At 30.9% G+C, this 115,343-nt stretch carries 82 protein-coding genes and 1 tRNA gene (2 of these 83 cut by a window edge); 64 read left to right on the top strand and 19 right to left on the bottom strand.

Features of this window, described 5'->3' with window-relative positions; genetic code table 11:
* The 3 genes from JEY78_RS05535 to JEY78_RS05525 all read left to right on the top strand — a co-directional run.
* Positions 1-1,140 carry the 3' portion of a choice-of-anchor D domain-containing protein gene (locus JEY78_RS05535; RefSeq protein ID WP_291847758.1) on the top strand. 7,476 nt of this gene lie to the left of the window's left edge, so 1,140 of the gene's 8,616 nt are visible here — the last part of the coding sequence; the start codon falls outside the window, past its left edge; its stop codon occupies positions 1,138-1,140.
* Between the two features lie 4 nt (positions 1,141-1,144).
* A complete protein-coding gene (locus JEY78_RS05530) occupies positions 1,145-4,618 on the top strand; it encodes a M14 family zinc carboxypeptidase (protein ID WP_291847755.1) in 3,474 nt (1,157 codons plus the stop codon).
* 551 nt (positions 4,619-5,169) lie between these two features.
* Positions 5,170-8,973, top strand: a complete 3,804-nt coding sequence (locus JEY78_RS05525) for a PA14 domain-containing protein (protein WP_291847752.1) — start codon at positions 5,170-5,172, stop codon at positions 8,971-8,973.
* Between the two features lie 158 nt (positions 8,974-9,131).
* Here JEY78_RS05525 and JEY78_RS05520 read toward each other — a convergent pair whose 3' ends face one another.
* Positions 9,132-10,310, bottom strand: a complete 1,179-nt coding sequence (locus JEY78_RS05520; RefSeq protein ID WP_291847748.1) for an acyl-CoA dehydrogenase family protein — start codon at positions 10,308-10,310, stop codon at positions 9,132-9,134.
* Positions 10,311-10,403: 93 nt separating this feature from the next.
* On the opposite strand from JEY78_RS05520, the gene rnpA reads away from it, so the two are divergent.
* From rnpA to JEY78_RS05490, 6 genes are all read left to right on the top strand, one after another.
* Positions 10,404-10,790, top strand: coding sequence for a ribonuclease P protein component (gene rnpA, locus JEY78_RS05515; RefSeq protein WP_291847745.1), 387 nt, complete (start codon positions 10,404-10,406; stop codon positions 10,788-10,790).
* Positions 10,777-12,411, top strand: a complete 1,635-nt coding sequence (locus tag JEY78_RS05510; RefSeq protein ID WP_291847742.1) for a S41 family peptidase — start codon at positions 10,777-10,779, stop codon at positions 12,409-12,411. Before rnpA ends, JEY78_RS05510 begins: the two co-directional genes overlap by 14 nt.
* 72 nt (positions 12,412-12,483) lie before the next feature.
* Positions 12,484-14,172: a hypothetical protein gene (locus tag JEY78_RS05505; RefSeq protein ID WP_291847737.1), complete on the top strand. Its 1,689-nt coding sequence runs from the start codon at positions 12,484-12,486 to the stop codon at positions 14,170-14,172.
* 8 nt (positions 14,173-14,180) lie between these two features.
* Positions 14,181-14,777: a sugar transferase gene (locus JEY78_RS05500; RefSeq protein ID WP_291847734.1), complete on the top strand. Its 597-nt coding sequence runs from the start codon at positions 14,181-14,183 to the stop codon at positions 14,775-14,777.
* 14 nt (positions 14,778-14,791) lie between these two features.
* Complete coding sequence (gene purD, locus JEY78_RS05495; RefSeq protein ID WP_291847731.1) at positions 14,792-16,063, top strand: phosphoribosylamine--glycine ligase; 1,272 nt, start codon at positions 14,792-14,794, stop codon at positions 16,061-16,063.
* Between the two features lie 213 nt (positions 16,064-16,276).
* The gene (locus JEY78_RS05490; protein WP_291847728.1) at positions 16,277-17,110 is read left to right on the top strand and encodes a glycosyltransferase; all 834 of its coding nucleotides are present in this window, start codon (positions 16,277-16,279) and stop codon (positions 17,108-17,110) included.
* Here JEY78_RS05490 and JEY78_RS05485 read toward each other — a convergent pair.
* Both JEY78_RS05485 and JEY78_RS05480 read right to left on the bottom strand, forming a co-directional pair.
* Entirely contained in the window at positions 17,072-18,127 is a 1,056-nt protein-coding gene (locus JEY78_RS05485; protein WP_291847725.1) for an ATP-binding protein, read from the bottom strand. The genes JEY78_RS05490 and JEY78_RS05485 overlap by 39 nt on opposite strands.
* Entirely contained in the window at positions 18,117-18,815 is a 699-nt protein-coding gene (locus tag JEY78_RS05480; RefSeq protein WP_291847722.1) for a response regulator transcription factor, read from the bottom strand. Before JEY78_RS05480 ends, JEY78_RS05485 begins: the two co-directional genes overlap by 11 nt.
* Positions 18,816-19,032: 217 nt before the next feature.
* Between JEY78_RS05480 and JEY78_RS05475 the strand changes: the two genes are divergently transcribed.
* The gene (locus JEY78_RS05475) at positions 19,033-19,824 is read left to right on the top strand and encodes a T9SS type A sorting domain-containing protein (RefSeq protein WP_291847718.1); all 792 of its coding nucleotides are present in this window, start codon (positions 19,033-19,035) and stop codon (positions 19,822-19,824) included.
* Positions 19,825-19,846: 22 nt separating this feature from the next.
* Positions 19,847-20,563, top strand: coding sequence for a 3'-5' exonuclease (locus JEY78_RS05470; protein ID WP_291847715.1), 717 nt, complete (start codon positions 19,847-19,849; stop codon positions 20,561-20,563).
* 19 nt (positions 20,564-20,582) lie between these two features.
* Here the strand turns inward: JEY78_RS05470 and JEY78_RS05465 are convergent, their stop codons facing one another.
* On the bottom strand, positions 20,583-22,448 hold the full coding sequence (locus JEY78_RS05465) for an ABC-F family ATP-binding cassette domain-containing protein (RefSeq protein WP_291847712.1): 1,866 nt from the start codon (positions 22,446-22,448) through the stop codon (positions 20,583-20,585).
* A gap of 214 nt (positions 22,449-22,662) precedes the next feature.
* Between JEY78_RS05465 and JEY78_RS05460 the strand changes: the two genes are divergently transcribed.
* Genes JEY78_RS05460 through JEY78_RS05445 form a run of 4 tightly spaced genes read left to right on the top strand, consistent with a single transcriptional unit; the run spans position 22,663 to position 27,345 of the window.
* The gene (locus JEY78_RS05460; RefSeq protein WP_291847710.1) at positions 22,663-24,336 is read left to right on the top strand and encodes an ABC transporter ATP-binding protein; all 1,674 of its coding nucleotides are present in this window, start codon (positions 22,663-22,665) and stop codon (positions 24,334-24,336) included.
* Positions 24,337-24,363: 27 nt separating this feature from the next.
* Positions 24,364-25,317 carry a hypothetical protein gene (locus JEY78_RS05455; protein WP_291847707.1) on the top strand — a complete coding sequence of 318 codons (954 nt, stop codon included), beginning with the start codon at positions 24,364-24,366 and terminating at the stop codon, positions 25,315-25,317.
* Between the two features lie 4 nt (positions 25,318-25,321).
* Positions 25,322-26,095: a DUF4292 domain-containing protein gene (locus JEY78_RS05450; RefSeq protein WP_291847705.1), complete on the top strand. Its 774-nt coding sequence runs from the start codon at positions 25,322-25,324 to the stop codon at positions 26,093-26,095.
* Positions 26,095-27,345, top strand: a complete 1,251-nt coding sequence (locus JEY78_RS05445; RefSeq protein WP_291847701.1) for a peptidoglycan DD-metalloendopeptidase family protein — start codon at positions 26,095-26,097, stop codon at positions 27,343-27,345. Before JEY78_RS05450 ends, JEY78_RS05445 begins: the two co-directional genes overlap by 1 nt.
* Position 27,346: 1 nt before the next feature.
* On the opposite strand, the gene JEY78_RS05440 is transcribed toward JEY78_RS05445, so the two are convergent.
* Positions 27,347-27,856, bottom strand: coding sequence for an acyl-CoA thioesterase (locus tag JEY78_RS05440; RefSeq protein WP_291847698.1), 510 nt, complete (start codon positions 27,854-27,856; stop codon positions 27,347-27,349).
* A 66-nt stretch (positions 27,857-27,922) separates the two neighbouring features.
* Positions 27,923-28,855, bottom strand: coding sequence for an SPOR domain-containing protein (locus JEY78_RS05435; RefSeq protein WP_291847695.1), 933 nt, complete (start codon positions 28,853-28,855; stop codon positions 27,923-27,925).
* Positions 28,856-28,950: 95 nt separating this feature from the next.
* On the opposite strand from JEY78_RS05435, the gene dprA reads away from it, so the two are divergent.
* Positions 28,951-30,054, top strand: coding sequence for a DNA-processing protein DprA (dprA, locus tag JEY78_RS05430; protein WP_291847692.1), 1,104 nt, complete (start codon positions 28,951-28,953; stop codon positions 30,052-30,054).
* 111 nt (positions 30,055-30,165) lie between these two features.
* Positions 30,166-30,762, top strand: coding sequence for an HAD-IA family hydrolase (locus JEY78_RS05425; protein ID WP_291847691.1), 597 nt, complete (start codon positions 30,166-30,168; stop codon positions 30,760-30,762).
* Here JEY78_RS05425 and JEY78_RS05420 read toward each other — a convergent pair.
* The 3 genes from JEY78_RS05420 to mfd are packed head-to-tail and all read right to left on the bottom strand — an operon-like array spanning position 30,752 to position 35,367.
* Complete coding sequence (locus JEY78_RS05420; RefSeq protein ID WP_291847689.1) at positions 30,752-31,120, bottom strand: hypothetical protein; 369 nt, start codon at positions 31,118-31,120, stop codon at positions 30,752-30,754. The genes JEY78_RS05425 and JEY78_RS05420 overlap by 11 nt on opposite strands.
* Positions 31,121-31,122: 2 nt before the next feature.
* Positions 31,123-31,989, bottom strand: a complete 867-nt coding sequence (locus JEY78_RS05415; protein WP_291847687.1) for a DMT family transporter — start codon at positions 31,987-31,989, stop codon at positions 31,123-31,125.
* 3 nt (positions 31,990-31,992) lie between these two features.
* The gene (gene mfd / locus JEY78_RS05410) at positions 31,993-35,367 is read right to left on the bottom strand and encodes a transcription-repair coupling factor (RefSeq protein WP_291847685.1); all 3,375 of its coding nucleotides are present in this window, start codon (positions 35,365-35,367) and stop codon (positions 31,993-31,995) included.
* Positions 35,368-35,465: 98 nt separating this feature from the next.
* On the opposite strand from mfd, the gene JEY78_RS05405 reads away from it, so the two are divergent.
* The 14 genes from JEY78_RS05405 (at position 35,466) to JEY78_RS05340 (ending at position 51,479) form a co-directional block, all read left to right on the top strand.
* Positions 35,466-35,906, top strand: coding sequence for a TerB family tellurite resistance protein (locus tag JEY78_RS05405; protein ID WP_291847683.1), 441 nt, complete (start codon positions 35,466-35,468; stop codon positions 35,904-35,906).
* 75 nt (positions 35,907-35,981) lie between these two features.
* Complete coding sequence (locus tag JEY78_RS05400) at positions 35,982-36,416, top strand: TerB family tellurite resistance protein (protein WP_291847681.1); 435 nt, start codon at positions 35,982-35,984, stop codon at positions 36,414-36,416.
* Positions 36,417-36,510: 94 nt separating this feature from the next.
* Positions 36,511-37,158, top strand: a complete 648-nt coding sequence (locus JEY78_RS05395; RefSeq protein ID WP_291847678.1) for a hypothetical protein — start codon at positions 36,511-36,513, stop codon at positions 37,156-37,158.
* Between the two features lie 38 nt (positions 37,159-37,196).
* Positions 37,197-40,349: an exodeoxyribonuclease V subunit beta gene (locus tag JEY78_RS05390; protein ID WP_291847675.1), complete on the top strand. Its 3,153-nt coding sequence runs from the start codon at positions 37,197-37,199 to the stop codon at positions 40,347-40,349.
* A 32-nt stretch (positions 40,350-40,381) separates the two neighbouring features.
* The gene (kbl, locus tag JEY78_RS05385; protein WP_291847672.1) at positions 40,382-41,575 is read left to right on the top strand and encodes a glycine C-acetyltransferase; all 1,194 of its coding nucleotides are present in this window, start codon (positions 40,382-40,384) and stop codon (positions 41,573-41,575) included.
* A 119-nt stretch (positions 41,576-41,694) separates the two neighbouring features.
* Entirely contained in the window at positions 41,695-43,056 is a 1,362-nt protein-coding gene (locus JEY78_RS05380; protein WP_291847669.1) for an OmpA family protein, read from the top strand.
* Positions 43,057-43,176: 120 nt separating this feature from the next.
* Positions 43,177-44,541, top strand: coding sequence for an OmpA family protein (locus tag JEY78_RS05375; protein ID WP_291847666.1), 1,365 nt, complete (start codon positions 43,177-43,179; stop codon positions 44,539-44,541).
* Positions 44,542-44,620: 79 nt separating this feature from the next.
* A complete protein-coding gene (locus JEY78_RS05370) occupies positions 44,621-47,365 on the top strand; it encodes a PD-(D/E)XK nuclease family protein (protein ID WP_291847663.1) in 2,745 nt (914 codons plus the stop codon).
* A 9-nt stretch (positions 47,366-47,374) separates the two neighbouring features.
* Positions 47,375-48,223 carry an alpha/beta hydrolase fold domain-containing protein gene (locus JEY78_RS05365; protein WP_291847660.1) on the top strand — a complete coding sequence of 283 codons (849 nt, stop codon included), beginning with the start codon at positions 47,375-47,377 and terminating at the stop codon, positions 48,221-48,223.
* Complete coding sequence (locus tag JEY78_RS05360; RefSeq protein WP_291847657.1) at positions 48,220-48,726, top strand: GNAT family N-acetyltransferase; 507 nt, start codon at positions 48,220-48,222, stop codon at positions 48,724-48,726. Before JEY78_RS05365 ends, JEY78_RS05360 begins: the two co-directional genes overlap by 4 nt.
* Positions 48,719-50,053: an MATE family efflux transporter gene (locus JEY78_RS05355; protein WP_291847654.1), complete on the top strand. Its 1,335-nt coding sequence runs from the start codon at positions 48,719-48,721 to the stop codon at positions 50,051-50,053. Before JEY78_RS05360 ends, JEY78_RS05355 begins: the two co-directional genes overlap by 8 nt.
* Before the next feature lie 11 nt (positions 50,054-50,064).
* The gene (locus tag JEY78_RS05350) at positions 50,065-50,820 is read left to right on the top strand and encodes an enoyl-CoA hydratase/isomerase family protein (protein ID WP_291847651.1); all 756 of its coding nucleotides are present in this window, start codon (positions 50,065-50,067) and stop codon (positions 50,818-50,820) included.
* Between the two features lie 3 nt (positions 50,821-50,823).
* Positions 50,824-51,006, top strand: coding sequence for a hypothetical protein (locus JEY78_RS05345; RefSeq protein ID WP_291847648.1), 183 nt, complete (start codon positions 50,824-50,826; stop codon positions 51,004-51,006).
* A gap of 20 nt (positions 51,007-51,026) precedes the next feature.
* Complete coding sequence (locus JEY78_RS05340) at positions 51,027-51,479, top strand: 6-carboxytetrahydropterin synthase (protein WP_291847644.1); 453 nt, start codon at positions 51,027-51,029, stop codon at positions 51,477-51,479.
* Positions 51,480-51,589: 110 nt separating this feature from the next.
* On the opposite strand, the gene pth is transcribed toward JEY78_RS05340, so the two are convergent.
* The 3 genes from pth to JEY78_RS05325 all read right to left on the bottom strand — a co-directional run bounded on the left by pth (position 51,590) and on the right by JEY78_RS05325 (position 53,900).
* On the bottom strand, positions 51,590-52,156 hold the full coding sequence (gene pth, locus JEY78_RS05335) for an aminoacyl-tRNA hydrolase (RefSeq protein ID WP_291847959.1): 567 nt from the start codon (positions 52,154-52,156) through the stop codon (positions 51,590-51,592).
* Between the two features lie 154 nt (positions 52,157-52,310).
* On the bottom strand, positions 52,311-52,937 hold the full coding sequence (locus JEY78_RS05330; protein WP_291847641.1) for a 50S ribosomal protein L25/general stress protein Ctc: 627 nt from the start codon (positions 52,935-52,937) through the stop codon (positions 52,311-52,313).
* Between the two features lie 21 nt (positions 52,938-52,958).
* Entirely contained in the window at positions 52,959-53,900 is a 942-nt protein-coding gene (locus JEY78_RS05325) for a ribose-phosphate pyrophosphokinase (RefSeq protein ID WP_291847637.1), read from the bottom strand.
* A gap of 123 nt (positions 53,901-54,023) precedes the next feature.
* Here JEY78_RS05325 and JEY78_RS05320 point away from each other — a divergent pair.
* Positions 54,024-54,105 (top strand) — tRNA-Leu (locus JEY78_RS05320).
* A gap of 93 nt (positions 54,106-54,198) precedes the next feature.
* Here the strand turns inward: JEY78_RS05320 and JEY78_RS05315 are convergent.
* Positions 54,199-55,797, bottom strand: a complete 1,599-nt coding sequence (locus JEY78_RS05315) for a DUF6377 domain-containing protein (RefSeq protein ID WP_291847635.1) — start codon at positions 55,795-55,797, stop codon at positions 54,199-54,201.
* A gap of 530 nt (positions 55,798-56,327) precedes the next feature.
* On the opposite strand from JEY78_RS05315, the gene JEY78_RS05310 reads away from it, so the two are divergent.
* The 5 genes from JEY78_RS05310 to JEY78_RS05290 all read left to right on the top strand — a co-directional run bounded on the left by JEY78_RS05310 (position 56,328) and on the right by JEY78_RS05290 (position 65,799).
* Positions 56,328-59,312 (top strand): SusC/RagA family TonB-linked outer membrane protein, encoded by a 2,985-nt coding sequence (locus JEY78_RS05310; protein WP_291847631.1) that lies wholly within the window; start codon positions 56,328-56,330, stop codon positions 59,310-59,312.
* Between the two features lie 9 nt (positions 59,313-59,321).
* Entirely contained in the window at positions 59,322-60,815 is a 1,494-nt protein-coding gene (locus JEY78_RS05305; RefSeq protein ID WP_291847628.1) for a RagB/SusD family nutrient uptake outer membrane protein, read from the top strand.
* Positions 60,816-60,826: 11 nt separating this feature from the next.
* Entirely contained in the window at positions 60,827-62,176 is a 1,350-nt protein-coding gene (locus tag JEY78_RS05300; RefSeq protein WP_291847624.1) for a SusF/SusE family outer membrane protein, read from the top strand.
* Positions 62,177-62,243: 67 nt separating this feature from the next.
* Positions 62,244-63,644 (top strand): alpha-amylase family glycosyl hydrolase, encoded by a 1,401-nt coding sequence (locus tag JEY78_RS05295; protein ID WP_291847620.1) that lies wholly within the window; start codon positions 62,244-62,246, stop codon positions 63,642-63,644.
* A 79-nt stretch (positions 63,645-63,723) separates the two neighbouring features.
* Positions 63,724-65,799: a glycoside hydrolase family 97 protein gene (locus JEY78_RS05290; protein WP_291847617.1), complete on the top strand. Its 2,076-nt coding sequence runs from the start codon at positions 63,724-63,726 to the stop codon at positions 65,797-65,799.
* Between the two features lie 360 nt (positions 65,800-66,159).
* On the opposite strand, the gene JEY78_RS05285 is transcribed toward JEY78_RS05290, so the two are convergent.
* Complete coding sequence (locus JEY78_RS05285) at positions 66,160-69,051, bottom strand: triple tyrosine motif-containing protein (RefSeq protein WP_291847614.1); 2,892 nt, start codon at positions 69,049-69,051, stop codon at positions 66,160-66,162.
* Between the two features lie 219 nt (positions 69,052-69,270).
* Here JEY78_RS05285 and JEY78_RS05280 point away from each other — a divergent pair, with 219 nt between their 5' ends.
* The 5 genes from JEY78_RS05280 (at position 69,271) to JEY78_RS05260 (ending at position 77,718) form a co-directional block, all read left to right on the top strand.
* A complete protein-coding gene (locus JEY78_RS05280) occupies positions 69,271-72,405 on the top strand; it encodes a TonB-dependent receptor (RefSeq protein WP_291847611.1) in 3,135 nt (1,044 codons plus the stop codon).
* An 11-nt stretch (positions 72,406-72,416) separates the two neighbouring features.
* Complete coding sequence (locus tag JEY78_RS05275; protein ID WP_291847609.1) at positions 72,417-73,928, top strand: RagB/SusD family nutrient uptake outer membrane protein; 1,512 nt, start codon at positions 72,417-72,419, stop codon at positions 73,926-73,928.
* Positions 73,929-73,946: 18 nt separating this feature from the next.
* A complete protein-coding gene (locus JEY78_RS05270; RefSeq protein WP_291847606.1) occupies positions 73,947-74,801 on the top strand; it encodes a hypothetical protein in 855 nt (284 codons plus the stop codon).
* A 250-nt stretch (positions 74,802-75,051) separates the two neighbouring features.
* Entirely contained in the window at positions 75,052-75,486 is a 435-nt protein-coding gene (locus JEY78_RS05265; RefSeq protein ID WP_291847603.1) for a hypothetical protein, read from the top strand.
* A gap of 288 nt (positions 75,487-75,774) precedes the next feature.
* On the top strand, positions 75,775-77,718 hold the full coding sequence (locus JEY78_RS05260; RefSeq protein WP_291847600.1) for a sialate O-acetylesterase: 1,944 nt from the start codon (positions 75,775-75,777) through the stop codon (positions 77,716-77,718).
* A gap of 83 nt (positions 77,719-77,801) precedes the next feature.
* Here the strand turns inward: JEY78_RS05260 and JEY78_RS05255 are convergent, their stop codons facing one another.
* Complete coding sequence (locus JEY78_RS05255) at positions 77,802-80,222, bottom strand: chondroitinase-B domain-containing protein (RefSeq protein ID WP_291847596.1); 2,421 nt, start codon at positions 80,220-80,222, stop codon at positions 77,802-77,804.
* 376 nt (positions 80,223-80,598) lie between these two features.
* Here JEY78_RS05255 and JEY78_RS05250 point away from each other — a divergent pair, with 376 nt between their 5' ends.
* Together JEY78_RS05250 and JEY78_RS05245 are read left to right on the top strand one after the other, a co-directional pair.
* Positions 80,599-83,733 (top strand): TonB-dependent receptor, encoded by a 3,135-nt coding sequence (locus JEY78_RS05250; protein WP_291847593.1) that lies wholly within the window; start codon positions 80,599-80,601, stop codon positions 83,731-83,733.
* Between the two features lie 10 nt (positions 83,734-83,743).
* Positions 83,744-85,231 (top strand): RagB/SusD family nutrient uptake outer membrane protein, encoded by a 1,488-nt coding sequence (locus JEY78_RS05245; RefSeq protein WP_291847591.1) that lies wholly within the window; start codon positions 83,744-83,746, stop codon positions 85,229-85,231.
* Between the two features lie 98 nt (positions 85,232-85,329).
* Here the strand turns inward: JEY78_RS05245 and JEY78_RS05240 are convergent, their stop codons facing one another.
* The 4 genes from JEY78_RS05240 to JEY78_RS05225 all read right to left on the bottom strand — a co-directional run bounded on the left by JEY78_RS05240 (position 85,330) and on the right by JEY78_RS05225 (position 89,687).
* Positions 85,330-86,433 (bottom strand): DUF5009 domain-containing protein, encoded by a 1,104-nt coding sequence (locus tag JEY78_RS05240; protein ID WP_291847589.1) that lies wholly within the window; start codon positions 86,431-86,433, stop codon positions 85,330-85,332.
* A 15-nt stretch (positions 86,434-86,448) separates the two neighbouring features.
* Positions 86,449-87,771: a sugar MFS transporter gene (locus JEY78_RS05235; protein WP_291847587.1), complete on the bottom strand. Its 1,323-nt coding sequence runs from the start codon at positions 87,769-87,771 to the stop codon at positions 86,449-86,451.
* A 138-nt stretch (positions 87,772-87,909) separates the two neighbouring features.
* The gene (locus JEY78_RS05230) at positions 87,910-88,632 is read right to left on the bottom strand and encodes a LytTR family DNA-binding domain-containing protein (protein ID WP_291847584.1); all 723 of its coding nucleotides are present in this window, start codon (positions 88,630-88,632) and stop codon (positions 87,910-87,912) included.
* Positions 88,629-89,687: a sensor histidine kinase gene (locus JEY78_RS05225; protein ID WP_291847581.1), complete on the bottom strand. Its 1,059-nt coding sequence runs from the start codon at positions 89,685-89,687 to the stop codon at positions 88,629-88,631. The genes JEY78_RS05230 and JEY78_RS05225 overlap by 4 nt, the downstream gene beginning before the upstream one ends.
* A gap of 223 nt (positions 89,688-89,910) precedes the next feature.
* Here JEY78_RS05225 and JEY78_RS05220 point away from each other — a divergent pair, with 223 nt between their 5' ends.
* From JEY78_RS05220 to JEY78_RS05125, 20 genes are all read left to right on the top strand, one after another.
* Complete coding sequence (locus tag JEY78_RS05220; RefSeq protein WP_291847578.1) at positions 89,911-93,003, top strand: SusC/RagA family TonB-linked outer membrane protein; 3,093 nt, start codon at positions 89,911-89,913, stop codon at positions 93,001-93,003.
* Between the two features lie 4 nt (positions 93,004-93,007).
* Positions 93,008-94,585, top strand: coding sequence for a RagB/SusD family nutrient uptake outer membrane protein (locus JEY78_RS05215; protein ID WP_291847575.1), 1,578 nt, complete (start codon positions 93,008-93,010; stop codon positions 94,583-94,585).
* 172 nt (positions 94,586-94,757) lie between these two features.
* Positions 94,758-96,671, top strand: coding sequence for a glucosamine-6-phosphate deaminase (gene nagB / locus JEY78_RS05210; protein ID WP_291847572.1), 1,914 nt, complete (start codon positions 94,758-94,760; stop codon positions 96,669-96,671).
* 9 nt (positions 96,672-96,680) lie between these two features.
* A complete protein-coding gene (locus JEY78_RS05205; RefSeq protein ID WP_291847569.1) occupies positions 96,681-98,744 on the top strand; it encodes a family 20 glycosylhydrolase in 2,064 nt (687 codons plus the stop codon).
* Between the two features lie 27 nt (positions 98,745-98,771).
* A complete protein-coding gene (locus JEY78_RS05200; protein WP_291847566.1) occupies positions 98,772-99,623 on the top strand; it encodes an N-acetylglucosamine kinase in 852 nt (283 codons plus the stop codon).
* 113 nt (positions 99,624-99,736) lie between these two features.
* A complete protein-coding gene (locus JEY78_RS05195) occupies positions 99,737-101,734 on the top strand; it encodes a thioredoxin family protein (protein ID WP_291847563.1) in 1,998 nt (665 codons plus the stop codon).
* 9 nt (positions 101,735-101,743) lie between these two features.
* Complete coding sequence (locus JEY78_RS05190) at positions 101,744-102,757, top strand: TlpA disulfide reductase family protein (RefSeq protein WP_291847560.1); 1,014 nt, start codon at positions 101,744-101,746, stop codon at positions 102,755-102,757.
* 82 nt (positions 102,758-102,839) lie between these two features.
* Complete coding sequence (locus JEY78_RS05185; RefSeq protein ID WP_291847557.1) at positions 102,840-104,366, top strand: aminotransferase class V-fold PLP-dependent enzyme; 1,527 nt, start codon at positions 102,840-102,842, stop codon at positions 104,364-104,366.
* Between the two features lie 50 nt (positions 104,367-104,416).
* Complete coding sequence (locus tag JEY78_RS05180) at positions 104,417-105,001, top strand: HupE/UreJ family protein (RefSeq protein ID WP_291847554.1); 585 nt, start codon at positions 104,417-104,419, stop codon at positions 104,999-105,001.
* Between the two features lie 56 nt (positions 105,002-105,057).
* On the top strand, positions 105,058-105,483 hold the full coding sequence (locus tag JEY78_RS05175; protein ID WP_291847551.1) for a dCMP deaminase family protein: 426 nt from the start codon (positions 105,058-105,060) through the stop codon (positions 105,481-105,483).
* A complete protein-coding gene (locus tag JEY78_RS05170) occupies positions 105,480-107,105 on the top strand; it encodes a S41 family peptidase (protein ID WP_291847548.1) in 1,626 nt (541 codons plus the stop codon). Before JEY78_RS05175 ends, JEY78_RS05170 begins: the two co-directional genes overlap by 4 nt.
* On the top strand, positions 107,102-107,854 hold the full coding sequence (locus tag JEY78_RS05165) for a UDP-2,3-diacylglucosamine diphosphatase (protein WP_291847956.1): 753 nt from the start codon (positions 107,102-107,104) through the stop codon (positions 107,852-107,854). The genes JEY78_RS05170 and JEY78_RS05165 overlap by 4 nt, the downstream gene beginning before the upstream one ends.
* 115 nt (positions 107,855-107,969) lie before the next feature.
* Positions 107,970-108,977, top strand: a complete 1,008-nt coding sequence (locus JEY78_RS05160; protein WP_291847546.1) for a MoxR family ATPase — start codon at positions 107,970-107,972, stop codon at positions 108,975-108,977.
* Positions 108,978-109,055: 78 nt separating this feature from the next.
* Positions 109,056-109,928, top strand: coding sequence for a DUF58 domain-containing protein (locus tag JEY78_RS05155; RefSeq protein ID WP_291847543.1), 873 nt, complete (start codon positions 109,056-109,058; stop codon positions 109,926-109,928).
* 33 nt (positions 109,929-109,961) lie between these two features.
* Complete coding sequence (locus JEY78_RS05150; RefSeq protein ID WP_291847540.1) at positions 109,962-111,554, top strand: hypothetical protein; 1,593 nt, start codon at positions 109,962-109,964, stop codon at positions 111,552-111,554.
* A gap of 3 nt (positions 111,555-111,557) precedes the next feature.
* Complete coding sequence (locus JEY78_RS05145; RefSeq protein WP_291847537.1) at positions 111,558-112,562, top strand: VWA domain-containing protein; 1,005 nt, start codon at positions 111,558-111,560, stop codon at positions 112,560-112,562.
* A gap of 40 nt (positions 112,563-112,602) precedes the next feature.
* Entirely contained in the window at positions 112,603-112,989 is a 387-nt protein-coding gene (locus JEY78_RS05140) for a four helix bundle protein (protein ID WP_291847534.1), read from the top strand.
* A 6-nt stretch (positions 112,990-112,995) separates the two neighbouring features.
* The gene (locus JEY78_RS05135) at positions 112,996-114,033 is read left to right on the top strand and encodes a VWA domain-containing protein (RefSeq protein ID WP_291847531.1); all 1,038 of its coding nucleotides are present in this window, start codon (positions 112,996-112,998) and stop codon (positions 114,031-114,033) included.
* Complete coding sequence (locus tag JEY78_RS05130) at positions 114,020-114,799, top strand: tetratricopeptide repeat protein (RefSeq protein WP_291847528.1); 780 nt, start codon at positions 114,020-114,022, stop codon at positions 114,797-114,799. Before JEY78_RS05135 ends, JEY78_RS05130 begins: the two co-directional genes overlap by 14 nt.
* 37 nt (positions 114,800-114,836) lie before the next feature.
* A protein-coding gene (locus JEY78_RS05125; RefSeq protein WP_367158767.1) for a BatD family protein crosses the window boundary here: on the top strand, positions 114,837-115,343 show its 5' portion. The gene runs 1,248 nt beyond the window's last position; only the first 507 of its 1,755 coding nucleotides appear in the window; it begins with the start codon at positions 114,837-114,839; its stop codon lies off the right edge, out of view.

Below are 115,343 nucleotides of genomic sequence, written 5' to 3'. Positions count from 1 at the left end.
ACAGTGAATGATAATAATGATTATTTAATAGGGAATCCTTATCCATCAGCAATTGATGCAGAGGCATTTATTTTAGATAATCCTAATATAGAAGGAGGGACTATTTATTTTTGGGAACATTATGGTGGAAATGATCATATATTAAAAAATTATCAAGCAGGGTATGCAACTTTTAACTTATCTGGAGGTACAAAAGCAACCAGTTATTTTGTAGGGAATGGTGGCAACTCTTCAAAAAAACCAGGGCGATATATTGCTGTGGGTCAAGGATTTTTTGTTCAAGGAAATGCTATTGTTGGCGCAAAAACAATCAATTTTAAAAATAAACAACGAATTTTTGTTAAAGAAAATATTGTTGATGCAGACACCATTTCTGTTTTTATGAAATCCTCGAATCTAATAGCAAAAAAGACAACAAATGCTGTAAAAGTTGCAAGTGCATTAAAGGATAAACGATTAAAAATTTGGTTAGACTTTGAAACGCCAAAAATTGATTCAAGGCAATTGTTATTGACATTTGATGAAAGAGCTACGGAACAGGTAGATTGGGGATTTGACGGGCCAATTTATGGTGAGCAGCAAGATGATTTATTTTGGATGATAGCTAATAAAAAATTCACAATTCAAGGGATGAACCCACAAACCAATTTAAAAGATATTCCACTGGGTTTAAAATTGAGTACTACAGGAACCGTAAAAATAAAAATTGATAAAATTGATAATGATATAGCTGATATGCAACTATTTTTAAAAGATAGTTTGTTGCAAAAAACATATAATTTAAAAGAGAGTCCGTTTGAGCAAGAATTAGAAGCAGGTGAATATAATGATAGATTTTACTTAGTGTTTAAACCTATACCTCAAGTAATTGAAGAAGATCCAGATGAGATTATTGAAGTTGTTTTGGGTGGTCATATATTTATGAATAATGAAATTTCTGAATTGCAAATTAAAAGTGATGCTGAAACCAAAATTTCTGAAATTAAACTAGTTAATTATATTGGTCAAACTATTAAAACTTGGAATCAAAAGTTTGAAGATGATAACATTTCCTTACCGGTGAAATTGGTTACAGGTGTGTATATTGTGCAAATTAAAACTCAGAAAGGAACGATTAATAAAAAGATAATTATAAATTAAATTCATGAATTTCAATAAATTAAAATCAAAAATAGTATTCATTGTTATTTTTTTAAATTCTTTTGTTCTTTTTTCTCAAAATGAAAATCTAGATCATACGCATAGTAAAAAAATAAGAATCAATAACCCTACATCGGCTGTTTTGTTAAAAGTACAAGAGGCAGGTATAGATTTAAGATGTGGTGCTTTTTTTGAAGATAATACCTTGTTTATGGAGCTTAATTCATCTGAAATTGAAAGTTTAAACAAAGCAAAAGTCCAGTATATAATAGAAATTGAAGATCTCGCAAAATTTACTTCTGAAAGAGTTGCGATTGATTTACCTATTGCCAAAGCACAATTAGAAGTTGAAAAGAATAAAAAAAAATTAGGTATAAAATCAACAAATAATGAGAAAAGCTCGGCATCAATAACAAGTGTTATAGTGGATAACTATCTACAATATGCGGGGCTTAATGAAGTTGATTGGATGACACCTACTAATTTTAATTTAGGAAGTATGGGTGGCTGTTTAACGTTTAGTGAAATGAAGGCTGAGTTAGATCAAATGTATACTTATTCTCAAACCAATGGACTTAACATAGTATCTCAAAAAGCAAATGCATCCTCATCTGGGCAGAAAACTTGGGGAAATCCATCTGGAACTATCACCAATCCACAGAATAATGGACCCGCAACTTATACAGGTCAAGGTAATACTCGATGGGATCCAGAAACCATATGGTATGTAAGGATAACTGGAAATCAAAGTGGTACTCCAGAAAATACAAAACCGCAAATGTTATTTACATCTATGATCCATTCTAGAGAAGTAAGTGCTTTAATGAATAACATTTACTTTATGTGGTATCTTATTGAAAACTACAATACCAATCCAGCCATAAAAGAGTTAGTGGATAACAATGAATTATATTTTGTTCCTGTTGTAAATCCTGATGGTTTAAGATGGAATGAACATATAGATTCAGTGGCAGATGGATTAGTTGATGATGGTGGTGGGATGCAACGCAAAAACTTAAGACCTCTTACAGGTGGAACCGGAAACACTTCTGTTGATAGAGGGGTTGATTTAAATAGAAATTTTGATTACTTCTGGGGCTATAACAATATTGGTTCTTCAGGAACTCAAACCGCATCAAATTATAGAGGTCCAAGTAGAGCCTCTGAACCAGAGACGCAAATAATGGTTAATTTTATTTTAAATCGAAATTTTAAAACTTCAGTTTGGAATCACTCATACGCCAATTCAGTTCCACATCCTTATGGTGGTATTCCTACCAAAAAATCAGGACGAGAAGACGAATTTTATAGATGGCATGAAGAAATGACAAGGTATAACAGGTATTTGTACGGAGCTACTATATTTTATGAATCTAATGGATTACCAGATGATTGGATGGCAGGTAGTTATGATAATGGTATTGATCCTCCTGTTGCTGACCTTAATGGTTCTTTTGGCTCTGGACAAGGAATATTAGGAACTACACCAGAACATGGGAGTTCAGGTTTTTGGCCTGCTCCATCATTAATTGTTCCTATAGCTAAACAGTCTATGAGAATTTCTTTCGGAACTGCTTATTATGGTGGAAAATATGCAAAACTACATGACTTAACGCAAAGTAATATTACAAGCATAACATCTGGCTTAAATTTTGGAATTGAACGTATTGGCCAAACAGGGAGTGACTTTACAGTAACTGTAACACCAATATCTTCTAATATCAATAGCATTTCATCACCAGCTACTGAAATAGGAATGAATGTTTTAGAACAGAGAACAGTTACAGCTACTTTAGAGTTAAACCCTGCCATTACTGCGAATGAAAAAATAGAATATAATGTGAAGTTATCAAATGATAATGGTATTATTTATGAAGCTAATTTTGAAAAATATTACCAACCTACTGTATTATTTAACCATATTCCAGACACCAATGGTTTAACTGGCTGGACTCAATCTGGTGGTTGGATAAATAGTACTGCTGATGCATATTCTAATACGAATTCCTTAAGTACTGGAACATATTCTAATAATGCAACTAAGACACTAACAACAACAAATAGTTATGATTTTTCTAATTCAACTGAAGTTTTGGTTCAGTTTTATTCAAAATGGGATATTGAAAGAAATTATGATTTTGTTGAGGTCTTAGGTTCTCCTGACGGTGGTACTAATTGGATATCTCTAAAAGGAAAATATACCAAACCAGAAGCAACAAGCGCTACTACAAGTCATGATAATAAAAGCGCTACATATGCAAATTTTCAAGCTAATAGTAAAGGTCAAATATATGATGGTGATAGAATGGATAATTGGGTGATGGAAGAAATAGTTATTGATGATACATATTCTACACTACTTAATTCGAGCACTGCGAAAATTAGGTTTAATTTTAGAACAGACGCTTTAAATGTATCTGAAAATTACTCAACAACATCTGATGGTTTCTTTATTGATGATTTTAAAATTATAAAAGTCGTAGAGCCTTGTGTTTTAAGTGTTCCTACTAATGTTTCAGTGATTGCTATAACTGCAGATTCTGCAACAGCCAGTTGGGATAATATTCCATCAGCTACTTATGATTTAAGATATAGAGTTTTTGGCGCATCAAGCTGGATAGATGTAAATAGTTTAGTTAGTGCTAATTATAATTTTAATAGTTTAAGTGTATCTACACAATATGAAGTTCAAGTGAGAGCTAAATGTGCAACTAATAGTTCTAGTTATAGTTCTTCTTTAACATTTACAACTTTAGCAGCGAATTATTGTCCTTCGCAAGGAAACTCAATTGCTTTTGAATATATAAGTAACGTGCAATTAAATAGTGTAAATAATAATTCTCAATCAACAACAAGTTTAGGGTATTCTGATTACACCAGTTCTGTTATTTTTCCTAATTTAGATTTGAATTCTATAAATAATACAATATCAGTAACTAAATATTGGCCAAATGGTATATATAGCGAAGCGGTTGTTGTATGGATTGATTATAATAAAAACGGAACTTTCGAATCTTCAGAAATCGTTTTAAATACAGCATCAAATACGAATACACCTGTTTCAAATACTTTTACAGTTCCTGGGACAGCAACGTTAGGGAATACAAGAATGAGAGTTAGTATGAAATATAATGCAGCTCCATCTTCTTGTGAAATTTTTGCAGAAGGCGAAGTAGAAGATTATACGGTAAATATTATAGATTCTACCCTAGGCATTGAAGATGAAATCTTAAGTACGTTTTCTATCTACCCAAATCCAGTTTCAACAGGTGAGATTACTATTAAAATGCCAAATGAGATACATGATTTTGATATTACAGTTTCCAATGTATTAGGGCAAAAAGTATATGCTAAAAAGGTGCAAAATAACTTTGATAATACGGAATTGGTAAACACTACTAATTTTATGTCGGGGATTTACTTTATAACAGTGAGCACGCAGCTAGGGAAGGCAACAAAAAAGTTAATAATTAATTAAAATTTAACAACACCATAAAAACAAAACGCCCCTATTCATCTTTTGATGAATAGGGGCGTTTTATAAAATCAATTTTCAATTTATTGTCACTTCGAGCGCAGTCGAGAAGTCGTCACACACAATAGGCTAAAGATAAGCATCATCATTTCCTCCTTCATAATCATGATAATTATAGAAGTAGTTTGTATTGTAACTCAGTAGTTGCGCAACTAATTTCAAAAGGTGCACAACTAATTTAAAAAGTTGCACAACTAATTTAAAAAGGTGTACAACTAATTTTAAAAGTTGCGCAACTATTGCATATTTGATTAGTAAGTTTAAAATGAGGCTTTTAGAATTTCAACTATAAATTCCATTTTTTTCGTTGATAATTTAACGTAATTTAAGATGAAACTTGATTGTTTGATGATTAACTTTTCTATAATTAGCTTTTTTAATTTAAACTGCTTATTTTTGCCCGGTCCCAATAAATTGATTATATGTGTAGTAGGTTTACCATATTGAATAGAGTGCTGCTGTTAATTTTTAGTAAAATAATAGAACTTAACACTATGATTTTATTTAAAAAATACATCGGTTTCTTTATTTTATGTTTAGTTACCTCAACTATATTTTCTCAACAATATAGATATATACGCGTACAAAAATCAGGGACTAATACTACAAACTATATAAATTTAGCTGAAATACAAGTAATTGATATTGATGGTGTTACCAATAGGTCTTTAGCTGGTACAGCTACGTTAAGTACAACCTATCCAGGAGGTGATGCAAGTAAAGGAAATGATAATAACACAAATGGAAATTGGAGTGCTGGTTCTATACTTCATTCTAATGGAACAAACACGAATGATTGGTGGGAAATAGATTTAGGAGCTTTGTATACATTAAGTCATATAAATATATATAACAGAACAGATTGCTGCTCGGATCGTTTAAGTAATATGTATGTAATGGCTTCAGATACACCTTTTAATACTTCTGGGAATAATACAGCAAACCTTACAGCTGCATTGGCAAATTCCGATTTTACATATCAATTTGGTGCAATTACAAATAGCACAATGCAAGTTGTAACTTTCCCTACTTATTGCACTTCTTATGGAAATACAACATATGATACAGGTATAACATTAGTTTCTTTTAATTCAATAAATAATGCTACTGGGCCTTCAAAGTTGAATGGGTATGAAGATTTTACAGGCTTATCTACCAATGTAATACTGGGGTCATCACATAATTTAACAGTTAATGTTAATACTGATGGAAATTATTGGGTTAGGGTTTATGCTTGGATAGATTGGAATCAAGATGGTATTTTTACAAATTCAGAGCGTTATGACCTTGGAAGAGTTAGAAACGTTACAAATGGAGCAACAAATAATTCACCTTTGTCAATAACTATTCCTAACACGGCTATGTTAGGTGTTACAAGAATGCGTGTATCAGCTAAATATGATAGTTATGCTGGAAGTTGTGAAACTAATTTTGACGGAGAAGTTGAAGATTATTCTATAAATGTGACTCCAGTGACACCAACAATCACTACTGGCTCCATTTCCACAACTACTTATTGCTCTGGGTCATCAGTAAATGTTCCATTTACCATATCAGGAACATATAATTCTGGTAATGTTTTTACTGCGCAACTATCAAATGCATCGGGTAGTTTTACTTCGCCTGTAAATATTGGGACACTAACTTCAATTGCTGCAGGAACTATTTCAGGAACTATTACTATTGGTACTTTAACAGGAACAGGCTATAGAGTACGAGTAATAAGCAATAATCCATCAATTATTGGAACTAATAATGGTGTAAACATAACTATAAATTCTACACCAACAGCGCCGGTAATTGGCACAATTACACAACCTACTTGTACGGTTGCAACTGGGAGCGTAGTTTTAAATAGTCTTCCTTCAGGTAATTGGTTGTTAACAAGAACCCCAGGTAATATTATAACCCCAGGTAATGGAGCTAGCACAACTATTTCAGGTCTTGTTCCTAATACCTATAATTATACTGTTAACAATTTGGTGGCAGGTTTAACCGGACAGTATTTTAATAATATGACGTTTACTGGTTCTCCTGCTTTAGTTAGAACTGATGCAACAGTTAATTTTAACTGGGGTACCGGAAATCCAGGTAGTCCAATAAATAATAATAATTTTTCTGTAAGGTGGTCAGGATTTATTCAACCATTATATACTGAAACATATACCTTTAGAACAAATAGTGATGATGGCATTAGACTTTGGGTTAATGGAGTACAAATTATTAATAACTGGACAGATCACGGACCAACAATAAATACAGGCACAATAAATCTAACTGCTGATGTAAAGTACACTATTGTTTTAGAATTTTATGAAAATGGAGGAGGAGCAGTTGCTGAACTTTCATGGAGTAGTCCAAGTCAGGCACAACAAATAATTCCATCATCACAATTATTTTCAAGTGGTTCATGCACCTCACCTATTTCTGCCAATGTTGTTATTAATGGTGCACCAACTTCAACCACTTGGACAGGATCAACCAATAATAACTGGAACACAGCAACAAACTGGAGTTGTGGAACTGTTCCAACAATGAGTACCGATGTTATTATACCATCTTCGCTCGCTTCAGGAAATTATCCAATTATTTATAGTGGAGATCCTTATGGAAAAGCCAATAATATTGAAATTCAAAATAATAGTGCGACTACGCTAGAAATTAGAGATAATTATATACAAATTGCAGGAACTTTACTATTAAATGGTGTCATGGATTTAGTTGGAGAAGGGCAATTATTGCAAACAGCAACTAGCACAGTAGATGATGCAAGTACTGGATATATAGAAAGAGATCAACAAGGACAAGGAAATAAATATCGTTATAACGATTGGTCTTCCCCAGTAATTAAAACTGGAACTACAAACGGCACAGCATTTAAAGTACCTGATGTTTTAAGAGATGGAACAGACCCAAGTAATCCTATAACAATTGACTTTGTTGGAGGGTATGATGGTGCTTTAGGAACACCAATAAAAATTGCACATTACTGGATGTATAAATATGCAAATTCAACGAGTGGTGATTATAATGCTTGGCAGCAAATCAGAAATACGGGAACCTTAAAACCTGGTGAAGGGTTTTTAATGAAAGGAACAGGTGCGCCAGGTTCACCGGATCAAAATTATGTGTTTGTTGGGAAACCAAATAATGGGATAATTGGTTTAACAGTAGCTGGAAATTATGATTATTTAGTTGGAAATCCATATCCTTCAGCAATAGATGGTTTTCAATTTTTATTAGATAACAGTCCTTCAGGAACTGGAGCTATTGGTGGTGGCGGTGCAATTTATTTCTGGGAGCATTATGGAGGTAATTCTCACAATTTAAGAGATTATCAAGCAGGGTATGCCACATTAACACTCAGTGGTGGAGTACCTGCAACAGCAGGAGCGCTTGCAGGAGTTAGTTCAAGTGGTACGCCAGTAAAAACACCAGGAAGGTATATTCCTATTGGACAAAGCTTTTTTGTTGTTGGAGATGCTGATGGAGGAACTATTGAATTTAACAACGGGCAAAGAGTATTTGTAACGGAAACAAATGCTACTTATTCCATTTTTATGAAAGGTGTGGCGCAAAAGACTACGAAAGAAAGTAATGTGCTTGTTAGTGATACGAGACCAAAGTTTAGATTAGGTTTTAGTGGCGCTAAAATTGATCATCGTCAAATTTTATTTACTGTTGATGAGCATACAACCGATGGAGTTGATTGGGGGTACGAAGCTGAAATTTATGAACTATTTGAAGATGATATGTTCTGGACAATTGATGATAAAAAATATGTAATACAAGCCTCCAATAGCGTTGATATCAATAAAGAAATTCCATTAGGAATTACTTCAAGTGGAGGTTCAATTGCCATTAATATGGATGCGTTGGAAAATGTAGATGATAGCACAGATCTTTTTATAAAAGATAGCCTTACGGGTGTTTTACATCCTATAAAAAGTCAATCATTTGAAATTGATTTACCAAAAGGCACGTATTTAAATAGATTTTCATTTGTGTTTAAAACGCCAATAGCCCTAGAGCCTGAAGAACCTGCAGAAGAAATTTTAAGTGATGGAATTCAGGTATTTATGGATAATTCCATAAAGGAGTTACAAATTAGAAAATCTACAGCTGAAGAAATTGAAACCGTTATTTTATACAATAGTTTGGGACAAATGTCTGGTTACTGGAAAAAGGATTTTTCCGGAGATTCATTTTCTTTACCAGTAAAAGCCGCATCGGGAATTTATTTTGTTCAGATAGATACAAAGAGTGGTAAAATAAGCAAAAAAGTACTTGTAGAATAATACGAGAAGTGGCTGTTTAAAAAGAATCATTTTCGTCAACCTGAACTTGTTTCAGGTTCTCATAATTATTGATGATAATATGGTGAGATTCTGAAACAAGTTCAAAATGACGGTCTTCAACTCTTTTTAAACAGCCGCTTTTTTATTTTAAACAATCCCTATTTAAAAGCTGGAATTCCTGTAATATCAAACCCAGTGATTAATAAATGAATATCGTGCGTACCTTCATAAGTCACCACACTTTCTAAATTCATCATATGACGCATTATGGAGTATTCTCCAGTAATTCCCATAGCACCTAATACCTGACGTGCTTCTCTCGCTATTTTTAAAGCCATATCCACATTATTTCTTTTCGCCATAGATATTTGAGCAGTGGTGGCTCTTCCTTCATTTTTAAGGACGCCTAATCGCCACGTTAATAATTGCGCTTTGGTAATTTCAGTAATCATTTCAGCCAATTTTTTTTGCTGCAATTGTGTTCCTGCAATAGGTTTATCAAATTGTATTCTTTCTTTTGAATAACGTAAAGCGGTATCATAACAATCCATAGCAGCACCAATTGCCCCCCAAGCAATGCCATAACGTGCAGAATCTAAACAACCAAGTGGCGCTCCTAAACCATCTTTGTTAGGTAAAATATTTTCTTTTGGAATTTTAACGTTATCAAAAATTAATTCGCCAGTAGCAGAAGCTCTTAAGCTCCATTTGTTATGCGTTTCAGGCGTTGTAAATCCTTCCATTCCGCGTTCCACAATCAACCCTTTTATTCTTCCTGCTTCATTTTTTGCCCAAACAACAGCAATATCTGCAAACGGTGCATTTGAAATCCACATTTTAGCGCCATTTAATACATAATGATCGCCCATATCTTTAATCTTTGTTTCCATGCCACCTGGATTAGATCCGTGGTTTGGTTCTGTTAAACCAAAGCAACCCAATAATTCACCGCTGGCTAATTTTGGTAAATATTTTTGTTTTTGAGCTTCATCACCATATTTCCAAATAGGATACATCACTAATGAAGATTGGACAGAAGCTGTGGAACGAACGCCAGAATCTCCACGTTCAATTTCTTGCATAATGAGTCCATAAGAAATTTGATCTAATCCTGCACCACCATATTCTTCAGGAATATAGGGCCCGAAGGCACCAATTTCTGCCAATCCAGAAATAATGGATGTTGGAAATTTTGCGTGTTGTGCGGCTTCTTCAATAATTGGAGAAACGGCTCTTTTTACCCATTCGCGTGCTGCATCGCGCACTAAAAGATGTTCTTCAGATAATAAATCATCTAAATGATAATAGTCTGGTGCTTGAAATAAATCTTGTGACATTACTATTTTAATTTTGGTTTCACACAAATTTACTAATTTAAAGTCTTTAAGAATTTGATTTTTTAAAATCTTTTATTCCTTACATTTGTGATAATGAGATATACCTTAGGAAAAGATGAAAAACTGAAAGGCAGAAAACTAATTGAGCTATTGTTTTCTGAAGGAAAACGTGTAAAATCGTTTCCTATTCAATTGATTTATATTAAAAATAATAGAGAAACAGCGGCGGCCATAAAAGCCGGGTTTTCAGTTCCAAAAAGAAATATTAAGCTAGCCGTAAATAGAAATAGAATTAAAAGAATGTTGCGGGAAGTGTATAGATTAAACAAATATAAATTTTTAGATAATTTAAAAGAACCGTACGTTTTTATGTTTATTTATATGGCAAAAGAAGAGCTTAATTATACCGAATTAGAACAAACGTTTCATAAAGTGTGCGATAAGTTTTTAACTAAAATTAAGGAAGATGAGCAGGCTTAAAAAATGGATAATAGGTGTTTTTGTAGTGGTTTCAATTTCAATTTCCGTGGGTTTTCAGTCAGGATTTTTTGAAATTGCCAAGCAAATTGATATTTATACCACAGTATTTAAAGAGTTAAATATGCTGTATATAGATGAGGTGAATCCGGCAGAATTAACCCACAAGTCTATCAATCATATGCTGCAAAGTTTAGATCCGTATACCGTTTATTTTGACGAACAAGGAATTGAAGATGCACGAATAGCCGCCACAGGAGAATATGGAGGTATTGGTACATTGGTAGATTTTAAAGAGCATACATTGTTGGTGAAAGAACTGTTAAAAGATTCTCCAGCGGAAAGCGCTGGGATAAAACCAGGTGATAAAATTTTAAAAATTGATGCTATTTTAGTGAAGGATTTTGATGAAAAAGGTGCATCAACCTTATTAAATGGCTTGCCAAACACAAAGGTTACCTTGTTGTTAGAACGTCAAAACAAAACTTTTGAAGTAACCGTTACCAGAAAAAAAGTGGATGTAAGTCCGGTTCCATATTATACCATGTTAAATGATGAAGTGGGGTATATTTCTTTTATTCAATTTACAGAAAGTGCTGCTGCAGAAGTTAAAAAAGCATTTCTTGATTTAAAAGATCAAGGAATGAAAAAATTAATAATAGATGTGCGAAGCAATCCGGGAGGCTTGTTGAATGAAGCCGTTAAAATTACGAATTTCTTTATTCCAAAAGATAAAGTGGTAGTCACTACCAAAGGTAAAATTGAAAAATTCAGCGAAACGTTTAAAACAAAAGAAGAACCGCTAGATTTAGAAATGCCAATTTCAATTTTAATTGATGGTAAATCTGCATCGGCTTCAGAAATTTTAGCAGGTTCTTTACAAGATTACGATAGAGCAATAATTGTTGGAGAGCGTTCTTTTGGTAAAGGCTTGGTGCAACAGTACAGAGAACTTTCGTATGGTACACAAATGAAATTAACCATTTCTAAATATTACACCCCAAGCGGAAGATGTATTCAAGAGTTGGATTATACAAACAGAGACGACCAAGGGAATGTTCCAAAATTTTCAGATAAAGGAAGAGAACAGTATAAAACATCCATAGGTAGAATTGTATATGGTGGTGGTGGTATTTTACCCGATGTTAATTTTAAAAAACCAGCAACCACAAAAACTACGGAAACACTGTTAAAATCCGATGCGCTGTTTAATTATGTAACTACTTATTTTTATGCGCATAAAACTATTGAGGAGCCTTCAAAATTTAATGTGTCAGCCAATGAATATGCTAATTTAAGAGTTTATTTAGCTACAAATCAACAGTTTTTTGAAACTGAAACCGAGGCGGAATTTAAAAAGGCCAATAAGAAAGCATTGTCAGAAAATTTACAAGGAAGTTTGTCTAAATCATATGCAGAAGTTTTAGCAACTATTCAGGCTGAAAAATTAAAAGAGTTAGATAAAAACAAAGAAGAAATTATTGAAAAATTAACGGAGGAAATAGTAAAACGCTATTATTTTGTTGAAGGAGTGTATCAGCAAAAAGCACAATTTGATCCCGTAATTTCTAAAGCGGTAGGATTATTAAATAGTTCAGAATATCAAAAAATATTAAAAAAATAACAGGTTTCTAAAAATTAGTAAATAAGCAATTCAACAGATAAATTGTATCTTTACATCCCAAAAAATAAATTTATGCAACAATCAAAAATAAAAGGCAGAACCCGAGCACAGGAATCCTCAAGCGCTATTGAACGTTTATATATTTCAATGCGTCATTTATTTAGCAGAGGTTTTTACAAACCAATGGGTATTTCAGGTGATGCGCTGCGACAAGCATTGTTATTATTGCGTCCTGAAATTTATGGATCTATTGCAGAAGAAAAATTAGAATTAAACGGGTTAATATATGTGCTAGAAAGGTTGCCAATTGGTATTGAAGAATGCCGTTTTATTAACCTAACAGCAGATGAAGGCTATTCAAATTCACATTTTAAACCAATTATTCCGCCAAAAAGAAGAAGAAATTGCTATAGAATAGATAAAGATCAAATGAATATTGAAGTTACCAGAGGAAGATCTGAAATTTATGATATTTTAACGCATCTTACTTTTTTGTTTATTGAATCTCATAAAATTGCTGAAAAAGTACTTATTGAAGAAGAAGCGGACACTGTTAGAGAATGGAAAAAGTTAGAAGAAGTAGTGCTTCATAATAAAAAACTATCTAGAAACGAGTGTGACATTTTAGTAGCGCACGTTGCGGGTATTATTGGTAGAACATTTGAAGAAACTCAGAAAGTCCATAATATTTTAGGTGAAAAAAATAATCCAGATCGTTTTTTCCAAATTATTTATTGGTTAGGCTCTTTAGCTATTAGTGAAATTGTTGACAATTCTAAAAGAGCTATTTCATTTAGTCCAATTTTACGTGAGCGAATTGGACACCATATTTATGGAGAAATTTGGGCAAACAATATTAAGGAAGTTTTAATTGAAAAAAAATTAGAAGAACGTCCAATTCATATAATTAGTGCAAATATGCACAGCGTTATGAACTCTATTTATGCACCTGTTGTGCTTCCAAAACAAATTACCGATAACAATCCTATTTCTTTATATGTACTATTAAGCAAAGAAGAAAATGAAGATTTACGAAAACAGGTGACTGAATATGCGTTAAAAAACGGAATGACATTTATTCCAGATACTTCAGGAACTAACATTGATGTTCAAATTATTGATACTGAAAAAATAGATATTTCAAAAACGCAATACGTTATTGAAAATAGCTTAGAACATAAAGAAAAGCCTGTAATTATTGTGATGGATTACGCCTTTGGTGAGCAAGCTTATGAAACTATGGACGAATTGTTAAAGCCTTTTAAATGTAAAGGAGGTAAAAAGTACCATTTAAATGTTGATTCTATTTCTATCATGGGAAAAGCAGGAATTTTAGAAGGAGGAAAAGGTGATATTATGATTCCAACATCGCATATTTTTGAAGGAACAGCAGATAATTATCCATTTAAAAATCAGTTAAAGAAAAAAATGTTTGAAGGTTGTGGTGTTGATGTGTATGCAGGTTCTATGGTGACTGTTTTAGGAACATCGCTTCAAAATAAGGATATTTTAAAGTTCTTTTATGATTCTACCTGGAGTGTAACAGGTTTAGAAATGGAAGGTGCGCATTACCAAAAAGCCATTCAGGCAGCTTCAAAAATTAGAGGAAATATTTCAAGCAAAGTGAAAGTGAGGTATGCATATTACGCATCGGATAATCCATTAGAAACCGGAAGCACATTAGCCTCAGGAGGTTTAGGCACAACAGGAGTATTGCCAACATATGTGATTACTCAAAAAATATTGGAACAAATATTTTAATTGATAGATTGAACAAAAAAAGGTACATAATTCCCAAAAGAGTTTTTGATAGTATTTTTTCTAGCATCATTATAATCACAGTTTTAAGTTGGTTAACACCGCTTGTAGCTATCATTATTTTTTTTGAAACGGGCGAAAGAGCTTTTTTTACACAACAGAGAGTAGGTAAAAATGGGAGCGCTTTTAACATTTTTAAGTTTAAAAGTATGCGTGGTAAATCACCCGTAAATGATCCTCTTTTATCAAAAGATGAAGCAGCTAGAATAACTAAATTTGGGTATTTTCTAAGAAAATATAGAATAGATGAATTCCCACAGTTTTTTAATGTTTTAAGAGGTGATATGAGCGTTGTTGGCCCAAGACCGGAACGGCAATTATTTTTAGATGAAATTATAGCACATGTACCAAAATATAAAGAAATTCAAAAATTAAAACCGGGAATTACATCCATAGGTCAAGTAAAATATGGATATGCAGATAATTTAGATCAAATGTTAAAACGTGCTCGATACGATTTAATTTATTTAGACAATTTATCTTTATTCACCGATTTTAAAGTAATTTTAAGCACTATAAAAGTAGTCCTTGAAGGAAAAGGACGATAAATTAAAGAAACAACATGAACGTATTAATTATTGGATCAGGAGGAAGAGAGCATGCATTTGCTTGGAAAATTGCACAAAGTAATTTATTAACCAAATTATTTATTGCCCCTGGAAATGCAGGAACTAAAGATGTTGGAACAAACTTAGATATAGATCCAACAAATTTTGAAGTAGTAAAAAAGCACGTTTTAGAAAATAACATTAAACTAGTAGTAGTGGGGCCGGAAGATCCATTAGTGAAAGGGATTCACGATTTCTTTTTAAATGACCCTGAATTAAAAAGCATTGCCGTAATTGGACCTCAAAAATACGCTGCACAATTAGAAGGAAGTAAAGAGTTTGCCAAAGAATTTATGGTACGTCATAACATTCCAACGGCAGCTTATGAAAGTTTTACTGCTGAAAATTTAGAAGCGGGTTATTCATTTTTAGAAACCTTAAAACCACCATATGTTTTAAAAGCCGATGGTTTGGCGGCAGGAAAAGGTGTTTTAATTTTACACGATTTACAAGAAGCTAAAGATGAATTGAAAGAAATGTTAGCCAATAAAAAGTTTGGTGCAGCAAGTTCTAAAGTAGTTATTGAAGAATTTTTAGATGGAATTGAGTTAAGCTGTTTTATTTTAACCGATGGAAAAAGCTATGTAAACTTACCAAATGCCAAAGATTACAAACGTATTGGAGAAGGAGATAAAGGGTTAAATACAGGAGGAATGGGAGCAGTATCTCCAGTACCTTTTGCAAATGATGCGTTCATGAAAAAAATTGAAGACCGCGTTATAAAACCAACAGTTGATGGTTTGATGAAAGATAATATTCCATACAAAGGTTTTATTTTCTTTGGAATTATAAAAGTGGATAACGAACCAAAAGTGATTGAATACAATTGCAGAATGGGCGATCCAGAAACTGAAGTAGTAATTCCAAGAGTTAAAAGTGATTTTTTGGAATTGTTAATTGCAGCCGGAAACAATGAATTGCACACAAAAACTATTGAATTAAAAGAAGAAAGTGCTTGTACCGTTGTGTTAGTTTCTGGTGGATATCCTGAGGCTTATGAAAAAGGAAAAGAAATTCACGGGATGAATGATATTGAAAATTCTATTGTTTTTCACGCAGGAACAACTACAAATAATGAAGCTGTTGTTTCAAATGGCGGAAGAGTTTTAGCCGTAACGTCTTATGGTGAAGACTTTAAAAAAGCTTTAAATCAATCGTACGAAAGCATTGATAAAATTTGCTTTGAAAAAATGAATTTTAGAAAAGATATTGGTTTTGACCTTTAAAAAAAAATTCTTGTTGCTCCGTTAAATTGGGGTTTAGGACACGCAACTCGTTGTATTCCTATTATAAAAGCCTTAATTGAAGCTAATTTTGAACCAATTTTAGCAAGTGATGGCAATGCATTGTTATTGCTTCAAAAAGAATTTCCATTATTAAAAAGTTACACACTTCCAAGTTATCATATTAAGTACACAAAAAGCAGTAAATATTTAAAATTGAAGCTGCTTTTAAGTGTGCCTGCTATTTTAAATGCCTTTAAAAAGGAACAAAAAGTAGTTGCTGAAATTATGAAGGAAGAACAAATTTCTGGCATCATTTCCGATAACAGATTTGGGGTGTATCATTCTAATATTCCAACTGTTTATATTTCGCATCAGTTAACTGTGCTTTCTGGAACAACCACTTTTATCACCTCAAAAATTCATCAAAAATTCATCAAAAAATTTACGGAATGTTGGGTGCCTGATAGTGAAAGTGAACAAAACCTTTCCGGTAAATTAGGACATTTAAGTAGAAGCTCTCTAAACATTAAATACATTGGAGCGCTCAGCCGATTTAAAAAGCAGGAAACAGCTTTAAAATACCATTTAATGGTGTTGCTTTCGGGTCCCGAACCGCAAAGAACGTTGTTGGAAAATAAATTATTGTTTGAATTAAAACAATTTAAAGGAACCGTTTTATTTGTTCGGGGTGTTATTTCCGAAGAACAATTAATAAATGCTCCTCAAAATTTTAAAATAGTGAATTATTTTTTATCAAATGACTTAGAAATTGCTTTAAACCAAAGCAAAGTTATTATTTCAAGATCGGGCTATTCAACAATGATGGATTTATCGGCAGTAGGGAAAAAAGCTTTTTTTATTCCAACTCCTGGGCAATTTGAACAAGAATATTTGGCAGAAATTTGCGAGGAAAAAGGTATTGCTCCGTTTTCAAATCAAAATGATTTTAGACTTGATCACTTAAAAAAAACAGCTTCATTTACAGGATTTCAAGCATCAGCAACAACACTAGATTTCAGGCTTTTCCAACTTTTCCATGGTAAATGAAAACTCAGAACCTTTCCCAAATTCACTTTTCAAGGTAATTTTTTCGTTATGCGCTTCAATAATATGTTTTACAATTGAAAGTCCTAAGCCAGAACCTCCTTGTTCGCGTGATCGACTTTGGTCAACTCTATAAAAACGTTCAAACAAACGTGCTTGATGTTCTTTTTTAATACCTTCACCATTGTCAGCAATTTTTATTGAAATCTTTCCTTTTTTATGTTGTGTGACAGTAACTACTGTGGTTCCGTCAATTTTTCCGTACTTAATAGAGTTTACTAACAAGTTGGTAAGCACTTGCTCAATGCGTTCAACATCGCCAATAACCATGATAGGAAATTTATAGGGTTTGTTAAAAATAAGCGAGATATTTCTCTTTTTCGCTTTCATTTCTAACAATTCAAAAACATCTTGTATTAAGTTAATAATGTTAAATGGTTGTTTATTTAAATTTAAATCGGCAGCTTCTAATTTTGAAATTAAATCGAGATCTTTTACAATAGCAATTAACCGTTCTACCCCTTTATTGGCTCTGTTTAAATATTTAGGACCTATTTTTTTATCGTTCATAGCGCCATCTGCTAGAGTTAACAAATATCCCTGAACGGTAAAAAGAGGCGTTTTTAATTCGTGAGAAATATTTCCTAAAAATTCTCTTCGATAACTTTCTCTTAAGTTTAATTTTTTAATTTGCTGTTGCTTGTTTTCGGCAAATTTTTCAACTTCACGAGAAAGCGTTGCTAAATCTGAAGTAATGGAGGTTTTATTAAAATCCGACTTATCTAAAATTGAAACGCTATCGTATATTTTTTTAATACGTTGATATATGAATTTCTCTAAGCGGAATTGTGTAATTATAAATGTAAAGCTAAAAACTATGACAATAAATAGCAACATATAAGTGAAGCTAAATACAGTATCTAAAACAAAGTACACCGATAAAAAGAGGGTAATCGTTGTAATTAAAGTAATGTATAACGATGTAAAAAAAGCAAAAGAATATGTTTTTTTAATCTTCATCTATTACAAATTTATAGCCAACGCCTTTGACGGTTTTAAAGTTATTGTCTCCTATTTTTTCACGTAATTTTCTAATATGAACATCTATAGTTCTGCCTCCAACCACCACTTCATTGCCCCAAACGCTATCTAAAATATCTTCACGTTTAAAAACTTTGCCAGGTTTTGAAGCCAATAATGAAAATAACTCAAATTCTTTACGTGGTAAAGATAGTTTTTCTCCGTCTTTAATAATTACGTATTCTTCTCTGTCTATAATAATTTCACCAACACTAACCTGATCAGAAGAAGTTATTGCTTCAAATTCTGTAACGCGGCGTAATAATGCTTTAATTTTACTCACCAAAACTTTTGGTTTTATTGGTTTTGTAATGTAATCATCTGCGCCAACATCAAACCCTGCAACTTGCGAATAATCTTCTCCACGCGCCGTAAAAAAGGTGATTAGAACGTTTTCCAACTCTTTGGTTGCTCTAATTTTTTCACAAGCTTCAATGCCATCCATTTCAGGCATCATAATGTCTAAAATAATTAAATGAGGTATCTCTTTTTTAGCAACTTTTATAGCTTCAATACCATTTTTCGCAGTGAAAATTTTGTAGCCTTCACTTTTTAAATTGTAGCCAACAATTTCTAAAATATCTGGTTCATCGTCCACCAATAAAATTTTAATCTCTGAGTTTTTCATCGTATGAATAAATAATTACTTTCAAAAGTAATCATAAAATGTTATTTCAGTGCAAATTGAAATGAAGTTATTAAAAGTATAACAATTGCATAACATTAAAGATACGGTTTGTTAATATTTTTAAGCGGTTTGTTAAATTATGTAAAATTTTTCCCGAAGATTTTTTTAATAAATCCCATTTTTAATTATTTTTGGGTAATTGCTTAAAATATAATCTATGAAAAAGAATTACTTATTATGCATGGCATGCGCCATGTCTTCCTTTTTTTATGCACAAACTATTTTTATTAATGAAATCCATTATGCTAATGCAGGAGCAGACGTAAATGAAGGTATAGAAATTGCAGGCCCTGCAGGAACGGATTTATCCGGTTATGAGGTTAGATTATATAACAGTAGTGGAGATTATTATGAGTCAATTTTAAATCTTTACGGAATAATTCCAAATCAGCAAAACAATTTAGGAACACTTTGGTTTGATAAAGCAGGCATACAAAATGGGCCTTCAGATGGTTTCGTATTAATAGATGCTAGTGGAAACTTAGTGCAATTTTTAAGTTATCAGGGTACAGTTTTAGCAGAGGAAGGAGTTGCTAATGGTTTGACTTCAGTTGATATTGGCGTTTCAGAAAGTGACGCAACTACTCCAGATAATTATTCACTGCAACTTATTGGAACTGGAAAGACATATTTAGATTTTACGTGGTCAGGTCCAATTGCAGCTACCCCAGGGTTGCCTAACACCAGCCAGACATTGCCAATTGTTGAAAATACCATAGAGAATTTTAAAATGTACCCAAACCCTGTGGTAAATGGAGAATTTTCAATATCTTCCAACAGTAAATTGGATGCTAATGTTGAGATTAACACGTTGTTAGGAGAACAAGTGTATAAGAAAAATGTAAAAGCCACTGAAAACATTAAAATTTCCAACTTAAAAAATGGAGTGTATATTTTGAAAGTAGAGCAAGAAGGTAAACGTGCCATAAAAAAAATAATCATCCAGTAATTATTGCTGTAATTGAAAAGCTATGAATTTAAAATTAGATTTTGAAAACATTTTATTTTTAGATATTGAAACAGTTCCAGAGGAAAAGGATTTTTCAAATTTATCAGAAGATGTTCAGGAGTTATTTGCCTTAAAAACACAATACCAACGAAAAGAAGATTTTTCAGCGGAAGAATTTTACGAACGCGCTGGCATTTGGGCTGAATTTGGAAAAATTGTATGTATTTCTGTAGGTTATTTTACCAATTTTAAATCGGAAAACAGAAATTTTAGAGTCACTTCTTTTTTTGGAGATGAAGTGCAGCTTTTAAAAGATTTTAAGAGTTTACTTGAAAAACATTTTAATAAACCACCACACGTATTATGCGCACATAACGGAAAAGAATTTGATTTCCCTTTTATTGCGCGCCGTATGATTATTCATCAAATTGCTTTACCAGAAAAGTTAAATTTATTTGGTAAAAAACCATGGGAAATTCCTCATTTAGACACCATGGAATTATGGAAGTTTGGCGATTATAAACATTTTACATCGCTAAAACTATTAACATCTATTTTAGGCATTCCTTCCCCAAAAGATGATATTTCAGGAAGTGAAGTTGCTTCGGTGTATTATGAACAAAATAACATTCAACGCATTGTAACTTATTGCGAAAAAGATACCATTGCCATTGCTCAATTATTATTGCGTTTTAACAATGAACCTTTAATAAATGACAAGAGCATTGTACATGTTTAAAAATTTTTGAGACCTAAAACTAATCTTCTAATTTAGATGATAGTTCAAACCAGCGCTCTTCTTTTTGATCAATTTGAATGCTTATTTCCTGAAGTTTAATAGATAATTCATTTATTTGATCTCCAGAAAGCGTAGTATCTAAGAATTTTGTTTCAATAGCGCTTTTTTGTTGATTTAATTTTTTAATAACATCTTCAATAGCGTCATATTCTGTTTTTTCTTTGTACGATAATTTTGCTTTTGTTGTTGATTTTTCTCGTGATTCGGTATTTTTTTCAACAATTTCTATGGCTTCTTCTTTCGGTTTAGAATCTTCATAAGTTCTAAAATCGGAATAATTTCCAGGAAAATCTTCTACTTCAGCATCGCCTCTAAAAATAAATAAATGATCTACAATTTTATCCATAAAATAACGGTCGTGAGATACTACTAATAAACATCCAGGAAAATCTAATAAAAAGTTTTCCAACACATTAAGTGTCATAATATCTAAATCGTTTGTTGGCTCATCTAAAATTAAAAAATTAGGATTTTGTATTAAAACAGTACATAAATACAAGCGTTTACGTTCGCCACCACTTAATTTTTCAACAAAATCATATTGTCTTTTTCTACTAAATAAAAAGCGCTCTAATAATTGGGCTGCCGATATTTTTCTACCTTTTGTAAGCGGAATATACTCCCCAAATTCTTTAATAACTTCAATAACTTTTTGTCCAGGTTTAATAACAATTCCATCTTGGGTATAGTAGCCAAATTTTATGGTATCTCCAATAATAACTTTACCAGCATCAACAGGGATTTGCTGGGTTATAATATTTAAAAAACTTGATTTGCCAGTTCCATTTTTACCAATAATTCCAATGCGTTCTCCACGTAAAAAATTGTAATCAAACTTATTTAATATTTGTAAATCTCCAAAAGATTTTGAGATGTTGTGCAATTCTAAAATTTTAGAACCCATGCGTTCCATATCTATTTCTAGTTGAACAACATGGTCATTTCTGCGTTGCGAAGCCGCTTCTTTAATTACATAAAAATCATCAATTCTACTTTTAGATTTTGTGGTTCTGGCTTTTGGTTGTCTACGCATCCATTCCAACTCTTTTTTAAATAAGTTTTTAGCTTTATCAACCGTCGCTTGCTCTATTTCAATACGCTCTTCTTTTTTTTGTAAATAATTGGAGTAATTTCCTTTGTACGTATAAAACCCGCCATTATCTAATTCCACAATTTCATTACAAACACGTTCTAAAAAGTAACGGTCATGCGTTACCATAAAAAGTGTAATTTTTTCTTTTTCAAAATAACTTTCTAACCATTCAATCATTTCTAAATCTAAATGGTTTGTCGGTTCATCTAAAATCAGTAAATCGGGTTTGTGAATTAAAATAATAGCTAAAGCCAAACGTTTGCGTTGTCCACCAGAGAGCGCACCTACTTTTTGCGATAAGTCGTCTAATTTTAATTTAAAAAGAATTTGTTTGTATTGGGTTTCAAAATCCCAGGCATTTAAACGTTCCATTTTTTCAAAAGCTTTTTGATAGGCTTTTTCATCTTCAGGATTGTTCAGTGCGTGTTCATATTCCTCAATAACTTTTAAAGTTTCGTTATCCGAGTCAAAAATGGTTTCTTCAACAGTTAAAGCATCATTTAAAACATCTTCTTGCGATAAATATTCAATTTTCAGTCCTTTTCTACTCACTACTTGTCCCGTATCAGAACTTTCTAAACCGGCAATAATATTCAATAATGTAGATTTTCCAGTCCCATTTTTAGCAATAAAAGCTATTTTTTGATCTTTATTAATACCAAATGAAATATTGCTAAATAGCTCTAGTTCACCAAATGATTTTGATATATTTTCAATAGATAAGTAATTCATTCAAGGATTATTTTAGCGCAAAACTACACAAAATAAATACGAATATTACAATTAAAATATTTTGGGCGTTTCCCTTTGGGTCGGGCTTTCATTACTCACTTTTTAAAAATTTTACTAAAATTTTTAAAAGAGTTCAAACAAACCATTCAATCCCTAACGCATTTTAATTACAAATTACTACTTTTAAAAACAAATTTTAGTAAAAAAGTAACTTATGCTTTCAGTAAAAAATCTATCAATTTCCTTTAAGTCAAACGGACAATATAATAGTGTTGTTAACAATGTTTCATTTGAGTTAGGCCATCAACAAATTTTGGGAATTGTAGGAGAATCTGGGAGTGGAAAATCGGTGACTTCATTGGCGATTTTAGGGTTACTTTCAAAAAACGCAAAAGTTGAAGGAACCATTCTTTTTAATGATACTAATCTTGCTAAAATTTCAGAAAAAGAGTTTCAAAAAATACGAGGCAATCAAATTTCTATGATTTTTCAAGAGCCTATGAGTTCATTAAATCCTAGTTTAACTTGTGGTTTTCAGGTGATAGAAATGTTGCTTCAACATAAAAAAATAGCCAAAAAAGCCGCAAAAGAGCAGGTTATTGAATTATTTAATAAAGTAAAATTGCCACGACCAGAAGCCATTTTTAATCAATATCCACATCAAATTTCTGGAGGACAAAAGCAACGAGTTATGATTGCAATGGCCATTGCTTGTAAACCAAAAATTTTAATTGCAGACGAGCCAACAACAGCGTTGGATGTGACAGTTCAAAAAGAAATTATTGAATTATTGAAGGAATTGCAAGTGGAAACTAACATGAGTATTATTTTTATAACACACGATTTATCGTTGGTTTCTGAAATTGCAAACACGGTATTGGTGATGTACAATGGCGAAATTGTGGAGCAAGGTTTGGTGGAACAAGTGTTTAAAAATCCAATGCACAATTACACAAAAGCGCTCATTAATTCCAAACCAAATTTAAATGAACGTTTAAAAAAATTGCCTACCGTTAAAGATTTTATTGAAAATAAGGTTCAAAAAGAGGTGTACACAACAGAAGAACGAAATAGTTTTCATGAAAAAATATACGCCAAAAAACCAATGTTGGAGGTAAAAGAGTTGGCTACGTATTTTAACGTATCTAACAGTTACTTTTTTAAAAATGACAATTGTGTAAAAGCGGTTGATGAGGTTTCATTTCAATTATTTGAAGGGGAAACATTAGGGTTGGTTGGAGAATCTGGCTGTGGAAAGACTACCTTAGGAAGAACTATTTTACAATTAGAAAAGGCCACAAAAGGCACTATTTTTTATCATGGAAAAGAAGTGACGCATCTTTCTAAACAAGCGTTAAAAGACTTTAGAAAAGAAGTTCAAATTATATTTCAAGACCCATTTTCTTCATTAAATCCAAGAATTCCAGTAGGTCAGGCAATAATTGAACCTATGAAAGTTCACGGAATTTTTAATTCTTTTGAAGAACGAAAAAACTATGTTTTTGAAATTTTAGAGCGTGTAGGATTGCCACCCGAACATTTTTATAGATATCCCCACGAGTTTTCTGGCGGTCAACGGCAACGAATTGGAATTGCACGTACCATTGCTTTAAAGCCAAAATTAATTATTTGTGATGAATCGGTTTCTGCATTAGATGTTTCTGTGCAAGCGCAAGTGCTTAATTTATTGAATGAATTAAAGCAAGATTTTGGGTTTACCTATATTTTTATTTCGCACGATTTGGCGGTTGTAAAATATATGTCCGATCAATTGGTAGTTATGAATAAAGGAAAAATAGAAGAAATGGGAGATTCAGATCTCATTTACAAAGCACCAAAAACCGCCTATGCTCAAAAATTAATTGATGCAATTCCTAAAGGAATTTAGTATCAATAATTGTATATTGCGCCCCATATGAAAAGCAATTTTATACATAAAATAGTAAGCGTTGGAATTTTAATAATTTCACTGTTTTCATATGCGCAACAACCAACAGTGAATCTTGCTGAACAAAAAAATTTAGAATTTCAACAACAATTTTTTGAAGCTTTAAAGCAAAAATCTATCAATAATTTTAGTAAAGCCATTGAGAGTTTAGAGAAGTGTAAGCAATTAGACACTGCAAACGTAGCTGTTGATTTTGAACTTTCTAAAAACTATTTACTGATAAAAAAATATTTTGAAGCAGCAATTTTTATTGATAAAGCTTTACAAAAGGAACCTGATAATAAATATTTACTACTTCATAAAGTAGCCATTTGTAAGGAAGAACAAAATTTTGAAAAGGCCATAGCATTGCAGAAAGAGTTGGTAAAAAAGTATCCAAATTTAAATGATGAATTGGTGTTGTTATTTATTCAAAATCAGGATTTTAATGAAGCTGAAAGTTTAATTACTGAAATTGAAAACAACGGATTAAAGTCTATAAAAACAATTGGTTATAAAGCGTATTTATTGAGTAGAAAAAAAACGAATACAATTGCTGAACAACAAAACACAATCAAAAATGTTACTGTTGAAAGTTTAAGAATAGCATATGAAAAATCAAAAGAATATGCTGATTTAAAGCAATTATTATTGACTGAAATGGCGCAGCAACTTTTTGAAAATGTGTATGAAGACAGTAAAAATGGATTGGAATTATATCCGGCGCAACCATTTTTATATGTTACAAATGCAACTGCGTTGAATACACTTGAAAAATATAATGAAGCAATTACCGTTCTTACTATTGGCATTGATTTTGTAGTAGATGACACAAAAATGGAAATAGATTTTTACCAACAGCTGTCACTGGCATATTTGGGTATTGGAAATAAGGTAGAAGCTGAAAAGTTTAAGAAAAAGGCGGCGCAATTAAGAAATTAACTGTATGAAATATTTTAAAATAATAGTTATTTTATTACTGGTATTTACTTCTTGTAGGTCCAGTAAAAATGTTGTTGATGGGGCTGCCATAGAAGCTATTTCAACAAAAAAAATCATTAATAATCATTATAGTAACAACTTTAATCAAAAAACAATTGATGCGAAGTTAAATGCAAAATATAGCGATAAAAAAACGGCTGTATCAATTACTATAAAATTGCGCATTGAAAAAGATAAAACTATTTGGATGAGCGCTACAAAATTAGGTTTTCCATTAGCAAAAGTAATAATAACACCAAAAAGAGTTAGTTATTATGAAAAATTGCAAGGAACCTATTTTGATGGAGATTTTTCATTATTAAGCAAATTTTTAGGAACTGAATTGGATTTTGAAAAAGTGCAAAATATTTTGTTAGGTCAAGCTATTTTAAATCTAAAAAAAGGAGATTATAATTCAAAGATAGAGGATAGATTGTATGAAATTTATCCTAAAAAAGAAAATGAGTTATTTGGTATTTTGTTTTTTATGAATCCTGATAATTTTAAGTTAAACCGACAAGAAATTAAAAATGAAGAAAAGAAGCAATTATTGTCAGTTTCCTATTCGGGTTATAAAAAAATAAAAGGAGAACAATTCCCTGAAAATATTGATATAAGAGCTATTGATCATACCAATATTACCACAATTAATATTACCTATAATTCAGTGGAGTTTAATGAAAAACTAACCTTTCCGTTTGAAATTCCTAATGGATATAAAGAAATTATTTTAAAATAATGCAGTTTAAAATCTATTTTCCGTTACTTTTTATAGCGCTATTTTTTAGTGTAAATAGTCAGTCTCAAAATTCTAAAAGGCAACAATTAGAATCACGTAGAACTCAAATTCAAAAAGATATTATTTACATAAATGCCTTACTTTCTAATACAAAAAAGAAAGAGTCTAACTTATTGAGTGATGTAAAGGATTTAAAACATAAAATTAAAGCTAGAGAAGAATTAATTTCAGTTATTTCTAGTGAATCTAAAGAGCTTAACAATGAAATTTATGTAAATCAATTAGAAATAAATAAAAATAAACGCGATTTAGAAGCGTTAAAAAAGGATTATGCGGATATGATTTTTAAATCGTACCAAAGCAAATCTCAAAACAGTAGAATTATGTTTTTATTATCTTCTGAAAACTTTTTTCAAGCGTATAAAAGGTTTCAATATATGAAACAATACACGTCGTTTAGAAAAAAGCAAGGGGAAGAAATTCTTATAAAAACAACAAAATTACAAGCTTTAACAGATACTTTAAAAATTAAGAAAGATCAAAAAACAGCGTTGTTAAATGAAAAGAAAAAGGAGCAAACTGTTATTGAAAAAGAGAAAAAGGAACAAGAAAATTTATTAAGTCAGGTTAAAAAGAAAGAAGGAGATTATAAAAAACAAATTCAAAAATTTCAAAAAGAAGAAGAACGAATTGATGCGCAAATTGATAAGTTAATTAGAGATGCTATTGCTGCATCCAATAGAAAAGCTGGAGAAACAACATCTTCAACAACAACTACCGCAGGAACTTCTTCAAAAGCAACCTTTACTTTAACTGCCGAAGCGAAGGAATTGGCGTCAAAATTTACATCAAATAAAGGAAGTTTACCTTGGCCAGTTGAAAAAGGATTTGTCTCAACATATTATGGTAAACAGCCGCATCCAATAGTTTCAAGTGCAACTATTCAAAGTAATGGTGTTAGAATTACCACAGAAGCAGGGAGCAAAGCCAGAGCGGTTTTTGAAGGAACTGTATTGGCAATTCAAGTGATGTCTGGGAATCAAAAAGCGGTTTTAATTCAACATGGTAATTACATTACGGTGTACAAAAATTTAGAAAATGTTTATGTACACACAGGAGATAAAGTGAGTACTAAACAGGAAATTGGCAACATTTTCACTGACAGAATTACTGGTAAAACAATTTTAGGATTTATATTATCTAAAAATACAGATACTGAAAACCCAGCAACGTGGATTTATAAAATGTAGGTTAACTATTAAAAAGGGCTTTTAACTCAGTAGCTTCTTGCGGTTTCATTTTTCCTGAAAGAATTAAACTTAATTGTTTTCTTCTTAAAGCTCCTTCATAACGTTGCTTTTCCAATTCCGATTCTGGATTAATTTGAGGAATAGCAACAGGAGTTCCCGTATTATCTACTGCAACAAAGGTGTAAATACCTTCATTTACTTTGGTGCGAATTTGAGATTCTCTATCTTCAATCCATACATCAACATAAACCTCCATAGATGATTTAAATGCTCGGCTAACCTTAGCTTCAATAGTTACAACACTTCCCACAGGAATAGCTTTGTTAAAGGCTACGTGGTTAACAGAAGCTGTAACTACAATTCTATGAGAATGGCGTCTGGCAGCAATACTGCAAGCTCTATCCATTCTGGCTAATAATTCACCTCCAAATAAATTGCCAAGCGGATTTGTTTCGCCAGGTAATACAATGTCAGTTAAAATTGTTAACGATTCAGAAGGAGTTTTTACCATAAGTTGATTTTTTGGCAAAGGTATGCTTATTTTGGGTAAAAAAGAAAATACGCTAAATGGGAAATTCTAGAATTCTTGGACTAATAACCAAGCATCTTTAGATTCGGTATTATGAATAGCTCTTAACTTGTTAATTGCTTCGTTTTCATCGTTTAAACTTTCAAAAGCAACTTGTGTTAAATTCCATTTATTAACACCTAAGATTCTGGCATTAAATCCTTTATCTTTAAGTTCTTGCAATTTTTTCTCAGCGTTTTCAGATTCTCTAAAAGCACCCGCAATAATGTGGTAATTATAAGTTTCTTTCGCTACATTTAAAGTAATTGCAGGGAGCGGATTACTAATTACAAAAGTAGCTTCTTGAATAGATTTTTCAACTTTTTGTTGTTGAAGTTGAGATTCCGCAACTAAATTATTGTATTCAACTTTTTGATATTCGTTCCAGCCAACAGTACCAAGCGCAAATAAAATAGCTGCAGTTGCTGCGTATTTAATAAAAGCGGGTGTTTTTCTTTTGTTTTCTTCAGTATGTAATACTGGTGCAATGGTTTCTAACTGTTTAACCTTTTCTTTATAAGCAATTCTGCTAACAGCCGGTGAAACGTAAGAATTTAATCCAAATGAAGAAGTAAGATAATTTACAGAAGTAGATGGTTCAAAAATAAGTTTTCCTTCTTTATTTAAAGAAAGAGCGCCTATGTTTTCTAATTCAATTTCTTCATTTTGTAACTGTAATTTCCAGTTTTTTACTTCAGAATTTATAAATTCTACAGCATTAGAAAAAGAAATACCTTTAGCATTTGCAATATAATTAGCTAATAATCCATCATTGTTTTGCAAATGAGTATTAAATGTTAATTGCTTTGAAGGGGCATAAAATGTATGCGTAAAATGATTCACTTTTGCCGAAACTTCATTGGTTACAAAACCTCCAAAATTTGGAACAATTACACATTCGTATCTGTATAATAAATCGCTGATGTATGTTGCTAATTTCATTAAAACAAATATAGCCAAAACCGTAGTAAATTTTAAAAGTTATCATCTTTTTTATTAACAAATTTTTTATATATTGAAATTCAAATTGTTAAAATATGCTAGAAGAAGAATTGTTATATGTTTTGGCGCTGCAGCGCGCAAAAGGTATTGGAGATATTAATGCGAAAAAGCTTATTTCTTACTGCGGAAGCGCAAAAAACGTGTTAAAAGAGAAAAGAAAAAATTTAGAAAAGATTAATGGAATTGGATCGTTTACCATACAAAATTTGTTTGATCCTGCTTGTTTAATTGAAGCAGAAAAGGAATTAAAATATATTCAGTCAAATACTATTGAAGCCCTTTATTTTGAGGATGTGAACTATCCTTCCAAATTAAAACATTGTATAGATGGACCAATTTTACTTTTTAAAGAAGGAAATTTTAATTTAGAAAATAAACCATTAATCAGTATTGTTGGAACGCGCAATATTACAAGCTATGGAAGAGATTTTTGCGAGAAATTTATTTCAGATTTAAAGGAATACAATCCGATAATTGTGAGTGGATTTGCGTATGGTGTGGATATTTGTGCACATAAAGCAGCTATTAAAAATAATTTGACAACTGTGGGTGTTTTGGCGCATGGGTTTGAAGAAATTTATCCTAAATCTCATAAGAAATATATTACTGAAGTGCACAAAAACGGTGGTTTTTTTACCGACTTTTGGCATAATGACGTCCCTCAACGTGAAAATTTTTTAAAACGAAACCGCATTGTTGCAGGTATTTCTGAAGCTACCATTATAATTGAATCTGCAGACAAAGGAGGTTCTTTAGTTACTGCAGATATTGCGAACTCGTATAGTAGAGATGTTTTTGCAGTTCCCGGAAGAGTAACTGATAATTTTAGTAAAGGTTGTAACGATTTAATTAAAAGAAATAAAGCGGCCATTTTAACTAGTGCAACTGATTTGGTTGAAATGCTGAATTGGAATTTGGTTAAAAGTGAACCCAAAGTAATTCAAAAACAATTGTTTGTAGAATTAAATGAAGATGAACAGTTGATTTATGATTTTTTGGTGGATGAAGGGAAACAATTATTAGATATTATTTCACTTACATGTCAGTTACCAATACATATTACCACCACTATTTTATTTAACTTAGAAATGAAAGGCGTTGTAAAGCCTTTGCCAGGAAAACAATTTGAAGCCATTTAAAGAATAAATAAAACTACAATTAAAAGTTAATAAAAGGATTTCGTAAAGAAATTATGATTCATTTTTTAAAAGCATTTTATATGGTTACTTTTGAAACTTAATAAAAATGAAATGATTACAATACCAAAAAATGCTAAAGGACTAATTTTTGATTTAGATGGAACAGTTGCAAATACCATGCAAAACCATTTTGAGGCTTGGCGGGCTGCTGTTTCACCTTTTGATATTGATTTTAGTGGTGAATTGTTTTTGAAATTGACTGGAATGCCTAAAGCGGCAACTATTATTAAATTGAATGAACTATTTGGTACAGAAATGAACCCAATAGAAGTTGGAAAAGTAAAAGCAGAGGTTTATAAAAAATTGGTAGGTGAAACCAAGGAAATTAGCGTTGTAACAGATGTTGTCAGAAAATTTTATGGCATATTGCCAATGTCTATTGGCACAGGAAGTACACAGATTGGAGCGAGAAGAACGTTGTCTATTTTAGGGATGGAGCATTATTTTAACCCAATTATTACGGCTGATGATGTTCTGAGTTTTAAACCACATCCTGAAACTTTTTTAAAATGTGCCGAACTTATGAAAGTAAATCCTAAAGATTGTGTTGTTTTTGAAGATGGAATTTTAGGAATGCAAGCTGCCGAAGAAGCAGGAATGATGGTGATAGATATTAACAATTATTATAAAATGGAATTTAAAATTTAGTTTTTAATCCCTGTTCCCATTCATCTAAAAATTCATTTATTTCTTCAATAAATTCATCTGGTTTTTTAGTTCTATTTATTGTGCAGTGTATTAAAATTTGTTCTCTTTCTGGAGGAAATCCTGTTGTAATAGTCCAGGAAAGTGCATTGGGGCAATCCAACAAAGTAAAACGAATGCCACCTTTAATTTTATCGTAACTAATTAAAAATTCGCCCCATAAAGTTAATCCTAAAAAATTAGGATTAGAATCTTCAATAAACTGCATAGTCACAGTGTAATCTTCTAAACTACTTGGTTTAATTGTATCTTGAAGTTGTTTTTCAGTTACTTGTTTATTTATAATTCTAAAAAATTCCATAATTATTTATTTTTATTGGACTGAATACTTTCTATAATAACTGTTGTTAAAATAAGCGCACCTCCTAAAAAGGTTGTAAATGTTGGTATTTCAGATAAAAATAACATACCAAACAGAATTCCATAAATAGGACTCATACTACTCATAATACTTACGGCACTAATTTTAAAGTTTTTAAAACTATTTACAAAAAGCGTATGACCTATGGCGGTTGTTACAAATGCCAAGGTTAAAATTCGTATCCAATTATTAGTATTAGCATAGTTTAAATTGCTTTCAAATAATACTGGGAATAGCATTAAAATAACTACAATCATTTGATAAAACATGACTTTTGAAGCATTAAAATGTGATACATTTCGTTTTGTAAGAATGTTTCTCAAAGAATAGAAAACGGCTGAAATTATCCCCATAAAAACGCCTTTTGTATCACTGTTTTCAAAGTTTAAATCTGGAGTTAAAAAGTAAATTCCGACTAACACTAACCCACTTAAAAATAATTGATTTTTACTCAATTTTGTTTTAAAAAATACTGGTTCAAGCAATGCCGTAATTACAGGATATGTAAATAATGATAACATTCCAATAGCCACATTAGATAAATGCAACGCATAGAAATACGTAATCCAATGTGCGCCTAAAAGCAAACCAGTTAAAAATAATGAGAAGGCATCTTTTCTGTTCGCTATTTTTAAATCGTACTTTTTATACCAACAAAAAAGTCCGATTAAAATGGCTGCAAATAAGCAACGCCACCAAATGGTTATTTCTGGCGCAAAAGAAATAGAACGGCCTAAAACACCTGATGTACTTACAAAAACTACTGCAATATTGAGTTCTAAAATGTTTTTTAAATGCGAATTTTTCAATACTTATATTTTTTGAAGTGTTTCCAGCGCTTTTTTAACCGATGTAATTTTAATAAAAGTTAGTAACAATCTAAGTCCAGCTTTTGTGTCTTTTTCTTTCATAACACAACTTTGTCCATTTTGTTGAACATATTGCAACACTTTTGTGAATGTTGATGTTTGGTAAAATGAACTTTGTTGATCTGAAATAAAGTAACACAACATTCTATTTTGCTTTAAAATTAACTTTTCAATACCCAAATGTTTGGCAATCCATTTTATTCTAACACTATCTAATAAATCAACAACAGGGTTTGGTAATTCTCCAAATCTATCAATTAATTCTAATTCAAATTTTTGTAATTCTTCTTCTTTTTTAAGTTCGCCTAATTTATTGTACAAGCTTAATCTTTCGGTAATTACATTTACGTAATTGTCTGGAAATAAAATTTCGAAATCAGAATCTATTTGAATTTCTTTTACATATTCTTTTGGCTTGTCAGATTGGTCTTTATATAAATCTTTAAACTCGTTTTCTTTTAATTCTTCAATAGTTTCATTTAATATTTTTTGATACGTTTCAAACCCAATGTCATTTATAAAACCACTTTGTTCACCGCCTAATAAATCTCCAGCACCACGAATCTCTAGATCTTTCATAGCAATGTTAATTCCACTTCCTAAATCTGTAAATAATTCAATGGCATTTATACGTTTTCTGGCTTCATCGGTCATCATATGATGTGGTGGCGTAATAAAATAACAGAATGCTTTTTTATTGGAACGTCCAACTCTTCCGCGCATTTGATGTAAATCCGACAGGCCAAAATTATTAGCATTATTTATAAAAATAGTATTTGCATTTGGCACATCTAATCCACTTTCAACAATAGTTGTGGAAACCAATACATCAAATTCATTATTAATAAAAGCTAACATTAAATTTTCTAACTTTTTTCCATCCATCTGTCCGTGACCAATACCAATTTTTGCATCAGGAACTAGGCGTTGTAATAAACCTGCAACTTCTTTAATATTTTCTATTCTGTTATGAATAAAGAACGCTTGTCCGCCTCGTTGAATTTCATATCTAATTGCATCGCGAATTACTTCTTCATTAAAGCGAATTACATTACTTTCAATAGGTACACGGTTTGGCGGTGGCGTATTGATAACGGATAAATCGCGTGCTGCCATTAAGCTAAATTGCAACGTTCTTGGAATTGGCGTTGCGGTTAATGTAAGCGTATCAATATTTTCTTTAATTGTTTTTAGTTTGTCTTTAACAGCAACTCCAAATTTTTGTTCTTCATCAACAATTAAAAGCCCTAAATCTTTATATTTTATGGCGGAATTTGTTAGTTGATGCGTTCCAATAACAATATCTACAGAACCATTTGCAAGCCCTTCTAAAACGCCTTTACGTTGGTTGGCAGTTCTAAATCGGTTTAAATATTCTACAGTTACAGGAAAATCTTTTAACCGTTGACTAAAAGTTTTAAAATGCTGAAAAGCTAAAATGGTGGTAGGAACTAAAATGGCCACTTGTTTTCCATTGTCAACAGCTTTAAATGCGGCTCTAACAGCAATTTCTGTTTTTCCAAAACCAACATCACCACAAACCAAACGATCCATTGGTTGTTCACTTTCCATATCATTTTTTACATCTTGTGTGGCAGATGATTGATCTGGTGTATCTTCATATAAAAAACTCGCTTCCAATTCGTGTTGTAAATAACTATCTTGATGGTATTGAAATCCTTTTTGAATTTTTCGTTTTGCATATAATTCAATTAAATTAAATGCAATATGGCGAATGCGTGTTTTAGTTTTTTGCTTTAATTTTTCCCAAGCACCTGAACCTAATTTGTATAATTTTGGAGGAGCGCCATCTTTTCCATTATATTTTGAAATTTTATGAAGCGAATGAATGCTGATGTATAAAATATCTCTATCGCCATAAATTAATTTAATAGCTTCTTGCTTTTTGCCTTCAACCTCAATTTTTTGAAGTCCACCAAATTTTCCAATTCCGTGATCAATATGCGTTACGTAATCACCAATTTCAAGATTTGTTAACTCTTTTAATGAAATGGTTTGTTTTTTAGCGTAGCCATTTTTTAAACGGAATTTATGATACCGTTCAAAAATTTGATGATCGGTATAACAAATTAAGTTGTTTTCAATATCAATAAAACCTTGGAATAGTGGAAAAACGATGGTTTTATATTCAATTTCTTTATCAACATCTTCAAAAATATCATGAAAACGATCGGCTTGTTTTTGAGAATCGCAAAACAGATAATTTGTAAATCCGTTTTCAGTATTTTTATGAAAGTTTTCAATTAACAAATCAAACTGTTTGTTAAAAGAAGGTTGCGGTTTTGTGTTGAATTGGATAACGCCGTTTAAAGCCTGATTTGGAACTCTTTTGTTTGAAGCTTCTTCCAATTCATTTTGCCTAGAGTTTATTATTTCAGCAACTGTAAAATTGTTTAATTGGTTTTTAATTAATGCGCCATTACAAAATAATTCGTCAGGTTTTCCGTGGTTTATAGCGGTTGATAATTTATTAAATTCTTCTTCAGCTTTGCTGAAAAGGCTGTCTAATTTATTAAATATTAGCTCATTATCTTTAATAAAAACAACTGTTTTGTTGGAGATATAGTTTAAAAAACTTTCACGTTTTTCGTCTAATGCTTTATTTTCAACATTAGGCATGATGCTTATTTTCGATAATTTTTCGGTAGAAAGTTGCGTTTCAACATCAAAAGTTCGAATACTATCTACTTCATCACCAAAAAATTCTATTCGGTAAGGTTCGTCGTGTGAAAATGAAAAAACATCAATAATTCCACCTCTTACAGAAAATTCTCCGGGTTCACTAACAAAATCTACACGTTCAAAATGATATTCAAACAACACTTCGTTTACAAAATCTAAACTTAAACTGTCGTTTACAGCAATTTTTAATGTATTTCTATTCAGTTCAGCTTTTGTTACCACTTGTTCAAATAAAGCATCGGCATAGGTAACAATTACTGCTGGTTTTTTTCTTGAATTTAATCGGTTTAACACTTCGGAGCGCAATAAAATATTGGCGTTATCTACTTCTTCAATTTGATAAGGTCTGCGGTAAGATCCTGGATAAAAAAATACGTCTTTATCATTTATCAGTTGTTCCAAATCGTTTAAATAATAGGCGGCTTCCTCTTTATCATTTAATAAAAATAATACGGGCTTGTCTATAATTTTAAAACTTTCTGAAATAATAAAAGACAATGACGACCCAACCAAATTCGATATTTGAAATTGGTGATTATCTTTTTGAAGTGCTTGAGTTATTTGTTTTTTGGCAACAAATTTCTCGTATATATTTATAATGTTTTGCTTACTCAATTGTTGCAAATTTTGCCAAAGGTAGCATTTTATAAAAAATAAGAAGAAATTCCTTAAAATTTCTTAACTTTAGATGAGAATTTTAAAATGTATAAGTTATGTCAATTTCAGATTTATACCCTACCGGACTTCATGAACAAAACTTGGCTCATTTTGCTTCATTAGTTAGAATTGCGCTTCGCGACGATAAAATTAATTCGAAAGAACGCTTATTATTAGAGCGACTTTCTATTAGATTAGATATTTCAACCGCCGATTTTAATGATATTTTAAAAAATCCTTTAAAATACCCAATGGTTTCTCCTGTGAGCTATGAGGATCGTTTGGAGCATTTATTCGACCTCGCAAAAATGATGTTTTTAGATAGAAATCCAACTATTGATAAAACATCTATGATGGGCAGAATTGCAGTAGAATTAGGGTTTCCTGCAGAAAATGTTCGAAATATTGTGAAAAATGCAACTAGCTTTTTTTTAAAGGAACCAGAATTAGAAGATTTTAAAAAAATAATAAAAAAATCAAACCCAATTAGTCACTAAAAATTATTTTTAAGTTTTTAAAATAGTGTATATTTTATTGGTTTAATTATATTTGCCCATAAAAAAAGCATTAAAATGGCATTATCTGATTATAATTTAAGCGGCGAACAAAAAAGAAATTTAGCGCATTTTGCGAGTATTGTTAGGCTTGCACAGGCTGATGGAATTATTTCTGAAGGTGAAGAGAAATTGCTAAAGCGTCTAGCTAATAGATTTCATATTTTAGAGGAAAAGTACAACGATATTTTAAATTCCCCAGAAGATTACCCAATGCATGCACCTCATAATTACAATGAGCGAATTGAGCATTTGTATGATTTAGCTAAAATGGTTTTTGCTGATGGTGAAGCGAAAGGAGAAGAAGCTCAAGTTTTACGTAAAATTTGTATTGGTTTAGGTTTTCCTTTAGATAATGTTGAAAAAGTTACAGATGAAGCCATTCATTTGATATTGAATAACAATGATTTAGATGATTTTACAAAATCAATAAAGCAGGTTAATAAAATTTAAAAATTGCTATTTATAACCAAAAAACCTTAATAACATACTGTATTCACGTATTTTACGTTAGATAATATTAGGTTATAACAAAACCCCGCATACAATGAAGTGTTTATCGTTTAATAAATTTATTTTTTTTCTATTCCTAAATATATTAATAGGACATACTCTTTATTCACAAGACGAGTATAATAAATGGGTTGTTGGTATTGGTATTAATGCGGTGGATTATTTTCCTATAGATAACACCCAACATAATGTGAATACAGGGAATCCAGACGGATTTTTTAATGAAATCACAAATGCCAAAGATCATTGGAATATTGGTGGTCCAAAAATTAATGTAACTAGATTTTTAAAAAATAAATTTTCTTTTGATGGGAGTCTTTCTTTAAATAAAATATCAAAGTTAGGTGAAATCAAAGTAGATAATATTACCTACATTGCTATAGATGGTAATATACAATATAGTATATTACATAGTGAAAGCGTTTTTAATCCTTTTGTTTTTGCAGGTGGAGGTTATACGTTTGCTGATAGAAGTGGGGGAACATTTAATAGTGGTATTGGAGCAAATTTATGGTTAAGTCCAAAATTTGGATTAAACGCACAGTGGGCTTATAAATACAATTCACCAGATTTTGCATTATTGCCACACTTTTATTACTCACTTTCTGTGGTTGTGAAAGTTGGTGCCACAGGCAGAGGAGTTAAAAGATTTATGTGGAGGAACGGCCCAAGTTATTTTTAAAGCAATTAATTTATTAAATTGCATCATAATTTCTATGAATGCAACAATCATCAAACTTTCAAGTTTATAATGCTTCTGCGGGTAGCGGAAAAACATTTACATTGGTTAAAGAATATTTGAAAATTCTTTTAGCTAGTTCAAATCCGTTTAAATTTCAACAAATTTTAGCAGTAACTTTTACCAATAAAGCAGCTGGTGAAATGAAAGAACGTGTAATTGAAGCACTGCATTCTTTTTCAAAAGAAGAAAAAGGAAATATGCTTCAGGTAATTTGTGATGAAACCAATTTAACTGAAGCTGTTGTTTTTAACAAATCGCAAATTATTTTAAACGCTATTCTTCAAAATTATTCAGCCTTTAGCATTACAACCATTGATAGTTTTACCTATAAACTAATAAGAACTTTTGCATTCGATTTAAAACTTCCATTAAATTTTGAAGTTGAAATGGATGCTGAAACGCTTTTAAATGAAGCGGTTGATTTAGTGATTTCAAAAATTGGAGAAAATACCGAGTTAACAGACTTACTTGTAAATTATTCCATTCAAAAATTAGATGATGATAAAGCTTGGGATATTTCTAACGAATTAAAAGATTTTGCAAAATTAATTTTAAATGAAAATCACGCTAAACATTTAAAAACACTGCGTACAATTTCTATTGATGACTTTAAAAGCTTAAAAGAAAATCTTCAAAAGGAAAATAAATTTATTGAAAAGCAATTTAAGGAAATTGGTGAGGCTGGAGTACATTTAATTAACACTACAGGAATAGATTTTAAAGATTTTTATTACAGTCAACTTCCAAAGCATTTTACAACGTTAGCAGAAAACTCCAAGAAAGCACAATTTTTTGATCAAAACACCTTAAAAAGAAATATTGATGATCAGCTTTTTTATTCAAAATCTAAATCCGATTCGGTTAAAAATGCCATTGAATCAATCTTAACAGAATTATTAAACTTATATACCAAATCTGAAGTCTTTTTTCAACAAAAAACCTTAAACGATTTAGTGTTAAATAGCCTTGTTCCATTGGCGGTTCTGAATTATATAAACAGTGCATTACAAGAAATAAAAGCTGATAATAACATTCTGCTAAATGCTGAATTTAATGCGTTAATAAGTGAAACCATTAAAAATGAACCTGCTCCCTTTATTTATGAACGAATTGGCGAAAAATACAGGTATTATTTTATTGATGAAATGCAGGACACATCGGAATTACAATGGCAAAATATTATTCCATTAATTCACAATGCAATTACTTCAGAAAATGAATTGGGAGAACATGGAAAGTTATTGTTAGTTGGCGATGCAAAACAGTCCATTTACAGATGGCGTGGAGGGAAAGCAGAACAATTTATAGCAATTTCTTCAGATGGAAATAGCACTGATAACAATCCTTTTTTTATTGAAAAATCATTATCTAATTTAGAAACTAATTATAGAAGTTACAGTGAAATTATAAACTTTAACAACTTGTTTTTTAAACATATTTCTGGGTTTTTAGCAAATACAAGTTATAGCAGTTTGTATTTTGATGGAAATAGTCAGAAAACAAATCAAAATAATGGCGGATTTGTTCAAATTTCATTTGTAGATAAAGAACAAGAAGAAGAGGAGGATGATGCATCGTTAATGTATCCAAAAAAAGTGTTGGATATAATTCAAAATTTAGACGCTTCGTTTGAGAAAAATGATGTTTGTGTTTTAGTAAGAACAAGAAAACAAGGCGTTCAGGTTGCGAATTTTTTATCAGAAAATAAGATTGAAATAATTTCATCAGAAACACTTTTAATTAATAATAGCGAGAAAGTTCAGTTTATTATCAATTTGTTAAATGTTATTCAAAATCCTTTAAATAAGGAGTTTAAAGCTAAAGTTTTATACTTTTTGTACGATTTTTTAAAAATATCAGTTCCTAAACATCAATTTATTTCAAATTTGGTAAATCTTCCTCAGTTCGAGTTTTTTGAGGAGTTAAAAAGTTATAATGTAGCATTTAATTTACTTGAATTTATTCAAAGTCCTTTTTATGAAAGTGTTGAATATATAATTAGAGGATTTGGTTTAACTAAAGAATCTGATTCTAATTTACAGTTTTTTTTAGATGCAGTTTTTGAATTTCAACAAAAAAGCGATACATCAATTCAAGGATTTTTAGAGTATTGGAATTTAAAGAAAGACAAACTAAGTATTGTAGCTCCAGAAGCTAAAAATGCCGTGAGAATTATGACCATTCATAAGGCTAAAGGATTGGAATTTCCAGTTGTTATTTTTCCATATAATTTAAATATTTACAACCAAATAAAACCCAAAGCTTGGTATAATTATTCACAATCAGATACTATTAAAAATGTGTTGATTGATTATGGAAAAAAACTAAATTATGTTGGAGAGCAAGGCGTTTCTATATTCAATCAGCAACGAGAAGAGTTAGAGTTAGATAATTTTAATATTTTATATGTGGCGTTAACAAGAGCCGTTGAACAATTGTATATTATTTCTGAAAAAGTAATTACTGTAAAAAAGGACGAAAATTTAAATTTCACCTCTGGTTTACTCATCAATTTTTTAAAGCAACAAAATTTATGGGATGATTCTAAAATTGAATTTAATTTTGGAGATCCTAAAAGAATTCATTGCGTTGAGAAAACGGAAAGTACATCTACATGTCAAACAAGTTTTATATCAAATTCTTGGAAAAATCATAATATTTCTATTGTAACAAGTTCATCATTATTGTGGGATACGGAGCAAGGAAAATCAATTTCATATGGAAATTTAATCCATGAAATTTTATCAAAAATAAAAACAGCTACTGATTTAGATGAAGTTATTAATCAATATGTTTTTAACGGAATAATTTCAAATGAAAAAATAATAGAAATTACTGAAATCTTACAGACGGTAATAAGTCATCCGAAATTATCGGTGTATTTCAATCAAAATAACCAAGTATATTTAGAGCAGCAACTAATTACAAAAGATAAACATATAGTAATTCCAGATAGAATTGTTACTATTGATGGAGTTACAACAATTATTGATTATAAAACAGGAAAATCAGACACTAAATACCACACTCAAATAAATAATTACGCGCAAGTTTTAGAAGAATTAAACTTTAAAATTGATAAAAAATTATTGGTATATATTAATGATGAAATTATTGTGGAAGAAGTTTAAAATAACATAAATTTGTGTAAAATAACCAAATTATGTACGGAAAAATTCAACAACACTTACAAAAAGAATTACAAGAAATAAAGGATGCCGGTTTGTATAAATCGGAAAGAATTATAACGAGTTCTCAAGACGCAGTCATTAAAATTAGCACAGGAGAAGAAGTTATCAATTTTTGCGCAAATAATTATTTGGGATTATCCAATAATCCAGAAGTTATTCAAGCAGCAAAAGAAGCCTTAGATTCTCACGGGTATGGAATGTCTTCAGTTCGTTTTATTTGTGGAACGCAAGATATTCACAAACAATTAGAACAAACAATTGCAAATTTCTATCAAACAGAAGACACTATTTTATATGCAGCAGCTTTTGATGCAAATGGAGGTGTTTTTGAACCTTTATTTTCAGATGAAGACGCCATTATTTCCGACTCTTTAAATCATGCATCTATTATAGATGGTGTTAGATTATGTAAAGCAGCGCGTTATAGATATGATAATAATGACATGGCTTCATTAGAAGAACAACTAATTGAAGCATCAAAAAAAGAACATCGTTTTAAAATTATTGTAACAGATGGTGTGTTTTCTATGGATGGGGTTGTTGCTAGTTTAGATAAAATTTGTGATTTAGCAGATAAGTATGATGCTTTAGTTATGGTAGATGAATGCCATGCAGCTGGATTTATTGGTAAAACCGGAAGAGGAACGCTGGAACTTAGAAATGTAATTGGTAGAGTTGATATTATCACAGGGACTTTAGGTAAAGCACTTGGAGGCGCAATGGGAGGTTATACAACTGGAAAAAAAGAGATTATTGAGCTATTACGCCAAAGGTCTCGCCCTTATTTATTTTCAAACTCACTAGCTCCGGCTATTGTGGGTGCTTCGTTAAAAGTATTTGAAATGATATCTAGAGATACATCCTTAAGAGATAAACTAGAAGAAAATACGAATTATTTTAAAGAAAAAATGATAGCAGCTGGTTTTGATATTGTTAGAGGAGACTCAGCTATTGTGCCCGTAATGTTGTATGATGCTAAATTAGCTCAAGAAATGGCAAGTCAATTATTGGAAGAAGGCATTTATGTAATAGGTTTCTTTTTTCCAGTTGTTCCAAAAGGAAAGGCCAGAATAAGGGTTCAATTGTCTGCAGCTCACACTAAAGAACATTTGGACAAAGCAATAAAAGCCTTTATTAAAATAGGAAAAAAGTTGAAAATTGTCTAGATTTATTCTAATATTGTACAGTATTTAAGAATATTTTGTAAATTTGCTAAAATTTAAGATACTGCGTAAGCTTATTTCAGGTTAAAAATAAAAAGAACATTTAATTTAATTTATTGAAAATGAAACACTTAAAAATTGCCTTACTGGCTTTGTTAATGATTGCATCCTTTAGCAATACTAACGCTCAGGACAAAGAAAACCCTTGGATGTTAACTTTTGGAACTAATTCTATTGATATTAGTACAAATTCTGATGCGAAGTCAGGATATTTCGGGTCATTTGATTATGATGGAAACAATTTAAACATACTTCCTTGGTTAAGTAAAATTTCTGCATCTAGATATTTAGATAAAGGATTTAGTTTAGAATTAGCTGGATCATATAATAAAGTTGATAGACCTTGGGGATCTGGGGCTGATGTAACTTTTGCAGCGGTTGATTTAAACGTAAAATATGATTTAAACAATGCTTTAGGCCAAACAGGTTGGTTTGATCCTTTCTTATATGTTGGTGTAGGAGAAAACTGGGTTGGATCAAAAGATGGTATAAGTGTAAATGTTGGTGGAGGTTTTAATGCTTGGATTTCTGACAATGTTGGGATTAACTTCACTTCAGGTTATAAAAAAGTAAATACACCTACTGATTTTAAAATGTTTCAACATTCAATTGGTTTAACTTGGAAATTCGGAAACTCTGATACAGATGGTGACGGAATTAGAGATAAAGATGATGATTGTCCAGGTGTTTTTGGTTTAGCTGAATTTAATGGTTGCCCTGATACAGATGCTGATAATGATGGTGTTATGGATTGTTGTGATAAATGTCCAGACGTTGCTGGTTTAGCTGAATTCCATGGTTGTCCTGATACAGATGCTGATGGTGTTCCTGATATGAAAGATAAATGTCCAACTGTTGCAGGTTTAAAAGAAATGCATGGTTGTCCAGATGCTGACGGAGATGGTGTTACAGATAAAGATGATGCTTGTCCAAATGTACCAGGTCCTAAAACAAATGCAGGTTGTCCTTTTAAAGACACTGATGGAGATGGTGTAATTGATTTAATTGATAACTGTGTTGAAGTTCCAGGTCCTGCTGCTAATCACGGTTGTCCAGAAATATTTAAAGATGAAACTACAGTAAACGCGGCTGCAAAAGGTGTTAATTTTGATACAGGAAAGTCTGAAATTAGAAAAGATGTTGCAGTTATTTTAGATCAAGTTGCTACTGTTTTAAATCAAAATGAAAACTTAAAGTTTAACTTTGCTGTAAATGGTCATACTGACAATACAGGTTCTGCTGCTAAAAACATGAGTTTATCTACTGCTAGAGCAAATTCAGTGAAAGCTTATTTAGTTAGTAAAGGAGTTAGCGCAGACAGATTATCTACAAAAGGATTTGGTCAAACAGCACCTATTGATACAAATGCAACTAAAGAAGGTAGATTTAACAATAGAAGAGTTGAGATAAAAGAAATTAAATAATTAATTTTTTATATATAACATAAAAGCTGTCTCATCCTTGAGACAGCTTTTTATTTTATAATTTTTAATCATTTTAGGCTATCTTTATAAAATAGTTGAATTACAAATAAATTACAAACAATGAAACAATTTAAATTAATTTTAATAGGTTTATTACTAGTTGTTGGGACTAGTAGTTTGAGTGCTCAAGATAAAAATAATACAATAGCAATTGGAATAGGATCTAATGCGGTTGATTTTTATCCAACAAACGCAGGTCTTGCGGGTCACGGAACCTGGTTTAGTGAATATTTTAATACGGGTGATCACTATAATGTTTTGCCTGCTATTTCAAGAATAACAGCAAGTAAATATTTAGCAGATGGATTTAGTGTTGAAGCGGCTGGATCTCTAAATAAAATTTCAAAAGTTGGAGATAATAATGTTTCTGACCTTTCTTATTTTGGATTAGATGGTGCGGTAAAATATGATCTTAATGAAGTGATTGGTGAAACATCTTTTGTAGACCCTTACGCATTAGTTGGAGGAGGTTATACTTGGATGGATAATTACGGAACTGGTACTTTTAACGGAGGTATAGGTATAAACTTTTGGTTCAACCAAAATATAGGTTTAAACTTAGAATCTAAATACAAACATACATTTGAAAGTGCTATTGTTCAACATTTTCAACATTCATTTGGTGTAGTTATCAAATTTGGTGGAAATGATAAAGACGGAGACGGTGTTTATGATACATATGATGCGTGTCCAGAAGTTTTTGGTTTAAGTGAATATAATGGATGTCCAGACTCTGATAATGATGGCATTATTGATTCTAAAGATGATTGTCCAAATGTTGCAGGGATTCCTGCTTTAAACGGTTGTCCTGATACTGATGGTGATGGTATAGCGGATAAAGATGATGCTTGTCCTACTGAGAAAGGAACAAAAGCTAACAATGGTTGTCCTGATACTGATGGTGATGGCGTTGTTGATAAAAATGATGCATGTCCAAATGTTGCAGGTCCAATAGAAAATAAAGGTTGTCCTTGGCCAGATACTGACGGAGACGGTGTTTTAGATAAGGATGATGATTGTATTAATGTTGCTGGACCCGCATCAAACAAAGGATGTCCAGAAATTACTAAAACAGAGGTTGCTAAATTAGAAGAATTGTTTAAAACAGTTTATTTTGATACTGGAAAATCTACATTTAAAAAGGAAACTTTTGCCAAATTGGATGAGGCTGCAGTTATTATGTCAAAATTTAGCACAGCTAAATTTACAATTGAAGGTCATACAGATAGTGTAGGAGGTGATGCTAGAAATTTAGAACTATCTCAAAGTAGAGCTACTGCTGTAAAAGATTATTTAGTAAGTAAGGGAGTTTCTTCAAGTAATTTAGATGCTAAAGGATATGGAGAAAAAAATCCAATTGCTACAAATATGAATAGAGCTGGAAGAGCTCAAAATAGAAGAGTTGATGTTAAATTAGTGAACTAATTAATAAAACTTAAAATAACTTTAAAAAGCCACTCTATTAGAGTGGCTTTTTTTATTTTTATAATCTTAAAGAAGTCATATGAATTCGTTTATTTCAAAAGTTGTAAAAGATGTGTTTAGTAAACATACCAAGAGTAGTACTATTATCTTTATTTTACCTAGTCAAAGATCTTGTGTGTTTTTAAAAGAAGAATTAATTTCTCAAGCTACTTCAGTTCAAGTATTGCCAAAAATTATCAGTATTGAAAATTTTATTCAAGAATTAGCAGACATACAACTTATAGATAATATTCAACTTATTTTTGAATTTTATTCCATCTATAAAAAAAAGATGCCAGCTGAAAATGTTGATACATTTGAAACATTTTCACAATGGGCAACTATAGCTTTACATGATTTTAACGATTTAGATAGTTATCTGGTAGATACCAATGCTTTTTTTGAAAACCTAAGAGATGTAAATAGACTTAATGAATGGTTTGAAAATAAAAAACCTAGTGAATTAGCCATTAATTATTTTCAATTTTTTGAATACTTAAACATATTATATACAACATTCTATAAAGATTTAAGAAAAAATAAGGTCGGCTATCAGGGACTTATTTATAGAGAGGCCACAAAAAACTTAGAATTTTTTATGCAAAACCAAGGTGATAGCAATTTTGTGTTTGTTGGTTTTAATGCACTAAATAAAGCTGAAGAGACAATTTTTCAGGAGTTATTAAATAATAATTTAGCAACCATTTATTGGGATACCAGTACGGCTATTTTAGATAATTTAAATGAGGCTGGAGCCTTTTTAAGACGTTATAGAAATGAATGGCCTTACTATAAAAAAAATCCATTTTTATGGGTAGAAAATCCTGAAACTTCTGCTAAAAATATCCGAATTATTGGAGCCCCTAAAAATAATACCCAAATAAAATATGTAGGTGAATTATTTTCGGGATTTCAAAAATTTAATGAAACAGCTCTGGTGTTGGCGGATGAAAATTTATTACCAATTACTTTAAACTCGTTACCAAATAATGTTGAAAATATAAATATAACTATGGGGTATCCTTTAAAAGATATTCCATTTGCAAGTTTGTTTGAAAAACTATTTAAACTACATTTAAATCAACAAAAATTTTCCGACACTAGCAAAGGCCAATTTTATTTTAAAGACCTGTTAAAAGTGTTTAATGATCCTTTTTTGAACCAATTGAATGGGGAAGTACTCCAAAAATTAATTTCAAAAATTAAGTTGCAGAATTCAATATTTTTATCATTAACAGAGTTGAAACATTTTTTAACAACTTTGGAATGTGAGGATATGCAATTAATATTTTCTCTAGTAAACTTTTCTTCTGATGTAAATGCCTTTATTAAAAAATGTATAGATCTAATAACCGAAATAAAAACGTTTGTAGTAGGAGTTGAAAAAGAGTATTTATTTAGATTTTACAGTATATTTCAGCAATTAGAGACTTTAAATAACAAATACAAACATATAGATAATTTAAAAACGCTAAATTTATTTTTTCATCAGTTATTGCAAAATGAAAAATTGTCATTTCAAGGAGAGCCATTAAAAGGGTTACAATTAATGGGGATGTTGGAAACAAGAGCGTTAGACTTTGAAACGGTTATAATCACATCCGTAAACGAAGGCGTATTACCTGGTGGTAAAAATGAAATTTCATTTATTCCGTATGATGTAAAAAAATATTTTGGCTTGCCAACGTACCAAGAAAAAGATGCCATTTTCTCGTATCATTTTCAAAGATTGTTACAACGGGCTACAAATGTGTATTTATTATATAATACAGAATCTGATGGATACGGTTCTGGCGAAAAAAGTAGGTTTTTAACAAAATTGGAAATTGGGAATAGTGTTATAGAAAAAATAGTAATTAGTCCAAAAGTTCAAAAAGTTGAACATGTTTTACTAGAAATACCTAAAACTCCTGAAATTATAGAAAGCCTGAAAGCAGTTTTTGCAAAGGGAATTTCACCTTCTGCTATTGCAAATTACATTTACAATCCTATTAAATTTTATGAACAAAAAATTCTTAAAATAAGCGACGATAATGAAGTTGAAGAAACTATTGCCGTAAACACCATGGGGACTGTAATTCATGAGGTATTGGAAAGTTTGTATAAACCTTTTGTTAATCAATACATTACAAAAAATGATATAAAAGAAATGTTTGAAAAAATTGAAACGTTATTGGTTTTTAATTTTGAAGAATATTACACAAAAGGAAATATAAAAACAGGAAAAAATAAACTTATTTTTGAAGTTTGTAAAAATCATATTGAGAGATTTTTAAAACAAGAAATGGATATTTTAAATCAGAATAAACAACTTAAAATTATTTCATTAGAAAAGAATCTTGAAACTTTTATTGAAATTGAAGGTGTGGATTTTCCAATAAAAATAAAAGGAATTGTTGATAGAATTGATGAATTGGATGGTGTTACCAGAATAATAGATTACAAAACCGGAAAAGTTGAGGCGAAAGATTTGAAAATATCTGATTTTTCGCTGTTAAAAGAAGATTACAAATATACCAAAGCACTTCAGGTATTATTGTATGCTTATATATTTACTAAGGACGAAAATTATAACAATTCAAAACCTTTAGAAGCCGGTATTATTTCATTTAAAAACTTAAACTCAGGGTTTTTAAAAATGAATTTTTCAGAAAAAAGAGGCGCAAATGAAAACAGTATTCAACCAGAAAATTTAGACTTATTTTTAGACACGATAAAAGAAATTATTGTAGAAATATTAAATCCAGACATTCCGTTTAAACAAAACGAGAATTTACCTTTTTAAATCATAAAAATGAAATCAATAATAAACACAGTTGTAAAAAGTAAGCTCCATAAAAAACCAATAGTAACCGATGTTTATTTCAATCAAAACAACACAAAAAAAGCAGTAGTTATTTTTTGTCATGGCTACAAAGGATATAAAGACTGGGGCGCGTGGAATTTAACAGCCCCAAAGTTTGTGGAAAGCAATTTGTTTTTCGTTAAATTTAATTTTTCTCATAACGGTGGAACGGTTGAAAACGCAATTGATTTTCCAGATTTAAATGCTTTTGGAGAAAATAATTTTACCATAGAATTAAATGATTTAGAAGATGTCATAAATTGGATTTGTACCAACGAAAGTTTTGAAAATGAAATTGATGTTAAAAATATTATTTTAATTGGACATTCTCGTGGAGGTGGAATTGTATCCATAAAAGCTTCAGAAAACAGTAAAATTTCCAAAGTAATTACGTGGTCTTCTGTGTCAGATTTTGGAACGCGTTTTCCTACAGGAAATCTTTTAGAAACGTGGCGAAAAGATGGAATATCATACGTTGAAAACTCCAGAACCAAGCAAAAAATGCCACATTACTTTGAGTTTTACACAAATTTTAAAGAAAATGAAGCGAGGTTAACTATTAAAAATGCAATTTCTAAATTAACCATTCCACATTTAATTATTCACGGATCAAATGACGATGTTGTGTTGCCAAACGAAGCTGAAAATTTACATTCTTGGAATCCTAACAGTGAACTTTTATTAATAAAAGATATGAATCATTCGTTAGGTAATATACAACCTTGGAATAGTAAAATTATGCCAAATTATTTAGAGAAAGTTGTTGCTAAAACCATTGAATTTATTTTGAGAAAATGATTAAAAAAGCATCCATAAAAGATTTAAATCAAATGTATTCACTTACAAAAAGTTGTGCACAACACTTAAATGAAAAGGGAATTTTTCAATGGAATGAACATTATCCTTCCTTAGAAGTTTTAAAGAATGATATTGAATTGCAACAACTTTATAAGCTTGAAATTGACAACACAATTATTGGAATTATAGCGCTTACCGAAATTGAAGATGTTGAATATAAAAGTGTACAATGGTTAACTAACAATTCAAACAATTTATATATTCATAGGTTGGCAGTGCATCCAAAATTTCAAAGTAAAGGTTATGCGCAACAGTTAATGGATTTTGCAGAAAATTACGCTAGTGAAAACAACTATAATTCCGTGCGATTAGATACGTTTAGTCAGAATTCAAGAAATATAAAATTCTATCAAAACCGAAATTATAAACAGTTAGAATCTATATATTTCCCCAAACAAAGTGCATTTCCTTTTTATTGTTTTGAACTTGTTTTAAATGCATAAAAAAACGAACATATCTTTTAAATCTATTAATAAATTAGCCATTCCAGCCATTATTTCTGGAATCGCAGAACCGTTACTCTCAATTACTGATACTGCTATTGTTGGAAATATTCAAGATCACCCAACGGAAGCTTTGGCAGCTGTTGGTATTGCGGGTTCTTTTATATCTGCAATGGTTTGGATTTTGGCGCAAACACGTTCTGCTATTTCTGCAACTGTTGGGAAATATTTAGGCGCTAAAAAACTACATGAAATAGATACTTTGCCAGCTCAAATTATTGGAATTAATATTGTATTAAGTGTGTTTATTTGTTTGGTCTCACTTTTTTTTGTAACAGAAATATTTCAACTATATAATGCGGAAGGGCTCATTTTAAACTTCGCTGTGGAATATTTTAAAATTAGAGCTATTGGATTTCCATTAACCTTATTTGTTTTTTCTGTTTTTGGTGTTTTTGGAGGGCTTCAAAATACATTTTGGCCAATGGTAATAAGTATTATAGGCGCTGTTTTAAATATTGGTTTAGATTTTTTATTAGTGTTTGGTGTTGAAGGTTTTTTAGAACCAATGAATATTGTTGGCGCTGCGTGGGCAAGTGTTATTTCACAATTTATTATGGCAATTTTAGCCTTAGTTTTATTACTTAAAAAAACACCTTTTAAGTTAAAAATATCGTTTCCTTTTAATAAAGAAATTGGAAAGTTACTGTCTATCAGTTTTAATTTAGCAATACGTGCTGCAGCTTTAAATGTAGCGTTGTATTTGGCAAATTCATTCGCTACAAAATATGGTAACAATTATATTGCGGCACAAACTATAGCCTTTCAAATATGGTTATTTTTTGCTTTTTTTATTGACGGGTATGCAAGCGTTGGAAATATTGTATCTGGAAAATTATTAGGAGAACAGAACTATAAAAAACTATGGAAATTGAGTTTGAAACTAAGTAAATATTCCGTTGGAGTTGCTTGTATTTTAGCATTAATATGTGGTTTGTTTTACTTTCAAATAGGAGAATTATTTTCACAAGATGAAGTTGTTTTAACATCCTTCTATAGTATTTTTTGGATTGTTTTAATTATGCAGCCCATAAATGCAATTGCTTTTGTTTATGATGGAATTTTTAAAGGGTTGGCTGAAGCTGCAACATTAAGAAACTTATTAATTTTTGCTACTTTTTTCGGGTTTTTACCCGTGTTATTAATTGGAGATTATTTTAATTTAAAATTATATGCCATTTGGATTGCTTTTGCAGTTTGGATGTTGATAAGATCTAGTGTGTTGGTGGTGAAATTTAGAACAAAATATTTGATTAAAAACCCGTAACTTTGGCAATTATGAGCAACGGAAGTTTATACACACATATTCAAAATAATATTGCAACGGTTGAATTTTTTCATCCAGCAAGTAATTCGTTTCCAAGTGAATTATTACAACGTTTAGCAACCGCTTTTACTGAGCTAAGTATAAATAAAGAAGTTCATGTAATAATTTTGAAAAGTGAAAAAGAAGGTGCCTTTTGCGCAGGAGCTTCGTTTGATGAATTGGTGGCAATTTCAAATTTTGAAGATGGAAAACAATTTTTTTTAGGTTTTGCCAATGTGATTAATGCCATGCGTTTGTGTTCAAAACTAATAATTGGTCGTATTCAAGGTAAAGCAGTTGGTGGCGGCGTTGGTTTAGCTGCGGCTTGTGATTATTGTTTAGCTACAGAACAAGCGTCTGTGAAATTATCTGAATTAACCATAGGTATTGGTCCGTTTGTCATTGAGCCAGTTGTTGAGCGTAAAATGGGAGTTGCAGCTTTAAGTGAGTTAACATTAGATGCGACTAGTTGGAAAACGGCTTATTGGGCAAAGGAAAAAGGATTGTTTGCTACTGTTTTTCAAACGATTGATGAATTGGATAAAGAGGTTGAAAATTTAGCAAATAATTTGGCAAGTTATAATCCAAATGCTTTAGTTGAAATGAAAAAAGTACTTTGGAAAAACACTGAAAACTGGGAACAGTTATTAAATGAGAGAGCCGAAATAAGTGGGAAACTAGTGTTGTCTGAATTTACCAAAAAGGCACTTCAAAAATTTAAAAAATAAGAAATGTTAGGAAGTTTTATTGCGCTTTTGCAAGAAGTATCTATTGAAGAGAAGCTTAAAAACGCTCCAGATGGTGGTTATGAAATAGGTATTATAATTGGTACATATTTACCATTTGTACTTTTGGCAGGCATTGCATATTTTGTGTATTATAAGGCAAAAAACCGAAAAGATTTAGAAGATTAAATTAATAACTCAAATTAGAAATGAGTAAAATAAGAATAACAAAACAATTCGATTTTGAAACGGGTCATGCATTGTATGGCTATGATGGTAAATGTAAAAATGTTCACGGGCATAGTTATAAACTGTCGGTTACTGTAATTGGTAAGCCAATAAAAGATGCATCAAATGTAAAATTAGGAATGGTGATAGATTTTGGCGATCTTAAAAAAATAGTGGCTTCAGAAATTGTAAATAAATTTGATCACGCTACTGTTTTTAATAAAAATACGCCACATATTGAGTTGGCGGCTGAATTAGAAAAAAGAGGACACAGCGTTATTTTAGTAGATTATCAGCCAACAAGTGAAATGATGTTGATAGATTTTGCTCAAAAAATTAAAAGCAGATTACCAGAAAATATTGAGTTACATTCATTAAAATTAAGAGAAACTGGTACTTCCCATGCGGAATGGTATGCAAGTGATCAAAATTAGCTAGAATTTTTATTCTGAAGGTGTGTCGAATTTATTTTTAGAACTTAGTTTTAGAAGTGAATCTGAAAACTAAGATTCAATACAACTAATTAAATTGTATGGATACAAGATTATTTACCGTTAAAGGCATTCATAGTATTATTTAAGCCTGCCGTTCCAAAAGATTTGATAATCTCACACCCTTTATCTAAACGTTCAGGAAGCGCTTTGTTTTCTTCAGAATCCCATTCGCCTAAAACGTAATCTACTTGTTTTCCTTTAGAAAAGTCTGCGCCAACACCAAATCTAAATCTAGCATATTGCTGGGTGTTTAAAACCGCATTTATATCTTTTAAACCATTGTGACCGCCATCACTTCCTTTAGCTTTTACTCTAATTGAGCCAAATTCTAAATTTAAATCATCACAAATAACCAATAAATTTTCAATAGAAATTTTCTCCTTTGTTAACCAATATTTTACTGATTTTCCGCTTAAATTCATGTATGTTGAAGGCTTCAATAAAATAAAAGTTCTTCCTTTAAATCTGAATTTAGCTATATCGCCTAACTTTTCTGTTTCAAAAGTTATGTTTTCTTTTGATGCCAATTCGTCTAAAACTTTAAATCCAATATTGTGTCTGGTATTTGCGTATTTTTCACCAATATTTCCTAAGCCAGCAATTAAAAATGTTTTCATATTATTTTCAGGTGGTGTTTCTTTTTTAAAACCAAAAATAATTTTCGCCAATTTTTTTAAAATCATTTAGCAAAAGTAATAAAAAAGAATGCTTTTTTTAAAAAGAAAAAGCGCTGCAATTGCAACGCTTTTATAATGTTTATTAGATTTAGACTTATTCAGCAGAAGTTTCTTCAGCAGCTCCATCTTCAGCAGCTCCTTCTTCACCTTCTTCATCTTCATCATCAGTTAATACAGCACTACGTGCAGTTCTAACCTGAACAACTACTGTATTTTCTGGGTGTAAAATTGAGAATTTATCATTTTTTAAAGCTGTAACATATAATTTATGTCCAATTCTTAATTTAGAAATGTCAGCATTAATAAAATCAGGTAAATCAGCAGGTAAAGCTCTTACGCTTAATTTACGCATTGCAAAACGAAGCGATCCACCATTTAAAACTCCTGGTGAAACACCCACTAATCTTACAGGAATATTCATTGTTACTAACTTATCATCAAATAATTGATAAAAGTCCACATGTAAGATTTTGTCACTTACTGGGTGAAACTGAATGTCTTGTAAAATTGCATTGTAAGTTTTTCCTTCTAACTCAATCGTTGCTGTATAAACGTTCGCTGTATACACTAATGGTTTGAATGAAACTTCATCGGCTGAAAAGTGTAATGGCTTGTCCCCTCCGTATAATACGCAAGGTACCTTTCCAGCATTACGTAAGGCTTTAGTAGCTACTTTACCCACGCTTTCTCTTTGAGATCCTTTGATTGTAATTGATTGCATTTATTTATATTTAATTATTATTTACATTAAAAATTGTCCACTGATGGATCTGTTGTCTTGTACTTTATGCATAACATCAGCGAATAAAGGGGCGCAAGATACAACTTTTATTTTAGAACACGCTCTTTTTAAAGGAATTGTATCAGAAACTATTAATTCTAATAATTGAGATTTTTCAATTCTGTCATAGGCTTGCCCAGAAAGTATAGGGTGCGTACAAACTGCTCTTACGCTTAAAGCTCCTTTTTCCATCATTAAATCGGCTGCTTTGGTAAGTGTTCCTCCTGTGTCAATCATATCATCTACTAATATTACGTTTCTACCTGCAACATCACCAATTAATTCCATGGTGTCAATTACATTGGCTTTTAGGCGTTGTTTATAGCAAATTACTACTTCACTTTCTAAATATTTTGAATAGGCATATGCTCTTTTAGAACCACCCATATCAGGAGAAGCAATTGTGATATTTTCTAAATTTAAACTTCTTACATAGGGTAAAAAGATGGTAGATGCGTATAAATGATCCACTGGTTTTTCAAAAAAGCCTTGAATTTGATCTGCATGTAAATCCATAGTCATAATTCTAGTAGCGCCTGCCGCTTGTAATAAATTGGCAACTAATTTTGCGCCGATTGCAACACGTGGCTGATCTTTTCTATCTTGGCGGGCCCAGCCAAAATAAGGAATTACTGCGGTAATATGTCTAGCTGAAGCTCTTTTAGCTGCGTCTAATATTAACAGCATTTCCATTAAATTGTCTGAATTTGGGAAAGTTGATCCAACAATAAAAATACGTCTTCCTCTTACCGAGTCAACTAGGGCTGGTTGAAATTCGCCATCACTAAAATTAGAGATAACTACATTTCCTAACGTTAAGCCATAGTGTTTAGCTATTTCCAACGCTAATTCTTTACTTTGCCTACAGGCAAAAATTTTAGGTTCTAATTGACAGTTTTCCATTTTGTTGTTGTGTTGTTGTTTGTAGTGCAAATTTAAAATTATTTACATAGCATTTAAGTAACTTAATGAAAAATTTATGCTTTAGATGAAAAAAATTTATAAATTTGCAATCCAATTAAAAATGCCCCGATGGCGGAATTGGTAGACGCGCTGGATTCAAAATCCAGTTCTTTCGGGAGTGTGGGTTCGATTCCCACTCGGGGTACATGTTAAACCTGGTAGATGAAGTTCTATCAGGTTTTTTTCTACCACTTTATATTGGTTGTGTGAATTGTAATTTTAGTAACAAAGAATATTTTTAAAGTGTTTTAATAGCCATTATTTTTTCTTCAAAAGTATCTTTACAATTAGACTTACTTTTAATTTTTGTTTTATAAGTATAAATTGTTGAGATAGAAAGTTCTAAAAAATCAGCAACTTGACTACTGTCTTGAATACCTAACCTATAAAGAGCAAAAATTCTAAGTTCAGTATTTAAAAGTTCAGTTTTAAAAATATCTGCTCTTTCGTTTTCCGGAAAAAGAGCGTAATATTCTTCTTTAAATGAAGGAAAAAGCTTCAAAAAAACTTCATCAAATTGATGAAAAAGATGCTCCCTTGCCTTTTTTACACTATATCTTTTTAAAATAGGAATCACTTCATCTGGTCTTTTAGCAATAATTTTTTGAAGTGTGCTTTTTTGAAGAGTATCAATTTTATGAATAAAGTCTGAAGTAACTTTTAAAAAATAAGTAATATACTCTTGTTTTATAATATCGGCTTCTTTAAGATTTGTGTTTAGCTCTTGTAACTTAGCGTTTGTTTCAACCAAATTTTTTCTAGAAATGTTTCTACTTTTTAGTTGCTTTACAATGATTATTGAAAAAATAAATACAACTAATGCTAATATAATCAGTAAGAAAACAATTTTTTTCAACATGTTTTTTTGTCCTTCAATTTTATGAAGTTGCGCTTTTTCAATAATAGGTAAAATGGTAGAAATTTCAATTTTTCGATGACGTGCATTATAAAAAGTAGCATCTTCCATCGCCAAGGAAATGTACTTATTAGCTTTATCTAAATCGCCTAATTTGTACAATTCACTTGCCAAATTTCTTAAAGCAACTGTTTCTTTTGTTGCATTTTCTAAGTCAGAGATTGCAGAAAGCGTTAAATATTCAATATTTTTTTCATTAAAACCTTGTACTGAATAAATATAAGCAAGACTTGAAGTCGCAATTCCGTAATAATCGGGTTGTAAATCAAGATTGTTTAACCAATAAGTATAGGCTTGCTCAGCTGCATTCCAATCTTGAATTCTCAATTTTTTCAACCCTTCAGTATTATAATAATCATTAGTATTTGGCTCAACGTTTTCAAGTGCTAAATCCAAATTTTCATTCCCTTTATGAACATAATTTATGGTATATCTAAAATCTCTGGTGTAATCTGCTAAATCATAAAAAGCTCTTGCTGTTACGGCATAATATTGAAATTTAATATTTTTTGGTAATGAATTAACTGGAATGCTCGAAAGTGTATCAATAGCTTCTTTAAATAGTCCAGATGAAAGAAGTACAAAACCCTCATTAATTTTTGCTCTAGAAAGTTTTACCGAATCTTTTAAAAAAATTGCTTTTTCCTTCGCTAAATCTATATAATAATAAGCGGTGTCGTATTGAAAAGATTTGTATTCATTAAATAAGAGCATATAAGATTCATATAACTCATGATTGTTGCCGCCATAAATATTTTTTTCTAAATTTAATTTTAGAATGGCAATTTTTTCATACTTTTTTTTCAGATAAAAATTTTTATTTGTAATCGTTTTTTCAAGTCTTTGAAGCAATGTTATAGAATCGGAAGCAGCAACATTAATACTTAAATTCACAAAAATTAACAGAAAGATATATCGCATTTATATTTTATAATTATAACAAGATTTTAAAGGTAGCTATTATTTATAAATGTTTCAATTTTGAATGTATAAAAATCAAAATTACACTTTTATTATAAGGAATTATGTTAAAATATAGCATAGTGTATTTTTATAATAATATAAGTTTTTTAAACTTAAATTATTATAAAAAATAGAAAATTACTCAATTTACACATAAAATCCATATGGATTTTTTTTAAAATAGTCTAGATTTTTATTTTGCTTAAATTCTAGTAAAAAGCTAATATAAAGCATTTTAATTTTAATATAATATCTTTTTTATCTAGATTTTTAATTCACTTTTTTTCTCAGCTCCTCTTTGTGTCTAATTTTGAGAGAATAATTAACCAAATTAATTAATTCAAATCAAATATGTATGCAAAACCAAACAAATTATTATTAAAGTGAATTCTAAAACTAATTAACAACAATCCTTAATTTGAAAAAACATGAATATAAAATTTAAGAATAATGGATTAAGATATTCACTATTCAAAACACATTTTAAAATGAAACATTTATTGCTAATTATTTTAGTCCTAATATTAAATGTTCAAAATAATTTATATGCAAATAGTAGCTCCAATGAATTAACTATTTCAATAAATAATAAAGATCAAGAAAAAACTATCAATGGAATTGTAACTGATGAAAATGGGTTGCCTTTGCCTGGAGCATCAATAATTGAAAAGGGAACTTTAAATGGTGTAGTAACCGATTTTAATGGAAATTTTAGTATAAAAGTTGCCAACCAAAATGCTATTATTGAAATAAGTTTTATAGGTTATAAAACACAATTAGTAAAAGCAAGTGTAGCTTCCTTTAAAATTCAATTATTACCAGACACTACAACTTTAGATGAAATTGTACTTATTGGTTATGGATCTGCAAACAGAAAAGACGTAACTGGATCGGTAGTTTCTATTTCAGAAAAAAACATGAATGAAGGTGCTGTAACAAGTCCTCTTCAGTTAATTTCAGGAAAAGCAGCGGGTGTTAATATTACACAAACAGGTAGCGAGCCTGGATCATCACCAAGCGTTAGAATTCGTGGAATTTCATCGTTAATTGGAGGAAACGATCCTTTAGTTGTTGTGGATGGAATTCAAGGAAATATGGATTTATTAAACCAAATTCCACCAAGTGAAATTATTTCGATTGATATTTTAAAAGATGCATCGGCAACAGCTGTTTATGGATCTAGAGGTGCTCCAGGTGTAATTATTGTGAGTACTAAAAAAAATAAAGTAGGCAGATCAACTGTTGAATACATTGCAAGTTCAGCAATTGATTTTATTCCAAAAAAATTGGATATGTTAAATGCTAATCAGTGGTGGGAACAAGCGCAATTAGTTGGTGTTCCAGCTTCTGCAAATCACGGTTCAAATACCGATTGGTATAATATTTTAACTAGAAGCGGTTTAACACAAAATCATACATTAGCTTTTGGAGGTGGAACAGATAAGTTTAGCTATAGAGCTTCTATAAGTGCTATTTTGCAAGACGGTGTTGTAATAAATTCTAATAATAAAAAATATATTGGTAGAATTCAAGCTACGCAATCTGCTTTGGATGATAAATTAAAATTAACATTCAACCTTAATAGTGGAATTACAGAAACAAAAAGTAGTGTTCAAAGTATTGGAAGGGCAGCATTTACATCAAATTTAATTTCTAATGCGTATGTAATGCGTCCAACAGATCCAGTTTTTAATTCAGATGGAAGTTATTATACAGATCCAAATGTTTTTCAATATCTAAATCCTTATGCTGTTTCACAAACAGTCACGAATGAAGGACAATATGATAATTTGTTTGGAAGTTTAAAAGCAGATTTAGAATTAACAAAAGGTTTGACAGTAGGTTGGTTTGGAAGCTGGAGAAAAACAAATAATACCAATGGTTTTTATTTGCCAGCAGTTTCAACAAGTTCATATGCAATTGATCAAAATGGATATGCAAATATTAACACAAATAAGCAAAATGAAAAACTAACAAATGTTAGCCTTACCTATAAAGAAATTTTTGGAGACCACAGCATTAATGCATTAGTGTTATACGAATGGCAAAATCAAACCTATCAAGGGAATTATGCACAAGCTAGAGGTTTTTTAAATGATATTGCAACATACAATGCATTACAACTTGGAGACTTGTCTAAAGTGGTTCCTGGAGATTTATCTTCTTATAAAAACGATAGAACTTTAGTGTCATTTCTAGGTCGTGTAAATTATTCGTTTCTAAATAAATATTTAGTAACTGCTAGTTTAAGACGTGATGGTTCTTCAGTATTTGGAGCAAACAATAAATGGGGTAGTTTTCCATCGGCCTCAGTTGCTTGGCAAATTGACCAAGAGCCTTTCATGAAAAACCAAAAAATATTTAATCATTTGAAATTACGTGGTGGTTATGGTGAAACAGGAAACCAACAAGGGTTGTACCCGCAAAATTCAATTTCTTTAGTGGGCGGAGCTGGTGTAACTTATTTTGGAGGATCACAAATTACCAACTTTAATGTAACTCAAAATGCCAATGAAGATTTACGTTGGGAAACTAAAAAACAAACAAATGTTGGAGTTGATTTTGCCCTTTTAGACAATAAATTAAAAGGATCTATAGATGTTTACACTTCTACAACGGATGATTTATTGTTTGATTATACAGTCCCTCAACCACCATTTCCTTATGGAACAATTAAAGCAAATGTAGGAAGTATTTTAAATGAAGGAATTGAAATAGGATTAGGATATGATCTAATAAAATCGGATAATACAACTTTAACGCTTGCTGGAAACGTATCCTTTATTAGAAATGAAGTGTTAAATTTAAGTGGAAGTATTAATGGAGTTCCTTTAAATACCGATTATGTTTCTTGGGGTCCAAATTCTTATTTAATTGAAGGGCAACCAATAGGTACTTTTAATATTTTACATCATACAGGAAAAGACGGTGTTAATTCTGAAACAGTTTTGGACGTTGATGATAATGGAATTATAGACCAAGGAAATGAAAGTCCTGATAGATTGATAAATGGCTCAGCGCTACCTACATACACCTTTGCTTTTAATCCAACTTTTCAGCATAAAAATTTAGATGTTTCTATGTTATGGAGAGGTTCAGGAGGAAACAAAATATACAATAGTATACGATCTACATTAAGTTATCTTGAAAATATAGGGAAATCAAATGTTTTAGAAAGTGCAGTGCCTTTAGGCTTATTTAACTCAAAATACGGATCAGATTTATGGCTTGAAGATGGCTCTTTTATCCGATTAGAAAACGTAACTGTCGGTTATAATTTTAACTTGGAAAATGTAAAATATATTGAATCTGTTCGTCTTTCATTTACTGGAAACAATCTATTATTAATTACAGATTATTCTGGAATAGATCCAGAACTTAATTTAAGTGGCGGAAATGGTTTTGGTGGAGATAATGGAATTTATCCACGAACCAGAAGTTTCTCTTTAGGGTTAAATGTTAAATTTAAATAGTAAAAGAAAATGAAAATCAAAAATATATTAATAATAGGAAGTTTAAGTTTCTTATTACTTTTAGGATGTACCAATATTGATGAGCACGTATATGATAAATATTCAGCAGATGAATTTTATGGCTCAGCAGAAGGTGCAGATGTAGCACTAGCTAGTGTATATGCTCAAATTGGTGGAAACTGGGGAGGTGTAGGTTATGCTGGAGCAGATAATGGATGGTACGATATGAACGCTATGTGTGCAGATGAACAAGTAATTCCACATAGAAATACAGGGGATTGGCAATTAGATTTTGCACGTTTATATAAACACGAATGGTTACCAACAGATTATATCATAGGAAATACATGGAATTGGTTGTACAAATCAATTTACAATGCCAATTTAGCGGTAGATCAATTGGTAAGTTCAAATGCTGAAGTTTCAAAAATTGCAGAAGCTAAAGTTTTAAGAGCCTTTTTCTACTACTTACTAATGGATGATTATGGAAATGTTCCTTTTTATACAGAAAATAATATTACTGTAGATAAAATTCCACAAGCAAACAGAGCAGAAATTTATCAATTTGTATTGAGTGAATTAACCGAAAATGTTGAAAATCTTTCAGCATCAAAAGGAGGAAATTACTATGGAAGATTCAATAAATGGGCTGGGTATACTTTATTAGCAAAAGTTTATTTAAATGCTGAAGTTTATACTGGTACAGCAAAATGGCAAGAAGCTTTAGAAGCTTGTAATAAAGTTAGTGAAGGTGGTTTTAGCCTGCACTCAGGAGCAGTTGATGCCAACAATCCATTAGGTTATAAATACTATGAATTATTTGGAGATGTATTACCAGAAGATGAAACCATTCTAGCCATGTTTGCATCTGCAAATGTAGTATCTCGTAATATTTTTACAGTACGTAGTTTAAATGGTCCTCACGCACAAGAATTATTTGGTTTTAGCGGTTGGAATGGAACAATTGTTCCTTCAGATTTTTTCTTAAAGTATGATGATAATGACATTCGTAAAAAACAATTTTTAATTGGTGAACAACCTGGTGGAACAACTTATACCTTGGAAGTGTCTTCACTGGACAATCCAGGCGCAGCACCTCAAGCAGGTGTTCGTAATATGAAGTTTTATCCTGTAACTCCAATGGATGGGGGTGGAGCTTCTAACGACTTTCCTATTTATAGATATGCTGATGTATTATTAATGAAGGCAGAATGTAATGTAAGACTAAATAAAGCGGGAGATGCAAAACCATTTTTAGATGAAGTTAGGCAACGTGCTGGATTGGATCGTTTAGCTGGAAACCCAACCTTAAACGATATTTACAATGAAAGAGGTTTTGAGTTAAATTGGGAAGGACACAGAAGACAGGATATGATACGATTTGACAAATTCTTATTACCAAATAATTTTAGAGGTAATTCAGAAAACTATAGAAAATTATTTCCAATTCCAACATCAGCTTTAGATGCAAATCCTGGATTGGTACAAAACCCTGGTTATTAAAATTAAACAATATGAAAAAATATATAAATAAAATCGTACTACTTTTTGCTGTTTTAATTTTAGGAACAGCGTGTGAGGAGGATGCTATACTTACGGTATTAGAGGTTGTTAATTTTGATGCAACTGCAGAAATTTTCCCATCAAGTGTGATAGTAACTGAAGAAAATGAAAATGAATCTTTAGCTACTGCTTCTTGGTCTTCTGTTGTGTATCCTATTGAAGCGCCTGTAAGTTATAAAGTTCAATTTGATATTCCTGCAGATACTGTTGGAGATAATGCTTGGAAAAATGCTATTAGTAAAGCCGCAGGGGTTGATGTTTTAAGCAAATCATTTTCAGGAGTTGAGTTGAATGAAATTGCACTTAACTTAGGACTTCAACCAGATGTTGAAGGAACGTTAGTGATTCGTGTGGAGTCTTATATGGACCGCGCAGCCTATTCTAAAGCAACAGTGTTAAAAATTACTCCTTATGAAAAAAACATCATTTTTGGGGAAATATTTGTGCCTGGTGCTTATCAAGATTGGAATGTAGATAATGCCGCTACATTAACAACCATAGATAATGGAATTTATCAAGGTTATATTACATTTCCTAGCAATAAAGGTTTAGGATTTAAAATTAATCCTGAAAGAAATTGGGCAACATTTTATGGAGCAAATGGCGATGGTAAAATTGAAGAAAAGAATGATATGGATCTTTCCGTTCCGGAACCAGGAACGTACCTCATAACTGCCAATTTAAACAATCTTACGTGGTCATATCAATTAAGTTCTTTTGGTCTTATTGGTACAGCAACTCCAGGTGGTTGGGATAGTGATACTAATATGATTTATGATTACCAAAATAAGCTTTGGATTTCTAATTTAAATCTTCAATCTGGGGCTTTAAAATTTAGATTAAATGATTCTTGGGATATTAATTATGGTTCTCAAAATAGTACAGATGGAATTGCTTACTTAGGTGATCAAGGAGCTCATACTATTTCAGAAGCGGCAACTTTTGAAGTTACTTTTAAAATTAATGAAGATCCTGCAACAGCAAATTATTCAGTAACTAAAATTAGTTATGGAATTATTGGAGATGCAACAGAAGGTGGATGGGATACTAGTACGCCTATGACTTTTGATAATGACACAAATGAATGGAAAGTTACTGCCGATTTAAAACCAGGAGCTGTAAAATTTAGATTGAATAATGAATGGACCGTTAATTACGGAGCACGAAATAATGATGATGGCATTGTTTATTTAGATGACCCAGGAGCCCATAATATTGCTGAATCTGGAACTTATGAAATAACGTTTAAATTAGTTCCAAACAACAAAGAAACCGCAACTTACATAGTTCAAAAACTATAATAACTAAATTAAAAATTGAGATTGCTTAAAATTTTTATAAGCAATCTCAATAATAAACATATATAAAATGAAGAAATTTTTAAGTATATTTTTAACATTCTTTTTTACAACCTTTTTACTTTCTTGTCAGAATACTGATGATCAAATACCAGAGTTACAAGAAGAACCAGATATTGTTACTGATTATACTCAATATGGGGTGCCATTTTCTAATGTTCCAGACCCTCAAGATGCTGTAATTTATCAAATAAATTTAAGAGCGTTTAGTTCTGAAGGAACTTTAAAAGGAGCACAAAAAAGATTAGATTCTATAAAAAACCTAGGTGCTAATGTAATTTATTTAATGCCTGTTTTTCCAAACGGACAGATAAAATCTGCCGGTGGTTTGGGTTCGCCCTACGCTGTAGCAGATTATAAAAAAGTGAGTACAGAATTTGGTACATTAGAGCATTTAAGAGATTTTGTTGAAGAAGCTCATAACAGAGATTTAACAGTAATTTTAGATTGGGTTGCAAACCATACTGCTTGGGATAACCCTTGGATTACAGCACATAAAGATTGGTATCAACAAGATGCAAGTGGAAATATTATCATTCCGCCTAACACTAATTATCAAGATGTTGCACAGTTAAACTATAATAATCCCGAGTTACGTGCAGCAATGATTGATGCTATGTCTTATTGGGTTTATAATGCAAACATTGATGGTTTTCGTTGTGATTATGCAGATTTTGTACCTCAAGATTTTTGGAAAAAAGCAAATGAAGCAATTAGAAAAATAAAAAATCAACCTATGCTATTGTTTGCGGAAGGTTCAAATAACACTAATTTTTCTATGGGCTTTGATTATATTTTTGGATTTGGATTTTTTGGGACGTTAAAAGATGTTTTAGGAAATAACCGTTCGGCAACTTCTATTCAAGATAAAAATAATGATGAATATATAAATGTATCGGATAATTCAAAACGAGTTATTAGATATACTTCAAATCATGATATAAATAGTTTTGATGGAACTCCTTATCAGTTATTTGGAGGAAAAGAAGGATCTATGGCTGCATTTGTTGTAGCGGCTTATATGAAATCTGTTCCAATGATCTACAACGGACAGGAAGTTGGTTATAATACACGTATTAATTTCTTTAACAAAGAACCTATTAATTGGAATGTTTCAGATTATGAATTGTTAAAAGAATATAAACAAATTATCAATTTCAGAAACCAAAGCAACGCAATTAGAAGAGGAAGACTTACTGGGTTTAGCAGCAATGATGTGTGTGCTTTTACAATGGAAATTAATCAAGAAAAAGTGTTGGTAATTTCAAATTTAAGAAACAAAACAATTAAATATACAAGTTCATCTGCACTAACATCTATCATTTGGAATAACGCATTTACAAATGCAACTGTTCAACTTGAAACTGAACTTACGTTAGCGCCTTATCAATATTTAGTATTAAAAAATTAGAAGATTCATCTATTTTGAGTGGTAATAGCCTTGGTTTTATTAATTTGAAATTGAGGTTATTATTTAAGTTTTTTCAATTATGAAAAATAAATTCAACATTAAAACTGCATTTAGCAACGCCAAATTAAATCATATAATGAACTTTAAAATACAAGCCTTATCCATACTTACATTTTTTGTAATTATTTTAAACTCATGTACAAATGTTGATGAAATTTTAACTATTTCATCTCCTAATAATAAAAATCAACTTACTTTTAGTTTAAGTGCATCTGGAGAACCACAATATGAACTAACTTCAAGTAAAAAATCAATTATTACAACTTCAAAAATGGGCTTTGAATTTGTTGAAAATCAGAAAATGACAAATGGATTTAAAATCATAAATTCTGAAATTGACTCAGTAAATACAACTTGGGAACAGCCTTGGGGAGAATTTAAAACTATTAAAGATCAACACACAAAACTGACGGTTCATTTACAAGAAACGTCAGGCGATAAAAGATTGGTTGATATCATTTTTAAGGTATTTAATGATGGATTAGGATTTAGATATTATTTTCCAGAACAACCAAATTTAAACGAAGTAAAAATTTCCAATGAATTAACGGAATTTACGTTTCCTGAAGAACACAGTGTTTGGTGGATTCCAGTACATTCTGATAATAGTTATTATGAAAGTTTATACAGAAAATCTCCAATAAGCAAAACAGAGACTATAAATACGCCTGCAACTTTTGAAACAAAAGATGGAATGTATTTAGCAATTCACGAAGCTAATTTAACTGATTTTGCTTCTATGACTTTGAGATATACAGAAAAAAATAAATTTCAAAGTGAATTAGTTCCTTGGGCTGATGGTGTAAAAGTGTACACAAAAACACCTTTTGAAACGCCTTGGAGAACAATTATTATTGCGGAAAATCCAGGAGAGTTAGTAACCTCAACTTTAATGTTAAATTTAAATGAACCATCTAAAATTGAAGATTTATCGTGGATAGAACCTTCAAAATATATTGGTATTTGGTGGGGAATGCATTTAGAAAAATACACTTGGGGATCTGGAGAAAAGCACGGTGCAACTACCAAAAACACAAAAGAATACATAGATTTTGCTGCTGAAAATGGCTTTAATGGTGTTTTAGTTGAAGGTTGGAATGTTGGTTGGGACGGAGATTGGACAGCTGATGGTACTTCATTCAGTTTTACACAACCATATCCAGATTTTGATATTGAGGAAATTAGTAGTTATGCAGCTAAAAAAGGCGTAAGATTAATTGGCCATCATGAAACTGCTGGCGCTGCAAGTCATTATGAAAATCAATTGGAAGCAGCTTTTGAATTATATAATAAAATGGGCGTAAATGCAGTAAAAACAGGTTATGTAAATAAATATTTAGACAAAAAAGAATGGCATGATAGTCAATTCGGTGTGCGTCATTACCGAAAAGTAATTGAAACCGCTGCAAAATATCATATTATGATTGATAATCATGAACCTGTAAAAGGGACAGGTTTACAACGTACCTACCCGAATTTAATGACACAAGAAGGTGCTAGAGGGCAAGAATACAATGCTTGGTCTAACGATGGAGGAAATCCACCAGAACACACTACCATATTACCTTTTACACGTATGCTTTCAGGCCCAATGGATTTTACTCCTGGGAACTTTGGATTTGATTATAAATCTGTTCAAGGAGCTAAAGTGCAAACCACACTTGCAAAACAATTGGCATTATATGCGGTGCTTTTTAGCCCTTTGCAAATGGCATCAGATTTACCAGAAAATTATGTTGGAAAACCAGCTTTTAAATTTGTAAAAGAAGTGCCATCTATTTGGTCAGAAACAAAAGTTTTGGATGCGAAAATAGGTGAATATGTTGTGATTGCACGTAAAGATTGGGAAGCAAAAAATTGGTATTTGGGAGCAATTACAAATAGTGAAAAACGAGAAATAAAAGTATCTTTTTCTTTTTTGGATTCAACTAAAAAATATACTGCAGAAATTTATACAGATGGAAAAGAAGCAAACTATAAAAGCAATCCTTATCCTATTGATATTTCAAAGCAAAATATAGATAGTGAGTCAATAATAACACTGATTCTTGCTCCAGGTGGTGGAACAGCGATTAAAGTTAGTTTGGTTGAATAATTAAATAAAATTTTATTTTTTTAAAAATTAACAATTTCATTTATTTTAAGTTGATAATAGCCTTGGTTTATGGTTTGAATCAAGGTTATTGTTTTTAATTTATTTTCATTCAGAACTTGTTTTGGAAAGGTTATATTTTTCTGATATTAAAATATTAATGGTACTAATATGGTACTGAAAATCTCTAAAATACACATTAACAGTATGATAATAGCGTTAAAAATTCCCACTCGGGGTACTTAAAACAAAGCCTGATAATTATTTTATTATCAGGCTTTGTTAATTTATAAAAGAGAAATTTCTAGAACTGTATAAACATAGTTTCAGCTAAAAACGTATGTGACCTTTTAGTCTTTTTGATTAGTCATTTGTTTCAATAGTTAAATTCTCTAAAAATAAGGTGAGACTTTCTGATGATGGCAAGTTCAGTTTTTTACGAATTCTATATCGAGCAGTTTCAACACCTCTATTGGAAATATTTAAAATATGTGAAATCTCTTTATTTGTTAAATTCATTTTAATTAGAGCACACAATCTTAATTCGCGTTGAGAGAATGTTGCATCGATTTGTTTTAAATCCATAAAAAAATTGTTGTGAACCCTTTCAAAATTAACATCAAATATTTCTAAATATTTGTCTCCTATACTGTTCTGATTTAACTTTTTAAATATTTGTACAATCTTATTTTTTGACTCATTATTCTTAACAATATCTTTCAGTTGCTTTAGATCATTACTTAATTCTATAAAAGCTTCTTTTCTTTTGCTTAACAATAAAGTATAATTTGCCAATTCTTTACTTTTATCAATTAAATCCATCTCTAAATGGTTATTATCATCTTTAATTTTCTTTTTTTCAATTGATAATTTAAGTTGTTCTAATTCTAGCCTAATTAACTTTTGGTCTTTTAAAGTTTCTAATTTAGTTTTTCTTTTTTCACCTTCAATTTTTTTTAAAATGAGTTGATAAAGTAAAAAAGTAATAATACAAAACAGTGATATGTATAAAAAATAAGCAAGTTTGGTTTGATACCAGGTAGGTAGTATTGTGAAAGCATAAGACACCTCTTTTCCCTCAACTCCAGTGTTACTTCTGCTTTTTACTTTAAATACATATTGACCATGACTTAATTTTGTATATTCTTTAAAGGGGTTTGAAGACCATGAAGACCAGTTTTCATCTGACCCTTCTAGAAAATAGCGATACTGGACATTAGTATAAGGTGCAATTTTGGGAGCACTAAATTCAAATCTTAAAATATCAGAATTATTAGGTATTTTTATGTTATTATCAGATTGTAAAGAAGCTGAATTTTTATTTATCCCCTTTGTATAAGTTATGCTGCTAAAAGATGTAAAGGTATTTTGGCTATTGTAATTATTAATATCATACAAAAACATGCCGTCTTTTGTACCAAAAAATATAAAGTTATTATAAGGTAAAATACATTCCATTCCTTCATTAAATGTCCCTTTTAAATTTAAAAAAGGTGTTTTTATGATTTTTTTTTCGTTATTATTCAAAAAATATCCAGCTTCATCATCTTGTACAAACCAAGTTTTTTCCATTGTAAATAGTAACTTCCTTGTGTTTTTTGAAGGGGCTAAAATTGAATTTAACGTTGGTTCAGGTATAAAAGTTTTGGTGTTCCTATTAAATGTATAAATACCATTATTTGTAGTGAAAACAATTTGTCCTTTATAATTTACTACGTTGATATTGAAAGGCGATTTAAAACCATTATTTGTAGTAAAGTGCTCAACGGATTCTACGCGTGTATTTTCTGAATTGATGACTAATCTATAAACGCCTTTGTAGCCATGACACACCCAATAAGTATTTGGTTCATCGGCGGCGAGAATATCTCTAGTAGATTCGTCAAACCCATCAATTTGATGTTTTAACACCCAATTTGATTGTTCTTTTTTTAATAAAAATAAGCCATTGTAGCTTGATGCTAGAAAAGTATTTTTTTCTCCCTTAATTGGTGTTATTTTCCAAAAACCGGTTCTGTTATCTATTCGTTTTATAATATTATCTTTTAAAACAAAAAGCCCATCATTATGACCTATTATAATTTCTTCCCCTACTTTTTTTAATGACCAAACTTGGCCCGGTAAATCTTCAATTTTATTAACTTTATAATTAAAATTGTCAAATTTATTTAAGTAATAAACGCCCTCATTTGTTGCTAAATAAATGGTTTCATTATCAATTAAAATATCATAAACTGAAGCGTAATCAAAAATGTTAGCGTATTGTGAATTGAAATCTAAACATGAAATGCCATTGTTTTGAAGTACCCAAATATTATTTGATTTTAGTTTATAAAAATTAAGAATTGCAGTGTTTTTAACTTTAGAAAAAGTGATGTTAGTTGTGGTAAATTCTCCATTGTTTTTTAACTCAATTATTTTTGAACTTAACGTTCCTAAAAGTAAGGTAGAATCATTTTTTTGTATTCCACAATTTATGGGATCAATATGCCCTTTTTCAAATAGTTCATTTTTTTTAAGGATTGTTTTGGAATTTAAATCAGCTAAATACACATAACCTTCTCGGGTAATAAAAAAAATTTCTTTCTTGTTTAAAGGTAAAGAGGCTATTAAAGTGTTGCTTTTAATGTCTTTAGTATAAAAGGCATTGGTTAGTTTGTCTCCATTTTTATTTAATAAATAAATTCCATTATTTTCATCTTGAACAATTAATTGACCGTTCACTATTTCAGAATACGTAAAAGCTTGATTTGCTTTTATGTGAGTAACAGCTTTACCAGTAATAACAATTAATTCTTTAAAGGTTCTGTAAACTATTTTACCATTGAAAGAATGTATTTTCCAAGTGTTTTCAAAATTAACAGTGTCTAAATGAAGTGAATCCATTAAGGACTTATAATAGTAATTTCCAAATTCATCCTTTATTAAATTTCCAATTTCATTATAGCCACCTACCCAAATAACTCCCTTTTCATCCATCAATAAACTTCTAACAGAAGATTTGTTAGGTAAAAAGACGTTTTTCCAATATTCACCATCATAAATTAATATTCCAGCATTATTCCCAAAAATTAATAGACCATCATGGTCTTCAATCATCGTCCAAAATTGTGAATCAGATTTGAAATCATTTTTATCAAAACTAATGGTTTCGGTAACGGATGATTTAACTTTTTTTAAAAAAGCAGTATCAATTTGAGCCTGAACAATAAAAGATAGTGAAACTAAGAAAGCAAAAGAATATTTACGAATCATAAATAAGATACTTTATTATATATAATGATTTCAAATGTAACATAAAAAATCAATTTAAATCGCTATTAACTAAGTAATAAACAAAAATGATGTATGGTTGACGTAACCAAATCATTTGCAAGGTGTAATTAAAGCGTAGGCAATAAATATGGAGCCGATTTTTTAAAATATAGATTTACACTATTCGATTATTAACCAAAATTTAACGTATTAATTATTATGAAATTTAAATTACAAACAGAAAAATTAAGATTGATTTTCTTTCTTTTTTTATGCTTTAGTTTTTTAATGGTTTCAGCACAAAATAAAAAAATTGTGTCGGGTACTATTATATCTTCTGAAGACAATTTTGCTTTGCCAGGTGCTTCCATAATTGAAAAAGGAACAAAAAACGGAACTTCAACCGATTTTGATGGAAAATTTTCATTAGAAGTATCGGAAAATGCAAAAACAATCGTAGTCTCTTTTATGGGATTTATAACACAAGAGATTGCAATTACCAATGGACCACTAAATATTACCATGCAAATGAGTAGTGCAGCGCTTGATGAAGTTGTGGTTGTTGGTTATGGAACTCAAAAGAAAAGTGTTGTAACAGGTGCTATTTCTGCAGTGAAAGCTAAAGATATTGAAAATATACCTAATGGACGTGTTGAACAAGCTTTACAAGGTAGAGTTTCTGGGGTAACTATTGCTGCTAATGCTGGGCAACCAGGATCTTCTTCAACTATTAGAGTACGTGGTATTACCACTTTTACCGAAGCTGGTAATGATCCTCTTTGGGTTGTTGACGGTGTAATTGTTGATAATGGAGGTATTGGTTTTGTAAATCAATCAGACATAGAATCAATGGAAGTTCTTAAAGATGCTGCATCATTAGCAATTTATGGTGCTAGAGCAGCTGGAGGCGTTATATTAATAACTACTAAAAAGGGAAAACAAGGAAAACTTAATGTAGGCTACACAGGCTTTACAGGTATTTCAAAAGCAGCAAGAACATTAAGTTTATTAAACGCAACTGAGTATGCTGTAATAATGAATGAGCAATCCGTAAATGGTGGTGGAGAAATAATTTATGCAAACCCAAGTTCTTTTGGAAAAGGGACTGATTGGCAAAATGCAATATTTGCAGATGATGCGCAAAGATCTTCACACGAAATAAGTTTGAGTGGAGGAAATGATGTTTCTAATTTCTATGCGTCATTTGGTATTCAAATGCAAGATGGTATTGTAACTCCGGAAATTTCTAGTTTAAATAAAAAAAGTATGCGTTTAAATTCAACGCACAAAATATCTAAACTTTTTACTGCAGGTCAAACATTAGGGTATTCTCACCAAAAAACGTTGAATATTGGAAATACCAATGCGGAACAAGGAGGACCTTTAAGTTCAGCCTTACATTTAGATCCAATTACACCATTAGTAGAAACGGATCCTGTAAAAGCAAATGGAATACCTTATTTAGGAAATGCAGTTATGACGGATGAAAACGGTAATCCTTATGGAATTTCATCAATTGTTCAGAATAATATGACAAACCCATTGGCGTATGTAAGTACAAGGTTAGGAAATTACAATTGGTCGGATGATTTTGTTGGAAATGCATACCTGGAAATAGCACCGATGGAGGGTTTAAAAATTAGATCAACTTTAGGAGCTAAATTAAGTTATTGGGGTTTTGAAGGATTTACACCAATGTACTATTTGAATGGTAATAATATAAATGATGAAAACAGTATTAATAGAACTATGAACAAAAATTTTGGATGGAATAATGAAAACATAATTTCATACACCAAACAAATTGAAGATCATAATTTCACAGTATTAGTAGGTCAAGGAGTTTATGTTGACAATAACTCATATGGTTCTAGCACAACTTATAGAGGTCTTCCAACCAGTGATTATAGATTGGCTTCATTTAGGTATAATGTGGCTGAAAGCGATAAATTTGGTAGTTCATATTCAAATGATTTGCACAAACTCACATCTTTGTTTACAAGAGTAAACTATGATTATAAAGAAAAATATTTATTTACTGGAGTTATAAGAAGAGATGGTTCTTCAAGATTTGGATCAAACAATAAATATGGAGTTTTCCCTTCTTTTTCGGGAGGATGGGTTGCGTCAAAAGAAGATTTTTGGAAAGAAAACTCAATTGTAAATACACTTAAAGTAAGAGGAGGTTATGGTGTAACAGGTAATGATGCTATTGGTGACTTCGGTTATTTAGCATTGGTTTCTGGTGGAAGTAACTATCCTTTAGGTACAGACGGAAATGTTCAAATTGGAACAAGTCCTAACGCTCCATCTAATCCAGATTTAAAATGGGAAGAAACAACCCAAACAAATATTGGTATTGACGCCAAATTATTTCATGCATTAGATTTAACGTTAGAATTTTATAAGAAAAAAACAACAGGAATTTTACAAAGTGTTGAAATACCAGGTTTTGTTGGAGCATCTGGTCTTCCTTTAGGAAACGTTGCAGATATGGAAAACCGTGGTGTTGAACTTGAATTAGGGTTTAATAAACAATTTGGTGAGTTAAATTTTAGAGCTAGTGGTAACGTTTCTTATTTAGAAAATGAAGTTACATATTTAGGTCAAGGGAAAACATTTATTTCTGGTGGTGTAGGTTTCCAATCTATGGGAACATTAACCAGAACAGAAATTGGAATGGCTAGAAATACTTTTTATGGAATTAAAACTGCAGGAATTTTCCAAAATCAAGCAGAAATAGATTCTTATGTAAATAGTGCAGGTATTGTAATTCAACCAAATGCTAAACCAGGTGATTTCCGTTGGGTAGATACTGATGATAATGGTAAAATAGAAGATACCGATAAACAATACTTAGGAAGTCCAATTCCAAAATACACCTTTGGTTTTAATTTAAATATGGATTACAAAAGTTTTGATGTAAGTATGTCATTTCAAGGAGTTGCGGGGAATAAGATTTTCCAAGGCTTAAGAAGAATTGATTTAGGTTCTGCGCCAAACTATCAAACAAAAGCTTTAGACCGATGGGTTGGTGAGGGCACATCAAATACGTATCCAAGATTAACCACGGCAGATACGAACCTAAATTTCTCTAGATTTTCAGATTTTTATTTAGAAGATGGTGATTATTTACGACTTAAAGTTATTCAACTAGGGTATTCTTTACCTTCAGCTACAATAAGTAAAATTGGGGCTCAAAAACTACGATTATTTGTAACTGCAGAAAATTTATTAACCTTCACAAAATATACAGGATATGATCCAGAAATTGGTGGAAGTACTTTTGGAATAGATAGAGGATATTACCCTCAAGCTAAGTCTTTTATGTTTGGAGCTAACATTCAATTTTAATCTTAAGAATTATGAAAACAAAAAATATTAAAAATATAGTTATTACTTGTGTAAGCACAGTTTTACTGCTTTCATGTAGTAAAGATTATTTAGAAATTACACCTAAGGGAACTTCTTTAGAAGAAACATATTACCAAAATGCTGATGAAGCATATTCTGCGCTTATTGCAGCGTATGATATTATGAGTTTCAATTCATCAAGTTGGGACAATATGATTTCTTTTATGAATGCTGGGTCAGACGATAATTATGGGGCATCCGTACCAGGCGATGCTATTTCACTTTTTTCATACCACCAGCTAACTCCAACAAATATGCCAAGAGCTTTTTGGAGTAATCATTATCAAGGAATTTTTAGAGCAAATACGTTGCTTCAAAAGTTGCCGAATGTTCCAATGGATGAAAATTTAAAATTAAGATTTGAAGGGGAATGCAAAGCAATGCGGGCCTATTATCATTTTAATTTAGTTAGAATGTTTGGAAATATTCCATTAATGACAAAAACTATTTCTCCTATTGAAGCTCAAACATATCCTCAATCAACAAAAGAAGTTGTATATGCGCAAATTGAAAAAGATTTATTAGAAGCAATTGCTCTTTTACCTACTTCAATAAATACTACAACAGAAGGAGGTAGATGGACTAAAGGCGCTGCAATAGCTATGCTTGGAAAAGTATATTTATATGACAATAAATTATCTGAAGCTGCAGAACAGTTAGCAGAAGTAAATGGTACGCCAGGAGGAACAAGTCAGTTTGGGTATCGTTTGTTAGATAACTTTAAAGATCTTTGGGTTCATAAAAATAAATTTAATACAGAAAGTATTCTTGAAGATGTGCACACGGAAGCTGGTAGAGCAGATTGGTCTGGACTTGGTTTTGGTACAGAAGGTAATATTTTAAGTATTATGGTGGGTATTAGAGATTATACAAGAACAGAAGGGTCTACTGCACCAGACTATTTTTCTGGTTGGGGAGTGAATACAGTTACTCAAAATTTGCACGATGTTTTAAAAGATGATCCTCGTTTTGACGCTACAATTATAGATGTAAAGGCATTAATTGCAGATGGGCAAGTTGTTGGTTATTCTTCTGTAAATGAAGCATCAACAAATACAGGTTATTTTATGGCCAAATTTGTGCCTTTAAAATCTGATGCAACAACGCTAGGAGGTGATCCAACGTTAAATTTTTATCAAGACACATACATTATTAGGTTGGCAGACACTTATTTAATGGAAGCTGAAGCTTTAGGTGGAAGTGGAGCAAGGGCCCAAGCATTATTAGATGCTGTTAGAGCTAGAGTTGGATTGCCTTCAACTCCAGTAAGTTTAGATGCAATTGCTTTAGAAAGAAGAAAAGAACTAGCTTGTGAAGGACATCGTTGGTTTGATTTGGTTAGAACAGGAAAAGCAACAACAGTATTGGCTTCTAGAGGTTTTGTAGCTGGAAAAAATGAAGTTTTACCTATTCCTGTTAAGGAATTAGAAAACTCAGTAATTGTTCAAAATCCAGGTTATTAATAATTTAAATCTAAAAAAATGAAAAAAATAAAATTAGTAACAAGTTTATTGTTTTTTGCTGTATTATCATTTGGAGTATTTACTGCATGTCAGCCAGATGATGTTGAAATAGGAAATGGAATTGCAGGAGAAGAATTAGATGCAACTTTTAGTGTGACTCCTGTGGAAGGTGCAGTAAATAAATATATGGTAAAATCTTTGGCCACAAACTATATGACCTCTAAATGGAATATTGGAAATGGCGACCCAACTTTTGTTGGGAAAATGGAAGAAGAGATTTATTTTCCAGATGCTGGAACGTATGCAGTAAAACATTATGCGGTTGGTATTGGAGGTGAATCTTTTGTGGCAGAAAAAAACGTTGTAGTAACTACCTCTGATCCTGCCGCTAATTTAATTCAAGGAGGACTTTTTGCAACTGCTGAAGATCACGCAAAATGGACCGTATTAAAAATAAGCAATGGTGATTTTTGGAAATTTAATACTGGAAGTGTAAGTATTACTACTGGTGGAGGTTGGTCGCAGCAAGCTATTTATCAAGCTGTTCAAGTAGAAGCGGGTCAAAGATATAAGATAGATATGAATGTAGCTTCTACCCAAGGATTAGCAGACACTTGGTTTGAAGTGTACGCCTCTACAACAGTTCCTGTTCAAGGCGCGGATTATGCTACGGGAGCAGTTGTTAGGTCTATTAATACTTGGGCTGGTTGTGGTTTAGCTCCTTTTGATGGCTTAATTAGCACTGTTGGATGCGACAGAAATGAGGGTCTTATTACATTTCCTTCAAGTGGTACTGTTTACTTAGTTATAAAATGTGGTAGTGGTGGAACTCCTACAATTACTATAAAAGATGTTCAATTTAGAAAAAAATAAGCACTTAAAATCAGCTCATAGTACCTTGTGTTATGAGCTGTTTTTTAAAAATTAAAATAATCATTTATCCTATTAAAATTGATTAATTAAGTTGAGTTAATACTGCTGATTTCTTTTAGAAATTTAAGAAACAGCAGTTTTTAAAATTAATAACAATTTACTTTTCTGATAAAACTCATATGAGATTTAACATAAATATTTGGCATTTACGAATATCTAGATACTCAAAATAAAAACATTTAGATTTTTTATGGTAAATAAAATAGAATATATAGTTTTAAATAACTATTCGCTGATTATTGAAACATATATTGGAAATTTTAATTTGGACGAATTAATTGAATTTAAAAAGAAAGTAGGGAATGATAAAAATTATAACCCAATTTTTAATGTAATTCATGATTTTAGAAAAGCAAAATTTATTTTTGGCATAGAAGAAATATCTAAGAATATCATTTTAATTTCTAAAAAGAACAAACTCTTGGCTAATCAAAAATTAGTAATGTTAACTAATACTCCAAATCAAGTTGTTACATGTTTGGGTTTTGAGTTACTAAAAGATGAATTTAAATTACCTGTTCAGGTCAAAGTTTGTAGTACGCTTGAAACTTGTTTTAATTTTATAGAGCTTCCAGATAAGGAATATGAATTTATTGAATCATTCTTTAATTCGATAAAAGATTAATTTAATATTGGCGCTCAAATAATTTTCTTGAGAAATGAACTAAGCTTTGTAACTTATTAATTCAATTAAATTAAAACATTTGCTAATAACTCATAAAATTTATGCTTGCTTTTAAAATAAATAACGAACATATATAAATACTCTATTAACGATTTGGCACGTCCGAAAATCTCCAATTTTTAAGTCGTACAAATCTTAAAAATCGAGAGTACTTAATTACAATAGTATAAAATATAATTCAAAAAATTAATCATATATATAATATCAAATTAACTCTTTTTTATAAAAATGAAATATTTACTAACTTTATTAGTGCTTTTTTTTAGTTGCACTATCAATTCTCAAGTTTCATTAGCAAGCATATTTGGTGACAATATGGTATTACAACGGAATGCGGATATTCCTGTTTGGGGTTGGGCAAAAGCGAATGAAAAAATTGAAGTGCGTTTTAATAAGCAAAGTAAAAAAACAAAAACAAACGCAAATGGTAAATGGATGGTTACTTTAAATCCTGAAGTAGCTGGTGGTCCTTTTGAGTTAGTTGTAATTGGAAAAAACACCATAAAATTAAACAATATATTAGTTGGCGAAGTTTGGTTATGTAGTGGGCAATCTAATATGGAATGGATTGTTGGGCAATCTGAGAATGCAGAAGTTGAAATAAAAAACGCAGCTTCTTATTCAAAAATTAGACATATAAAAATTCCAAAAGAAATATGTTCTTTACCCAATGCTAATTTCAATAACACATCTTGGGATGTGTGCAATTCCGAAACTATAACTGATTTTACGGGTGTTGGTTATTTTTTTGCGAAACAATTATATGATTCGTTACAAATTCCTATTGGATTAATAAACGCATCTTGGGGTGGTTCAAATATTGAAACTTGGATAAGTCGTGAAGGTTTTGAAAGCAGTTATGAATTTAAAAATTTAATCTCAACCTATCCAAAAACCAATTTAGATTCTCTATTGAATGTAAAAATTTCAGAAACTCAAAAGAGAATAGAAAAATTTCAAAATGAGCCTTTTTCTGACGCTAAAGTTGAAACATATAAAGAGTTAAATATAGATGATTCTTCTTGGTTACAAATGAATGAACCAGAAGTTTGGGAATCTCAAGAATTGGGAGAGTTTGATGGCGTTATTTGGCTTAGAAAACATATTACATTAAAAAAAGAAGATTTAAGAAAGGATGTAATTTTAAATATCCCAGCAGTAGATGATGATGATACTACATATGTAAACGGCGTAAAAGTTGGTGAAACAAAAGGGTGGGATCAGAAAAGAACATATTTTATTAATGCCAATATATTAAAAGAAGGAGATAATGTAATTTCGATTAGAGTTGTTGATAGTTCAGGAAGCGGCGGCCTTTATGGCGATGCTAAAAACTTTACATTAACTATTGGTGAAAAAGAATTTCCCTTAAGTGGAATTTGGAAATATAAAATTGAATCTATTTACAATGCGGTTAATTTTAATGATTATCCTTCATTATGTTATAACGCTATGATTAACCCAATAATTCCTTTTGGAATTCAAGGTGTTCTTTGGTATCAAGGTGAAACAAATGCAAGTCGTGCGTATCAATATAGAACAACATTTCCTTTATTAATAAATGACTGGAGGCAAAAATGGAATGGTAGGTTATTTCCTTTTTATTATGTTCAATTGGCAACGTTTAATTCAAAAGGAGATAGTAATACTGGTTGTGATTGGGCAGAATTGCGAGAAGCGCAAACCAAAACCTTACAATTACCAAATACTGGGATGGTGGTAACAACGGATGTTGGTAACCCAAAGGATATTCATCCTAGGAATAAACATATAGTAGGAAAAAGACTAGCGTCAATTGCTTTAAATAATTTATATAATATTAAAATGGTACATTCGGGGCCTACATATAAATCTATGGAAATAAACGATGATAAAATTATAGTTTATTTTAATGATATTGGAGGAGGTTTAACAACAACAGATGAACAAGGCAATATTTATGGGTTTGAAGCAGCAGGAGAAGATCAGGTTTTTAATAATGTGAACGCAACTATTGTTGATAATAAAATACTAATTTCAATTACTGGGATTAAATCACCATTGCATATCAGATATAGTTGGATGGGTGATGCATCAAAAAGCAACTTATTTAATAAAGAAGGTTTTCCCGCTATACCTTTTAGAACAGATGATTGGAAAACTATTACAGCAGATGTTAAATATAAATTTTAAAGTTAATTAAATTGTATTGAATGATGATTTCATTTAATAACTTAAAAAGCCTAACAACAATTAATTGTTGTTAGGCTTTTTTTTTATTGGTGGTTGTTTATTATTTTTATTTGCAATCCTATGTTTGCAATGCCATTATTTTCTTTTAGTAAAGGAGATTTATCGCTTGGAATAAATAATTTTTTATCTTCCCATTTAGGGTTCTTGAATTCTACATTTGTTGAAATTGCTCCATTAGCAATTTTTAAGCTTCCGTTATCATACACTAAACAATTTGTAATGGTTTGAGTTGGGCTGCTTAAACTTACTAGATTTTTAACTTGATAACTCCCTTCAAAAACAGAATTTACAATACTTACATTGTCTATATTTTTGTTTTTAATGGCATATCCTTTTTCATCATTATAGATTTTACTGAAAATGCAATTGGTTACTTTTAAATTACCTCCTTCAACTGCAGAACCGCTTTTGTAATAATTAATCGCAAATTCATCTATATTTTTAAAAACAGTATTATGAACCAATAAATTTTTTGCATTGTATTTTCCTAGAGGATCTTTTTCATAGGATAAATTTAAGCCTCTATACGCATCAGAAATAATGGAGTTTTTTATGCTAATTGTATCGGCAATAGTACCAACATAGGCTTTAAAAACACTTCCTCCATTTTTGTTGGTAAAGTTTATTAATTGGCAATTATCAATAGTTAAGTTATAAATTTCTGATTCATTTTCATCAGGTGAAACTACCGCGTATTTTACAACATCCTTAGCGTCTCCATTTAACGTAATGTTTTTCATTGTAAAACTAGCTCCTTGTGTAACTCTAAAAAAGTAGGAAATAGGTTTTTCTAAATTTTCATTTGCTTTTATTTCTACTCCACTACCTTCAATTTTACCAATAATTGAGATGTTCCCATTAATTTTCATTGATTTATCAACCAAATAAACACCCGGATTTAAAAGTAAAACATCACCAGAACTTACTTTTTTTAATGCTTTTGAAAGTGTTTCAACACCAGGGTCAACTTCAAATGTTTGTGTTTTTTGAACAATAGTTGGTTTTTCAATAAGTGGTTTCCACGTTGGGCCAGCCACTGTTTTAATAGCTTCAGGAATTATTTTGTTTCCTAAATTAAATGCGCCGGCAACAAAGTTAGTTCTTGTAGAATTCGTGATATCTACAACTGGACTTGTTGCTATTTTTATGGCAGTTTTTAAAATTTCATTATTTACTGAAGGCATTGGTAAGGAGCCTAACATTTCCCATTCTACAAGTGCTTTTGTGAAGTAATTAGCGTCTATTTCTACGTCAGCATCTACAAAATTTGAAGTAAAGGTAATTCCGTTTATAACATCATGGGCATTGTAAATTTTTCCACCATTAGTGTTGGTTATTAAGTTATTTGCAAACACTGAATTTATTGGAGCTAGTGTTTTTTCATTGTCTTTTCCTGCTCCAAATTGAACTGCATTACAATTAATTAAAGTATTATTTTGAATAGTAGCATTTTTTACTTGAAAGTAACGGTTTAAAGGAGAGTTTGGCACTCCATTCATAACTACAATTGGAGCACGATAATCATCACCAGAAATACCAATTAAAAGGTTGTTTTGTACGGTATGTCCTTCACCAATAATTCTAATACCACCAACTCTCGGGTTGTTATTTCCTACAAAAACATTGTTTTCTACCAAAGCTCTATTACCGTGACGTAAGGTTAAAGTACCTTCACTTTCTAAAAACAAGTTGTTTCTGTATATGTTATCAAATGATTTATTTGAAATTATTTCAATTTCACCGTTGCAATGTTTAAATATGTTGAATTCAACGGTAGTTTTTGATGATTTCATGGAGTTTTCACTAGTTCCAATTCTAATGGTTTCTCCACCATTTACACCAAGCTCAGGTCGTTCCCCAAAAAAATTGTGATCAATTAAGTGTTTATTTTCAATATGTTCTTCTCCTTTTAACCAAACTACCAATGTTGTACCTCCATTTGTTTTGCCAGTAAAATTATTATGGTCAACTCTATTGTTTTGTCCCCACATGTCAACCCAATGGCTTTCTATAGATTTATCGGTTGGATTGTAATTTGAAATAGTACAATTAGTTAATCTACAATTGTAGGCAAAAGTTTTAGAATCTTTTTTAAAGGAAATCACTTCTTTATCAGTTGGTATTCCATCTTTAAACCACAAACCATTGACTACCATGTATTTACCAGAAATGGTGAGTTTAGAGTTTCCTGTAATTATAACTTCTCCATCTTTTTCAGCGGTTATTGTTATTGGAGCTTCTTTAGTTCCAATACCATGTACGTTTAGCTTTACATCTTTCCAAATGCCATTTTTTAATATAATAGTAGATCCTGGAATAGCTTTTTTAATTGCAGTATTAAATTCATCAATAGTGCCAACACTTGTTAGAGTCTGTGTTTGTGCAAATAACGCAACTTGTACTTGTATAAATATTAAAAATAAACAGGAAAATTTGAGTTTCATAGATTGAATATTAATTGGTTAACCAGTTTGGTTTTCCAAAGATATTTAAAAATTTTAATCTAAAAAAATTATGGAATAAAATAAGGTTTAATATACCTCAAAAACAATCTTTAATGTAGCCATATAAAATAATGAAAAATATAATAAAATGCAAATAAATTATTAAAAATAATATATTAAAGAATGTTACATAAATCACTTTAGCTGTTAATGTGTTGATATATAATAGGTTATATTAATAAATTTTTTTCGAAACCAATTGTAAAATAGTGCATCTTTGTTACATCTGCGAAAACGATTTCGCAGGCTGTTTATAAGGGTATAAAAGCCTTATAAAAGTGTTTATTAGAAGATTATTAATTCAAACGTTTAAAGAATGAAAACAAAGTTTAAAGGGATTTTAACACTCATTCTTGTGTTATTAGTGCAAGTTGCATTTGCGCAAGAAAAAACAATTTCAGGGACTGTATCAGATGGTAGTGGACCATTGCCTGGAGTTACTGTATTAATTAAGGGTACAGCTAAAGGTACTCAAACTGATTTTGATGGTAAATATCAAATTAGTACTAAAAAAGGAGATGTAATTGTATTTTCTTTTATTGGTATGAAAACGACTAGCGTAACTGTTGGTGATTCAAATTTAATAAATGTATCTATGCAAGAAGATGCTAATTTATTAGAAGAAGTGATAGTAGTAGCCTACGGTACTGCTAAAAAAAGTGACTATACTGGTGCTGCAACTCAAATTAATAGCGATGATATTGGGAATAGAGCTTTGGCTAACGTTACAAGTGCTTTGGAAGGAGCATCTGCTGGTGTAAGTGTTACTGCTGCAAGTGGTCAGCCTGGTGAAGGACAAGATATCCGTATTAGAGGATTTGGTTCAGTGGGTGCATCCAGTTCTCCTTTATATGTTGTTGATGGAATGATTTACTATGGTGATATTAGTGCTATTAACTCTAATGATATTGAAAGTTTAACAGTTTTAAAAGATGCTTCTTCAACATCTCTTTATGGTAATAAAGCAGCGAATGGAGTTGTTATGATTACAACAAAAAAAGGAAGAAGTGCTGAAGGTCAGTTTTCTTTAAATGTTTCTTCAAGTATTGTAGATCGTTCTATTAAAGAATATGACAGATTAAATGCGGATCAATATTACCCAGCAATGTGGGAATCTTTAAGAAACAGTATTGCGGTACCTGGGGTAGCAACAGATGCTGCTGTTACAGCAGCAAACCAAACTGCTTCTAACACAATTTACAATCAACTATTAAATAACCCTTACAATGTTGCTAATGATCAAATTGTTGGAGTAGATGGGAAATTAAATCCAAGCGCTCAGTTATTATATCCAGATGATTTAGATTGGTCTGATGCAATTACTAGATTAGGAAATCGTCAAAATTATGATTTAAGCTACCAAGGAGGAACTGAAAAAAGCGATTTTTATGCTTCTTTAGGATATTTAAATGAAGAAGGTTATATTAAAAATTCAGATTTCGAAAGAATTTCAGGGCGTATCAATTTAAATTATCAAGCAAATAAATGGTTGAAAACAGGTTTAAACATTGGAGCTACAACTTCAACAGGAAACCAATCTCAAGCAACAGATACACAATCAAGTTCATTTGTAAACCCAATTCGTTTTACCAGAGGTATTGGTCCAATATATAATATATATCAACACGATGCTAGTGGAGCCTATATTTTAGATGATAATGGTGATAGAATTTACGATTTATTAGCAACTCGTCCAAGTGGTGCAAGTGGTGGTAGACATATTGTTGCTGAAATTGATTGGAATGATGATATAGATGAAAAAACTTCTCTTTCTGGAAAAACTTATTTTGATATTAAATTAATGGAAGGGCTTGTTTTTACAACGAACGTTAGTTTTGATCAACGTAATATATACAATACTACTTTTTGGAATAAAACAGTTGGTGATGGTGCACCTGGAGGTTTAGCTGCACGTACTTACAATAGAAGAACTTCAGTTGGTTTTAACCAATTACTAAATTATTCTAAGTCTATAGGTAATCATAATTTCAGTGCTTTAGTAGCTCATGAATCTTTAGATTTAAGAATTAATGTGTTAGACGGTACAAAAAGAGGTATTATTGCTGATGGAAATACGGAATTAATAAACTTTGTTACAACAACAGATTTACGTTCTTATGAAGATAATTTAAATGATGAAAGTTATTTTGGTCGATTAAATTATGATTTTAACGGAAAATATTTTTTAAGTTCTTCTTTTAGAACAGATGGAAGTTCAAAGTTTTCAAAAGACACACGTTGGGGTCAATTCTGGTCTTTAGGAGGTGCTTGGAGATTAGACAAAGAGTCGTTTATGGGTAATCAAAAATGGATTGACTTAATGAAATTAAGAGCTTCTTATGGAGAGTTAGGAAATAATTCAGGAATTAGTTTCTATGCTTACCAAGGGTTATATAATTTAGATTATAATAACCAAGCAGAATCAGGGTATATTTTAGGAACTTTAGAAGCTCCAAATTTACAATGGGAAACAAGCGCTAGTTATGATATTGCTGTAGAGTTTGGTTTATTTGAAAAGTTAAACGGAACTATTGAATATTTTAAACGTGAATCTGCTAACTTGTTATTTGATGTTCCATTACCACTATCAAGCGGAAGTGAAAGTATTCCTCAAAACATTGGAACAATGTATAATAAAGGAATTGAAGTAAGTTTAGATTTTGATGTTTTAAGAAATGATAATTTCAAATGGAATATTGGTTTAAATGCTTCAACCATTGATAATAAATTCACAAAACTTCCTCAAGAAGAAATTGTTACTGGATCAAAAAAATATATGGTTGGTAAATCTATTTATGATTATTGGTTAAAAGATTGGCATGGTGTAGATCCTACAGATGGAGCTGCGTTATATGTAGCAAACGAAGATGCAGTTACTGCAAATGGGGCTGATATAAGAACTATTGATGGAAACGTATTAACAACAAACCAAGCAAATGCGGAATATCATTATGCGGGGTCTGCAATACCTGATTTAACAGGTTCTATTTCAAATTCAATTTCATACAAAAACTTTAATTTAGGATTTTTATTCACATATCAAATTGGAGGTGAAACGTTAGATTATAATTACCAGGCAATTATGAGTGCGGGTACATATGGAACTGCCTTAAGCAAAGATATTTTAGACCGTTGGCAACAACCAGGGGATATTACAAATATTCCAAGATTAGATGCTTCACAAACTACAAATTTTAATGCAACTTCAGATAGATGGTTGGTAGACGCTTCATATTTAAATTTAAAGCAAATAAGTTTATCTTACGGATTGCCAAAAGAGGTGTTAACTAATTTAGGTATTTCAACTGCACAACTTTATGTGAGTTCTGAAAACGTATTTTCTTTAAATGCAAGAAAAGGAATGAATATTCAACAAGAGTTTAATGGAACAACTTCCAATATTTATACGCCTTCGAGAATTGTTTCACTAGGATTAAATGTTAAATTTTAAATAAAATAAAATGAAAAAAATATTAATTATTTTCATCGGAATACTGGCGGTAAATGTGCTTTTTACTGCTTGTGAAAAGGATTTTTTAGATACGTATCCAACAGACCAAGTATCTTCAAATGCAGTATTGTTAAGTACAGATAATGCTATGACAGCTTTAAATGGTATTCACAGATCACTTTATGTTAGATATGTTAGCCAAGGAAGAGGTGGTATTGGTGCTTATTTTATACATATTGATGAGGCAGGTGAAGACCATGTGCATAATGCAAATAACTGGTCAACTAACTTAAGATGGCAAACTAACTCAGATCCATCAGACGCTTATAATAGATCAAACTGGTTAATGTTTTACGGTTGGATAGCAAATGCAAATGTTTTAATTAATGGAGTTGATGGCGCTGAAGGAGATCAAGCAGACAAGGACATTATTAAAGGTCAAGCTTTAATTTATAGAGCTTATTGTCATTTCCACTTAGTTCAATCATACGGAGGACGTTATAAAAAAGGAGAAGTTAACAGTCAGTTAGGTGTGCCAATTAAGTTAGACAACTCAACAGATCCAATTGCTAGAAACACTGTAGAAGAGGTATATGCACAAATTAATGATGATATTGATGATGCCATAACTTTATTACAAGGATATGCACGTATAAACAAATCTCATATCAATCAAAATGTTGCAAAAGGATTAAAAGCCAGAGTTGCATTAGTTCAAGGAGATTGGGTAAATGCTGCAAAATATTCTGCTGAAGCAAGAGTTGGATTTACATTAATGGATGCTGCAACATATGCGCAAGGTTTCCAAATTAATTCAGAATCTAATCCTGAATTTATGTGGGCAAGTCAAATAATTGCAGACCAAACAGATACATTTGGTAATTATGGAGCTTATATTTCAAGAAACTTTAGTTCATCTGCAATTAGAGCAAATCCTAGATCTATAAATAATCTTTTATACGATAAAATCTCTGCAACTGATGTTCGTAAAACATTATGGGATCCAACAGGTAAACATTTAAATTTACCAGCAGGAGTTTCTTTATTATCTACACATAAAAAATTCCCTTATACCAATCAAAAGTTTATTGCTGTTGATAATGGAGATAGTAGAGTAGATGTTCCGTTAATGCGTGCAGCTGAAATGTATTTAATTGAAGCAGAAGCATTGGCTAGAAACAATCAAGATGTTTTAGCAGCTCAGGCTTTATTTGCGATGGCTAAAACAAGAGATGCAGCATACGTTTTATCAACAAAAACAGGTACTGCTTTAATTGATGAAATTATGATTCAACGTCGTGTTGAATTATGGGGAGAAGGTTTTAGATGGTATGATTTAAAACGTTTAGATTTACCTTTAGATAGAACAGGATCTAATCATACTGCAGCAATCACTAATAATATTTTGCAAGTTGCAGCAGGTGATAACAGATGGAATTTCCCAATTCCTCAAGATGAAATGGATTCCAACAATTTAATGGTTCAAAATCCAATATAATTGGAGTTTTAAACTAAAAATAAAAAGCCTATTCATTAATTTGAATAGGCTTTTCTTATGTATAGATACTTCTATATGATATTGGATGAAAACTAATTTTAAATCTTTATAAATATTTTCTTTTTGTATAAAACATAGGTAATAAACCAAAAGAAAATAATATGAGTGATAGCAAATAATAAAGATCCATTCATATTTCCAGCAATTGGAACAAATACTTTTTGAAATAAAAAACCATAACCAGACAGTATTTCACCAGTATTTGTAGGTATTTCAATGAAATAAATAATTGAAGATACATATAAACCAGAAAACATATAAATAGCTAATGGATTTGTACCAAAATGAATAAATGGAGTTGCCCATTTTTTATAATGATGAGCGTCAATAATCCACAATAAAAAAGCTAAGAAAGCCATTGCTAAACCACCAGTATATAAAACGTATGTGCTAGTCCATAAAGGTTTGTTAATAGGGAAAATAAAACTCCAAATAAAACCTACAAATAAGGTTAAAGCACCAATTAATAGCAATTTTTTTATAGCTTTCATGGTGTTTTCAGAAAGGTCTATAAATCTTCCTGAAAAATAACCTAATAACAAGGTTGCTACTGCAGGTATAGATGATAACAATCCTTCGGGATCAAAAGGCATTCCAAAACCGTTGTATATATGGTTTTCACCAAATAATAAGATATCAACTTTACGAACTATATTGGTAGATAAATCAAAAGGAGCATTAGATGCACCAAAAAATAACAATCCCCAATAGCCAATTAAAATACTACCAAAAATAAGCAGTAATTGTTTGTAATTGAAATGCATACATAAAAGAGCGCCAATTAAATAAGCAATTGCAATGCGTTGCAAAACACCTAAATAGCGTAAATTTTCAAAATCAAAATTTGGAAAAGCATTCAAAAAAACACCCAATAAAAACATGATAGAAAACCTTTTCAATACTTTGTAAAGCGACTTCTTAGTAATTCCTTTATCAAACTTTTTAAATGAAAACCACATAGATACACCTACAATAAATAAGAAAAAAGGAAAAACCAGATCGGTTGGTGTGCAACCATTCCAAGTTGAATGTAACAAAGGTGGATATACGTAACTCCAACTTCCTGGAGTGTTTACCATAATCATTAATGCAATGGTTAAACCGCGCATTACATCAAGCGCCATTAGTCTTTGAGTAGCCATAAATAAAAATTTAAATTATTTTTTTAATCCTAATTTATGCCCTGAAATAGCATAGTATAAAATAATAACATAACAAGGCAATAAAATCCAATATCCCGATGTTGCAGATTGTGCAGAAGCTGCAGCTTCACTTAAACCCTGTGAAAGCAATTCCATTTTATTACTATCTACAAAACGTCCATATAAAGGTGGAATAATTGCTCCTCCTGATATAGCCATAATTAATAAAGCCGATGCTGTTTTGGTGAATTTTCCTAAACCTTTTAATGTTAACGGCCAAACTGCTGGCCAAACCAATGCATTTGCAACACCCAAAGCTGCTACAAATAAAATAGACACAAAGCCTGTAGTAAATACAATACAAAAAGTTAAAATAATTCCTAAAACAGCACTTAATTTTAATGCGAGTGCTTGGTTAATATATTTAGGAATTAAAAATACGCCCAACCCATAAGTAGCAACCATAGCCATTAAGGTAAATGTTGTAAAATATTTTGCCTCAGCTGCTGATATGCCTAAGGAAATTCCATATGCAATAATAGTATCTCCTGCAATTACTTCAGCGCCAACATATACAAATAATGTTAAAACTCCCAACCATAAATGAGGAAATTGAAAAATATTTGTTTTGGTTGTTTTACCATTAGTTTCTTCTTCAATTTCTTCTGCTTCAACGTGTGGTAATGGAGCTTTTCTAATTAAAATGGCTAATACAAAAAGAACAGCAGCCATAATAATATAGGGCATTACAACACTGTCAGCCATGGTATCTAATAATTGTGTTTTTTCTGAAGCGTCAACCAGGCTTAATTTTTCTTTTATTTCATCGATACCTGATAATAAAATTGCTCCAAAAATAAGTGATCCTAAAGCTCCTGCAACTTTATTAGCAATTCCCATAATTGCAATACGTTTTGCGGCACTATCTATAGGACCTAAAATTGTAATATATGGGTTTGAAGCAGTTTGTAATAACGTCATTCCCATTCCTTGAATAAAAATCCCGGTTAAAAACACCCAATAAGTTCTTGCTTCTGCGGCTGGTATAAAAACCAAGGCGCCTAACGCCATAACAAACAAACCTAAACTCATTCCTTTTCTATAGCCAATTTTATTTAAAATATAAGAAGCGGGAAGTGCCATAACGACAAATGAGATATAAGAGGCAGATGCCACTAAAAAAGATTGCGCAGAGGTTAATTCATTAATAGTTTTCATAAATGGGATTAAGGCTCCATTTATCCAGGTTACAAATCCGAAAATAAAAAATAATCCTGCAATTATTAAAATTGGAATTAACGTATTTTTATTAGAGTTAAGTTGTGTAGATGATGACATTGTTATTTTATGTTTGGTTAAAAAAATATTTTTCTAAGATACCATTAAAAATAAGTATTAGAAATTATTTTCTCTATTCAACATAAAAACATAGCTGAACTTAACTTAATGAAACATTAACGGTTTTTTTCTGATAAACTAATCGATAAAATCTGTACTATTAAATATTTTTTGCTTTGCTTGCACAAGATAATTTCTGCCGATTGGGATTCTTTTTTTATTAATTTCAATGGAGTTTCCTTCTACGGAAGAAATTTTATTAATGGCAATAGTAAAGGACCTATGAATTCTTAAAAAATTATCACTGGGTAATTCTTCCGAAATACTAGTCATAGATTTATGAACAAGATAATTTTCTGCAATGGTAAAAACTTTGATATAATCTTTTAAACTTTCAATATATAAAATGTCATTCAGTTTAATTTTCATCATTTTTTTATCAACTTTCAAAAAAATAAAAGGCTCTTCTTTTATAACAATGTCAAATTGTTTTTCTTTTTCTAGGTTTATTCTTGCTTGAATTTTATTAATAGCTTTTAAAAACCTTCCAAAGGGAATAGGTTTTACTAAATAATCTAGCACATCTAAATCAAAACTTTCAACGGCAAATTCTCTATAAGCTGTTGTAATTACAATGTGTGGTTTATTTGTAAGTGTTCTTAAAAATTCTAAACCACTCATTTTTGGCATATTTATATCTAAAAAAATGACATCAATTTCATTGGTTTCTATGGTTTGTAAAGCTGCAATGGGTGTATTAAATGTAGCTAGTAAATCTATATTCTGAAATTCATCTAAATGCCTTTTAATAACCTCAATTGCTAAAGGTTCATCATCAATAATAATACATTTTATTTTCATTGAATAGGTATTTTTAATTTCACAAAATAGTGTTGCTTTTTTACAAAGGTCTTTAATTTAAAGTTATTATTAAACAATAATTGCAATCTTCTTTTTACATTTTTTATTCCAATACCATGTTTTTGGTTGGTTTCGTTTAAATGTACAAAAGTATTTTTAACACAAAATTTAAGCCACTTATTTGTTTGAATTTCAAACTTAATTTGCACATCAATAGCTTCATTTTCATGCGCACCATGCTTAAAACAATTTTCTATAAAAGGTAAAAAGAGTAAAGGTGGTATTTTAACATCTTCTATGTTGCCAGAAATAGTTATTTCAGCATTCACAATATCTCCATATCTTAATTTTTCAAGTTCTAAATAATTTTGAATATAGTTAATTTCGTCGTGTAAACTTATAAGAGGTTCTTTTACATCATACAAAACATATTGCATAATGTCGGACAATTTTAAAACAACATCTGGAGCTATATCTGATTTTTTAAGAGTTAATGCATATAAGTTGTTTAATGTATTAAAAAAGAAATGTGGTTGAATTTGCGATTTCAAAAAATCAAGTTCAGTACTTAATTGTATTTTTTGTAAATCTTCAGCGCGTCTTTTTTCATAAATCCAATCAAACGTTAATTTTATGGCAGAAGCCAAAGCTACCACATACAATTCTCCCAAAATTACGGCAATAATATGGTTAAATGTAAATGCTTGTTGCATGCCATCCGCTTCTGGCCAAATATTTTTTGTTACTAATAAAAAATTTAAACCGGTTCTTATACAATATAATAAGAATAAAGAAACTAAAAGAAAGAGAATATAGCGTTTAAATTTTCTGGTTAAAATGAATTTTGGTATTAAATAATAAATATTAAAATACACAATTACAATATGCAAAGGAAATTCTACTAAGTTAGATTTTAAAGAATACCAATAATCATCAAAATAACTGCCCCATCTAACTACATTAAATAAGAAGTAACCAAACCAAAAAAACAAATGGTATTGTAATGGTATTTTGTTGCTTGAATTTTCAAGCCATTCTAGTTTTAAAAAGCTCAAATATTTAAAGTTTTAATATTAAATTTTGTGAAAAATTATAGGTTTTTTTTAGGATAACAAAACAATTTGCAATAAAAATATAAATTAAGAATAAAACGTTTTCGTTAATATTAAAAAACCTGCTTTCCGTTCTTTTTTTTCCGTTGTTTATAGAAATAATTTTTTATAATCTTTTGATAATTCTAGGTTTAGACTTTAATTATTTAACCATTTAATTATACTTATGAAAAAATTATTACCACTATTAATGTTAGTTTTTTCACTTGCGTTTACTCAACAAATTAGTGCGCAGTTAAAAACTATTTCTGGTACAGTTACTGCTGAATCAGATGGTGCTCCATTGCCTGGAGTAAATGTTGTTATACAAGGAACAACAAAAGGAAGTCAAACAGATTTTGATGGAAAATATAGTATAGAAGCTTCAAAAGGCGATGTACTTGTTTTTTCTTTTATTGGAATGAAAACTAAATCTGTAAATATTACAGATGCTACTACTTTAAATATTGTTTTAGCAGATGATGCATTAAGTTTAAACGAAGTAATTGTTACCGCTTTAGGAATGAAAAAAGAAAAGAAAGCGTTAACATATTCTGCTCAAGAAGTAAAAGGAGATGATTTAACAAAAGTAAAACAAACAAACCCAATTAATAGTTTATCGGGTAAATCAGCTGGTTTAACTATTACTAAAAGTTCATCAGGTGTTGGTGGAGCTTCAAAAGTTGTGCTAAGAGGAAATTCTTCAACAACAAATAATGATCCATTGTATGTTATTGATGGTGTTCCAATGTTAAACAGTGGAAACGGACAAAATGGAGAAGAACCTGGAACTAGTATTTTTGGAGGTCAAATTGGAAATAGAGATGGTGGAGATGCATTGTCATTATTAAATCCAGATGATATTGAGAGTATGTCGGTTTTAAAAGGAGCTTCCGCAGCAGCTTTATACGGAAGTCAAGGAGCAAATGGCGTAATTTTAATTACAACTAAAAGCGGAAAAGATGGAAAAGTTCAGGTAAACTTTAGTTCAAGTATTACTGTTGATGATGTAGTTTCTTTACCAGAGTTACAAACAGAATACCAATCAAATTCAGTTGGGCAACCAATTGCCGAAAATGGTAATGTAACAGATCCTAAATCTTGGGGCGCTAAAAAAAGCGGACTAACAAATAGCGTTAATGATTTCTTTAAAACAGGAAATACCGCTATTCAATCTATTTCTTTAACAGCGGGTAATGAAAAAGCACAGACTTTTTTCTCATACGCAAATACAACTGCCGCAGGTGTAATGCCAAATAATAGCATGGTGAGAAATAATTTAAACTTGCGTGAAACAGCTAATTTTTTAAATAATAAAATTCAAGTTTCAGCAAATATTAATGTGTCAGATCAAAGAATTTGGAACCGTTCAACCAATGGATTATACTCAAATCCTTTAACTGGTTTATATTTAAATCCGGTTGGAATTGACTTAAATACTTACAAAAATAAATTTGAATATTTTAATACTTCAACAAATATGATGGATCAATACGCCACTTCATTTGATGAAAATATTCAACAAAATCCATATTGGTTAGTTAACCGTAATCCAAGTAAGGATATTGCTCAAAGAGTTTTAGCGAACGTAAGTGTAAAATACCAAGTTACAGAAGACTTGTCTTTCCAATCTAGAGGAAGTTTTGATAAAACATTTTTTACTTTTGATAAAAGAATGTATGCTGGTAGCGATTTAACTTTTGTACCAACAACGGGTAGATATATTTTAGAAAAAACTGAAAACACGCAACAATATATAGATTTAATTGCAAGCTACAGCAAAGATATTTCTGAAGATTTTACTTTTTCTGGAGTGTTGGGCACAAGTTTAACTAAGTATTCAGTGGGTGATCAATTATTATTAGATTCTGGCACAGGAAGAGGGCTAACGTATCCAAATGTATTTACAATTGGAAACTTTGCGAGTACAAATGATATCAAACAATCGGTATCAAATAAAGAAGTACAATCTATTTTTGGATCTGCTAATTTTGGATATAAAAACAAATTATTTTTAGATATTACAGGAAGAAGTGACTGGTCTTCAACATTAGTAAACACAGATACTAATTCATTCTTTTATCCTTCAGTTGGAGCAACAGGTGTATTGTCTGAAATGTTTAAAATGCCAGAAAATATTTCATTTGCAAAAATTAGAGCATCTTATGCGGTTGTTGGTAAAGATATTCCAGCATATGCAACAATTCCTTTAAACTCAATCCCGGTTGGGCAAGGAAATTTCACAAAGCCATTATTTGGCGTAAAAGAAGGTGAAACATTAAAACCTGAAGAACAAAAATCATTTGAAATTGGTACTGAATGGCGTTTTTTCCACAACAGATTAGGAATTGATTTTACTTACTACAATTCAAAAACTACCGATCAAATATTTTTTATTGCAGCAGAACCAAACGTAAACGGTTATGTACAAAATATTGTTAATGCAGGTGAAATTTCAAACAGCGGAATAGAGCTTGTGTTAAATGCAAAACCAATAGTGGGCGATATTTTTAATTGGAATACAACGTTAAATTTTGCAACTAATAAAAACAAAGTAGTTTCTGTACACCCTTCCCTACAAAACGGAGAAGCAATTTTAACTGCTCCAGGTGTTAATGGTTATGGATATTCATTAATTGAAGGCGAAGATTTTGGTAGTATAAGAGGTCGTTCAGTTAAAAGAAATGCAGAAGGTTTGCCAATTGTAACGGATGATGCTGGAAGTTTAACATTAGAAACTACTGATTTTGAGACTATTGCACACGCACAACCAGATTTTACTTTTGGGTGGAGCAACACATTTGATTATAAAAATTTCTCATTGAATCTTTTAATTGATGCAAAATTTGGTGGTGAAGTAGTTAGTGTTACAGAATCTGTAAACGATTTTTATGGTGTTTCTCAAGCATCTGCAAACGCAAGAAATACAAACGGAGGAATGATAAATGTTGTTGATACTAGTGGCGCAGCTAAACAAATGTCGGCGCAAGATTATTATTTAAAAACAGGAGGAAGAGCAGGTTTATTAGGTGAATATGTGTATGATGCCACTAATGTTAGTTTAAGAGAAATTTCATTAGGATACAACTTAAAATTCGAAAAGAGTTTTGTTGAAAACTTGAGATTATCAGTAATAGCAAACAATTTATTCTTTATTTATAAAGATGCTCCGTTCGACCCGAATATCGCTTCAAGTACAGGAATAGGATTACAAGGTGTTGATATTTATGGTCAGCCATCTACAAGAAGTATAGGATTAAACATTAACGTAAATTTCTAAAAAAATGAATAAACTTATAAAATATACACTAATAGCAATTGTAGCTGTTAGTTTACTAAACTGTACAGGTGATTTTGAAGACATCAATACAGATCCAAATGGAATTTCAAACCAAAGTTTGACCCAAATGAACAATCATATTGGAGGCTCGTTTACTCCAATGTTTTTAAATGTTTTTAATGTAACTCCAGCTTGGAATTATCAATTACAGCAAGGGTTAATTGGTGACGTGTATTCAGGATATATGACACCGCCAACTCCATTTGCTGGAAATGTGAATAACATGACCTATTCTTTGGTGGATGGATGGAATGGTTTCCCTTGGGGAGATGCCTATGGAAGCGTAATGCCATTTGCGTTAGATGTTAAAAATGCAGTAGCCGTTGGTGGAGATGAGTCTGGTGTAAAGTTTGTGCATTTGGCAACTATTATTAGAGTTTCAGCAATGCATAGAGTTTCAGATATTTATGGGCCAATTCGTTATACAAAATTTGATGATTATACCACAACTGGAGAATATGATTCTCAAGAGGTAGCATATGAGGCATTTTTTAATGAATTAGGTGCTGCAATTGATGGTTTAGAAGCTTTTGAAGGTGATGCGCAGTTTATTCCTTTTGATATGTCTACGTTAGGTGGGGATATTTCGAAATGGAGAAAATATGCAAATTCATTACGATTAAGATTAGCAATGAGAATTGTTAAAAAGAATCCTGCTTTAGCAAAAGCACAAGGTGAACTTTCATTAGCTAGTAGTGCAGGTTTATTAGAAACAATGGATATGAAAATTAACACTGGTTTTTCTCATCCAATTGCTACCATTAGTGGATCTTGGGGAGATATTAGAATGAGTGCTGAAATGGAATCCATATTAAAAGGATTTAAGGATAAAAGAATTGAAAAATACTTTAACCCAGCAGAAGATCCTGCTTTAGCCGGTGCTTATAAAGGAATTAGAATGGGAATTGCTATTGAAGCAAAAGGGCAATACGTGGGCCATTCTTCTATAGGAAGTGTAATTGATGGTGAAACAATTCAATGGATGACTGCATCAGAAATTTGGTTTTTACGTGCAGAGGCTGCTTTAAGAGGTTGGTCAAATGCTGGTGATGCAAAAAGTAATTATGAAGCAGGAATAAGAGCTTCTTTTTCACAACATAGCGTTGCAGGTGTGGATGCTTATTTGTTAGACAATACTAGCACACCGGCAGATTTTGTAGATGCTTTAAACCCAGTTAATAATATTGCATATGCAGGAGATCTTAAAATAGCTTTTAATACTAGCGGAACGAATGAAGCAAAATTAGAACAAATAATTACACAAAAATGGATTGCAATATTTCCTGATGGGCAAGAGGCTTGGAGCGAGTTTAGACGAACTGGGTATCCTAGAATTTTCCCGGTTGTAATAAATAATAGTGGTGGTACTATTGATACAAATATTCAAATTAGAAGAGTAAATTTTGTTCAAAATGAAAAAAATACCAACAATGTAAATGTTGCAAAAGCAATCACCTTTTTAAATGGTCCAGACAACGGAGGAACAAGACTTTGGTGGGATGTGCCAGGAAGTAATTTCTAAAGTGTTTTTTTATATTGAGATTTGATTAATTGAAAGCAAACGGAATTCACTTTTTTTCGTTTGCTTTTTATAGGTAAATAGTAGCTATTTGTCGAAAAAATAAAGATTTAAAAAAGGCATTTCATAAATTTACAATACAATACTCTGTTCTATTATGGATAAAAATTTAACTATGACTACAACTAAAATTAAATACCAGCCGGCAGGCCAATTTGAAGATACTAGATTTGAGAAAATTCACAACATTGTTTTTTCAAGTTCTATTGAAGCATCTATTTGTGTTGCTCAAGAAATAGCACAATTAATTAGAACAAAAGAAAAGGAAAATAAACATTGCATATTAGGCCTAGCAACGGGTTCTTCTCCAATTAAAGTATATGAAGAATTGGTTAGAATGCATAAAGAAGAAGGGCTTAGTTTTTCAAATGTTATTACTTTTAATTTGGATGAATATTATCCTATGGATAAAAATAGTGTGCATAGTTACTACTATTTTATGCATCAACATTTATTCAATCATGTTGATATAGATTCTAAAAACATTAACATTCCATGCGGAAAAGTTTCCCCAGAAGATTTACACCAATATTGTATAGATTACGATTTAAAAATTAAGGAACTTGGAGGTCTAGACTTTCAATTATTAGGAATTGGTAGAACTGGACATATTGGATTTAACGAGCCAGGATCACATTATAATTCGGGCACAAGAAGTATTACATTAGATCATTTGACCAGAGTAGATGCTGCACCTTCTTTTTTAGGAATTGATAACGTTCCAAAAAAAGCAATTACAATGGGTATTGGAACTGTAAGAAAAGCTAAAAGAATTGTTTTATTAGCTTGGGGACACAACAAAGCATCTGTAATTAAAGATACTATAGAAGGTGAAATCACCTCTGAAGTTCCGGCAACATATCTTCAGGAGCATGATAATACAACCTTTATTTTAAATGATGAAGCAGCGCAAGATTTAACGCGTTTAAATACACCTTGGTTAGTTGGACCTTGTATTTGGACAGAAGAGTTGACGAGTAAAGCTATTATTTGGTTATGTAAATTAACTAAAAAGTCTATTTTGAAGTTAACAGATAAAGATTATAATAATAATGGAATGTCAAGCCTTCTATCTCAAGAAGGTTCAGCGTATGATATAAACATTAAAATGTTTAATAAATTACAACACACAATAACCGGATGGCCAGGCGGAAAACCAAACGCGGATGATTCATCAAGGCCAGAACGCGCAAACCCAATTAAAAAAAGAGTGCTTATATTTAGTCCGCACCCAGATGATGATGTAATTTCAATGGGCGGAACGTTTGATAGATTGGTTGATCAAGGGCACGAAGTACACGTTGCTTACCAAACATCAGGAAATATTGCAGTTTCAGATTATGAAGCATTAAAGTATGCTGAAGTGGTGAAAGATGTAAACTCCGGTAGTATAAATATTGATGTAATTATTGATAAATTAAAATCAAAAAGCGATGCTATTGAAGATGCCATTGAAGTTAGAAATTTAAAAGGATTAATTAGAAAGAGAGAATCACTAGCCGCAACAAGATTTGTTGGTGTTCCCGATGAAAATGTTCATTTTTTAAATCTCCCATTTTATGAAACAGGAACAGTAAAGAAGAAACCTATTGGGAAAGAAGATGTAGATATTGTCACAAATTTAATCGCTTCCATTCAACCACATCAAATTTATGCAGCAGGTGATTTAGCAGATCCGCACGGAACACATAAAGTTTGTTTAGATGCTATTTTTGCAGCCTTAGAAATTTTGAAACCAGAAAAGTATATGGATGATTGTTGGGTTTGGTTGTACAGAGGAGCTTGGCACGAGTGGGATATTCACCAAATTGATATGGCAGTTCCAATGAGTCCAGATCAAGTACTGAGAAAAAGAAAAGCAATTTTCTTTCATCAATCTCAAAAAGATGGCGTGATGTTTCAAGGAAATGATACTCGAGAGTTTTGGGTGCGTGCTGAGGAAAGAAATAATGAAACCGCACAAAAATATCATCAATTAGGGTTGGCAGATTATGCCGCTTTAGAAGCTTTTAAAAGATACTATTATTAAAAAATTATTATGAAAAAAATACTTTTCTTCTTTATATCGTTGTATGCAATTGCTGGTTGGAGTCAATCAAAGGAATTAAACATAATGCCTTGGCCTCAAGAAATAGTTTTAGGTAATTCCAATATTGAAATCTCTCCAAAATTCACAGTAGTTGTTCATCAAGAAATAACCAAAAGAATTGATATTGCTACCACTAAATTTATTCAAAGGTTAAGTGGTAGAACAGGTATTTTTTTTGAAAATGGATTTGCTTTTAATGCAAATAAAATAAAAAATGCAACACTTGAAATTGCATATAAAAGAATCGGAAAACTAGAAATTAATGAAGATGAATCGTATCAGTTACACGTTTCACCTACAAAAATTAGTATTGAGGCAACTACTGATATTGGGGTAATTTACGCCTTAGAAACATTGCTTCAATTGGTTGAAAATAATGAAACAGCCTATTTTTTTCCTGAAGTTACAATTCATGATTTTCCAAGATTTACATGGCGTGGTTTAATGATAGATGTTGCGCGTCACTTTCATCCAGTTGATGTTTTAAAGCGAAATTTAGACGTCATGGCGTCGGTTAAAATGAATGTATTCCATTGGCATTTAACTGATGATCAAGGATTTAGGATTGAATCTAAAACACATCCTAAACTACATCAATTAGGTTCAGACGGATTGTATTATACGCAAGAACAAATTAAAGAAGTTGTACAATATGCTTCGGATAGAGGAATTCGTGTGGTTCCTGAAGTTGATGTTCCTGGACATGCAACAGCAATTTTAACTGCATATCCTGAAATTGGAAGTAAAGATACTACGTATTCAATTGAAAGGTTTTCTGGGATATTTGATCCAACATTAGATCCAACAAACGAGAGAACCTATGAAATTTTAGGTGATTTATTTGGAGAAATGGCGGCACTATTCCCAGATCAATATTTTCATATAGGAGGTGATGAAAATGAAGGAAAACACTGGGATGAAAACCTAAAAATTCAAGAATTTAAGAAGAAACACGCTATAGATTCCAATCACAATTTGCAAACCTTTATGAATATTCGTTTAGAAGAAATTTTAGCAAAACACGGAAAATTAGTAATGGGTTGGGAAGAAATTATGACCGATAAAATGCCAACTTCGGCTTTAATTCATTCTTGGAAAGGAGTTAATGAAGGTGTTGAAGGTGGAAGTTCATTATTTAATGCGGCTAAAAAAGGCTATAAAACAGTGCTTTCAAATGGTTTTTATATAGATTTAATGCAGCCTGCTAGTGATCATTATATTGTAAATCCTCTACCAAAAAACAATAATTTAACAGTTGAAGAAAGTGCTCGTATTTTGGGGGGTGAAGCAACCATGTGGAGTGAGTTGACAACTAGTTTAACTTTAGATTCTAGAATTTGGCCAAGAACAGCGGCTATTGCTGAACGCTTTTGGTCTTCTGAAGAAATTATTGATGTAGCTGATATGTACAAAAGATTGGAAACTGTAAGTTTTAGGTTGGAAGAACTAGGAATAACACATATTAAAAACAGAGATGTAATTTTAAGAAATATTACTAACAATCAAAATATTGCAGCACTTTTAGATTTAACTAAAATATGCGAACCGTTAAAAATATATACTAGAAATAGTGGAGGAACGGAATATAAAACTTTTTCACCTTTTACATTATTTGCAGACGCTTGTTCAGCAGATGCAAGTGAGGGCATTATTTTTAATAAGTTTGTAGAAAATTATACTGCAACAAAAAATGAAAATAGTAAAAAGGAAATTATAACTTATTTAAAAAAGTGGTCTAACAATTACAATCAGTTTTTATTGCTAGAAAAAAAGAGTCCAATTTTGAATGAGATTGCTCCGTTATCTAAAAATGTAGCCGAAATTTCAACAACACTTTTATCAATAATAAATTCAAAAAAAATAAAGGCAGAAGATGTTAATAATGGAAAAGAGTTGTTGTTAAAACTTCAAAAACCAGTTGTTGATGTAGAGTTAATTATTTTGGAAGATTTAAATAAACTATTCATTTTCATAATTAATGAAAAAGGAGGGAAAAATTCATTTAAAAATTAGTCATTCATCAAAAAAAAGTAAAATAGTATGTTGTTAATTGCTGATAGTGGCTCAACAAAATGCGATTGGGTATTGTTTGAAAATAAAGATGCAGCTCCAATTAAAATTAGAACGGAAGGGTTAAATCCATCTATCCTAAAAAAGGAAGCCATTGAAAAAATAATTTTAGAAAATAGCGAACTTCTAAAATATAGAGAATCTATAAATTTCATATATTTTTATGGCGCTGGTTGCAATTCTGTAGATACTATACAAGTAATGGAAAGTATTTTTCATTCCTATTTTAAAAATGCGAAAGTAGTTCTAAAAGAAGATACAATGGCGGCGGTAAAAGCTTCTACAAATACAGCTGCCGTAGTTTGTATTTTAGGAACTGGCTCAAATTGTTGTTTTTTTGATGGAAATCAAATTTATCAAAAAGTTCCGGCAATGGGTTATATGTTAATGGACGAAGCAAGTGGAAATTATTTTGGGAAAGAACTGTTAAAATGTTATTATTATAACGAAATGCCACAAGAACTAAAAGTTTCGTTTGAAAATAGGTATGATTTAAATGAGAACACCGTAATTAAGCAACTATACCAATCGGAAACTCCAAATAAATATTTAGCGGAATTTGCAATTTTTTTATTTAAAAATAAAGAAAATGAAGTGATGCAGAAAATTATAAAAGATGGAATTAGTAAATTTATAGATCATCAAATTTTACAATACAAGGCAGAGCTTAAATCAGTTCCGTTATATTTTGTTGGCTCTATAGCATTTTATGCGCAAGATTTTATGAATGAGGCTTTAAAAAAGCGAGGTTTAAGAGCTTCGAGATATATAAAAAGACCGATAGAAAATTTAATCAGTAAAATTAAAGAAGAAACCTTTTAAAAATACATTAAGAAAAATTTAACATATTGAAGTGGGGTAAACCACTGAATTAAACGACTGAATGATAATTATTGTTTAATTTTGATGTTCTTATAGAAGAATCACCCTTTAATATGAAAAAATTAGTTTTATTTCTTTCACTATTCATAGTTTCAATTGGCTTTTCTCAAATTCATGATCCAGTAAAATGGGACACATCTGTTGAAAAAATTTCAGAAACTGAATATGATTTAATAATAAATGCGAGTATTGAAAAAAACTGGCATTTATATTCCCAAAATGTACCGGAAGACGGGCCAATCCCAACATCATTTTCTTTTGAAACTACTAAGGATTTTGAAATAATTGGAAAAACCTCAGAAGAAGAAGGTCATACAGTAAATGATCCTGTTTTTGAAATGAAAATTAAATATTTTGAAAACAAAGCAACCTTTAAACAACGCATAAAAACACTTTCAAAAATCGCATTTTCAATTAAAGGAACTGTGGAATTTATGGTGTGTGATGATGCCAATTGTTTACCACCAACAGATATAGATTTAACGTTTGCAATACCAGTTTCTAACGGAATTAATTTTTCTGCCAATCCAGTGGATGTAAATGAAAGTGCTGACCAAGTTGCAGAAATCACAGAAACCGCCAAAGTTGTTGAAGCTAAATCACCAAAATCTAAAGACAAAAGTTTGTTAAAAATATTTCTGATAGCTTTCTTTTCTGGTTTTGCTGCATTGTTAACACCTTGCGTTTTTCCAATGATTCCTATGACAGTTAGTTTTTTTACGAAACAAAGTAAAAGCAGAGCCGCAGGAATTAGAAACGCTATTATTTATGGAGCTTCTATTGTAATTATTTATGTAGTTTTAGGATTATTGGTAAGTGCCATTTTTGGAGCAGATGCTTTAAACGCTCTATCTACCAATGTATGGTTTAATATTATTTTCTTTTTACTATTAGTAATTTTTGCAATATCGTTTTTAGGTGCTTTTGAAATTGTATTACCAAGCAGTTGGGGAACAAAAGTTGATGCACAAGCGGATAGAGGAGGAATCATAGGAATTTTCTTTATGGCGTTGGCATTAGCAATTGTTTCGTTTTCATGTACAGGTCCAATTGTAGGAACCTTATTAGTGGAAGCCGCAGCAGGAGGAAATCAAATTGGGCCAATTATTGGAATGTTAGGTTTTTCACTGGCATTAGCAATTCCATTTGCATTGTTTGCAGCATTTCCAGGATGGTTACATTCATTGCCAAAATCTGGTGGTTGGTTAAATACAGTAAAAGTTGTATTAGGATTTTTAGAATTAGCGTTAGCATTTAAATTTTTATCAAACGCCGATTTAGTATTGCAATTACATTGGTTAGAACGTGAAGTATTTTTAGCCATTTGGATTGCAATTTTTGGAGTATTGGCGTTGTATTTATTTGGAAAAATTCAATTACCACATGATTCACCAAGTTCGCATATTTCAGTTGGTAGATTAAGTTTAGGATTACTATCGTTAACCTTTACAATTTATATGATTCCTGGATTATGGGGAGCGCCATTAAATTTAATTAGCGCATTTCCACCAGCACAACATTATAGCGAATCACCTTACGGAGTTGGATTTGTCAAAACCGGAAGTTTTTCAGAAAACAGCCATTCAGAAATACCTGAAGGCGCTCATTTAATGCCGCCCCATAATATTGTAGCTTTTAACGATTATGATAAAGGTTTGGCTTATGCAAAACAAGTAAATAAACCTATTATGTTAGATTTTACAGGTCACGCTTGTGTAAATTGCCGTAAAATGGAGCAAAATGTTTGGGTAAAAGATGAAATTTTACCAATTTTAAAAAATGATGTAGTTTTAATCTCATTATATGTTGATGATAAAAGACCATTACCAGCAGGTGAAGAAATTGAGTCTAAATTACGTCCTGGTAAAAAATTGAAATATATTGGACAAAAATGGAGTGAATTTCAAACCATAAAGTATGGCGCAAATGCACAACCTTTTTATGTGTTAATAAATACAAACGAAGAAAAATTAAACGAACCTGTTGCGTATACTCCAGATGTTACGGAATATCACAATTGGTTAAAAACTGGAATATCAAATTTTAAATAATTAATAATAATGAAAAAACTAATTTATTTTTTAAGTATTGTTTTACTTGTAGCGTCTTGTAAAGAAGAAGCGCCGAAAGACTATGTAACGCTATCAGGTAAAATTATGAATCAAAACTCCGACTCTTTAGTAGTTAGATCAAGAGAATACAGCAAAACCATTAAAGTAAATACTGATGGTACTTTTTCTGACACATTAAAAGTGGCTACTGGAATTTATAACTTTTTTGATGGCGCAGAAAGCGCTTCAATTTATTTAAAAAACGGCTTTGAACTAGTTGTGTCATTAGATACAAAGCAATTTGATGAAACTATTAGCTTTACAGGTGAAGGTGCTGAGGTAAACAATTATTTAGCCGCCAGAGCATTAATGCAAGAAGGTGTTTTTGAAAACGATTCATTATTCTCGTTAGAAAAGCCAGCATTCGATTTGAAAATGGGTGAAATTAAAGAAGGTTTTAATACACTTTTAACGAATACTCAAAATTTAGACTCTATATTTATTGCAGATGAAATGAAAGGAATTGATGGTTTTACGCAATACATATCCTCAACTTATGAAGAAAAGCAATATTTAAGCACTGTTTTAGCAAAAGGAAATGCATCACCAAAATTTACTGATTACGAAAATTTTAAAGGTGGAAAAACTTCGTTAGATGATTTAAAAGGAAAATATGTATATGTGGATGTTTGGGCAACGTGGTGTGGACCTTGTAAAAGAGAAATTCCATTTTTAAAGGAAGTTGAAAAAGCGTATCACGGGAAAAACATTGAGTTTGTAAGTATTTCAATTGATCAGGCTAAAGATCACGAAGCTTGGACAAAAATGGTTGCTGATTTAGAATTAGGCGGCGTTCAATTATTTGCAGATAACGATTGGAAATCTCAATTTGTAACAGATTATAAAATTAACGGAATTCCTCGTTTTATTTTAATTGATCCACAAGGAATTATTGTAACACCAGATGCACCAAGACCTTCATCAGACGATTTAAAAGCATTGTTTGATGAATTAAAAATATAATAAAAAGCATTGATTTTTATTCTTAAAAGACACACTCTAATTGTAGTATAGTTAGAGTGTCTCTTTTCATTTAGTTTTAATTATGAGTATACCGTCAAAGAAATCTTTAAAAGAAAATTCTTCACATTTAGAGAGTGTTATTTCTGAATTAGAGATTTATTTTCAACAGTTTAGAAAAAATATAGTTGGTGTGCATCAAAAGTTTCAATCGCCTTATGGTGAAAAAGAAATTATATATACAGACTGGACTGCAAGTGGTCGTTTTTATCGACCTATTGAAGAAAAAATAATAAATGATTTTGGTCCATTTATTGCAAATACACACACCGAAACTTCCATTACGGGTTCTGCAATGACAATGGCTTATCACAAGGCTAGAAGTATAATTAAACAGCACGTAAACGCTGGAATAGATGATGTTTTAATAACAGATGGAACTGGAATGACAGGAGTTGTAAATAAATTCCAGCGGATTTTAGGATTAAAAGTTTCTGAAAATTTAAAAAATTATACAACCATCCCAGATGAACTTCGGCCAATAGTGTTTATTTCACATATGGAACATCATTCAAACCAAACTTCTTGGTTAGAAACCATTGCAAATGTAGAGATTATTCCTTGTCAAGAATCTGGATTAATTTGTTTTGATAGTTTTGAAAAATTATTACTGAAATATAAAGACCGACCAATCAAAATTGCCTCTGTTACAGCCTGTTCAAACGTAACAGGTATTAGAACAGATTATTATAAAATTGCAAAAATAATTCATCAAAACGGTGGATTGTGTTTTGTGGATTTTGCTTGTTCTGCGCCCTATGTTCATGTAGATATGCATCCTTCAGATGAAGAATCCTATTTAGATGCTATTTTCTTTTCGCCACATAAATTTTTAGGAGGTCCGGGCACTTCAGGAGTGTTGGTTTTTAATAAAAAATTGTACAAAAATTTAATTCCGGATAATCCAGGAGGAGGCACTGTAAATTACACAAATCCTTGGGGAGATCACGATTATGTAGACGATATTGAAACGCGTGAAGATGGCGGAACACCTGGCTTTTTGCAAACCATTAAAATTGCCCTTGCTATTCAGTTAAAGGAAAAAATGGGTGTTGAAAATATTATAAAAAGAGAACACGAAATAAATACTATTGTTTTTGATAAGTTGAGTAAAATTCCAAACCTAGTTATTTTAGCGGAGCAACATACCGATAGATTGGGTATTTTTTCTTTTTACATTAAAAATGTTCACTTTAATTTAGTGGTTAAATTATTGAATGACAAATTTGGTATACAAACACGTGGAGGTTGTTCTTGTGCGGGAACTTATGGGCATTTTTTGTTGCATGTAGATCAGCTAACTTCAAAAGGAATAGAAAAACAAATATTAGAAGGTTGTATGGTAGAGCGACCAGGATGGATTCGCATGTCTATTCATCCAACAATTACAAATAAAGATGTATTGTATGTTTGTGAAAGTATAAAGCAAGTTGCTGAAAATCAAGAGGAGTGGGCTAAGGACTATACATACAATGCCGCTAAAAATGAATACATACATAATACTGCAAACCCTATTGAGGTTCAATTAGTAAATAATTGGTTTGAAAATTAAGTTTCAACTGCCATTGTTTTATATTTGAATCACTTAAAATTGACGATTTAATGGATAATTTTATATTTTTTCTGAAGGCTGGTCTTTTTCATGTGTTGGATTGGAAAGCCTATGACCATATTCTTTTTTTAATTGCCTTAGCGGTTGTTTACGATTTTAAAAACTGGAAAAAAATATTGTGGTTAATTACGCTATTTACCATAGGACATTCACTTACATTAATTTTAGCGGCGTATAAAGTTGTAAATGTAAGCACGCAATGGATAGAGTTTTTAATTCCATTAACTATAATAATTACAGCTTTGGTAAATATTTTTTATGGGAAAAATACCGCCAAACAAACCAAAACAAATACCAATTTAATTTTTGCGTTATTTTTTGGGTTAATTCACGGATTGGGTTTTTCAGGATATTTTAAAATGTTAATAGGCAGTTCAAACAGTAAATTTATTTCATTGTTAGAATTTGCTTTGGGAATTGAATTGGCACAAATAATAATTGTTTTAGCCATTTTAAGTTTAGGATTTTTGGTTCAAAAGATTTTTAGGTACTCTAAAAAGGAATGGATTTTAATAGTGTCATCTTTTGTAATAGGAATAACTTTACCAATGTTAATTGGTGCAATCTTTTGGTAAATATTTAACGTCAAAGTATAAAGAAACTTAGTAATTTAGAAGTTTTTATAATAGATATGAATAAGAAACAATTAAAATACGATCAGGCTTATATGAGAATGGCTTTGGAGTGGGCAAAATTATCGCACTGTGAACGCAAGCAAGTAGGAGCATTAATTGTTAAAGAGCGAATGATAATTTCTGATGGTTTTAACGGAACCCCAACTGGTTTTGAAAATTGTTGTGAGGAAAATGAAGGAAATACAAAATGGTACGTATTACACGCAGAGGCAAATGCCATACTAAAAGTTGCAAGTTCTACACAATCTTGCAAAAATTCTACGTTATATATTACATTATCTCCTTGTAAAGAATGCAGTAAATTAATTCATCAATCGGGTATTAAAAGGGTTGTTTATGCTGAGAAATATAAAGACACCATAGGACTTGAATTTTTAGAAAAAGCAGGAGTTGAATTGACACATCTTAAAGATTTAAAATGAGTAAAAGAAAAGCATATTATCCGTTGTTTATAGGGATTGCTGTTGCAGTTGGTATTTTAATAGGAAGTACATTAAACTTTAAAAATAGATCGGTTTTATTTAGCTCAAACTCTAATGAAGCTAAAATAAAAAAGCTTATAAATTACATTCAGTATGATTATGTAGATAAAGTAAATACCGATAGTTTATTAGATAATGCAATCACTAATATGCTGGTGAAGCTTGACCCTCATTCCGTATATATTCCAAAAGAAGATTTAGGGAGAGTTACTGAAAGCATGGAAGGTAAATTTGTTGGAATTGGCGTTTCGTTTTTAATGTATAATGATACCGTTGCTGTAACCAGTGTAATTAAAGGTGGACCCAGTGAAAGAGCAGGTTTAAAAGCAGGTGATAGAATTATTGTTGCGGGTAAAGATTCATTGTTTGGAAAAAGTATTCAAAAGTTAGCTGGTGTTTCAGATGAAGAGAAACAATCTTTTTTAGGAAGTAGAAAAATAAGTGACGCTGTAATGAAATCGTTAAAAGGAGAGCCTGAAACCTCGGTTAATGTTACGGTTTATAGAAGATCTGAAAATAAAAACTTCAAATTCAATATAAAAAGAGGGGAAGTTCCAATTAAAAGCGTGTCATCTTATTATATGATTAATAATGAATTGGGATATATAAATATTGATAGATTTGCAAGAACTACCTACGATGAGTTTAAGGAAGGATTGGATGATCTTATTTCCAAAGGAATGAAATCGTTAGTTTTAGATTTAAGAGGTAATCCAGGAGGTTTTATGGATATTGCGAATAGTATTATTGATGAATTTTTAGAAGACGGAAAACTAATTGTTTTCACAAAAAATAAAAATGGGGAAGTAGATAAGGCTTTTGCAACAAAAAAAGGTGATTTTGAAAACGGAAAATTATATGTTTTAATCGATCAAAATTCAGCTTCAGCAAGTGAAATTGTTGCAGGTGCATTACAAGATAATGATAAAGGTGTAATTGTTGGAAGAAGATCCTTTGGAAAAGGGTTGGTGCAACAAGAAATGGATTTGGGTGATGGTTCTGCCGTTCGGTTAACCACATCTAGATATTACACACCAACAGGAAGATCCATTCAAAAACCATATAATCATAAAGAAACAAATTCTTATGATAATGAATATTTAGAAAGAATTCATAATGGTGAATTATTATCAAAAGATAGTATTAAGGTTGATGATGCTTTAAAATATACAACGCCAAAAGGTAAAATTGTTTACGGCGGTGGCGGAATTATTCCAGACGTATTTGTTTCTATTGATACTGTAAATACTTTTAGTAACAGGCTTTATGGTGGTTTAAATGATTTTGTGTTTAAATATGTTGATGATCACAGAGCAAAAATGAATAAATGGAAGTTGAATGATTTTGTTGAAAATTTTGATAAAAATGATGTAATTCTCAATCAATATATAAAACAATTAGATTTAAATAGCCCACTTTCAACAACAACAAGAGATAATTTAAAAGTATATTTCAAGGCTTTTATGGCTCGCAATTTATTTGATGAAACAGGCTACTTTATAGTAACTCAAAAAAAGGATAGAATGATTTTAAAAGTTCTTGAATTGGAATCTAAAAAATAAATTTGGAAGTAAACAAAAAAATATATTTCGCCTCAGATCAACATTTTGGCGCTCCAACAATAGCGCAAAGTAAAATTCGTGAGCAAAAGTTTGTAAATTGGTTAGATAGTATTAAAAATGATGCTGAACACATTTTTCTACTAGGTGATTTATTTGATTTTTGGTTTGAATACAAAAAAGCCGTGCCAAAAGGATTCGTAAGAGTACTGGGTAAATTGGCAGAATTAAGTGATAGCGGTATAAAAATTCATTTTTTTGTAGGTAATCATGACTTATGGATGGAGGATTATTTTAAAACAGAATTAAATATTCCAACCTACTATAAACCAACCGAATTTGTATTTAATAACAAAACTTTTTTAATTGGTCATGGCGATGGTTTAGGACCTGGAGATAAGGGTTACAAGCGTATGAAAAAGGTTTTCACAAACTCATTTTCAAAATGGCTGTATAGATGGTTGCATCCTGATATTGGAATAAGATTAGCCCAGTATTTATCGGTTAAAAATAAATTAATTTCTGGCGAGGAAGATGTGAAATTTTTGGGTGAAGAAAATGAATGGTTGGTGCAATATTGCAAACAAAAATTACAAGAAAAACACTTCGATTTCTTTCTTTTTGGACATCGACATTTACCAATGGAAATCAATCTTTCAAAAAATTCAAAATATATAAATACAGGAGACTGGATTACGCATTTTACGTATGCTGTTTTTACAGACAATCAGTTGATGTTAAAATCTTATTAAACCTAGCCTTTTCAGCTATTTTTTAACCAATTTTTAACAAGAAATTAAAAAAAAAATCGGCTATTTGCACCGTGTTATAAAGCATGTTAAATTCACGCGTTTAAAAACAATAAATATGATTCAAGAAAATAATAGTTCCGTAGATATAAGAGCTATCAATGAAAAAATTGAAAAAGAAAGCGCCTTTGTTGATTTGTTAATTATGGAAATGAACAAAGTAATTGTTGGTCAGAAACATATGATTGAACGATTATTAATAGGTTTGTTAGGTAATGGACATATTTTATTAGAAGGTGTGCCTGGATTGGCAAAAACACTTGCCATAAATACATTAGCAAAAGCTGTTCAGGGAGATTTTAGTAGAATTCAGTTTACGCCAGATTTATTGCCAGCAGATGTTATTGGTACTATGATTTATAGCGTAAAAGACAATGATTTTACTATTAAAAAAGGTCCAATTTTCGCAAACTTTGTGTTGGCAGATGAGATTAACCGTGCACCAGCAAAAGTGCAATCTGCTTTACTGGAAGCTATGCAAGAGCGTCAAATTACTATTGGAGACACTACTTTTAAATTAGATGTGCCTTTTTTAGTAATGGCCACTCAAAACCCAATAGAGCAAGAAGGAACCTATCCTTTACCAGAAGCGCAAGTAGACCGTTTTATGTTAAAAACGGTGATTGATTATCCTAAAATGGATGAAGAGCAATTAATTATGCGTCAAAATTTAAATGATGGTTTTGCAAATGTAAATGCTGTTGCTTCATTAGAGCAAATTAACAGAGCTCGTCAGGCGGTGAAAGAAGTGTATATGGATGAGAAAATTGAAAAATATATTTTAGATATTATTTTTGCAACTCGTTATCCAGAAAAATATAACTTATCAGATTTAAAAGGATTAATAAGTTTTGGAGCTTCACCACGTGGAAGTATTAACTTAGCAATGGCATCAAAATGCTATGCATTTATTAGAAGAAGAGGATATGTAATTCCAGAAGATGTAAGAGCCGTTGTACACGATGTATTACGTCATAGAATTGGTGTTACTTATGAAGCTGAAGCAGAAAATATTACTTCTGAAGATATTATTAATAAAATTGTTAACGAAGTAGAAGTACCATAGAGAGTTTCATGGTTTATGGGTTGAATGGTTTAAAGGACTTTTCAACTTTCAAACTTTTTAACTTTCAAACTTTAAACAATGGATACTAAAGAAATACTTAAAAAAGTTCGAAAAATAGAGATTAAGACACGTCGTTTGTCTGATCATATATTTTCAGGTGAATATCACAGTTCATTTAAAGGGCGTGGTATGACTTTTTCTGAAGTTAGACAGTACCAATATGGTGATGATGTGAGAGCGATTGACTGGAATGTTACTGCACGTTATAACGAACCATTTGTAAAAGTTTTTGAAGAAGAACGAGAATTAACAATGATGTTGATGGTGGATGTGAGTGGCTCAGAATTTTTTGGAACTACACTACAATTTAAAAGAGATACCATTACAGAAATTGCTGCAACCTTAGCTTTTTCAGCAATTCAAAATAACGATAAAGTAGGTTTATTACTTTTTTCAGATGAAGCAGAATTATTTATTCCACCAAAAAAAGGAAAAAGTCACGTACTTAGAATAATTAGAGAATTAATAGAATTTCAACCAAAAAGCACCAAAACAAGTATTAACGGAGCGTTGAAATTTTTATCGAGTGTCATGAAGAAAAAAGCCATTGTTTTTGTACTTTCTGATTTTATGGATGATCATTACGAGCATACATTAAAAATTGTTGGTAGAAAACACGATGTAACTGGTATTAGAGTTTTTGATAAACACGATGTAGAAATGCCAAATGTAGGTTTGGTACCAATGTTAGATGCCGAAACAGGAAAAACAATGTTAGTGAATACTGCTTCAAAAAGTGTGAGAAATGGTTATGCGGAGCATTATTTAAAATCTGTAGATTATTTCGAAAAATCTTTTAACCATAGTGGCGCAGGAACTATTAGCTCTAGAATTGATGAGAGTTATGTAAAAAAATTATTGGGTTATTTTAAACAAAAAGGAACAAGATAATAAATGAAATTGATTGGGTTGAACGCATTTAAAATGAAAAAACTTTTTTTATTTAGCATATTTTTTATAGGATTATTGAGCTATTCTCAAGAAAATCCTGTGTCAATTTCAGTTGATAAAACTTCCATTAAAATTGGAGAACAAATTCAATTTAAAATTGCAGTTAAAGGCAATAGCAATATTGTTTTTCCAACGATAAAATTAGATAGTTTAGGAAAAGTAGAACTTGTAGAAGCTTTACCAACAGACACTTTAAAAAGCCAACTTGAAAAAAAGTATTTATTAACTAGTTTTGATAGCGGGGTATATATTATTCCAAGACAACAAATTTTAATTAATAATTCAAAATATTTAACAGACTCTTTGTTGATTAATGTTGCAACCGTACAAGTTGATACGCTTAAGCAAAAAATGTTTGAAATTAAATCCATTAAAAGTGAACCAAAAACTTTTGATGATTACAAGCATTTATTGTGGTGGTTGCTTTTATTAGTAGCATTAATTGGAGTTGCATTGTATTTTATTTTCAGAAAGAAAAAAGAGAAAGAAATTGTTGTGTATGTAGCACCAATTCAAGAAGCGTTTAAACGTTTAAAAGAATTAGATGAAAAACAGTTATTGCAACAAAATAAAGTTAAAATTTATTATTCAGAATTAACAGATATTGTTAGAACTTATATAGAAAAGGACATTAATATTCCAGCGTTAGAATCTACCACAAATGAGTTAATTGAAACAATTAATGATTTTAATGAATCTAGTAATATAGGTATTTCTAAAGAAACAATTCAACAGTTAAAAAGAGTATTGCAAAGTGCCGATTTAGTGAAATTCGCCAAATCTAACCCAATTGTTGAAGAAATTAAAGAGGATAGAAATACGGTTGAATTAATTTTAAAAGACACACAAGTTGCGGTTCATAAAAACGATCCTGTGGAAGTTGAAAGCAACATAGATACTGCGATTCAATCAATAGAAAAGCTAGTTAAGAAAAAGAAAAATAATGTAGTAAAGTACATTTTAATAATTGTTGCAGTTCTTATTTTAATTCTAAGTGTACTGGGCTATTTTGGCTATAAATATGTAAAACAAAATGTGATTGGATCTACAACATCTGAAATGATAGATAGCCAATGGTACACAGCTAGTTATGGTTTTCCTGAAGTTACAATAGAAACTCCAGAATTATTAAAATTAGAATCGGTTCACTTGCCAGAAAGCGTAATGTCGGTTGTTGGAGATTATACAATTCATACCTTTGGTAGTTTAATTAGTGATTTTTATATTGCTGTTAATTCAACAAATTTTCTAAGAGAAATGGGAAATATAGATTTGGATGCAGGCGTAAAGGGATCATTAAAAGAAATGGAACAAAGTATGGGTACAATTTTTTCAAATTATGAAGAAGAATCAATTACAAATAACGGATTGGAAGGAAAAAAAGTAACTGTAAATTATCAAAGAAAAAGTTTATTAACGTCTGAATTAACAGATTATAAATTAACAATGTTATTTTTTGCTGATACTAAAAGTATGAGACAAGTAATAGTTTCAAATTTAAAAAATGAAACTAATGCTAATAAAATAAGTGAACGAATTATCAATTCTGTGCGTATAAAACCATAACCAATGTTAAGAAATTTTGAATTTTTACATCCGCAGTTTTTATGGTTATTACTATTAATACCATTGTTAGCTGTTTGGTATTTTTTAATTAGAAAAAATGATAGTACAAGTTTATTGGTGTCAAGCACCAAAGGTTTTCAAGCTAAAACGTCTATTGTTGCCAAGCTAAAACCAATATTGGCAATTTTAAGAATATTGGCAATTGCGCTGTTAATTATTGCTTTGGCTAGACCAAGAATAGTTTCAGTGAGTCAGCATACTAAAACTAATAAAGGAATTGATATTGTAATGGCAATAGATGTTTCTGCAAGTATGTTAGCGCGAGATTTAAAACCAAATAGACTAGAAGCACTAAAAAAAGTAGCAGCACAATTTGTAAATCAACGTCCAAATGATAGAATTGGAATTGTAGTATATGCGGGTGAAAGTTTTACACAAACACCAATTACAAGTGATAAAAGAATTGTTCAAAAAACAATTTCAGAACTAAATTGGGGAGAGCTAGATGGCGGAACAGCGATAGGAATGGGATTGGGTTCTGCTGTAAACAGATTAAAAGATAGCAAAGCTAAAAGCAAAGTAATTATTTTATTAACAGATGGTGTAAACAATACAGGTTTTGTTGATCCTAAAACGGCTACAGAATTAGCGATTGGACTTGGAATTAAAGTATACACCATTGGATTAGGAACAAACGGAATGGCTTCTTTTCCTTATGCAAAAGATCCAAGAACGGGTCAGTTATTATTTAGAAATTCACCCGTTGAAATTGATGAAGCTTTATTAAAATATATTGCTAAAGAAACCGGGGGAAAATATTTTAGAGCTACTGATAACACAAAGTTAAAAGCTATTTATAATGAAATAAATAAGCTAGAAAAAACAGAAATTGAAGAGTTTAAATATTATAATTATCAAGAAGATTATAGAATTTTAGTACTATTAGCAGGTCTGCTAATTTTTATTGAAATGTTATTAAAACACACAATTTTTAAAAGTTTTATTTAAATTTAGTTGATAGGTGTTTTAGTTGAAAAGTGTAAAAGTTATGGAGTATGAATTTTCATTTGAAAAATTAGAAGTTTGGAAGTGTTCTGTTGATTTATCAAAAACAATATATCAATTAACAACTAATTTTCCAGAAAATGAAAAGTATGGATTGGTAAGTCAGTTAAGAAGAGCATCAGTTTCAATTGCATCTAATTTAGCTGAAGGAACTTCAAGACAAACTAATAAGGATAAAGCTCATTTTACAACTTTGGCTTTTAGCTCATTAATGGAAGTTTTAAATCAAGTAATTATATCAAAAGAATTAAATTTTATTTCAGAAGAAAATTATGTCAAAGTAAGGGTAGAAATAGGTAAAATATCGAGAATGTTAAATGCTTTACGAAAAGCGCAAATAAACCATTCAACTATTAAACCATTAAACTAATAAGAAATGTATCAATTAGAAGAACCAACATATTTTATATATTTAGCAAGTATTCCAGTAATATTTGTGTTGTTTTTGTTGGTGTTGTGGTGGAAAAAAAGAAAACAAAAACAATTTGCAGACAGTGGTTTAATGGAAAAATTAAGTCCACAAATGTCTACCTTCAAATCTTTCTTAAAAATTGGAGTAATTTGCGTTGCTTTAGCATTTTTGGTTATAGCATTGGTTAATCCAAAAATGGGAACAAAGCTGGAAACTATAAAGCGACAAGGAGTTGATATTGTTTTTGCTTTAGACGTTTCTAAAAGTATGTTAGCAGAAGATATTGCGCCAAGTAGATTGGAAAAAGCCAAGCAAATAATTACTAAAATTATAGATAATTTAGGAAGTGATAGAGTTGGAGTTATTATTTATGCGGGAAATTCCTATCCATTATTACCAATAACAACTGACCACGCTGCAGCAAAAATGTTTTTACAAAATGCTGATCCAGATATGGTGTCAAGCCAAGGAACTGCTATTAACGAAGCCATTAACAGAGGAATTACGTATTTTGATATGAAAGAAAGAACCAATAGATTTTTATTTATTGTTTCTGATGGTGAAGATCACGAAGAAAATGTTGCTTACGCGGCTGAAGATGCTACCAAAGCAGGAATTAAAATTTTCACTATTGGTATTGGAACAGAAAAAGGTGGTCCAATTCCAATTAAAGAAAATGGAAATGTTATAAGTTATAAAAAAGACAATAAAGGAGAAGTTGTTATTACGCAATTAAAGCCAGAGGTTTTAAGTGAAATTGCTTCGGAAGGAAACGGAAAATACATTGATGGAAATAGAACTCAAGAAACTATTAAAACCATTGAAGATTTATTGTTAAAAGCCGAAAAAAACGAATTTGAAACTAAACAATTTTCAGATTATAAAGACCAATTTCAGTGGTTTATAGGTTTTGGCTTATTATTCCTTTTAATAGATGTATTATTGCTAGAGAAGAAAACGAAATGGATTCAAAAATTAAATTTATTCAATGAAAAGAAATAGTTTAATCATAGTATTTTTAACGTTTACAACAATGTTATTTGCCCAACAGCCTAATCAAGAACAATTAGAGCGCGAAGCAAGAACTGAGGTAAGGGAAGGAAATAAACTGTACAATCAATTAAAATTTTCCGATGCAGAAGTTGCTTATAAAAAAGCACTTTCTAAAAACCCAAATTATGGTAAAGCGGCATATAATTTAGGAAACACCATTTATCAACAAGGAAGAAGTAAAGAAGCGATTGCAAATTATGAATTGTCAGCAAAAGCAACTAAAGATAAAATGAGTAAAGCGGAGATTTTTCATAATATGGGAAATTCTTTTATGAAAGAAAAACAATATGCACAAGCAGTTGAAGCTTATAAAAACTCTATGAGAAATAATTCAAAAGACGATGAAACTCGCTATAACTTAGCATTGGCTCAAAAACTTTTGAAAGACCAACAAGATAAAGATAATAAGGATAATAAAGACGATAAGAATAAAGATAATAAAGATAAAGACGGCGGCGATAAAGATAAAAATCAAGATAAAAAAGACGATAAAGATAAAGGAAAGGACAAAAAAGATGATAAAGGCGATGAAAAGAAGGATGATAAACAAGATCCTGAGAAAAAAGAGCAACCACAACCGCGTCCAAATCAATTATCGCCAGAGCAAATGAAACAATTGTTGGATGCTATGAATAATGAAGAAAATAAAACACAACAAAAGATGAATGAGCAAAAATCAAAAGGTAGAAAAATTAAACAAGAAAAAGACTGGTAATTTATAACAATAACCAATTTTTGAACCAATGAAATTAATGAAGTTTTACATACTAGGTTTTTTAGTACTTACATCACAAGTATTTTTTGCTCAAATTGAGTTTGAAACATCTGTGAGCAAAAATACTTTAGGCGTAAATCAACGTTTTAGAGTAGAATTTTCTGTAAACAAACAAGGTGCAGATAATTTTAGACCGCCATCTTTTAATAATTTTAAAGTGGTAGGTGGCCCAAGTTCATCTGTAAATCAATCGTGGATTAACGGTAAAGCAAGTTTTTCACAATCGTATATTTATATTGTAGAGCCTAAAAGTGAAGGGGAATTTATTATTGAACCTGCAACTATTGAATATGAAGGAGAAACCATTAAATCTAATCCTGTAAAAATTACCGTTTCTAAAGCGGTAGAAATTCCAAAAGATCCAAATAATCCAGAGTATGTAGCACAACAAAACATCCATTTGGTAGCGGAAGTTTCAAATTTAAGCCCGTATGTAGGTGAGGGAATTTATGTGGTGTACAAACTTTTTGTTAGTGAAAACATA

The sequence above is a fragment of the Lutibacter sp. genome, assembly GCF_016342705.1.
Taxonomy (GTDB): Bacteria; Bacteroidota; Bacteroidia; order Flavobacteriales; family Flavobacteriaceae; genus Lutibacter.
Note: the sequence above shows the minus strand (reverse complement) of the source record. Positions and strands in the feature narration are given on the sequence as shown.

Excerpts from the sequence above, each read along its gene's own strand:
- JEY78_RS05470 (WP_291847715.1), top strand. The coding sequence starts at position 19,847 with ATGAATTTAAAATTAGATTTTGAAAACATTTTATTTTTAGATATTGAA.
- JEY78_RS05350 (WP_291847651.1), top strand. The coding sequence starts at position 50,065 with ATGAGCAACGGAAGTTTATACACACATATTCAAAATAATATTGCAACG.
- JEY78_RS05135 (WP_291847531.1), top strand. The coding sequence starts at position 112,996 with ATGTATCAATTAGAAGAACCAACATATTTTATATATTTAGCAAGTATT.
- JEY78_RS05295 (WP_291847620.1), top strand. The coding sequence starts at position 62,244 with ATGAAGAAATTTTTAAGTATATTTTTAACATTCTTTTTTACAACCTTT.
- JEY78_RS05140 (WP_291847534.1), top strand. The coding sequence starts at position 112,603 with ATGGAGTATGAATTTTCATTTGAAAAATTAGAAGTTTGGAAGTGTTCT.
- JEY78_RS05390 (WP_291847675.1), top strand. The coding sequence starts at position 37,197 with ATGCAACAATCATCAAACTTTCAAGTTTATAATGCTTCTGCGGGTAGC.
- kbl (WP_291847672.1), top strand. The coding sequence starts at position 40,382 with ATGTACGGAAAAATTCAACAACACTTACAAAAAGAATTACAAGAAATA.
- nagB (WP_291847572.1), top strand. The coding sequence starts at position 94,758 with ATGACTACAACTAAAATTAAATACCAGCCGGCAGGCCAATTTGAAGAT.
- JEY78_RS05325 (WP_291847637.1), bottom strand. The coding sequence starts at position 53,900 with ATGGAAAACTGTCAATTAGAACCTAAAATTTTTGCCTGTAGGCAAAGT.
- JEY78_RS05230 (WP_291847584.1), bottom strand. The coding sequence starts at position 88,632 with ATGAAAATAAAATGTATTATTATTGATGATGAACCTTTAGCAATTGAG.
- JEY78_RS05170 (WP_291847548.1), top strand. The coding sequence starts at position 105,480 with ATGAGTAAAAGAAAAGCATATTATCCGTTGTTTATAGGGATTGCTGTT.
- JEY78_RS05520 (WP_291847748.1), bottom strand. The coding sequence starts at position 10,310 with ATGTCACAAGATTTATTTCAAGCACCAGACTATTATCATTTAGATGAT.
- JEY78_RS05530 (WP_291847755.1), top strand. The coding sequence starts at position 1,145 with ATGAATTTCAATAAATTAAAATCAAAAATAGTATTCATTGTTATTTTT.
- JEY78_RS05305 (WP_291847628.1), top strand. The coding sequence starts at position 59,322 with ATGAAAATCAAAAATATATTAATAATAGGAAGTTTAAGTTTCTTATTA.
- JEY78_RS05285 (WP_291847614.1), bottom strand. The coding sequence starts at position 69,051 with ATGATTCGTAAATATTCTTTTGCTTTCTTAGTTTCACTATCTTTTATT.
- JEY78_RS05525 (WP_291847752.1), top strand. The coding sequence starts at position 5,170 with ATGATTTTATTTAAAAAATACATCGGTTTCTTTATTTTATGTTTAGTT.
- JEY78_RS05160 (WP_291847546.1), top strand. The coding sequence starts at position 107,970 with ATGATTCAAGAAAATAATAGTTCCGTAGATATAAGAGCTATCAATGAA.
- JEY78_RS05435 (WP_291847695.1), bottom strand. The coding sequence starts at position 28,855 with ATGAAATTAGCAACATACATCAGCGATTTATTATACAGATACGAATGT.
- JEY78_RS05345 (WP_291847648.1), top strand. The coding sequence starts at position 50,824 with ATGTTAGGAAGTTTTATTGCGCTTTTGCAAGAAGTATCTATTGAAGAG.
- JEY78_RS05485 (WP_291847725.1), bottom strand. The coding sequence starts at position 18,127 with ATGAAGATTAAAAAAACATATTCTTTTGCTTTTTTTACATCGTTATAC.
- JEY78_RS05220 (WP_291847578.1), top strand. The coding sequence starts at position 89,911 with ATGAAAAAATTATTACCACTATTAATGTTAGTTTTTTCACTTGCGTTT.
- dprA (WP_291847692.1), top strand. The coding sequence starts at position 28,951 with ATGCTAGAAGAAGAATTGTTATATGTTTTGGCGCTGCAGCGCGCAAAA.
- JEY78_RS05400 (WP_291847681.1), top strand. The coding sequence starts at position 35,982 with ATGGCATTATCTGATTATAATTTAAGCGGCGAACAAAAAAGAAATTTA.
- JEY78_RS05445 (WP_291847701.1), top strand. The coding sequence starts at position 26,095 with ATGCAGTTTAAAATCTATTTTCCGTTACTTTTTATAGCGCTATTTTTT.
- JEY78_RS05270 (WP_291847606.1), top strand. The coding sequence starts at position 73,947 with ATGAAAAAAATAAAATTAGTAACAAGTTTATTGTTTTTTGCTGTATTA.
- JEY78_RS05240 (WP_291847589.1), bottom strand. The coding sequence starts at position 86,433 with ATGGCTACTCAAAGACTAATGGCGCTTGATGTAATGCGCGGTTTAACC.
- JEY78_RS05465 (WP_291847712.1), bottom strand. The coding sequence starts at position 22,448 with ATGAATTACTTATCTATTGAAAATATATCAAAATCATTTGGTGAACTA.
- JEY78_RS05195 (WP_291847563.1), top strand. The coding sequence starts at position 99,737 with ATGAAAAAATTAGTTTTATTTCTTTCACTATTCATAGTTTCAATTGGC.
- JEY78_RS05375 (WP_291847666.1), top strand. The coding sequence starts at position 43,177 with ATGAAACAATTTAAATTAATTTTAATAGGTTTATTACTAGTTGTTGGG.
- JEY78_RS05265 (WP_291847603.1), top strand. The coding sequence starts at position 75,052 with ATGGTAAATAAAATAGAATATATAGTTTTAAATAACTATTCGCTGATT.
- JEY78_RS05175 (WP_291847551.1), top strand. The coding sequence starts at position 105,058 with ATGAATAAGAAACAATTAAAATACGATCAGGCTTATATGAGAATGGCT.
- rnpA (WP_291847745.1), top strand. The coding sequence starts at position 10,404 with ATGAGATATACCTTAGGAAAAGATGAAAAACTGAAAGGCAGAAAACTA.
- JEY78_RS05405 (WP_291847683.1), top strand. The coding sequence starts at position 35,466 with ATGTCAATTTCAGATTTATACCCTACCGGACTTCATGAACAAAACTTG.
- JEY78_RS05250 (WP_291847593.1), top strand. The coding sequence starts at position 80,599 with ATGAAAACAAAGTTTAAAGGGATTTTAACACTCATTCTTGTGTTATTA.
- JEY78_RS05180 (WP_291847554.1), top strand. The coding sequence starts at position 104,417 with ATGGATAATTTTATATTTTTTCTGAAGGCTGGTCTTTTTCATGTGTTG.
- JEY78_RS05395 (WP_291847678.1), top strand. The coding sequence starts at position 36,511 with ATGAAGTGTTTATCGTTTAATAAATTTATTTTTTTTCTATTCCTAAAT.
- JEY78_RS05510 (WP_291847742.1), top strand. The coding sequence starts at position 10,777 with ATGAGCAGGCTTAAAAAATGGATAATAGGTGTTTTTGTAGTGGTTTCA.
- JEY78_RS05150 (WP_291847540.1), top strand. The coding sequence starts at position 109,962 with ATGAAAAAACTTTTTTTATTTAGCATATTTTTTATAGGATTATTGAGC.
- JEY78_RS05190 (WP_291847560.1), top strand. The coding sequence starts at position 101,744 with ATGAAAAAACTAATTTATTTTTTAAGTATTGTTTTACTTGTAGCGTCT.
- JEY78_RS05340 (WP_291847644.1), top strand. The coding sequence starts at position 51,027 with ATGAGTAAAATAAGAATAACAAAACAATTCGATTTTGAAACGGGTCAT.
- JEY78_RS05365 (WP_291847660.1), top strand. The coding sequence starts at position 47,375 with ATGAAATCAATAATAAACACAGTTGTAAAAAGTAAGCTCCATAAAAAA.
- JEY78_RS05205 (WP_291847569.1), top strand. The coding sequence starts at position 96,681 with ATGAAAAAAATACTTTTCTTCTTTATATCGTTGTATGCAATTGCTGGT.
- JEY78_RS05355 (WP_291847654.1), top strand. The coding sequence starts at position 48,719 with ATGCATAAAAAAACGAACATATCTTTTAAATCTATTAATAAATTAGCC.
- JEY78_RS05440 (WP_291847698.1), bottom strand. The coding sequence starts at position 27,856 with ATGGTAAAAACTCCTTCTGAATCGTTAACAATTTTAACTGACATTGTA.
- JEY78_RS05480 (WP_291847722.1), bottom strand. The coding sequence starts at position 18,815 with ATGAAAAACTCAGAGATTAAAATTTTATTGGTGGACGATGAACCAGAT.
- JEY78_RS05425 (WP_291847691.1), top strand. The coding sequence starts at position 30,166 with ATGATTACAATACCAAAAAATGCTAAAGGACTAATTTTTGATTTAGAT.
- JEY78_RS05310 (WP_291847631.1), top strand. The coding sequence starts at position 56,328 with ATGAAACATTTATTGCTAATTATTTTAGTCCTAATATTAAATGTTCAA.
- JEY78_RS05475 (WP_291847718.1), top strand. The coding sequence starts at position 19,033 with ATGAAAAAGAATTACTTATTATGCATGGCATGCGCCATGTCTTCCTTT.
- JEY78_RS05215 (WP_291847575.1), top strand. The coding sequence starts at position 93,008 with ATGAATAAACTTATAAAATATACACTAATAGCAATTGTAGCTGTTAGT.
- JEY78_RS05370 (WP_291847663.1), top strand. The coding sequence starts at position 44,621 with ATGAATTCGTTTATTTCAAAAGTTGTAAAAGATGTGTTTAGTAAACAT.
- JEY78_RS05505 (WP_291847737.1), top strand. The coding sequence starts at position 12,484 with ATGCAACAATCAAAAATAAAAGGCAGAACCCGAGCACAGGAATCCTCA.
- JEY78_RS05260 (WP_291847600.1), top strand. The coding sequence starts at position 75,775 with ATGAAATATTTACTAACTTTATTAGTGCTTTTTTTTAGTTGCACTATC.
- JEY78_RS05275 (WP_291847609.1), top strand. The coding sequence starts at position 72,417 with ATGAAAACAAAAAATATTAAAAATATAGTTATTACTTGTGTAAGCACA.
- JEY78_RS05420 (WP_291847689.1), bottom strand. The coding sequence starts at position 31,120 with ATGGAATTTTTTAGAATTATAAATAAACAAGTAACTGAAAAACAACTT.
- JEY78_RS05460 (WP_291847710.1), top strand. The coding sequence starts at position 22,663 with ATGCTTTCAGTAAAAAATCTATCAATTTCCTTTAAGTCAAACGGACAA.
- purD (WP_291847731.1), top strand. The coding sequence starts at position 14,792 with ATGAACGTATTAATTATTGGATCAGGAGGAAGAGAGCATGCATTTGCT.
- JEY78_RS05300 (WP_291847624.1), top strand. The coding sequence starts at position 60,827 with ATGAAAAAATATATAAATAAAATCGTACTACTTTTTGCTGTTTTAATT.
- JEY78_RS05360 (WP_291847657.1), top strand. The coding sequence starts at position 48,220 with ATGATTAAAAAAGCATCCATAAAAGATTTAAATCAAATGTATTCACTT.
- JEY78_RS05145 (WP_291847537.1), top strand. The coding sequence starts at position 111,558 with ATGTTAAGAAATTTTGAATTTTTACATCCGCAGTTTTTATGGTTATTA.
- JEY78_RS05235 (WP_291847587.1), bottom strand. The coding sequence starts at position 87,771 with ATGTCATCATCTACACAACTTAACTCTAATAAAAATACGTTAATTCCA.
- JEY78_RS05185 (WP_291847557.1), top strand. The coding sequence starts at position 102,840 with ATGAGTATACCGTCAAAGAAATCTTTAAAAGAAAATTCTTCACATTTA.
- JEY78_RS05450 (WP_291847705.1), top strand. The coding sequence starts at position 25,322 with ATGAAATATTTTAAAATAATAGTTATTTTATTACTGGTATTTACTTCT.
- pth (WP_291847959.1), bottom strand. The coding sequence starts at position 52,156 with ATGAAAACATTTTTAATTGCTGGCTTAGGAAATATTGGTGAAAAATAC.
- JEY78_RS05380 (WP_291847669.1), top strand. The coding sequence starts at position 41,695 with ATGAAACACTTAAAAATTGCCTTACTGGCTTTGTTAATGATTGCATCC.
- JEY78_RS05315 (WP_291847635.1), bottom strand. The coding sequence starts at position 55,797 with ATGCGATATATCTTTCTGTTAATTTTTGTGAATTTAAGTATTAATGTT.
- JEY78_RS05255 (WP_291847596.1), bottom strand. The coding sequence starts at position 80,222 with ATGAAACTCAAATTTTCCTGTTTATTTTTAATATTTATACAAGTACAA.
- JEY78_RS05290 (WP_291847617.1), top strand. The coding sequence starts at position 63,724 with ATGAAAAATAAATTCAACATTAAAACTGCATTTAGCAACGCCAAATTA.
- JEY78_RS05330 (WP_291847641.1), bottom strand. The coding sequence starts at position 52,937 with ATGCAATCAATTACAATCAAAGGATCTCAAAGAGAAAGCGTGGGTAAA.
- JEY78_RS05245 (WP_291847591.1), top strand. The coding sequence starts at position 83,744 with ATGAAAAAAATATTAATTATTTTCATCGGAATACTGGCGGTAAATGTG.
- JEY78_RS05130 (WP_291847528.1), top strand. The coding sequence starts at position 114,020 with ATGAAAAGAAATAGTTTAATCATAGTATTTTTAACGTTTACAACAATG.
- JEY78_RS05200 (WP_291847566.1), top strand. The coding sequence starts at position 98,772 with ATGTTGTTAATTGCTGATAGTGGCTCAACAAAATGCGATTGGGTATTG.
- JEY78_RS05455 (WP_291847707.1), top strand. The coding sequence starts at position 24,364 with ATGAAAAGCAATTTTATACATAAAATAGTAAGCGTTGGAATTTTAATA.
- JEY78_RS05155 (WP_291847543.1), top strand. The coding sequence starts at position 109,056 with ATGGATACTAAAGAAATACTTAAAAAAGTTCGAAAAATAGAGATTAAG.
- JEY78_RS05280 (WP_291847611.1), top strand. The coding sequence starts at position 69,271 with ATGAAATTTAAATTACAAACAGAAAAATTAAGATTGATTTTCTTTCTT.